Annotated in this window: 94 protein-coding genes and 2 pseudogenes (1 of these 96 running past the window's edge); 53 read left to right on the top strand and 43 right to left on the bottom strand. The window is 72.0% G+C overall.

Annotated features, from left to right (window positions below; genetic code table 11):
• A pseudogene (locus tag ACZ6R9_RS00480) lies at positions 1-1,275 on the top strand (stealth conserved region 3 domain-containing protein); its annotated part reaches 501 nt to the left of the window's first position; the annotation flags it as partial.
• A 9-nt stretch (positions 1,276-1,284) separates the two neighbouring features.
• Here ACZ6R9_RS00480 and ACZ6R9_RS00475 read toward each other — a convergent pair.
• A complete protein-coding gene (locus tag ACZ6R9_RS00475) occupies positions 1,285-3,711 on the bottom strand; it encodes a CDP-glycerol glycerophosphotransferase family protein (RefSeq protein WP_465535570.1) in 2,427 nt (808 codons plus the stop codon).
• Between the two features lie 114 nt (positions 3,712-3,825).
• On the bottom strand, positions 3,826-7,404 hold the full coding sequence (locus ACZ6R9_RS00470; protein WP_465535568.1) for a bifunctional glycosyltransferase/CDP-glycerol:glycerophosphate glycerophosphotransferase: 3,579 nt from the start codon (positions 7,402-7,404) through the stop codon (positions 3,826-3,828).
• Between the two features lie 142 nt (positions 7,405-7,546).
• Between ACZ6R9_RS00470 and ACZ6R9_RS00465 the strand changes: the two genes are divergently transcribed.
• The 3 genes from ACZ6R9_RS00465 (at position 7,547) to ACZ6R9_RS00455 (ending at position 10,750) form a co-directional block, all read left to right on the top strand.
• A complete protein-coding gene (locus ACZ6R9_RS00465; RefSeq protein ID WP_465535566.1) occupies positions 7,547-8,545 on the top strand; it encodes a glycosyltransferase family 2 protein in 999 nt (332 codons plus the stop codon).
• A 252-nt stretch (positions 8,546-8,797) separates the two neighbouring features.
• A complete protein-coding gene (locus ACZ6R9_RS00460; RefSeq protein ID WP_380488615.1) occupies positions 8,798-9,742 on the top strand; it encodes a YihY/virulence factor BrkB family protein in 945 nt (314 codons plus the stop codon).
• Between the two features lie 96 nt (positions 9,743-9,838).
• Positions 9,839-10,750 (top strand): class I SAM-dependent methyltransferase, encoded by a 912-nt coding sequence (locus ACZ6R9_RS00455; protein ID WP_465535563.1) that lies wholly within the window; start codon positions 9,839-9,841, stop codon positions 10,748-10,750.
• Here the strand turns inward: ACZ6R9_RS00455 and ACZ6R9_RS00450 are convergent.
• Positions 10,747-11,964, bottom strand: coding sequence for a D-alanyl-D-alanine carboxypeptidase family protein (locus ACZ6R9_RS00450; RefSeq protein WP_380487142.1), 1,218 nt, complete (start codon positions 11,962-11,964; stop codon positions 10,747-10,749). The genes ACZ6R9_RS00455 and ACZ6R9_RS00450 overlap by 4 nt on opposite strands.
• Positions 11,965-12,101: 137 nt before the next feature.
• On the opposite strand from ACZ6R9_RS00450, the gene ACZ6R9_RS00445 reads away from it, so the two are divergent.
• Positions 12,102-12,359: an SCO4848 family membrane protein gene (locus ACZ6R9_RS00445; RefSeq protein WP_380487140.1), complete on the top strand. Its 258-nt coding sequence runs from the start codon at positions 12,102-12,104 to the stop codon at positions 12,357-12,359.
• Between the two features lie 259 nt (positions 12,360-12,618).
• On the top strand, positions 12,619-13,971 hold the full coding sequence (locus tag ACZ6R9_RS00440; protein ID WP_465535561.1) for a hypothetical protein: 1,353 nt from the start codon (positions 12,619-12,621) through the stop codon (positions 13,969-13,971).
• Between the two features lie 57 nt (positions 13,972-14,028).
• Here ACZ6R9_RS00440 and ACZ6R9_RS00435 read toward each other — a convergent pair whose 3' ends face one another.
• From ACZ6R9_RS00435 to ACZ6R9_RS00410, 6 genes are all read right to left on the bottom strand, one after another.
• Complete coding sequence (locus tag ACZ6R9_RS00435; RefSeq protein WP_380487136.1) at positions 14,029-14,802, bottom strand: succinate dehydrogenase iron-sulfur subunit; 774 nt, start codon at positions 14,800-14,802, stop codon at positions 14,029-14,031.
• Entirely contained in the window at positions 14,802-16,544 is a 1,743-nt protein-coding gene (gene sdhA / locus ACZ6R9_RS00430; protein ID WP_380487134.1) for a succinate dehydrogenase flavoprotein subunit, read from the bottom strand. The genes ACZ6R9_RS00435 and sdhA overlap by 1 nt, the downstream gene beginning before the upstream one ends.
• A 25-nt stretch (positions 16,545-16,569) precedes the next feature.
• Entirely contained in the window at positions 16,570-17,058 is a 489-nt protein-coding gene (gene sdhD / locus ACZ6R9_RS00425; protein WP_035863367.1) for a succinate dehydrogenase, hydrophobic membrane anchor protein, read from the bottom strand.
• Positions 17,059-17,064: 6 nt separating this feature from the next.
• The gene (gene sdhC / locus ACZ6R9_RS00420; protein ID WP_380487132.1) at positions 17,065-17,445 is read right to left on the bottom strand and encodes a succinate dehydrogenase, cytochrome b556 subunit; all 381 of its coding nucleotides are present in this window, start codon (positions 17,443-17,445) and stop codon (positions 17,065-17,067) included.
• A 218-nt stretch (positions 17,446-17,663) separates the two neighbouring features.
• A complete protein-coding gene (locus ACZ6R9_RS00415) occupies positions 17,664-18,161 on the bottom strand; it encodes a 2-oxo-4-hydroxy-4-carboxy-5-ureidoimidazoline decarboxylase (protein ID WP_380487130.1) in 498 nt (165 codons plus the stop codon).
• 239 nt (positions 18,162-18,400) lie between these two features.
• On the bottom strand, positions 18,401-19,144 hold the full coding sequence (locus tag ACZ6R9_RS00410; RefSeq protein WP_380487128.1) for an SDR family oxidoreductase: 744 nt from the start codon (positions 19,142-19,144) through the stop codon (positions 18,401-18,403).
• 186 nt (positions 19,145-19,330) lie between these two features.
• Between ACZ6R9_RS00410 and ACZ6R9_RS00405 the strand changes: the two genes are divergently transcribed.
• The gene (locus tag ACZ6R9_RS00405) at positions 19,331-20,920 is read left to right on the top strand and encodes an acyl-CoA mutase large subunit family protein (RefSeq protein ID WP_465535556.1); all 1,590 of its coding nucleotides are present in this window, start codon (positions 19,331-19,333) and stop codon (positions 20,918-20,920) included.
• A 127-nt stretch (positions 20,921-21,047) separates the two neighbouring features.
• On the opposite strand, the gene ACZ6R9_RS00400 is transcribed toward ACZ6R9_RS00405, so the two are convergent.
• Positions 21,048-23,099 (bottom strand): S53 family peptidase, encoded by a 2,052-nt coding sequence (locus ACZ6R9_RS00400; protein ID WP_465535554.1) that lies wholly within the window; start codon positions 23,097-23,099, stop codon positions 21,048-21,050.
• A gap of 386 nt (positions 23,100-23,485) precedes the next feature.
• Here ACZ6R9_RS00400 and ACZ6R9_RS00395 point away from each other — a divergent pair, with 386 nt between their 5' ends.
• The 10 genes from ACZ6R9_RS00395 (at position 23,486) to ACZ6R9_RS00350 (ending at position 34,602) form a co-directional block, all read left to right on the top strand.
• The gene (locus ACZ6R9_RS00395; RefSeq protein ID WP_380487123.1) at positions 23,486-24,736 is read left to right on the top strand and encodes an amidohydrolase; all 1,251 of its coding nucleotides are present in this window, start codon (positions 23,486-23,488) and stop codon (positions 24,734-24,736) included.
• 85 nt (positions 24,737-24,821) lie between these two features.
• Positions 24,822-26,678 (top strand): glycosyl hydrolase family 28-related protein, encoded by a 1,857-nt coding sequence (locus ACZ6R9_RS00390; protein ID WP_465535551.1) that lies wholly within the window; start codon positions 24,822-24,824, stop codon positions 26,676-26,678.
• A gap of 271 nt (positions 26,679-26,949) precedes the next feature.
• A complete protein-coding gene (locus tag ACZ6R9_RS00385; RefSeq protein ID WP_380487119.1) occupies positions 26,950-28,017 on the top strand; it encodes a BMP family lipoprotein in 1,068 nt (355 codons plus the stop codon).
• Positions 28,018-28,092: 75 nt separating this feature from the next.
• Positions 28,093-29,853, top strand: coding sequence for an ABC transporter ATP-binding protein (locus ACZ6R9_RS00380; protein ID WP_465535549.1), 1,761 nt, complete (start codon positions 28,093-28,095; stop codon positions 29,851-29,853).
• 4 nt (positions 29,854-29,857) lie between these two features.
• A complete protein-coding gene (locus tag ACZ6R9_RS00375) occupies positions 29,858-31,027 on the top strand; it encodes an ABC transporter permease (RefSeq protein WP_380487117.1) in 1,170 nt (389 codons plus the stop codon).
• Positions 31,024-32,289 (top strand): ABC transporter permease, encoded by a 1,266-nt coding sequence (locus tag ACZ6R9_RS00370; RefSeq protein WP_380487115.1) that lies wholly within the window; start codon positions 31,024-31,026, stop codon positions 32,287-32,289. Before ACZ6R9_RS00375 ends, ACZ6R9_RS00370 begins: the two co-directional genes overlap by 4 nt.
• The gene (locus ACZ6R9_RS00365; RefSeq protein ID WP_380487113.1) at positions 32,286-32,672 is read left to right on the top strand and encodes a cytidine deaminase; all 387 of its coding nucleotides are present in this window, start codon (positions 32,286-32,288) and stop codon (positions 32,670-32,672) included. Before ACZ6R9_RS00370 ends, ACZ6R9_RS00365 begins: the two co-directional genes overlap by 4 nt.
• 96 nt (positions 32,673-32,768) lie before the next feature.
• Positions 32,769-34,046 (top strand): thymidine phosphorylase, encoded by a 1,278-nt coding sequence (locus tag ACZ6R9_RS00360; RefSeq protein ID WP_380487111.1) that lies wholly within the window; start codon positions 32,769-32,771, stop codon positions 34,044-34,046.
• A 68-nt stretch (positions 34,047-34,114) separates the two neighbouring features.
• Positions 34,115-34,267, top strand: a complete 153-nt coding sequence (locus ACZ6R9_RS00355; RefSeq protein WP_380487109.1) for a hypothetical protein — start codon at positions 34,115-34,117, stop codon at positions 34,265-34,267.
• Positions 34,264-34,602 (top strand): helix-turn-helix domain-containing protein, encoded by a 339-nt coding sequence (locus tag ACZ6R9_RS00350; protein WP_465535545.1) that lies wholly within the window; start codon positions 34,264-34,266, stop codon positions 34,600-34,602. The genes ACZ6R9_RS00355 and ACZ6R9_RS00350 overlap by 4 nt, the downstream gene beginning before the upstream one ends.
• A 148-nt stretch (positions 34,603-34,750) precedes the next feature.
• Here the strand turns inward: ACZ6R9_RS00350 and ACZ6R9_RS00345 are convergent, their stop codons facing one another.
• Positions 34,751-36,025 (bottom strand): MFS transporter, encoded by a 1,275-nt coding sequence (locus tag ACZ6R9_RS00345; protein ID WP_465535543.1) that lies wholly within the window; start codon positions 36,023-36,025, stop codon positions 34,751-34,753.
• A gap of 64 nt (positions 36,026-36,089) precedes the next feature.
• Here ACZ6R9_RS00345 and ACZ6R9_RS00340 point away from each other — a divergent pair, with 64 nt between their 5' ends.
• From ACZ6R9_RS00340 to ACZ6R9_RS00330, 3 genes are all read left to right on the top strand, one after another.
• A complete protein-coding gene (locus tag ACZ6R9_RS00340) occupies positions 36,090-37,046 on the top strand; it encodes a LysR family transcriptional regulator (RefSeq protein WP_380487104.1) in 957 nt (318 codons plus the stop codon).
• Positions 37,047-37,578: 532 nt separating this feature from the next.
• Entirely contained in the window at positions 37,579-38,724 is a 1,146-nt protein-coding gene (locus tag ACZ6R9_RS00335; RefSeq protein ID WP_380487102.1) for an adenosine deaminase, read from the top strand.
• Between the two features lie 198 nt (positions 38,725-38,922).
• On the top strand, positions 38,923-39,405 hold the full coding sequence (locus ACZ6R9_RS00330; RefSeq protein ID WP_380487100.1) for a hypothetical protein: 483 nt from the start codon (positions 38,923-38,925) through the stop codon (positions 39,403-39,405).
• A gap of 100 nt (positions 39,406-39,505) precedes the next feature.
• On the opposite strand, the gene ACZ6R9_RS00325 is transcribed toward ACZ6R9_RS00330, so the two are convergent.
• Positions 39,506-39,688, bottom strand: coding sequence for a PspC domain-containing protein (locus tag ACZ6R9_RS00325; protein ID WP_380487098.1), 183 nt, complete (start codon positions 39,686-39,688; stop codon positions 39,506-39,508).
• Between the two features lie 317 nt (positions 39,689-40,005).
• Here ACZ6R9_RS00325 and ACZ6R9_RS00320 point away from each other — a divergent pair, with 317 nt between their 5' ends.
• The 3 genes from ACZ6R9_RS00320 (at position 40,006) to ACZ6R9_RS00310 (ending at position 42,539) form a co-directional block, all read left to right on the top strand.
• Positions 40,006-40,794 carry a hypothetical protein gene (locus tag ACZ6R9_RS00320; RefSeq protein ID WP_380487096.1) on the top strand — a complete coding sequence of 263 codons (789 nt, stop codon included), beginning with the start codon at positions 40,006-40,008 and terminating at the stop codon, positions 40,792-40,794.
• 143 nt (positions 40,795-40,937) lie between these two features.
• Positions 40,938-41,720: a hypothetical protein gene (locus tag ACZ6R9_RS00315; RefSeq protein ID WP_465535539.1), complete on the top strand. Its 783-nt coding sequence runs from the start codon at positions 40,938-40,940 to the stop codon at positions 41,718-41,720.
• A 75-nt stretch (positions 41,721-41,795) separates the two neighbouring features.
• A complete protein-coding gene (locus ACZ6R9_RS00310; RefSeq protein ID WP_465535537.1) occupies positions 41,796-42,539 on the top strand; it encodes a hypothetical protein in 744 nt (247 codons plus the stop codon).
• Positions 42,540-42,542: 3 nt separating this feature from the next.
• On the opposite strand, the gene ACZ6R9_RS00305 is transcribed toward ACZ6R9_RS00310, so the two are convergent.
• The 4 genes from ACZ6R9_RS00305 to ACZ6R9_RS00290 are packed head-to-tail and all read right to left on the bottom strand — an operon-like array spanning position 42,543 to position 45,708.
• Complete coding sequence (locus ACZ6R9_RS00305) at positions 42,543-43,112, bottom strand: VanZ family protein (protein WP_380487090.1); 570 nt, start codon at positions 43,110-43,112, stop codon at positions 42,543-42,545.
• Positions 43,113-43,161: 49 nt separating this feature from the next.
• On the bottom strand, positions 43,162-43,482 hold the full coding sequence (locus tag ACZ6R9_RS00300; protein ID WP_380487088.1) for a hypothetical protein: 321 nt from the start codon (positions 43,480-43,482) through the stop codon (positions 43,162-43,164).
• Entirely contained in the window at positions 43,479-45,002 is a 1,524-nt protein-coding gene (locus ACZ6R9_RS00295) for an ATP-binding protein (protein ID WP_380487086.1), read from the bottom strand. The genes ACZ6R9_RS00300 and ACZ6R9_RS00295 overlap by 4 nt, the downstream gene beginning before the upstream one ends.
• Before the next feature lie 28 nt (positions 45,003-45,030).
• Positions 45,031-45,708, bottom strand: a complete 678-nt coding sequence (locus ACZ6R9_RS00290; RefSeq protein WP_380487084.1) for a response regulator — start codon at positions 45,706-45,708, stop codon at positions 45,031-45,033.
• 271 nt (positions 45,709-45,979) lie between these two features.
• Between ACZ6R9_RS00290 and ACZ6R9_RS00285 the strand changes: the two genes are divergently transcribed.
• Together ACZ6R9_RS00285 and ACZ6R9_RS00280 are read left to right on the top strand one after the other, a co-directional pair.
• The gene (locus ACZ6R9_RS00285) at positions 45,980-46,804 is read left to right on the top strand and encodes a SigE family RNA polymerase sigma factor (protein ID WP_380487082.1); all 825 of its coding nucleotides are present in this window, start codon (positions 45,980-45,982) and stop codon (positions 46,802-46,804) included.
• A 346-nt stretch (positions 46,805-47,150) separates the two neighbouring features.
• Complete coding sequence (locus tag ACZ6R9_RS00280; protein ID WP_465535532.1) at positions 47,151-47,624, top strand: DUF6328 family protein; 474 nt, start codon at positions 47,151-47,153, stop codon at positions 47,622-47,624.
• A gap of 6 nt (positions 47,625-47,630) precedes the next feature.
• Here the strand turns inward: ACZ6R9_RS00280 and pth are convergent, their stop codons facing one another.
• From pth to deoC, 5 genes are all read right to left on the bottom strand, one after another.
• The gene (gene pth, locus ACZ6R9_RS00275; RefSeq protein WP_465535530.1) at positions 47,631-48,206 is read right to left on the bottom strand and encodes an aminoacyl-tRNA hydrolase; all 576 of its coding nucleotides are present in this window, start codon (positions 48,204-48,206) and stop codon (positions 47,631-47,633) included.
• 11 nt (positions 48,207-48,217) lie between these two features.
• Positions 48,218-48,853 (bottom strand): ATP-binding protein, encoded by a 636-nt coding sequence (locus tag ACZ6R9_RS00270; protein ID WP_380487076.1) that lies wholly within the window; start codon positions 48,851-48,853, stop codon positions 48,218-48,220.
• A 191-nt stretch (positions 48,854-49,044) separates the two neighbouring features.
• Positions 49,045-49,947, bottom strand: coding sequence for an aldehyde dehydrogenase family protein (locus tag ACZ6R9_RS00265; RefSeq protein WP_465535528.1), 903 nt, complete (start codon positions 49,945-49,947; stop codon positions 49,045-49,047).
• Complete coding sequence (locus tag ACZ6R9_RS00260; protein ID WP_380487072.1) at positions 49,940-51,439, bottom strand: aldehyde dehydrogenase family protein; 1,500 nt, start codon at positions 51,437-51,439, stop codon at positions 49,940-49,942. Before ACZ6R9_RS00260 ends, ACZ6R9_RS00265 begins: the two co-directional genes overlap by 8 nt.
• Before the next feature lie 5 nt (positions 51,440-51,444).
• Positions 51,445-52,431 (bottom strand): deoxyribose-phosphate aldolase, encoded by a 987-nt coding sequence (gene deoC, locus ACZ6R9_RS00255; protein WP_380487070.1) that lies wholly within the window; start codon positions 52,429-52,431, stop codon positions 51,445-51,447.
• Positions 52,432-52,659: 228 nt separating this feature from the next.
• On the opposite strand from deoC, the gene ACZ6R9_RS00250 reads away from it, so the two are divergent.
• Positions 52,660-53,247, top strand: a complete 588-nt coding sequence (locus ACZ6R9_RS00250; protein ID WP_465535525.1) for a TetR/AcrR family transcriptional regulator — start codon at positions 52,660-52,662, stop codon at positions 53,245-53,247.
• 7 nt (positions 53,248-53,254) lie between these two features.
• On the opposite strand, the gene metG is transcribed toward ACZ6R9_RS00250, so the two are convergent.
• The 4 genes from metG to ACZ6R9_RS00230 all read right to left on the bottom strand — a co-directional run bounded on the left by metG (position 53,255) and on the right by ACZ6R9_RS00230 (position 57,241).
• Positions 53,255-54,964, bottom strand: coding sequence for a methionine--tRNA ligase (metG, locus tag ACZ6R9_RS00245; RefSeq protein WP_465535523.1), 1,710 nt, complete (start codon positions 54,962-54,964; stop codon positions 53,255-53,257).
• A 185-nt stretch (positions 54,965-55,149) separates the two neighbouring features.
• Positions 55,150-56,355, bottom strand: a complete 1,206-nt coding sequence (locus ACZ6R9_RS00240; protein WP_465535521.1) for a hypothetical protein — start codon at positions 56,353-56,355, stop codon at positions 55,150-55,152.
• 23 nt (positions 56,356-56,378) lie between these two features.
• On the bottom strand, positions 56,379-56,747 hold the full coding sequence (locus ACZ6R9_RS00235) for a hypothetical protein (RefSeq protein WP_465535519.1): 369 nt from the start codon (positions 56,745-56,747) through the stop codon (positions 56,379-56,381).
• Positions 56,744-57,241: a SigE family RNA polymerase sigma factor gene (locus ACZ6R9_RS00230; RefSeq protein WP_380487061.1), complete on the bottom strand. Its 498-nt coding sequence runs from the start codon at positions 57,239-57,241 to the stop codon at positions 56,744-56,746. The genes ACZ6R9_RS00235 and ACZ6R9_RS00230 overlap by 4 nt, the downstream gene beginning before the upstream one ends.
• A 141-nt stretch (positions 57,242-57,382) precedes the next feature.
• Between ACZ6R9_RS00230 and ACZ6R9_RS00225 the strand changes: the two genes are divergently transcribed.
• From ACZ6R9_RS00225 to ACZ6R9_RS00205, 5 genes are all read left to right on the top strand, one after another.
• On the top strand, positions 57,383-58,132 hold the full coding sequence (locus ACZ6R9_RS00225; protein ID WP_465535517.1) for an ABC transporter ATP-binding protein: 750 nt from the start codon (positions 57,383-57,385) through the stop codon (positions 58,130-58,132).
• A complete protein-coding gene (locus tag ACZ6R9_RS00220; protein ID WP_465535515.1) occupies positions 58,129-58,872 on the top strand; it encodes an ABC transporter permease in 744 nt (247 codons plus the stop codon). Before ACZ6R9_RS00225 ends, ACZ6R9_RS00220 begins: the two co-directional genes overlap by 4 nt.
• A 106-nt stretch (positions 58,873-58,978) precedes the next feature.
• A complete protein-coding gene (locus ACZ6R9_RS00215; protein WP_465535513.1) occupies positions 58,979-59,641 on the top strand; it encodes a PH domain-containing protein in 663 nt (220 codons plus the stop codon).
• Between the two features lie 357 nt (positions 59,642-59,998).
• Positions 59,999-64,321, top strand: coding sequence for a ricin-type beta-trefoil lectin domain protein (locus ACZ6R9_RS00210; protein WP_465535511.1), 4,323 nt, complete (start codon positions 59,999-60,001; stop codon positions 64,319-64,321).
• Positions 64,322-64,705: 384 nt separating this feature from the next.
• The gene (locus ACZ6R9_RS00205; protein ID WP_465535509.1) at positions 64,706-71,959 is read left to right on the top strand and encodes a polymorphic toxin-type HINT domain-containing protein; all 7,254 of its coding nucleotides are present in this window, start codon (positions 64,706-64,708) and stop codon (positions 71,957-71,959) included.
• Positions 71,960-72,000: 41 nt separating this feature from the next.
• On the opposite strand, the gene ACZ6R9_RS00200 is transcribed toward ACZ6R9_RS00205, so the two are convergent.
• The 4 genes from ACZ6R9_RS00200 to ACZ6R9_RS00185 all read right to left on the bottom strand — a co-directional run bounded on the left by ACZ6R9_RS00200 (position 72,001) and on the right by ACZ6R9_RS00185 (position 77,504).
• Positions 72,001-74,046, bottom strand: a complete 2,046-nt coding sequence (locus tag ACZ6R9_RS00200) for a WD40 repeat domain-containing protein (protein WP_465535507.1) — start codon at positions 74,044-74,046, stop codon at positions 72,001-72,003.
• A 173-nt stretch (positions 74,047-74,219) separates the two neighbouring features.
• Positions 74,220-75,917, bottom strand: a complete 1,698-nt coding sequence (locus tag ACZ6R9_RS00195; protein ID WP_465535505.1) for a phospho-sugar mutase — start codon at positions 75,915-75,917, stop codon at positions 74,220-74,222.
• Positions 75,918-76,067: 150 nt separating this feature from the next.
• On the bottom strand, positions 76,068-76,898 hold the full coding sequence (locus ACZ6R9_RS00190) for a purine-nucleoside phosphorylase (RefSeq protein WP_380487047.1): 831 nt from the start codon (positions 76,896-76,898) through the stop codon (positions 76,068-76,070).
• 168 nt (positions 76,899-77,066) lie between these two features.
• Positions 77,067-77,504 (bottom strand): gamma-glutamylcyclotransferase family protein, encoded by a 438-nt coding sequence (locus ACZ6R9_RS00185; protein ID WP_100587284.1) that lies wholly within the window; start codon positions 77,502-77,504, stop codon positions 77,067-77,069.
• Between the two features lie 119 nt (positions 77,505-77,623).
• Here ACZ6R9_RS00185 and ACZ6R9_RS00180 point away from each other — a divergent pair, with 119 nt between their 5' ends.
• A complete protein-coding gene (locus tag ACZ6R9_RS00180; RefSeq protein ID WP_465535503.1) occupies positions 77,624-79,141 on the top strand; it encodes an NAD(P)H-quinone dehydrogenase in 1,518 nt (505 codons plus the stop codon).
• A 198-nt stretch (positions 79,142-79,339) separates the two neighbouring features.
• Positions 79,340-80,254: a DeoR/GlpR family DNA-binding transcription regulator gene (locus ACZ6R9_RS00175; RefSeq protein WP_380487146.1), complete on the top strand. Its 915-nt coding sequence runs from the start codon at positions 79,340-79,342 to the stop codon at positions 80,252-80,254.
• A gap of 266 nt (positions 80,255-80,520) precedes the next feature.
• Here ACZ6R9_RS00175 and ACZ6R9_RS00170 read toward each other — a convergent pair whose 3' ends face one another.
• Both ACZ6R9_RS00170 and ACZ6R9_RS00165 read right to left on the bottom strand, forming a co-directional pair.
• On the bottom strand, positions 80,521-82,290 hold the full coding sequence (locus tag ACZ6R9_RS00170; RefSeq protein WP_380487043.1) for an acetyl/propionyl/methylcrotonyl-CoA carboxylase subunit alpha: 1,770 nt from the start codon (positions 82,288-82,290) through the stop codon (positions 80,521-80,523).
• A 231-nt stretch (positions 82,291-82,521) separates the two neighbouring features.
• The gene (locus ACZ6R9_RS00165; RefSeq protein WP_380487041.1) at positions 82,522-83,274 is read right to left on the bottom strand and encodes a hypothetical protein; all 753 of its coding nucleotides are present in this window, start codon (positions 83,272-83,274) and stop codon (positions 82,522-82,524) included.
• Between the two features lie 247 nt (positions 83,275-83,521).
• On the opposite strand from ACZ6R9_RS00165, the gene ACZ6R9_RS00160 reads away from it, so the two are divergent.
• Positions 83,522-84,274: an alpha/beta hydrolase family protein gene (locus ACZ6R9_RS00160; protein WP_465535502.1), complete on the top strand. Its 753-nt coding sequence runs from the start codon at positions 83,522-83,524 to the stop codon at positions 84,272-84,274.
• A gap of 9 nt (positions 84,275-84,283) precedes the next feature.
• Here ACZ6R9_RS00160 and ACZ6R9_RS00155 read toward each other — a convergent pair whose 3' ends face one another.
• Both ACZ6R9_RS00155 and mmpB read right to left on the bottom strand, forming a co-directional pair.
• A complete protein-coding gene (locus tag ACZ6R9_RS00155) occupies positions 84,284-84,895 on the bottom strand; it encodes a Maf family protein (protein ID WP_380487037.1) in 612 nt (203 codons plus the stop codon).
• Positions 84,896-84,905: 10 nt separating this feature from the next.
• The gene (gene mmpB / locus ACZ6R9_RS00150) at positions 84,906-85,040 is read right to left on the bottom strand and encodes a morphogenic membrane protein MmpB (protein ID WP_380487035.1); all 135 of its coding nucleotides are present in this window, start codon (positions 85,038-85,040) and stop codon (positions 84,906-84,908) included.
• 249 nt (positions 85,041-85,289) lie between these two features.
• On the opposite strand from mmpB, the gene ACZ6R9_RS00145 reads away from it, so the two are divergent.
• Positions 85,290-85,709, top strand: a complete 420-nt coding sequence (locus tag ACZ6R9_RS00145; protein WP_380487033.1) for a DoxX family protein — start codon at positions 85,290-85,292, stop codon at positions 85,707-85,709.
• A gap of 762 nt (positions 85,710-86,471) precedes the next feature.
• Here the strand turns inward: ACZ6R9_RS00145 and ACZ6R9_RS00140 are convergent.
• From ACZ6R9_RS00140 to ACZ6R9_RS00125, 4 genes and pseudogenes are all read right to left on the bottom strand, one after another.
• Positions 86,472-87,662: pseudogene (locus ACZ6R9_RS00140) on the bottom strand (GGDEF domain-containing protein); the annotation flags it as partial.
• Positions 87,663-87,936: 274 nt separating this feature from the next.
• The gene (locus tag ACZ6R9_RS00135; protein WP_465535498.1) at positions 87,937-89,028 is read right to left on the bottom strand and encodes an adenylate/guanylate cyclase domain-containing protein; all 1,092 of its coding nucleotides are present in this window, start codon (positions 89,026-89,028) and stop codon (positions 87,937-87,939) included.
• 185 nt (positions 89,029-89,213) lie between these two features.
• The gene (locus ACZ6R9_RS00130; RefSeq protein WP_465535496.1) at positions 89,214-90,110 is read right to left on the bottom strand and encodes a biotin--[acetyl-CoA-carboxylase] ligase; all 897 of its coding nucleotides are present in this window, start codon (positions 90,108-90,110) and stop codon (positions 89,214-89,216) included.
• An 87-nt stretch (positions 90,111-90,197) separates the two neighbouring features.
• Positions 90,198-90,575 (bottom strand): nuclear transport factor 2 family protein, encoded by a 378-nt coding sequence (locus tag ACZ6R9_RS00125; RefSeq protein ID WP_380487025.1) that lies wholly within the window; start codon positions 90,573-90,575, stop codon positions 90,198-90,200.
• 241 nt (positions 90,576-90,816) lie between these two features.
• On the opposite strand from ACZ6R9_RS00125, the gene ACZ6R9_RS00120 reads away from it, so the two are divergent.
• Positions 90,817-92,406, top strand: coding sequence for an acyl-CoA carboxylase subunit beta (locus ACZ6R9_RS00120; RefSeq protein WP_380487024.1), 1,590 nt, complete (start codon positions 90,817-90,819; stop codon positions 92,404-92,406).
• 21 nt (positions 92,407-92,427) lie between these two features.
• Entirely contained in the window at positions 92,428-92,628 is a 201-nt protein-coding gene (locus ACZ6R9_RS00115; protein ID WP_380487022.1) for an acyl-CoA carboxylase subunit epsilon, read from the top strand.
• A 4-nt stretch (positions 92,629-92,632) separates the two neighbouring features.
• On the opposite strand, the gene fdhD is transcribed toward ACZ6R9_RS00115, so the two are convergent.
• A complete protein-coding gene (gene fdhD / locus ACZ6R9_RS00110; RefSeq protein ID WP_465535493.1) occupies positions 92,633-93,463 on the bottom strand; it encodes a formate dehydrogenase accessory sulfurtransferase FdhD in 831 nt (276 codons plus the stop codon).
• Between the two features lie 91 nt (positions 93,464-93,554).
• On the opposite strand from fdhD, the gene hutH reads away from it, so the two are divergent.
• From hutH to hutI, 9 genes are all read left to right on the top strand, one after another.
• Positions 93,555-95,123, top strand: a complete 1,569-nt coding sequence (gene hutH, locus ACZ6R9_RS00105; protein WP_465535491.1) for a histidine ammonia-lyase — start codon at positions 93,555-93,557, stop codon at positions 95,121-95,123.
• Positions 95,124-95,275: 152 nt separating this feature from the next.
• Positions 95,276-96,148, top strand: coding sequence for a MurR/RpiR family transcriptional regulator (locus tag ACZ6R9_RS00100; RefSeq protein WP_465535489.1), 873 nt, complete (start codon positions 95,276-95,278; stop codon positions 96,146-96,148).
• Between the two features lie 137 nt (positions 96,149-96,285).
• Positions 96,286-96,651, top strand: coding sequence for a hypothetical protein (locus ACZ6R9_RS00095; RefSeq protein ID WP_380487016.1), 366 nt, complete (start codon positions 96,286-96,288; stop codon positions 96,649-96,651).
• 48 nt (positions 96,652-96,699) lie between these two features.
• Complete coding sequence (locus ACZ6R9_RS00090) at positions 96,700-97,278, top strand: hypothetical protein (RefSeq protein ID WP_465535486.1); 579 nt, start codon at positions 96,700-96,702, stop codon at positions 97,276-97,278.
• Positions 97,279-97,367: 89 nt separating this feature from the next.
• Positions 97,368-97,697 (top strand): SHOCT domain-containing protein, encoded by a 330-nt coding sequence (locus ACZ6R9_RS00085; protein ID WP_380487012.1) that lies wholly within the window; start codon positions 97,368-97,370, stop codon positions 97,695-97,697.
• 94 nt (positions 97,698-97,791) lie between these two features.
• On the top strand, positions 97,792-99,459 hold the full coding sequence (gene hutU / locus ACZ6R9_RS00080; protein WP_465535484.1) for a urocanate hydratase: 1,668 nt from the start codon (positions 97,792-97,794) through the stop codon (positions 99,457-99,459).
• 17 nt (positions 99,460-99,476) lie between these two features.
• Positions 99,477-100,664, top strand: a complete 1,188-nt coding sequence (locus ACZ6R9_RS00075) for an allantoate amidohydrolase (RefSeq protein ID WP_465536764.1) — start codon at positions 99,477-99,479, stop codon at positions 100,662-100,664.
• A complete protein-coding gene (locus ACZ6R9_RS00070) occupies positions 100,649-102,001 on the top strand; it encodes a formimidoylglutamate deiminase (RefSeq protein WP_465535482.1) in 1,353 nt (450 codons plus the stop codon). Before ACZ6R9_RS00075 ends, ACZ6R9_RS00070 begins: the two co-directional genes overlap by 16 nt.
• Before the next feature lie 120 nt (positions 102,002-102,121).
• A complete protein-coding gene (gene hutI / locus ACZ6R9_RS00065) occupies positions 102,122-103,288 on the top strand; it encodes an imidazolonepropionase (protein ID WP_465535480.1) in 1,167 nt (388 codons plus the stop codon).
• Positions 103,289-103,365: 77 nt separating this feature from the next.
• Here the strand turns inward: hutI and ACZ6R9_RS00060 are convergent, their stop codons facing one another.
• Positions 103,366-103,722 carry a hypothetical protein gene (locus ACZ6R9_RS00060; RefSeq protein ID WP_465535478.1) on the bottom strand — a complete coding sequence of 119 codons (357 nt, stop codon included), beginning with the start codon at positions 103,720-103,722 and terminating at the stop codon, positions 103,366-103,368.
• 167 nt (positions 103,723-103,889) lie between these two features.
• On the bottom strand, positions 103,890-105,398 hold the full coding sequence (locus tag ACZ6R9_RS00055) for a peptide MFS transporter (protein WP_380487004.1): 1,509 nt from the start codon (positions 105,396-105,398) through the stop codon (positions 103,890-103,892).
• Between the two features lie 317 nt (positions 105,399-105,715).
• Between ACZ6R9_RS00055 and ACZ6R9_RS00050 the strand changes: the two genes are divergently transcribed.
• The gene (locus ACZ6R9_RS00050) at positions 105,716-106,390 is read left to right on the top strand and encodes a response regulator transcription factor (protein WP_014136090.1); all 675 of its coding nucleotides are present in this window, start codon (positions 105,716-105,718) and stop codon (positions 106,388-106,390) included.
• A 13-nt stretch (positions 106,391-106,403) separates the two neighbouring features.
• The gene (locus tag ACZ6R9_RS00045) at positions 106,404-107,642 is read left to right on the top strand and encodes an ATP-binding protein (protein WP_380487003.1); all 1,239 of its coding nucleotides are present in this window, start codon (positions 106,404-106,406) and stop codon (positions 107,640-107,642) included.
• A gap of 7 nt (positions 107,643-107,649) precedes the next feature.
• On the opposite strand, the gene ACZ6R9_RS00040 is transcribed toward ACZ6R9_RS00045, so the two are convergent.
• Positions 107,650-108,171 (bottom strand): GtrA family protein, encoded by a 522-nt coding sequence (locus tag ACZ6R9_RS00040; RefSeq protein ID WP_380487001.1) that lies wholly within the window; start codon positions 108,169-108,171, stop codon positions 107,650-107,652.
• 162 nt (positions 108,172-108,333) lie between these two features.
• Between ACZ6R9_RS00040 and ACZ6R9_RS00035 the strand changes: the two genes are divergently transcribed.
• Genes ACZ6R9_RS00035 through ACZ6R9_RS00020 form a run of 4 tightly spaced genes read left to right on the top strand, consistent with a single transcriptional unit; the run spans position 108,334 to position 112,096 of the window.
• The gene (locus ACZ6R9_RS00035; protein WP_380486999.1) at positions 108,334-109,491 is read left to right on the top strand and encodes a 5-(carboxyamino)imidazole ribonucleotide synthase; all 1,158 of its coding nucleotides are present in this window, start codon (positions 108,334-108,336) and stop codon (positions 109,489-109,491) included.
• Positions 109,488-110,015 (top strand): 5-(carboxyamino)imidazole ribonucleotide mutase, encoded by a 528-nt coding sequence (gene purE, locus ACZ6R9_RS00030; protein ID WP_380486997.1) that lies wholly within the window; start codon positions 109,488-109,490, stop codon positions 110,013-110,015. Before ACZ6R9_RS00035 ends, purE begins: the two co-directional genes overlap by 4 nt.
• A gap of 12 nt (positions 110,016-110,027) precedes the next feature.
• Positions 110,028-111,221, top strand: coding sequence for a dipeptidase (locus ACZ6R9_RS00025; protein WP_465535473.1), 1,194 nt, complete (start codon positions 110,028-110,030; stop codon positions 111,219-111,221).
• Between the two features lie 47 nt (positions 111,222-111,268).
• Positions 111,269-112,096 carry a MerR family transcriptional regulator gene (locus ACZ6R9_RS00020; RefSeq protein WP_465535471.1) on the top strand — a complete coding sequence of 276 codons (828 nt, stop codon included), beginning with the start codon at positions 111,269-111,271 and terminating at the stop codon, positions 112,094-112,096.
• 7 nt (positions 112,097-112,103) lie between these two features.
• On the opposite strand, the gene ACZ6R9_RS00015 is transcribed toward ACZ6R9_RS00020, so the two are convergent.
• The gene (locus ACZ6R9_RS00015) at positions 112,104-112,511 is read right to left on the bottom strand and encodes a CoA-binding protein (RefSeq protein WP_380486991.1); all 408 of its coding nucleotides are present in this window, start codon (positions 112,509-112,511) and stop codon (positions 112,104-112,106) included.
• A gap of 28 nt (positions 112,512-112,539) precedes the next feature.
• On the bottom strand, positions 112,540-113,883 hold the full coding sequence (locus ACZ6R9_RS00010) for a UDP-glucose dehydrogenase family protein (protein WP_465535468.1): 1,344 nt from the start codon (positions 113,881-113,883) through the stop codon (positions 112,540-112,542).
• A 141-nt stretch (positions 113,884-114,024) separates the two neighbouring features.
• Here ACZ6R9_RS00010 and ACZ6R9_RS00005 point away from each other — a divergent pair, with 141 nt between their 5' ends.
• The gene (locus tag ACZ6R9_RS00005) at positions 114,025-115,167 is read left to right on the top strand and encodes an LCP family protein (RefSeq protein ID WP_465535466.1); all 1,143 of its coding nucleotides are present in this window, start codon (positions 114,025-114,027) and stop codon (positions 115,165-115,167) included.
• Positions 115,168-115,343: the final 176 nt, after the last annotated feature.

Genomic DNA, 115,343 nt, shown 5'->3' with positions numbered 1-115,343 from the left:
CAGGCGGAGGAGACCGCGCAGGACACGGGCGAAGCGGTGGACGAGGCGAGCGAACCGGTGGAGCCTGTCGAGCCGCCCGAGCGGGTCAAGGGCGTGCGCCTGTTCCGGCCGGTGGTGACCGGTACCCGCACCCTGTACTACGGCTCGGACCACGGCTGCGACCTGGAGTTCTGGGACACCGACGGCTCGGCGCGCGGCGCCGTCGCCTCGATCGACCAGACCCCCTTCGGCTGGTGGCTGCCCTCACTGGAGGTGGCCGGCACCGTCCGGGTCGGCGACCACGACTACCCCGTCGCGGAACCGTTCCTGCAGGCCCTGCCCGAGGACGTCCGCTTCCCGGTGGACGCCGTGATCACCTGGGTCGACGACCGCGACCCCGCCTGGTGCCAACGCCGCGACGCCGCCCGTACCCGGCTGTACGGAGACGCCGGGCCGTCCGCCGACGACACCGACCACGACGACGGCGACCACCGCTACCGCAACCGCGACGAACTGCGCCACTGCCTGCGCTCGATCGCCATGTACGCCCCCTGGATCCGGCGGATCTTCCTGGTCACCGACGACCAGACGCCGTCGTGGCTGGACGCCTCGGTGCCCGGGCTGACCCTGGTGTCGCACCGCGAACTGCTGGACGGCGGACCGGTGTTCAACTCGCACGCGATCGAGACCGGACTGCACCGGATCCCCGGCCTGGCCGAGCACTTCCTGTACTTCAACGACGACATGTTCCTCGGCGGGCCGGTCCGCCCCGAGCACTTCTTCCTCGGCAACGGACTGCCCAGGGTCTTCCGCGACACCCGGATCGTCCCGCCGTCCGCCGGGGCCGGCTCCGCCGACGTCTACACGGCCGCCCAGCAGAACACCCGGCGGGCGCTGCAACGCGACCACGGCCGGGCCTTCACCAGGGTGCTCGCGCACGTCCCGTACGCGCTGCGGCGCACCCTGCTGGAGGACTCCGCGCGGCGCTGGCGGACCGAGCTGGAGGCCACCGGCCGCTCGGCGTTCCGCTCCGCCACCGACGTCGCCCCCGTCACCCTGGCGCTGTACCACGCGCAACTGCGCGGCGCCGCGGTGGACGGCACCCTCGCCCACGGGTACCTGGCAGTGGACTGCGCCGAGGACCGGGACCGGATGGCCCGGCTGCTCGACGAGCGCGACCTGCTGGCGTTCTGCCTGGCCGACGGGAGCGGCGACGGCAGCCCCGCGCAGGAGCAGGACCGGGCGATGGCCGCGTTCCTGGCCGCGTACTTCCCGGTGCCCGGCCCGTACGAGCGGCCGGCCGGCTCAGCCGGCGGCGCCGAGGGCGAGCATCCGGTCGACCAGGCGGACTGCTGCCCCGCCGTCGTCCAGCGGGCAGAACCGCTCGCGGAACGCGCGATAGTTCTCCCGGTACCGCGCCGGGTCGAGGTCGCGTAGCGCGGCCACCACCTGCTCGGAGCCGGTCAGCAGCGGGCCCGGGGCCTGCGCCTCGAAGTCGAAGGTGAAGCCGCGCAGGCGGTCGCGGTAGTGCTCCAGGTCGTAGGTGAAGAACAGCATCGGACGGCCGGTCACCGCGAAGTCGAACATCACCGAGGAGTAGTCGGTGACCAGCACGTCGGCGATCAGCAGCAGGTCCTGGACGTCCGGGTAGTCGGCGACGTCGCGGACGAAGTCGTCGTCCGGCAGCGCGCCGCCGCAGTGCACGTGCGGGCGCAGCAGCAGCACGTGGTCGTGGCCGAGGGCGGCCCGGGCGGCGGCCAGGTCGAGGTGCAGATCGACCTCGAAGCGGTCGCCGGCGCCGCGCCGGTCGTCCCGCCAGGTCGGCGCGTACAGCACCACCCGGCGGTCGGGCGGCACCCGCAGCCGGCGGCGGACGGCGGCCACCTCGTCCGGGTCGGACCGGACCAGCCGGTCGTTGCGCGGGTAGCCGCCTTCCAGCACCTCGCCGCGGTGGCCGAAGGAGGCGACCAGCTCCGGGGTGGCGAACGGGCTGGGCGACAGCAGCAGGCTCCACTGCCGCACCTCGCGGTCCAGCCGCTCCAGGTAGCCGCCGGCGGTGGTGCAGTTCTCCGGCATGCGGTGGCCGATCCGTTTCAGCGGGGTGCCGTGCCACAGCTGCACCACCACCTGGCCGTCGCGGCGGCGCAGGAAGTCCGGGAAGTGCGTGTTGCCGACCAGGTAGCGGCAGGTGGCGAGCGCCTCGTACCACTCGGGGCTCCACTGCCGGACCGCGCGCACCGGTCCGGGCGGCTGCTCCTGGCCGTCCTCGATCACCCACAGGTGCTCCAGCGGGAGCTTCCGGCGGGCGAGTTCGGCGTGCACGGCGCGCGGGTTGCAGGCGTAGCCGCGGCCGCCGAAGACGTCGTACAGCACGGCGTCGCGCAGCGGGCGGCGGCGGGCGGCCGGGTAGCTCTCGGTGCGCAGCCGGTGCTGGCGCAGGGCGCTGCGTTCGAGGGCGGCGAGCACCGGGAGGCTGTCCACGATCAGGGTGTCGTGCCAGCGGCGCTGCAGCAGGAAGGACTTGTCGCCGGACCGTCTTGGAGCCGGGAGCAGCGGGAGCGCGGCCGGGTGCAGGCGCAGCGGGTGGCCGGGGTGCCGGTCGGGGCCGGCGGGGCACAGCAGGGCCTCCCAGATGCCCTTGCCGAGCGGGCGGGGCACACCGTCGGGCCCGTCGGGGGTGAGCGGCAGTCGGACGGTGAAGCGGCCGCCCCCGTCCGGGGTGGGCGGGCGGACCGGTGTACGCCGTTCGCGCCCGTCGCCGCAGTGCCGCAGCACCAGCTCCAGCGGGGTGTCGGGGGCGCCGGGGAACTCTCCGGCGAGGTCGAAGCCGCCGTCCACGGGGGTGATCCGGTCGATCAGCGGTTCGGCCGGCTGGACGCAGAACTGCAGGCGGTCGTCGGCGAGTTGCTTGGCGTACAGCACTTGGCCGGCGCCCACCGGCAGCTGGCAGCTGCCGGTGGGCGGGTGGCGCAGGACGAGTGGGGCGTCGCCGTCGGGGAGCGTCAGTGAGGGCTCCCAGTGGCCCTCGGCGAGACGCGGGACCTTGCCGGCGAAGGCGGTGAACTCGTGGCCCTGCCAGTGCACCAGGCTCTGCACGACGGCGCCGGTGGCGCGGTGCCGCAGGACCAGGGCGCCGCTGGTGCCGGCGGCGGTGCCGCGCAGTTCGAAGCCGTCGGGGCGGGAGCGGCAGGAGTCGACCCGGGCGCGGGCCGGGCGCACCGTCAGGTGCAGCACGCCGTCCTCGACGGTCGGCACGAGCTGGAGCGCCGGGCCGGTCCACCCGGCGGGCGGGTACTCGCCGCTGCCGCACCAGTACGCGGCCAGCGGGGCGCGGGCCCGGCGCGGGCCGCTGCCGACCACCGCTTCGACCCGCCAGCCCGGGACCGGCCGCAGCGCGGGGGCGTGCAGCAGCGCCGGTTCGAGGTGGGCGGTGAACCCGGTCCAGTCGAGGCTGTGCCGGGTCTGCGCGCTGTCGTCGGTGGCCTCGGGCAGGTAGTGCGGGACGGTGCGCAGCCGCAGCGGGCGGCGGCTCCCGTCGGTGGGGTGCAGTTCCAGGACGATGCGGGTCTGTCCGGGGCGTTCGCCGGGTGTGTCGAGGAGTCGGCCTTCGCCGGTCAGGACGAGCTCCCCGCTCTCCCAGACGGCGCGGCGCAGCGCGGCGGCGGCGGCGGCGGCCGGTTCGGTGGGGCGCGCGGGCCGGGCGGTGGTGGGGCGCCGTACGAGGTGGGACATTCCAGATATCCCAGTGCACAATGCGGGGAAAAGTCAATTCCCCCCCTTTGCAAAAAAGGGAGGGAATTGACTTATTTGCATATGATATTCGATTTTCCTGGAGCTATTTCCCGCTCACTCGCCTTCGGCGAGCAGCGCGTCCGCCACCCGTCCGGCGGCATCGCCGTCGTCCAGGTCGCAGTACGCCTCGCGGAACGCCTCGTACTTCTCCGCGTACTCGGCGGTGACCTGCGGCAGGTTGCCGAGCGCCGCGACCACCTCGGCGGAGGTGCTGAGCAGCGGGCCCGGGGCCTTGGTCTCCAGGTCGAGGCTGAAGCCGCGCAGGTTGTCGCGGTAGTGCTCCAGGTCGTAGGTGAAGAACAGCACCGGACGGCCGGTGTTCATGAAGTCGAACACCGAGGCGGAGTAGTCGGTGACCAGGACGTCGGCGACCAGCAGCAGCTCCGCCATGTCGGGGTAGGTGCTGACGTCCCAGACGTAGCCGTTGCCGGCCTCGGGGAGACGGCCGCGGACCACCTCGTGGGCGCGGACCAGCAGGACCTGGTCGTCGCCGAGGGCGGCGCGGGCCGCTTCCAGGTCGAGCTGCAAGTTGAGCTGGTAGCCGCCGTCGGGCAGGCGCCGGTCCTCGCGGAAGGTGGGCGCGTAGAGCACCACCTGCTTGCCCTCGGGCAGGCCGAGCTGCTCGCGGACCCGCTCGGCGGTCTTCTCCCGGTCGGGGGCGAACAGCAGGTCGTTGCGCGGGTAGCCGCTCTCCAGCACCTTGCCCTCGAAGCCGAAGGCGCGGCGCAGCACGGGCGCGGCCCAGCGGCTGCCCGCCACCAGCAGGCTCCACTGCGGCACCTCCTCCTTGAGGTGCTCCAGGTAGCCGGAGTCGGTGAACCAGACCTTCTCGAAGTCGGTGCCGATCCGCTTCAGCGGGGAGCCCTGCCAGGTCTGCAGGACGACCTGGCCGGGGCGGCGGCGGAAGTACGTCGGCAGGTGGGTGGAGGTGACGATGTACTTGGCGGTGGACAGCGCCTCGAACCACTCGGGGGAGCGGTGCCGGACGCACTCGGCGGTCTGCGGCAGCTCGGCCTGCAGATCGACGGAGGTCCACAGGTGGCGCAGCGGAAGGCCGCGGCGGACCAGCTCCTCGTGCACGGCGCGCGGCGAGTCCGCGTACAGGCCGCCGTCGGCGGCCCACCAGTCCTCGCGGACGGTGTGGTAGAGCACGGTGTTGGTGAGCGGACGGCGCTGCCCCTCGGTGTACGCGGTGCGCAGCTGCCGCTGCCGGTAGCCACTGCGCTCGGCGGGGGACAGCGGGTCGTGGGACTCCAGCGACAGGCTGTCGAAGGCGCGGCGCTCCAGGGCGACCCGCTTGCCGCGGGCCTCCAGCTCCAGCGGCAGGGCGTCGAAGGTGGACGCGGCGAGCACCGCGGCCGGCCACTCGCTGTCGACGGCGGCGCCGACCGGGCGGAACAGCACCGTCCAGGTGCCCTTGTGCAGCGGGACCTCTCCGGCGAAGGACGCGGTCGGCACCGCGGGCAGCGCGGCCCGGAAGCGGCCGTCGGCGATCTCCACCGGGTAGGCGTGCTCCTCGCGGCGCTTGCCGTGCAGGATCACCAGTTCGTAGCGGTGGGTGCCGGGCAGCGGGAAGGAGCCGCTGAGCATGAAGCCCTCGCCGCCCTTGGCCCGGGTGATCTCCTCGACGACCGGCTGCAGCACCTGGTCGCACAGCTGCAGGTAGCCGCTGGGGGAGGGCTTGGCGTACAGCGCGCGGGCGCCGTCGCCGAGCGGCAGGTGCAGGCCGACGGGGGCGCGGCGGTCGTCCAGGACGACCGGCAGGCCGGTGCCGTCGGAGAGCTTGAGTTCGAGGTCCCAGCGGTCGCGGGTGCGCTTCTCGGAGGTCGGGTCGAGGGCGTTCCAGGCCTCCCGGACGGCGGTCAGGTCGGCGACCCGGACCTGCGCGGTGAACGGCAGGTCGCGGCCGGACGGGACGCCCAGGTCCAGCGGGACGGCCACGTCGCGCTCGGACTCGACGTGCTTCAGCCGCAGTTCGGCGCCGGCCAGGTCGGCGCCGGAGCGGACCAGGCCGTGCAGTTCGAGGGTGCCGTTCTCGGCGGACACCGCGGTGGCGCGGGCACGCACCCGCTCCACCCGCAGCAGCAGGTGGCCGTCGCGCTGCCACGGCACCACCCGGACGTCGTCCTCGACCCAGTGCACGGGCGCGTACTCGGCGCGGTCGTGCCAGCCGACCGACACCCGGCCCTTGTAGACGCCGCCCTTGCCGACGCCGGCCACCAGCACCCGCCAGGAGCCGTCCTTCCACTCGCCGCGGTGCTTGAGCCGCTGCGGGTCGATGGTGGCGGAGAAGCCCGCCCAGTCGCAGCTGTACAGGTCGTGCGGGGAGCTGGCGGTGGCCTCCGGGCTGAACTCGGCCCGGGTCTGCACCGCCACCACCCGGCGGCTCTTGGCCTCGCGCAGGACCAGCGCCTTGACCATGTCGTGCTTGTTCTCGGCGCCCAGGTGCTCGGGGAAGGCGTGCCCGGTCAGCTGGAGCCGGCCGCCCGACCAGCGGGCGTCGTACACCCGGGAGCGCATCACCAGGGCGTTGCTCAGCCGCAGCACGTCCGCCGGGACGCTCTTGCGTCCGCCGCGCAGGAACGGATAGTCGGCGTACGGGCGGAGCAGGCCGCGGGCCGGGGCGGCGCCGTTGCTGTCCTTCTCGAAGCGCAGCTGCTCGATCAGCTCGGCGAGCCGGCCCTGCAGGGTCAGGTGGTACTTGAGCTTCAGCGGGGCGCGCAGCTTGCGGACCTGGTCCGGGCCGATGGCGCGCAGCAGGCGGCCGACCGACTCCAGGTAGGCGGCGTTGTACTCCGGGTCGCCCTCCAGCACCGAGCCGAAGAACATCGGGATCTCCTCGACGAGGTTGTTCTCGTCGTAGGAGTGCAGGTACTTGCGGAACTTCGGGTCGGTCTGCTTGCCCAGCCAGTCGCGGACCAGCTCCATCGACTTGACCCGGTCGATGACGCCCTTCGGGTTGGTTTTCATCTGGGTGATCGACATCTCGCCGACCTCCCGCTCGCGCCAGTGGTAGATCGGCTCGGCGAGCACGTCCACCCGGCGGGCCAGGTAGTGGTGCGGCACGCTGACCGGGGCGTCCTCGTACAGGATGCCCTCGGGGTAGAGCACACCGGCCTGGTCGAAGAACGAGCGGCGGTACACCTTGTTCCACGCGGTGCGGTCGGTGACCAGCGCCGGGATCTCGGTGATGTGGGTGCGCAGCCGGGTCGCCGCGAACGGCTTGCGGTGGCCGCCGGACTGGTAGTGGCCGACGGCGCGGAAACGCAGCACGTTGCCGGTGCAGAAGTCCGAGCCGGTCTCGTCCAGCGTGCCGATCATCAGCTCGTATGCGGACGGCGGCATGGTGTCGTCACTATCGACGAACGCGAGGAACTCGGTGCCCTCGGAGATGTGCCGGTAACCGGTGTTGCGCGCCGCGCCGAGGCCCTTGTTCACCTGCTGGACCAGCCGGAAGCGCGAGTCCTTCGCGGCGTAGGCCTTCGCGATGGACGCGCTGGAGTCCTTGGAGCCGTCGTCGACCATGACACATTCGAAGTCGTCGAAGGTCTGGGCGGCGATCGAGTCGAGGCACTCCTCGAGATAGCGCTCGACGTTGTAGATCGGGACGACGACGGACAGACGGGGGGCCATCGGGAGCGCAGAGCCTTTCCTCAGGGAGTGCGGCCGGGTGGGCCCGGCAGATGTGTCGAACCCGGACCGGCACCGGCCGCGATCCTACCTCTCCGGGCTTGCTAGTCTGCGCCTGGCCAGGCCAGGTCAGGAGAGTGAAGAGATGCCGCGGTTCAGCGTGATCGTGCCCGTCCACGCCGTCGAGGAGTACCTCCCCGCCTGCCTGGAGTCCGTCCTCGGGCAGACCTTCACCGACTTCGAACTGATCGCCGTGGACGACCGCTCGCCCGACGGCTGCGGCGCGATCCTCGACGAAGTCGCCTACCGGGACAAGCGGGTGACGGTCCGTCACCTGGAGCAGAACGTCGGCCTGGGCCTCGCCCGCAACGCCGGACTCGAACTCGCCACCGGCGACTATCTGCTGTTCCTGGACAGCGACGACACCCTCACCCCCGACCTGCTGGCCGCCACCGACGCCCGGCTGCGCGCCACCGGCGACCCCGACCTGCTGGTGTACGACTACGCCCGCAGCTACTGGGACGGCCGCGTGGTGCGCTCCGCCTCCGCCCCCGTGTTCGCCAAGCCCGGCGCCGACACCTTCACCCTGGACGAGCGCCGCGACCTGCTCGACCTGCTCCAGGTGGTGTGGAACAAGGCCTACCGCCGCGAATTCGTCCAGCAGCAGGGCCTGACCTTCCCGCCCGGGTACTACGAGGACACCCCCTGGACCTACCCGGCGCTGCTCGCCGCCGAGTCCATCACCCTGCTCGACCAGGTCGGCGTGCACTACCGGCAGCGCCGCGAGGGCGGCAACATCCTGGCCACCGCCTCCCGCAAGCACTTCGACGTCTTCGAGCAGTACGACCGGGTGTTCGCCTTCCTCGACGCCCGCCCCGACCTGGACCGCTGGCGGCCGGTCATCTACCGGATGATGCTCGGCCACCTCGCCACCGTCGTCACCAAGCCCGGACGCGTCCCGGCCGCCGACCGCCGCGAGTTCTTCCGCCGCGCCGCCGAGCACTGCGCCCGGCACCGCCCGGCCGGCTACCGGCCGCCCGCCGGGCCGGAGGGCGTGCGCGGCGAACTGCTCAGCCGCGGCAGCTACCTGGGCTTCCAGAGCCTGCGGGTGCTGGCCAAGGCCCGCCGCGCGGTGCGCCGCTGAGCCGCCTTCGAGCCGGCTTCGAGTCGGCTTCGAGTCGCCCTTGAGCTGCTTCGAGCCACCTTCGAGTTGCCGTTGAGCCGCTTTCGAGCCGCTTTCGAGCTGCCGTTGAGCCGCTTTCGAGCCGCTTTCGAGCTGCCGTTGAGCCGCTTTCGAGCTGCTTCGGAGCCGCTTTCGAAGCGCTGAGCCGCTGAGCCGTCCGGCCGACGGCGCGTCACCCGGACGCCGCATCGTCCGGCCGGTATACAGCGGAGGATGGACTTCCTCACCGGCCTGCCCCTGATCGGTCCGCTGGTGGCCCGGATCCTGCGCAGCCGCCCGTACCTGGTCTACCGGCTGTTCGCCGACGTGGAGGGCAACCGGCTGGCCGGGGCGGTCACCTTCTTCGGGTTCCTGGCCCTGTTCCCGCTGCTCACCGTGGCCCTGGCGATCGCGCTGGCCACGCTCTCCGACTCCCGGGTGCACCAGCTCCAGGAGAAGATCGCCGAACAGCTGCCCGGCCTCGCCGACGCGCTCGACCTGAACGCGATGGTCGCCAACGCCGGCACCGTCGGACTGCTCTCCGGCGCCCTGCTGCTGGCCTCCGGCCTCGGCTGGGTGGACACCATGCGCGGCGCGGTGCGCACCGTGTGGCGCCTGCCCGACGAGGGCGGGAACCTCGTTCAGGTGAAAGCCCGGGACAGCGTGGTGCTGCTCGGACTGGGCCTGGTCTGCCTCGCCTCGCTGGCGGCGTCCGCGGTCGCCACCACGCTCGCGCACCGGTTCTCCGACTGGCTCGGCCTGGACGGCGGGGGCGCCCGCCGGCTGCTGTCCGGGCTCGGTTTCCTGATCGCCGTCTGCGCCGACCTGCTGCTCTTCTGCTACCTGCTCGGCCCGTTCCCGCGGATCGTGGTCCAGCGCCGCCGGGCCCTGCTGCAAGGGGCGCTGATCGGCGCGGTCGGCTTCGAGCTGCTCAAAGTGGCGCTCTCCTCGTACCTGGGTTCGGTCGCCGGCCGCAGCCTGTACGGGGCGTTCGGGGTGCCCGTGGCACTGCTGCTGTGGATCAACTTCGTGTCCAGACTGCTGATGTACTGCGCGGCCTGGACGGCACTCGCCGACCCGGAGGCCGCCCGCCGACGGGCCGTCAGACAGGCCGAGGCGGCACTGGCGCAGGCTGGTGAAACGCCTCGTTCACCCCCTGTCCGACATGCGGACAACTGACTATGATCCCGGTCACAACATCAAGCTCGGCCGTCCCGCCGTCCGACCGTCCTGCCGGTGCGTCCTCGCGCCCCGGCCACCTTCCCAGGAGGCCGTGTGTCACTCGACACCACCGCCGCTCCGCCCGTGCCCGCCACCCCCGACGATGTTCCCGGGTGGTTCTTCCGCGTCGACCGTGAGGTCTTCTCCTGGCTGCTCAGCCGCCAGAGCGAGGCCGGCGTCACCGGCGACCTGCTGGAGATGGGCGCCTACCTGGGCCGCTCCGCGATCCTGCTCGGTGACCACCTTCACCCCGGGGAGACCTTCACCGTCTGCGACCTGTTCGACATGGACGCGCCGGACGACGAGAACTCCGCCGAGATGTCGATGTCCTACCGCTCGACCCTCACCCGGCGCGCCTTCGAGACCAACTACCAGGCCTTCCACGCCGAACTGCCGACGATCGTGCAGGCCCCCACCTCGGTGCTCGCCGACGGCCGGATCCCCACCGACAGCTGCCGCTTCGTCCACATCGACGCCTCGCACCTGTACGAGCACGTCGCGGGCGACATCCGGGTGGCCCGCGACGTCCTCGCCGGCAACGGCGTGGTCTCCCTCGACGACTACCGCGCCCCGCACACCCCCGGCGTGCACGCCGCCGTCTGGGAGGCCGTGTTCACCCTCGGCCTGAAGCCGGTGCTGCTCACCCCCGAGAAGTTCTACGGCACCTGGGGCGACCCGGACGCGGTCCGCGCCGACCTGTTCGCCCGGGACTGGCGGGGCGAGGGCTTCCGGATGGACGAGGAGTACCTGGCCGGGCAGACCTGCCACCGCCTCGCCTGGGACGAGCCGTCCGGCCGCTCGGACACCACCGCCGGGGCCCAGGCCGGCAGCCCGGCCGGACCCGCCGGCCGCCCGCGCCCGCGGCGCTCGCTCGCCCGCCGGGTCGCGCTCGACGTGATGCCCCCGGTCGCCACCCGCGCGGTACGCCGCGCCTTGGCCGCCGGGCGCGCCCGCAAGTCCGACTAGCGCCACTCGGGCGGCCTGCTGCGGGCCCGGGCCTCCCGCAGGGCGGCCCGGCGGCGCAGCACGCGCAGCCGCAGCATCCCGCCCGCCGCGACCGCCGCGCACACGCCGACCCCCGTCCAGGTCGCCGCGCCCGGGCTGTTCGCCCTGGCGTGCGCGGCCCGCACCGGGTCGGGTTGCTTCGCGGGCGGGTCGGCGGACGGCGCGGCCGGTGCGGACGGGGCTTCGGTGACCGGCCGGGCCCGGTCCTCGGCCAGCGCACCCACCGGGGTGACCTTGCCCGCCGCGGCGAAGCCCCAGTCGAGCAGCGCCGCCGCCTCGTCGTACACCTTCGGGCTGCTGTCCGGGTGCATCACCGTCACCAGCAGGGTGCGGCTGCCGCGCACGGCGGCGCCCGTGTAGGTCGCGCCCGCGTTGGTGGTGTAACCATTCTTCACGCCGATCAGCCCCGGGTACTTGCCGAGCAGCCGGTCGGTGTTGGCGATGCCGAAACTGCCGCGCTGCCCGTTCTTGTCGACCGCGCCGGGGAACTGCGCCCAGCGGGTGCCGCAGTACCCGCGGAACTCCTCGTTGCGCAGGCCCGCCCGGGCGAACAGCGTCAGGTCGTACGCGGAGGTGACCTGCCCGTCCATGTCGTAACCGTCCGGGCTGACCACATGGGTGTCGCGGGCCTGCAACTGGTCCGCGCGGGCCTGCATGTCGGTGACGGTCTTCGCCACCCCGCCGTTCATGTTCGCCAGCACGTGCACCGCGTCGTTGCCGGAGGACAGGAACACCCCGCGCCACAGGTCCTCGACCTTGTAGTCCAGGTCCTCCTTGATGCCGACCAGGCTGCTGCCCGCACCCATCCCCTGCAGCTCCGCCGAGGTCACCCGGTGCACCTCGTCCGCCGGGAAGCGCGGCAGCACGGTGTCCGCGAACAGCATCTTCAGGGTGGACGCCGGCGGCAGCTGCGCATGCGCGTTGAACGCCGCCAGCACCTCGCCGCTGCCCGCGTCCGCCACCACCCAGGCCTTCCCGGTCAGACCGGACGGCAACGGCGGCGCCCCCGCGCCCAGTGCGACCTGCACGCCCGCCGCGCCCAGCCGGTCGCCGCCCACCACGGGGGGCGGCGGGGCATCGCCGGAAGTCATGGCGCTCGCGGCCGGACGGCCGACCGGGAGCAGCACCAGCGCGGCCGCGGACGAACCGAGGACGATCCGGCGGATTGTCTGCATTCCCGGAAGCTAACCCGCGACCCGCCGCCCCACCGTCGAAGGTGCCTCCCGGCGCCACGAACGAGTACCGCCCACTGCTCCGTTCGGCGGGCCGCGCATACTGGACGGGCCACCCGTCTGCCGCGAAGGACCCCGTCATGAAGCTCAGCCGCCCGGTCTCCTGGTTCCTCACCGCCTTCGGCGTCTGGTCGGTCATGATCTGGACGACCTTCGCCAAGAACCTGTGGAAGGACTCCGGCGGCCAGGCCTTCGTCAACGGCGACCACTCGCAGCCCACCGCCTTCTTCTGGGTCCACCTGCTGCTCGCCATCACCTCCCTGCTGCTCGGCCTCGGCATCGGCTGGATCGGCGTCCGAGGCCTGCGAGCCCTGCGCAAGCCCGCCGTCGCGGAGTAGCGCCCCCGACCTGTACGCCGTCACCGCCGAGCGGCACCTGGTGACGTTCAGGGGCGTGGGCAGCCCGAAGGACCTGGGCGTTCTGGCCTGATGGTGCGTCAGGGGCCGTTCCGGCCAAGGCCGGTGCGGGTCTTTGGCGTGTCCGGACCTCTGGAGGTGGCTGAATCCGGCTGCTAGCCTGCCCGGCACGACTTCCGGGCGGATGGCGGCGAGGGGCCGGTGGCCGGGCCGGGGAGCAGGGGATGTGGGAGGCTCCGCGATGAGCACCAGCACCACCCTCGGCGACACCCGCCCCGAGTGGGCGCAGCGCCAGGAACGGGAGCGCCGGCACCGGCGCGCCAAGTCCCGGCTGCGGCTGCCGTTCGCCGTGGCGGCGGCCTGTCAGGCGGTGCTGCTGCTGTGGTGGGCGGCCGGATACCCGGCGTTCACCGGCACCGCCGCGAGTGGTGGCGCGCCGCTGTACGACGGCGCCGTGCGGGCCCTGCACCCGGCGGGGGTGACGCTGGCGCAGACCGTGGTGGTGGCGTTCGCGCTCGGGCACCTGGTGGCCGCGCTGGCCCGGTTCGGGGTGCGCGGCCGCTGGTCGGGGCCGGCCGCCCTCGCGCTGGCCGCGCTGCCGCCGACCGGCAGCCTGGTGGTCTCGCTCAGCCCCGAAGTGCCCGCCACCGCAGGGGCGTTGCTGCTCACCGCGGCGGGCCTGCGGCTGCTCGCCCGGCGGGTGGACGGGACGCTGCAGCGGGGCGGACCGGCGCAGCGGCTGGATCTGGCCGTACTGTTCTCGGCCATCGTGCTGCTCGCGCTGACCGGCCCCCGGGGTGCGGGCACCGCGCTGATCGCCGCCCTGGTGCTGCTGCCGGCGCTGCCCCGGGTGCGGGGCCGGCTCGCGCTGCTGACCGCCCTCGCGCTGGCGGTGCCGATCGCGCTCGCCCTGCTCGGCCACCCGGCGGCCCGGGCCGGCGACCTGCACCCGCTGCGCGCCGCCGACCTGGCGCTCGCCCAGCACCGCGACCCGGGCCGCCCGGAGCAGGCGCTGACGGCGCTCGCCCCGGCCGCCGACTGGGACGCGGCCGGCGCGGACTGCTCGGCGACCGCCGCCCTCACCGACCGCTGGGACACTGCCGCGGCCCGCCGTGAGCGGGACGAACTGGCCCGGGAATGGCGGCAGTTGCTGCGCGAGCACCCGGACCGGGTGCTGGACGCCCGGCTCTGCCGGGGCCGCCTCGCCTGGGCCGTGTGGGCGGGCACCGGCGGCCCGCACGCGGCCACCGAGGTGCCGGAGGCCTCCCCGTCCTCGCACGGCCTGCTGCGGCCGCTGCACTCCGCCGCCGCGTGGAGCCGCACCCTGCTGCGCGCCCCGCAGCTGGACTGGCTGCTGTGGCGCGGCGCCCTGTGGGCGTACCTGGGCCTGGCGGCGGCCCTGCTGTACGCCTGGCGGCACCGGCTGCCCGCGCTCGTCCCGGTGGCCGGTGCGGCCGTCCTGGGTACCCAGCTGGCGCTGACCGCGTCCGCCGCCGGCCAGGACTACCGGACCATGGCGGTGGCGCTGTTCCTCGGCCCGCTGCTGCTCACCCTGGCCACCGTCAGGACCGGCCGCGGGCCAACGGCCCCATGAGACGCCGAAGGGCCCGCCCGGAGCGCACTCCGGACGGGCCCTTCGAACAGCGTGGGACTAGAAGCGACGCGTGACGAGCGCGCGCTTCACCTCCTGGATCGCCTTGGTGACCTCGATGCCACGCGGGCAGGCCTCCGAGCAGTTGAAGGTGGTGCGGCAACGCCACACGCCCTCACGGTCGTTGAGGACCTCCAGGCGCTGCTCGGCGCCCTCGTCGCGGGAGTCGAAGATGAAGCGGTGCGCGTTGACGATCGCCGCCGGGCCGAAGTACTGGCCGTCGTTCCAGAACACCGGGCACGAGGAGGTGCACGCGGCGCACAGGATGCACTTGGTGGTGTCGTCGAAACGCTCGCGGTCGGCCTGCGACTGCAGGCGCTCGCGGGTCGGCTCGTTCCCCGAGGTGATCAGGAACGGCATGACGTCCTTGTACGCCTGGAAGAACGGGTCCATGTCCACGATCAGGTCCTTGAGGACCGCGAGGCCCTTGATGGCCTCGATCGTGATCGGCTTCTCCGGGTTGACGTCCTTGATCAGGGTCTTGCACGCCAGCCGATTGCGCCCGTTGATCCGCATGGCGTCCGAACCGCAGATGCCGTGCGCGCAGGAGCGACGGTACGTGAGCGTGCCGTCCTGCTCCCACTTGATCTTGTTGAGCGCGTCCAGGACGCGCTCCTTCGGGTCCATTTCGAGCTGGTAGTCCACCCACACCGGGTCCGGGTGCTCCTCCGGGTTGAACCGGCGGATCCGGAAGGTGACGTTGATCAGCTTGGTGCTGCCCGCCTCGACCGCGTCCAGCGCGGCCGAGTGCGTCTCGACGGTCGGAGTGGACATCAGTACTTACGCTCCATCGGCTGGTAGCGGGTCTGCACGACCGGCTTGTAGTCGAGGCGGATGGAGGTGGTGCCGTCCTCGGCCACCTCGCGGTACGCCATGGTGTGCTGCATGAACTTCACGTCGTCGCGGGTCGGGAAGTCCTCGCGGTAGTGACCGCCGCGGGACTCCTCGCGGGCCAGCGCGGAGACGACCAGCACCTCGGCCAGGTCGAGCAGGTTGCCCAGCTCGATGGCCTCCAGCAGGTCGGTGTTGTACCGCGAGCCCTTGTCCTGGATCGAGACGTTCTTGAAGCGCTCCTTGAGCGCCGCGACGTCCTTGACGGCCTGCTGCAGCGTCTTGCCGGTGCGGTAGACGGACACGTTGGTGTCCATCGACTCCTGCAGCTCCTTGCGGATCTGCGCGACCGACTCGGTGCCGGTGGACTCCCGCAGGCCCTCGACCATGGCCTCGACCAGCGCGCCCGGGTTCGGGGGCAGCTCGACGAAGTCGTGGTTGTCGGCGTACGCGGCGGCGGCGATGCCCGCGCGGCGGCCGAACACGTTGATGTCCAGCAGCGAGTTGGTGCCCAGGCGGTTGGCGCCGTGCACCGACACGCACGCGACCTCGCCCGCGGCGTACAGGCCCGGGACGATGTCGGTGTTGTTGCTCAGGACCTCACCCTCGACGTTGGTCGGGATGCCACCCATCGCGTAGTGCGCGGTGGGCTGGATCGGAATCGGGTCCGTGTAGGGCTCGATGCCGAGGTAGGTGCGCGCGAACTCGGTGATGTCCGGCAGCTTGGCGTCCAGCTGCTCCGGCGGCAGGTGCGTCAGGTCCAGGTAGACGTGGTCGCCGTCGGGGCCGCAGCCGCGGCCGGCCCGGATCTCCGAGTAGATCGCGCGGGAGCACACGTCACGGGACGCGAGGTCCTTCATGACGGGGGCGTAGCGCTCCATGAAGCGCTCGCCGTCCTTGTTGCGCAGGATGCCGCCCTCGCCGCGGGCGCCCTCGGTGAGCAGGATGCCCATCCGCCAGATGCCCGTCGGGTGGAACTGGAAGAACTCCATGTCCTCCAGCGGCAGGCCACGGCGCAGCGCCACGGCCTGGCCGTCACCGGTCAGGGTGTGCGCGTTCGAGGTGACCTTGAACATCTTGCCGGTGCCGCCGGAGGCGAACACCACGGCCTTGGCCTGGAAGACGTGGATCTCGCCGGTGGCGAGCTCGTAGGCCACCACACCGGCGGTCTTGCCCTCGTTGATCAGCAGGTCGAGGACGTAGAACTCGTTGAAGAACTCCACACCGTGCTTGACGCAGTTCTGGAACAGCGTCTGCAGGATCATGTGGCCGGTGCGGTCCGCGGCGTAGCAGGACCGGCGGACCGGGGCCTCGCCGTGGTTGCGGGAGTGGCCGCCGAAGCGGCGCTGGTCGATCCGGCCCTGGTCGGTGCGGGAGAAGGGCAGGCCCATCTTCTCCAGGTCGAGGACCGCGTCGATGGCCTCCTTGCACATGATCTCGGCGGCGTCCTGGTCGACCAGGTAGTCACCACCCTTGACAGTGTCGAAGGTGTGCCACTCCCAGTTGTCCTCCTCGACGTTGGCGAGTGCGGCACACATGCCGCCCTGCGCCGCGCCGGTGTGCGACCGGGTCGGGTAGAGCTTGGTCAGGACCGCGGTGCGGCTGCGCTGGGTCGACTCGATGGCCGCGCGCATGCCGGCGCCGCCGGCGCCGACGATGACGGTGTCGTACTGGTGAATCTGCATGGGGTCAGTCGCCTCTGGTGGCTCGTCAGATGTTCGGGTCGAAGGTGAAGATCACCAGGGTGCCGAGGACGACCGTGAAGACGGTCGCGACAGCCAGGAGGCCCTTCAGCCACAGACGAGTGGCGTCCTTCTCCGCGTAGTCGTTGATGACGGTGCGCATGCCGTTCGAGCCGTGCAGCATCGCCAGCCACAGCATCAGCAGGTCCCAGATCTGCCAGAACGGCGAGGCCCAGCGACCGGCCACGAAGGCGAAGCTGATCTTCGAGACGCCGCCGTCCAGCATCAGGTTGATCAGCAGGTGGCCGAGGACCAGCACCACCAGGACGACACCCGACAGGCGCATGAACAGCCAGGCGAGCATCTCGAAGTTGGTGCGGGTACGGCGCGGGGTCTTCTTGGTGCGGGCCCGGGCGGGCTCCACCACGAAGGCGTCGGCAGGGTTGCCGGTGCCCAGGCCCTGGCCCGTGTGGGCCTGCAGCGAGGGGACCACCAGGTCCTTGGTCTCAGCGGACATGCGGGATCAGCCCCCGAACCAGGAACGAAGGGTGTGCTGCAGAACGGGGTAGAAGGCGCCGCCCATCAGGACGATCCAGATGCCGACCACGGTCCACAGCATCTGCTTCTGGTACTTCGGGCCCTTGGCCCAGAAGTCGACCGCCACGACCCGCAGGCCGTTCAGGGCGTGGAACAGGATGGCGGCCACCAGGCCGTACTCCATCAGGTTCACCAGCCAGAACTTGTAGGTGGCGATCACCGAGTCGTACGCCTCGGGCGACACCCGCACCAGGGCGGTGTCAAGGACATGTGCGAACAGGAAGAAGAAGATCAGGACGCCGGTGACTCGGTGAGCCACCCAGCTCCACATGCCTTCCCGGCCGCGGTACAGCGTTCCAGCCGGCACGGAAAACCCTCCGGAAGCGGTTTGGGGGCTCGGCCGGCTTTCTGTCGGTCAGCCCGGCCGGATACGGTCCACCGGCCGCGAGCATCCTATCGACGCGCCGCGCCCTGCCGCCGTCGGGGGCCCCTGCTGTGATCTATCAGGCACGTACGGGCTAATCGGAACGGGAACTCTGACGCTGCGTGACCGAATGGTCGCGCAACGGTGCGAATTCGCGCCGGTCAGCTCCGGACCGCCACCAGGTGCTCCAGGCGGGTCAGCGCTATCCGGCGCAACTCCTCGGCGGAGATGAGCCGTTCCTCGTCCAGATCGTTGGCCAGCCGGGTGCGGATCGAGGTCAGCACCGCGTCCAGCATCTCCTCCTGGTCCACCCCGTCCAGGCAGACCACGAAGACGTGGCCGAACCGCGCCTCGTACGCGGCGTGCGCGGCGCGCAGCGCGGTGTGGGCCGCCTGGCTGCCCGGGGCGCGCATGCCGAGCAGTGGCTGCGGCATCCAGCTCTCGTCGGCCAGCGCCTCGGCGAGGTCCGCCGGGCGCAGGTCGTAGCTGGCCTCGCTGGCCGCCGCGAGCAGGGAACCGATGTCGGGGTACGGGCGGTGGGCGGTCAGGCGCAGGGCCCAGCGGTGGCTGCCGCAGCAGGCGAGCAGCGCCTCCTCGACCGCGCCGGAGTCGGCTTCGTTGAACCGGTGCAGTCCCAGCAGGGACGGATCCGTCCGCACGTCGAGACGCTGCGGCGGGATGTCGCTGGCCAGCGGATCCTCCTCGTGAGGGCGGGAAGGGGGGATGCTGCAGAGACAGAGAGGGTGTGACAGCACCCCCGCGCGGGGCCTGGGCGGCTCGGCGGGGCAGCGCCTCCACGGTAGTTGAGGGTTCATCAGTTGGGGAGGCGGCGGGCCGATTTCATTCGATCGAGCTATCAAGTTGTGACCCGCCGCCGCTGCCGTTCACACAGAACCGCTCAACCGGTCCGGTGCACCTTGTGGTTGGCGGCCTGCGCCCGGGGCCGGACCACCAGCAGATCGATGTTGACGTGCGCCGGACGGGTCACCGCCCAGGAGACGGTGTCGGCGACGTCCTCCGAGGTGAGCGGCTCGGCGACACCCGCGTACACCGCGTCCGCCTTCGCCTGGTCGCCGCGGAACCGGGTCAGCGCGAAGCCCTCGGACTTCACCATGCCGGGAGCGATCTCGATCACCCGGATCGGCTCGCCCACAAGTTCGAGGCGGAGGGTCTGCGCCACCGAGTGGACGGCGTGCTTGGCCGCCACGTAGCCGCCGCCGCCCTCGTACGCGGCCAGCGCCGCCGTCGAGGACATGATCAGCACGGTGCCGTCGCCGGTGGCGCGCAGCGCGGGCAGCAGCGCCTGGGTCAGGTGCAGCACACCCAGCACGTTGACCTCGTACATGGTGCGCCAGTCCGCCGGGTCGCCGGCCTCGACGCTGTCCGCGCCGAGCGCGCCGCCCGCGTTGTTCACCAGCACGTCCACCCGGCCGACCTCGGCGGCGAACGCGTCCACCGCGGCCCGGTCGGTGACGTCCAGCGTGTAGGAGCGGCCGCCGAGTTCCTTCGCCAGCAGCTCGATCCGGTCGGTGCGGCGGGCGGTCAGCACCACCTGGAAGCCGTCCGCGGCCAGCCGTCGGGCGGTCGCCGCCCCGATGCCGCTGCTGGCGCCGGTGACCACGGCCACCTTCTGCTCGCTCATGTCCACTCCTCGTGTGTCCGGCCAGGTGTTCGGTGCTGGGATCATCCCAAGGATCGCTCCGGACGTGTTGTGAGCAAGCTCCCAGCCGTGGCATCTGTCTGCCCGTGAGGGGCACGGCTACATTGCGTATCCAGCCGACGCGTTGATCGGCGCTGACCCTTCACCCATCTTCCGCGGAGGACACCCATGGCAGCCGAGCCCCGCCGCACCGAGTCGGGCCTGCCGATCGAGCCGGTGTACGGCCCCGAGACCCTGGCCGGCTTCGACGCCGCGAGCCGGCTCGGCACCCCCGGCCAGTACCCGTTCACCCGCGGCGTGTACCCGACCATGTACACCGGCAAGCCGTGGACGATGCGCCAGTACGCCGGCTTCGGCACCGCCGCCGAGTCCAACGCCCGCTACAAGCAGCTCATCGCCAACGGCACCATGGGCCTGTCCGTCGCCTTCGACCTGCCCACCCAGATGGGATACGACTCCGACGCCGCCATCTCGCACGGCGAGGTCGGCAAGGTCGGCGTCGCCGTCGACAGCGTCGAGGACATGAACGTCCTGTTCGGCGGCATCCCGCTGGGCGAGGTCTCCACCTCGATGACCATCAACGCGCCCGGCTCGCTGCTGCTGCTGCTCTACCAGCTGGTCGGCGAGGCCCAGGGCGTGCCGAGCAACAAGCTCACCGGCACCATCCAGAACGACGTGCTCAAGGAGTACATCGCCCGCGGCACCTACATCTTCCCGCCCAAGCCGAGCCTGCGGCTGATCGCCGACGTGTTCCAGTACTGCCGGGCCGAGATCCCCAAGTGGAACACCATCTCCATCTCCGGCTACCACATGGCCGAGGCCGGGGCGAACCCCGCGCAGGAGATCGCCTTCACCCTCGCCAACGGCATCGAGTACGTCCGCACCGCCGTCGCCGCCGGCATGGACGTCGACGACTTCGCGCCCCGGCTCTCCTTCTTCTTCGTCTCCCGCACCACGCTGCTGGAGGAGGTCGCCAAGTTCCGTGCCGCGCGCCGGATCTGGGCCCGCGTCATGAAGGAGGAGTTCGGCGCGAAGAACCCCAAGTCGCAGATGCTGCGCTTCCACACCCAGACCGCGGGCGTCCAACTGACCGCCCAGCAGCCCGAGGTCAACCTGGTCCGGGTCTCCGTGCAGGCGCTCGCCGCGGTGCTCGGCGGGACGCAGTCGCTGCACACCAACTCCTTCGACGAGGCGATCGCGCTCCCCACCGAGAAGTCCGCGAGGCTCGCGCTGCGCACCCAGCAGGTGCTCGCCTTCGAGACCGACATCACCGCGACGGTGGACCCGTTCGCGGGCTCGTACGTGGTCGAGGCCATGACGGACGAACTGGAGGCCGCGGCACTGGAGTTGATGGCCAAGGTCGAGGACATGGGCGGCGCGGTCGCGGCGATCGAGCAGGGGTACCAGAAGGGCGAGATCGAGCGCACCGCGTACCGCATTCAGCAGGAGCAGGACTCGGGCGCGCGGACCGTGGTCGGCGTCAACCGCTTCCAGCTGGCCGAGGAGGAGCCGTACGAGCCGCTCAGGGTCGACCCGGCGATCGAGGCGCAGCAGGCGGAGAGGCTTGAGCGCCTGCGTTCCGACCGGGACTCGTCGGCGGTGGATCGGGCGCTCACGTCGCTGCGCAAGGCGGCGGAGGGGACGGAGAACGTGCTGTACCCGATGAAGGAGGCCCTCGCGGCCCGGGCCACTGTCGGCGAGGTGTGTGACGCGCTGCGCGGGGTGTGGGGGACGTACACGCCGGTGGATCGCTTCTGAGTGCAAGTAGGGGCCCGTGCCGCGATCTTTCCGGCACGGGCCTTCCGCTTCGCGCAGTTCCGCCCCCTCGGCTTCGCCTGGGGGTACCCCCCGCGCCCCTGACGGGGCGCGGGGGATTTTTTACGGGTTACTTCTTGAGGGCGAAGGACTTGAAGAAGCCCTTGCCCGGGGAGCCCAGGCCGGTGGCCGTGTCGTAGCCGTTGGAGGCCGAGAGGCCGTAGTCGGCGCCGATCTTGTAGAGGCGGACGCGGAGGGTGTTGTTGATGACGCCGAGGTCGACGACGTTGCCGCGCTTGGTGTGGACGGCGTTGTCGTCCACGTCGTGGAAGGCGTTGGTGTCGGCGCGGTCGTAGAGGGCCGGGTTGGCGAAGCCGAGGGCGCGGCCGCCGCGGGTTTCGATGGCGTTGGCGAACATGGCCGCGGTCTCGGGGGCGGAGACCGAGGTGCCGCCGAAGCCGCCCTCGCTGTAGGCGCCGCCGGAGGTGAAGCCGACCAGGGTGGCGGCGACCAGGTCACCGCTCATGGCGATGTCGGGGGTGGCGCGCAGGGGGGTCTTGGAGGTGGTGCCGTCGGCCGCGGTCTTGCTGATGCTGTCCGGGACGACGCCATGCTGGTACCACGGCTGGGCGAAGTCCTTGGAGACACCGCCGCCGCCGCCGAAGTAGAACTTGCCGGGCATCGGGCTCCAGGACTTCTGGTCGGCGGAGAGCACCGAGCGCAGGTCGCCCATCGAGACCTCGTGGCCGTACTTGCCGGACTTGTCGCCCAGTTCGAGGGCGGTGCCGCCGACCGAGGTGACCCACGGGGAGGCGGACGGCCAGTCGGCCTGGGCCTGGTTGGTGTCGGCCTGGCAGTTGACGCCGGTGGCGGCCGCGCCGGGGGAGCTGTCGCCGCAGTCGCCGGAGGAGAAGGTGAAGCCGATGCCGGTGACGGCGCCGAGCTGGAAGATCTGGTTGTCGGCGGCCACCACGGCGGGGTCGATGTCGCCGGACTTGCCGTGCATGATCTCGCCCCACGAGTTGGAGACGATGTCGGCGAGGTGCCCGTCCACGACCTTGGCCATGGCGTCGTAGAGGTCCTCGTCGTAGCAGGAGTTGCCGCCGACGTAGACGACGTTCGCGTCCGGCGCGAGGCCGTGCACCATCTCGACGTCGAGGGCTTCCTCGCCGGCCCAGCCGTCGGGGCCGCCGCACTCGTCCTGGTGGGTCCACTGGGCGGGCGTGACGTACTCGGTGTACTGGCCCGGCTTGAACGGCTGGTCGCCGTGCAGGGTGGAGAAGTGGTTGGCGTCCTGCTCCATGGTGGGCAGGCCGTAGGCGTCGATGACGGCGACGCGGGCGCCCTTGCCGGAGACCTTGGCGTCGCTGACGCCGTAGGCCTTGCGGAGCTGGGTCGGTATGTACGAGCAGGGGGCGAACGGCTCGTTCTTCTCGTAGCCCTCGGGGGCGCCCTTGGCGGTCTTGGAGCCGTAGCCGTCCTCGGAGCAGGTCGGGACGGTCGGCAGGGTCGCCGGGTCCTTCTTGTCCGGGCCGGCCTTGGCGGCGGCGTTCATCCGCTGCTCGGCCTCGCGGACCGAGGTGGCGGAGGAGCTGTTCTTGTGGATCGCGTCGGCCAGGCCGGAGACCGCGAGGACGGCGTCGGAGACGGACGCCGGGACCTTGGCGTCGGTGGTCGGGGCCCGGTGGGTGCCGTCCGCGGTGCGGTAGTTGTGGAAGCCGGTGCCGAACGCCTTGGACAGCGCGGCGGTGGAGCCGGACACCTGCACGTAGTGGGCGGTGCTGGCGGAGACGGTGAGGCCCGCGGCGGACACCCAGTCGGTGACGGCCTTGACCTGCTCCGGGGTGGCGCCGAACTTCGCCTGGACCTGGGCGGACGTCAGGTACGTGCCGTAGTCGGGCGAGTGGGGGTCGGAGACGGCCCGGGCGAGGGCGGCGAGGCCGCTGGCGTCGCGGCCGGCCAGGTAGATCCGGGCGGTGGCCGGGGCGGCGGCGTCGGCCGCGCCCGCGTCGGCCTGCGGGGTGGCCCACTCCGGGTGGGTGCCCGGCAGGGTGCGGGCGGTGTCGCCCACGGGGGTGGCGGCGCCGGCCGGTACGGCCGCGCCGAGGGTGGTGATGATCAGTGCGGCCGCGACGGTGGCCGGAGCGATGCTCTTGGCGAGCCGATTGCGCGTGATGGGCACGTCGGTCCCCCCTTCTCGGTTCGATGGAGCGTCAACCGCCCTTCGTGAGGGCGTGACGAGGCGCGCCGCAGGCGGACTGTCCCACCCCACTACGGCGCCGGAGTTGACTGTGCGACAGCTGTCTATTCGGACTGATGTGCCCTGCTCAAGGGCGGGTCCGAAAGCTTTACTCCGCCATGACCCGATCGGGGGGAAGGGTTGGCGCCCCTGGTGCGGGAGTGGCCGCTGGTGCAGGTCGTGGCACATGGCAGGCGGCGGGGGAGCCGAACACAGGATCGGGCCGAATCGAAGAGTCATACCCATCATGGGGGGCGGTATGCATCCAAACGGTGAGAACTTTGGTGGAAGTCGGGCCAAAAGCCCGTCACCGGCCTACTCTTGTCAAGGTGAACGATCCTCAGCCCGCAGCCGCTGCCACCGTCACCGCCGTCCGCCCGCTCGCCGCCCTCCGGGCCCGAGTAGCGGCCCACCAGGCCGAGTTGATCGACCTCCGCCGTGACCTGCACCGGCACCCGGAGCTCGGCCGCCAGGAGTTCCGCACCACCAGGCTGCTGCGCGAGCGTCTGATCGCCGCCGGGCTGGAGCCGCGGGTGCTCCCGGGCGGTACCGGCCTGCTGGTGGACCTGGTTCCGCCGGGCACCGCGCCCGGCACCCCGTTGCTGGCCTTCCGCGCCGACATCGACGCGCTGCCGATCGACGACGTCAAGAAGGACGTCCCGTACCGCTCCACGGTGGCCGGCCGGGCGCACGCCTGCGGGCACGACGTGCACACCGCGGTGGTGCTCGGCACCGGGCTGGTGCTGGCCGAGGCGCTGGCCGCGGGGGAGCTGACCCGTCCGGTGCGGCTGATCTTCCAGCCGGCCGAGGAGATGATGCCGGGCGGCGCGCTGGACGTGATCGCGGCCGGCGGGATGGAAGGGGTCGGGCGGATCTTCGCGGTGCACTGCGACCCCAAGGTGCAGGTCGGCCGGATCGCCCTGAAGACCGGGGCGATCACCTCGGCCTGCGACAAGGTGATGATCGGCGTGGACGGCCCCGGCGGGCACACCGCCCGTCCGCACCTGACCACCGACCTGGTCACCGCGGTCGCCAAGCTGGCCGCCGAGACGCCGTCGGCGCTGGCCCGCCGGATGGACCCGCGCTGGGGCGTCTCGCTGGTGTGGGGGCGGATCGCGGCCGGTTCGGCGCCGAACGTGATCCCGCAGCACGCCGAGCTGGAGGGCACCGTCCGCTGCCTGGAACTGGCGGGCTGGCGCCAGGCCCCCGAGGTGCTGGAGGAACTGGTCGCGCACCTCGCCGAGACGCACCGCGCCAAGTGGACGCTGAACTACCACCGGGGCGTCCCGCCGGTGGTCAACGAGGCCGATTCGATCGACCAGTTGGAACGCGCGATGAACGACCGCTTCGCCGAGGGCCGCGGCCCGGTGGTGGAGCCGACCGAACAGAGCCTGGGCGGCGAGGACTTCTCCTGGTACCTGGAGCACGCGCCGGGCGCCCTGGCCCGCCTCGGGGTGCGCGGCCCCGACGAGAAGGGCGTCCGCGACCTGCACCAGGGCGACTTCGACGCGGACGAGCGGGCGATCGCCGTCGGCGTCGAACTGTTCGCCGCGCTGGCGCTGGAGCACGCCCGGATCTGACCGGCGCCGGGGCCCCCTTCCCGGGGCGGTTGTTCCGTGGTCGAATCGGCCGCGAAACGATCACCCAGGGGAGGGGACCCGATCCATGGACAGCACTCGCCGCAGACTCCTGTTCGCCGCCGGAGCCGCCGGAGCCACCGTCACCGCCGGACTGGCCGCCGCACCGGCGGCCAGCGCCGCCGGACCGACCGTCCCGAAGCCGGACGAGCCGCTGGTCGACTGGTACAACGTCAGGCGGTACGGGGCCCTCGGCGACAACAGCAACGACGACTGGCAGCCCATCACCGACGCCATCGCGGCCTGCCCGCCCGGCGCAGTGGTGTACTTCCCGGCCGGGCAGTACCTGGTCGGGAAGCCCCTGGTGGTGCCCGCCCACGTCACGCTGGCCGGTACGGTCGGCAGCCGCTGGTTCAGCTACTTTCCGAAGAACTCCTCCGGCGGCCCGGTGCCGCCGGTGTACATCAAGCCCAAGTGGGGCGCCTTCAACGGCTCCACGCTGATCCAACTGGCCGGTACCGGCGCCCGCTTGCACGACCTGGTGCTCGCCTCCGGCCGCGCCACCGACAACTCGACCGGCGGCGGCCCCGTCCAGGGCGTGACCGCGACGGGCCAGATCAAGGCCGTCCGGCTGAACAACGTCGGGATCTTCAACTTCAGCGGCTACGGGGTGCGCACCGACACCGGCACGGACGGATTCCCCGGGGGCTGGGAGGTCTCCCACCTGAACCTGGAGGCCAACAAGCTCGGCGGCTGGCGCTCCGACAACTCCGCCGACGCGGCGTTCGCCTTCGGCGACGGGGTGATCGACTCCTGCGAGGCCGGCGCCAACGGCGGCGACGGCTGGTACTTCGCGGGCACCGGCGCGCTCGGCTTCGTCGGCGTCCGCGCGACCTGGAACACCGGCAACGGCTTCCACCTGACCGGCAAGTGCGGAACCACCGGCTTCACCGAGTGCCAGACCGACCGCAACGCCTTCAACGGCTGGCTGCTGGAGAGCCCGCAGATCACCCCCGCCTCCGCCCCCTCGCCGCACTCCATCACCCTGACGGGCTGCCAGGCCAGCCGCGACGGACGGAACGACAACGTCACGCCGGGCGGCTACGCCGGCTTCCGGATCACCGCCCCCGCCGGTGATCCGGCCGTCCCGGTCACCCTGACCGGCTGCGCCACCCATGTCTCCGCGGACGACAAGCCCGGCGGGATGCTCGCCCCCGACTACGGCGTGTACGTCGACCACGCGCTGCGGGTGCTGCTCACCGGCTGCATGCTCACCGGCACCAAGGCGAGCGTGCGCGACGACGCGGGCGCGGTGCTGGACAACGGCACCACCATGCACAACCTGACCACCACCGCGGGTGTGTCGTACAACGTTCCGTCGCCCGCGATCACCCCGGCCGGCAACGCGCCGCAGCCCGCCGACTCGGGCTTCGGGACCTGGTCCTTCGACCCCGCCGCGGTGTCCGACAAGAGCACCCAGCTGAACTCGGGCAACGTCTACCTGGTGCGGGTGGAGACGCACCAGCCGGTCACCGTCTCGGCGGTCTCCGTACTGGTGGCGGGGAGCGGCAGCGGGTTCACCACCGGCAACGTGGCCGGCGTGTACGACCGCACCGGCAAGCTGCTGGCCGGCACCGCGGAGCAGGCGACGGCCTGGTCGGGCGGCGGGAACCTGCTGTGCCGGATGCCGCTGTCCAAGGCGGTCACCCTGGGGCCCGGCTTCCACTGGGTGGCGCTGCTGGCCAACGCGACCACCCCGCCGGCCTTCGCCCGGGGGTCGACGTTCCCGAACCCGGGCGCCTTCCTGAACGCCGGGCTCACCCCGGCCACCTACCGGGTCGCCGCGCTGAAGGACAGCGCCACCTCGCTGCCGTCCTCCTTCGATCCGGCGCAGAACCGGAACGCCGACGGCACGGTGCAGATGTTCTGGGTGGGCCTGAGCTGAGGCCGTCGGCCGGGGTGGGAGAGCCGCGTCCAAAGGTGCGACGCGGCGGCTTCCCGGGTAGGGACCGGAGGCGTACCGTGGTGGCGCGCTACCAGCCAGTAGCGGAACGGGAGTTGAACAAGTGTGCTGCTATGTCCGGATTTGCCCGGGCGTACGACCACATTTTGATAACAACCCCGGGGGCCGTGCATGCCGTAACACAACCGTGTTCTACGCGCGTTACGGTGGCGCTCGACCACGCCATTCGGGTGTGTGAGAAGGAGAAACTCCCTTGCGCCGTTCACTCAAGCTCGCCGCGGCCGTGCTCTCGGGTTCCCTGGGCATCGCCTCGCTCGCCGCCTGCGGCGCAAAGAGCACCGACAACTCCAACACCACCGCCAATGCCGGTGGCTCGGGTCTCAAGGTCGGCATGGCCTACGACATCGGCGGCCGCGGTGACCAGTCCTTCAACGACTCCGCCGCGCGTGGCCTGGACCAGGCCAAGACCGAGCTGGGCGCCACCATCAACGAGGCCGAGGCCAAGTCCGGCGAGTCCGAGGGTGACAAGGAGCAGCGCCTCAAGTCCCTGGTGACCGGTGGCTTCAACCCGGTCATCGCGGTCGGCTTCGTCTACCAGGACGCGGTCAACAAGGTCGCCAAGGAGAACCCGAACGTCAAGTTCGCGATCGTCGACTCCTTCTCGCCCGAGCAGCCGAGCAACGTGACCTCGCTGACCTTCTCGGAGGAGCAGGGCTCGTACCTGGCGGGCGTGGCCGCGGCCAGCAAGTCGAAGACCAAGCACGTCGGCTTCATCGGCGGTGTGCAGTCCGAGCTGATCAAGAAGTTCGAGGCCGGCTACGTCGCGGGCGCCAAGTCGGTCGACCCGAACATCGCGATCGAGGTCACCTACCTGACCACCCCGCCGGACAACACCGGCTTCGCCGACCCGGGCAAGGGCAAGCAGGCCGCGCAGGGCCAGATGGACAAGGGCGCGGACGTCATCTACTCCGCCGCCGGCTCCTCCGGCAGCGGCGCCATCGAGGCCGTCTCCAGCGCCCCGGGCAACAAGTGGGCCATCGGCGTCGACTCCGACCAGGCCAGCCAGCCGGCCCTGTCGAAGTACAAGGACCACATCCTCACCTCGATGGTGAAGAACGTGAACACCGGTGTGTTCACCTTCATCAAGTCGGCCAAGGACGGCAGCGCCCAGTCCGGCGTGAAGAACTTCGACCTGAAGGACGGCGGCGTGTCGCTGGCCGTCACCGGTGGCTTCATCGACGACATCAAGGCCAAGATCGACGCCGCCACCAACCAGATCACCAGCGGCGCCACCAAGGTTCCGACCGCTCCGCAGGGCTGATCCCCTGCCACCGTGCCGCCCGCCGACCGGGCGGCGCAGTGGTCTGACGCATCGCAGGGAAGGGGCTCGGACGGGATGCGCCCAGCGCATCCCCCGGGCCCCTGCCTGTGCCCCCACCGCCGCCCCGGTGTCCGTCCAGCGGCTGTACCACCCCCGGCCCCCCTGAGCTTCCAGCGCAACGAAGCGCCCGACGACCAGCAGGAGATCGCCATCACTCCCTCCGACTCCGCCCCTCCCGGCGGCACCCCCAGCGCGGGGACGGCGACACCGGCCGTCGAACTGCGTGGCATCACCAAGCGCTTCCCCGGTGTGGTGGCCAACCACGACATCGACATCACCGTGCAGCGCGGCACCGTGCACGCCCTGATGGGCGAGAACGGCGCAGGCAAGTCCACCCTGATGAAGATCCTCTACGGGATGCAGAAGCCGGACGAGGGCACCATCGCCATCAACGGCGAGCAGGTGGCCTTCGCCACCCCGGGCGACGCGATCGCCCGCGGCATCGGCATGGTCCACCAGCACTTCATGCTGGCCGACAACCTCACCGTCTGGGAGAACATCGTCCTGGGCAGCGAGAAGCTGTACGGCATCGGCGCCAAGGCGAAGGCGAAGATCCGCGAGATCTCCGACCAGTACGGCCTGGGCGTGAAGCCGGACCTGCTGGTCGAGGACCTCGGCGTGGCCGACCGGCAGCGGGTGGAGATCCTCAAGGTGCTGTACCGCGGCGCCCGGATCCTGATCCTGGACGAGCCGACCGCGGTGCTGGTCCCGCAGGAGGTCGACGCGCTGTTCGACAACCTGCGCGACCTCAAGTCCGAGGGCGTCACTGTCATCTTCATCTCGCACAAGCTGCACGAGGTGCTGTCGGTGGCCGACGCGATCAGCGTGATCCGCCGCGGCACCACGGTCGGCGACGCCGACCCGAAGGTCGTCACGGCCCGGCAGCTGGCCGAGCTGATGGTCGGCGCCGAACTGCCTTCCCCGGAGAGCCGCGAGTCCACCGTCACCGACGTGGAGATGCTCCGCGTCGAGGGCCTGCGGATCGCCAAGCCGGACGCCGAGGGCGTCGAGCGGGTGGTGCTGGACGACATCTCGCTGCGCATCCGCAAGGGCGAGATCCTCGGCATCGCCGGTGTCGAGGGCAACGGCCAGGCCGAACTGGTCGAGGCGGTCATGGGCATGCTGCCGCTGGACGCCGGCACCGTCACGCTGGACGGCACCGACCTGAGCGGCGCCCGGACCCGGGCCCGCCGGGAGGCCGGCATCGGCTACATCCCGGAGGACCGGCACCGGCACGGCCTGCTGCTGGAGGCCCCGCTCTGGGAGAACCGGATCCTCGGCCACGTCACCGAGCGGCCCAACTCCAAGGGCGTGCTGCTCGACCCGGCCGGCGCCCGCGCCGACACCCAGCGGATCGTCGAGCAGTACGACGTCCGCACCCCCGGCATCGAGGTCACCGCGGCGTCGCTGTCCGGCGGCAACCAGCAGAAGCTGATCATCGGCCGCGAGATGAGCCACGACCCGAAGCTGCTGATCGCCGCCCACCCGACCCGCGGCGTGGACGTCGGCGCGCAGGCGCAGATCTGGGAGCAGATCCGCTCCGCGCAGCGCGAGGGCCTGGCGGTGCTGCTGATCTCCGCCGACCTGGACGAGCTGATCGGCCTGTCCGACACCATCCGGGTGATCTACCGCGGTGCGCTGGTCGCCTCCGCCGACCCGGCCACCGTCACCGCCGAGGACCTGGGCACCGCGATGACCGGTGCCGCCACCGGACACATCGTCTCCGACCGGAGTCCGTCCACCGTCACCGCCGGCCACGAGCAGGCGGGGGAGTAGCCACATGACCAGTCCCAACCCCCCGGCCGCACAGGCGCCCGACCGGCCGCGTTCGCAGCGGTTCGACCTGGAGAGGATCGGCCTCGGCCTGGCCGCGCCGGTGCTGGCCGTGCTGCTGTCGGTGGCCATCGCCGGCTCGCTGCTGGCGGTCTCCGGCCGCGACCCGTTCAACGCCTTCCAGATCATGTGGGACTACGGCACCGCGTCGGACGGCCAGGTCGCCGTCCTGAACAAGGCGACCGTGTACTACCTGGCCGCGGCCGCCGCCGCGTTCGGGTTCCGGATGAACCTGTTCAACATCGGCATCGAGGGCCAGTACAAGCTGGCCATGATGATGGCCGCGTACGTCGGCTCCCAGCTGGACCTGCCGGCCTTCCTGCAGATCCCGCTGCTGCTGATCGTCGCGATGTTCGTCGGCGGCCTGTGGGCGTCGATCGCCGGTGTGCTGAAGGTCTACCGGGGCGTCAGCGAGGTCATCTCGACCATCATGCTGAACGCCATCGCCACCGCCGTGATCGGCGTGCTGCTGGTGCCGGGCATCCTGGCGCCGAAGACCAGCGGCGTCACCAACTCGATCCAGACCGCGAAGATCTCCGACTCCAGCCACTTCTTCTCGATCGAGACCCAGGGCGGCACCCTGTGGGGCTTCATCGTGATCGCGGTGCTGGTCGGCGTGGTCTTCCACTTCACCCTGAACCGCACCCGGTTCGGCTTCGACCTGCGCGCCACCGGCCGCTCGGAGAGCGCCGCCAAGGCGTCCGGCGTCAACGTCAAGCGCATGGTGATCACCTCGATCGTGGTCTCCGGCGCGATGGCCGGTCTGGTCGGCCTGCCCGAACTGATGCAGAACACCTATTACTTCGGCCAGAACGTGCAGGTCGGCCTGGGCTTCATCGGCATCTCGGTGGCCCTGCTCGGCCGCAACACCCCGATCGGCATCGCGTTCTCCGCGCTGCTGTTCGCCTTCCTGGACGCCTCCGGCGCCCAGCTGCCCACCCGGGGCAACTACCCGGCCGAGATCATCCCGGTGATCCAGGGCACCATCGTCATCTGCGTCGTCGTGGCCTACGAACTGGTGCGCCGCTTCGGCCTGAAGCGCCAGCAGCAGAAGGTCGGCGCCGAGCTCGCCGCACAGGCCGTCGCCGCGGCCGCCCAGAAGGAGGTGGCGGCATGAGCACCGCTGTCGCCAAGCCGAAGGCGCCCGTCGCGCCCGTGAAGAAGAAGTTCAAGCTGACCTGGCCGGTGGTGCTGCTGCTGATCGCGCTCGCCCTGCTGCTGTTCGCGGCGGTCGGTGCGATCACCGGCAACCACGGACTGACCTCCTCGGGCCAGATCGGCGCCGCGGTGTCCTCCGCCGTGCCGATCGCCATGGCCGGTCTCGGCGGCCTGTGGGCGGAGCGCGCGGGCGTGGTCAACATCGGCCTCGAAGGCATGATGGTGGCCGGCACCTTCTGCGGCGCCTGGGCCGGCTTCCTGGTCAACCCGTGGGTCGGCCTGCTGGCCGGCATGGCGGGCGGCGCGGTCGGCGGTCTGCTGCACGCGCTGGTCACCGTCACCTTCGGCGTCGACCACATCGTCTCCGGCGTCGGCGTCAACCTGCTGATCCCCGGCATCTGCGCGTACGTCAACCGGATCTACTACCAGGACTACAAGACCCAGGGCGCCGGTGCGAGCCAGTCGCCGCCCTCGGAGTCGCTGCCCACCTTCACCGTCCCCGGCCTGTCGGACTGGCTGAACGGCATCGAGCAGCACCACTGGTTCCTGGTCTCCGACGTGGCCGGCATCCTCCGCGGCCTGACCACCCACCTGTCGGTGGTCACCCTGATCGCCGCCGCGTTCCTGATCGCCAGCTACTTCGTGCTCTGGCGCACGGTGTTCGGCCTGCGGCTGCGCTCCTGCGGCGAGAACCCGACCGCCGCCGAGTCGCTGGGCGTCAACGTCTACAAGTACAAGTACCTCGCGGTGATCGCCTCCGGCGCCTTCGCGGGCCTCGGCGGCGCGTACCTCTCGCTGGTCGCCGCGCACTTCTACCGGGACGGCCAGACCCAGGGCCGCGGCTTCATCGGCCTGGCCGCGATGATCTTCGGCAACTGGATGCCGGGCGGCCTGGCCGCCGGCGCGGGCCTGTTCGGCTTCACCGACAGCCTCCAGCTGCGCGACGCCGACTCGGTGCACGTGCTGCTGCTGGTGGTCGCCATCGCGATGGCGATGCTCGCGCTGTGGCAGCTCTGGCGCCGCAAGTTCGTGGCCGGTGCGATCAGCATCGTGGTGGCCGGCGGCGTCGCCCTCTGGTACGTCACCACCGACGCCGTTCAGCGTCCGCTGATCGTCGCCACCCCGTACGTGATTACCCTGGTGGTGCTCGCGTTGGCCTCCCAGCGGCTGCGGATGCCCAAGGCCGACGGCCAGATCTACCGCAAGGGACAGGCCAAGTGACCGAGGTCGACTGGGAGTCGCTGCGCGCCGCCGCGCGCGCCGCGATGCGCCACGCCTACGCCCCGTACAGCAAGTACCCGGTGGGGGCGGCGGCCCTGGTCGACGACGGCCGCACGGTGACCGGCTGCAACGTGGAGAACGCCTCCTACGGCCTCGGCCTGTGCGCCGAGTGCGGCCTGATCTCCGCGCTGCACGCCACCGGCGGCGGCCGGCTGACGGCCTTCACCTGCGTGGACGGCGCCGGCGAACTGCTGATGCCGTGCGGGCGCTGCCGCCAGCTGCTGTGGGAGCACGGCGGACCGGACCTGCTGGTCGAACTGCCCTCCGGGGTACGGCCGATGAGCGAGGTCCTGCCGGACGCGTTCGGGCCGGACAAGCTGTAGCTTCTGCTGGCTGATCACATTGTTACGCGCGTAGAGTGTCGCGGGAGGAATCCCCCGCGGCACTCTTCGCATTTCACACCTCACTGGAGCACCTGCATGGACGCCATCTCCGTCATCCGGGCCAAGCGCGACCGGGGCGAACTGACCGACCCCCAGATCGACTGGGTGATCGACGCCTACACCCGCGGCGAGGTCGCCGACGAGCAGATGTCCGCCCTCGCCATGGCCATCCTGCTCAACGGCATGACGGCCCGTGAGATCAGCCGCTGGACCGACGCCATGATCCGCTCCGGCGAACGCATGGACTTCTCCTCGCTCGCCGTCCCCACCGCCGACAAGCACTCCACCGGCGGCGTCGGCGACAAGATCACCCTCCCGCTCGCCCCGCTGGTCGCCGCCTGCGGCGCCGCCGTCCCGCAGCTCTCCGGCCGCGGCCTCGGCCACACCGGCGGCACCCTCGACAAGCTCGAATCCATCCCCGGCTGGCGCGCCCTGCTCTCCAACGAGGAGATGCTCACCGTCCTGCGCGACTGCGGCGCCGTGATCTGCGCCGCCGGCGACGGCCTGGCCCCCGCCGACAAGAAGCTCTACGCCCTGCGCGACGTCACCGGCACCGTCGAGGCGATCCCGCTGATCGCCTCCTCGATCATGTCCAAGAAGATCGCCGAAGGCACCGGCGCACTCGTCCTGGACGTCAAGGTCGGCTCCGGCGCGTTCATGAAGAACCTCGACGACGCCCGCGAACTCGCCCGCACCATGGTCGGGTTGGGCCGCTCCGCCGGCGTCGCCACGGTCGCCCTGCTCACCGACATGTCCACCCCGCTCGGCCTCACCGCCGGCAACGCGCTCGAAGTCCGCGAGTCGCTGGAGGTGCTGGCCGGCGGCGGCCCCGCCGACGTCGTCGAACTCACCCTGGCCCTCGCCCGCGAGATGCTCGCCGCCGCGGGTGTCCACGGCAAGGACCCCGCCGACGCCCTCCGCGACGGCTCCGCCATGGACCACTGGCGCCGCATGATCACCGCCCAGGGCGGCGACGTCGACGCCCCCCTGCCCGTCGCCCGCGAGACCCACGTCCTCCCCGCCCCCGCGACCGGCGTCCTCACCACCCTCGACGCCTACGCCGTCGGCGTCGCCGCCTGGCGCCTCGGCGCCGGCCGCGCCCGCAAGGAGGACCCCGTCCAGGCCGGCGCCGGCATCGAACTCCACGCCAAGCCCGGCGACACCGTCACCGCCGGCCAGCCCCTCCTCACCCTCCACACCGACACCCCCGAGCGCTTCCCCTACGCCCTGGAAGCCCTCACCGACGCCATCACCGTCGCCCCCACGGGCACGGTCTTCACCCCGGCCCCGATCGTCCTCGACCGGATCGCCTAAGTCATACGACTCCGTGCGCGCGGCGCGGCGGCAGTACGCCGCGCCGCGTGGGCGGAGTGCGCCACCTCATGGAGATCGAGCCGGAGATCCGTGACCGGCTCTCCGCGCTGCCGTCCCGGTCCCGGTCCCGGGCGCTGTGGGCGCGGAAGAGCTGTCAGCCGGAGCGCCTGCCCGCGTACGAGGCGTTCGGCCGCGCGGTCACGAAAGGCGACATTCGATGAACCACTCGCAGTGGAAGACCGCCCGCACCCGCGCCCTGCTCGGCGAGCCGCAGGCGGAGGACCCGGAGGTCGCCGCGCTGCGGCGGGAGATCCGCTGTGCGATGGCTCTCGGGCAGGCGGTGTACGACCGCCGGACCGCGCTCGGGCTGTCGCCGGCCGAGCCGGCCCGGCGGGCCGGGCTGATGGAGGCCCAGGTCGAGGTGATCGAGGGCGGGGACACCGTGCCCACCCTGCCGCTGCTGCACCGGCTGGCCACCGCCCTGGAGTCCGAACTCGACATCCACGCGGCCTCCGGTCCGGCCGCCACCGTCCGCTTCGAGCCCCCAGCGGTGTAATCAGCCTGCGTAGGTGCGCAGGACACCGGTGTCGAGAGTCCACGGGCCGACGGTGATGACGTCCCCGAAGACGAAATTTCCGGTTGCCGCAGGTCCGGCACTGCGGGCAGCAGATCGAGCACCGCCCGCAGTGCGGCGTAGTCGTCGGTCATGCCTGGACGGTAGCGGCTGCTGCCCTCCGGGAAGTGACGGCGCGGTGGGAGGCGTACAGGGTGACGCCGGCCGCGCAGGTCATGGCGGTGAGGGCGACGGTGGCGGTGCCCGGCCAGCCGGTGGAGTGGTAGGCGTCGGCGCCGATCGTGCCGCCGAGGCTGTTGCCGAGGTAGTAGGCGATCAGGTAGAGCGCGGAGGCCTGGGCGCGGCCGGTGGTGGCGGTGCGGCCGACGGAGGAGGAGGCCGTGGCGTGGCCGGCGAAGAAGCCGGCGGTGATCAGGACCAGGCCGAGGATCGCGCAGAACAGGGAGTTCGCGAGGGAGAGCAGCAGGCCGGCCGTGGTGGTGGAGATCGCCAGGTAGAGGGTGCCGCGGCGGCCCCAGCGGGCGGTGAGGCGGCCGGCCGAGGCGGAGGACGCCGTGCCGACCAGGTACACCACGAAGATCGACGCGGCGATCGACTCCGGCAGGTGGAACGGCGCCGAGACCAGCCGGTAGCCGACGGTGTTGTAGACCGCGCCGAAGACCGCCATGAACAGCATCCCGAGCGCGTACAGCCGCAGCAGCAGCGGGTTGCGCAGGTGCCCGGCGACGGTCGCCGCCAGCGCCCGGGCGTCCACCGGCGTCCGCCGGAAGTGCCGGGCCCGGGGGATCAGCAGCCGGAAGGCGAGTACCGCGAGCAGTGCGAGGACGGCCGAGACCGCCAGCCCCCAGCGCCAGCCCCAGGCGGCCGCGACCCAGCCGGAGACCAGGCGTCCGCCCATCCCGCCGATCGAGTTGCCGGCCACGTACAGGCCCATCGCGGAGGCGAGCGCCGCCGGGTGCACCTCCTCGGCGAGATAGGCCATCGCGGTGGCGGGGAGCCCGGCCAGCGCCGCGCCCTGGACGGCCCGCAGGACCACCAGCGTGGTGAGGTCCGGGGCGAGCGGCAGCGCGATGGCGAGCAGCGCGGCGGCGAGAGTGGAGGCCGTCATCACGGCGGTGCGCCCGTACCGGTCGGACAGGGCGCTGGCGGGCAGCAGGGCGAGAGCGAGTCCGAGGGTGGATGCGGAGGCCGTCCAGCTGGCCTGACCGGGCGTCAGGTCGAGGTCGGCGGAGAGCACCGGCAGCAGGCCCTGGGTGGAGTACAGCAGGACGAAGGTGGCGACACCCGCCGCGAACAGGGCGAGGTTGGCGCGGCGGAAGTCCCGGCTGCCGGGGCGAAGGCGCAGATCGGACGAGGACACGGATGCGGGGGCGGGCGCGGACGCCTCGGTACTGGCAGGCTGCATGGCTTCGACGCTATGGCCGCGCGGCCTGATGCGTCCAATGCATGAATGCGGGAAACTTCATGCTGTGACGTATGAGAGCAGCTCCGCGCCCGTCCGCCTCGCCGAACTCGGTCCGGACACCGATGTGACGCGCCTCGCACCGCAGTTGGCGGAGTTCGCGGCGGTCGCCCGGCTGGAACACGTCACCCAGGCCGCGCACCTCCTTGGCATGCCGCAGCCCACCCTCTCCCGGGCCGTCGCCCGCCTGGAAGCCGAACTCGGCGTCGACCTGCTCGCCCGACAGGGCCGCACCGTCCGCCTCACCCGGGCCGGACGGCTGCTGCTGGACGCCGTCGAACGGGCACTGGCCGAGGTCGAACGCGGCGCGGAGGCGGCACGGGCGGAGGCCGACCCGGCGGCCGGGCGGGTCGCGTTCGGCTTCCTGCACACCATGGGGACGGACGCGGTGCCCGCCCTGCTGCGAGGATTCCGGGCCGGGCACCCGCAGGTGCGGTTCCAGCTGGTGCAGGACTACGTCGCCGCGATGCTGGAACGCCTGCGCGCAGGGGAGTTGGACCTCTGCCTGGTCTCGCCGCTCCCCGACGCGCCCGACCTGACGGCCCGTCCGCTGGACGAGCAGCGGCTCTACCTGACCGTCCCCGCGGACCACCGGCTGGCCGCCCGCCGCCGGATCCGGCTCGCCGAGGTCGCCGACGAGTCGTGGGTGACGGTCGAGGAGGGCTACGGGCTGCGCCACATCATGGAGGGTTTCTGCGCGGAGGCCGGCTTCACCCCGCGGATCGCCTTCGAGGGCGAGGAGGTCGAAACCCTCCGCGGCCTGGTCGCCGCCGGCCTCGGCGTCGCCCTCCTCCCACCCGCGCTCGTCCCCCGCCCGGGCGTCGTCGAACTCGAGGTCACCGCCCCCCGCACCCGCCGGGCGATCGGCCTCGCCTGGCACGCGACCCGCCCGCTCACGCCGCCGGCGGCGGCCTTCCGGGACTTCGTGCTGTCGCGGCGGGGGAGCATTCTGGCGCACGACTGAGCGCGGGTTCCGCTTCTGCTTCGCGGGGTGGGGGTGGTGGGAGATGGGGCCGGGCGTCGTCGGGCTCGGAATCGCCGCCCCCGCTCCCGGCGGGCGATCGGCCTTGCCTGGCACGCGACCCGCCCGCTCACGCCGCCGGCGGCGGCCTTCCGGGACTTTGTGCTGTCGCGGCGGGGGAGCATTCTGGCGCACGACTGAGCGAGGGTTCCGCTTCCGCTTCGCGGTGTGGGTTCCGCTTCGCGGTGTGGGTTCCGCTTCGCGGTGTGGGTTCCGCTTCGCGGTGTGGGTTCCGCTTCGCGGCGAGGGGTGGGGTGGGGGGAGAGGGGCCGGGCGTCGTTGGGGCTCGGAGTCGCCGGTCCTCGTACCCGGCGTGCGGTCGGGCTGGCCTGGCACGCGACCCGCCCGCTCACGTCGGCGGTGGCGGGGTTCCGGGAGTTCGTGGTGTCGCGGCGGGGGTGGCGCGTGGCTGAGCGAGGGTTCCGTTTCGCGGGGCGCGTGGCTGATCTACGCGCGTAGGGGCTATGCTCCGGCAATGGAGAAGCAGATCACTCTCGCGGGCACCACGGTCCCGCGTGTTCCCACGGCGGAGCAGATCGTCCGGGCGCCGAAGGTGCTGTTGCACGACCACCTGGACGGTGGGTTGCGGCCGGGGACGATCGTCGAGCTGGCGGCCGATTGCGGCTATGAGGGGCTGCCGACCACGGACCCGGAGGCGCTCGGGGTGTGGTTCCGGGAGGCGGCGGACTCGGGGTCGCTGGAGCGGTACCTGGAGACGTTCGCGCACACGTGTGCGGTGATGCAGACCCGGGAGGCGCTGATCCGGGTGGCCGCCGACTGTGCGGAGGACCTGGCGGCGGACGGCGTGGTGTACGCCGAGGTGCGGTACGCGCCGGAGCAGCACCTGGAGGCGGGGCTGAGCCTGGACGAGGTGGTGGAGGCCGTCAACGAGGGCTTCCGGCTGGGTGAGGCGAACGCGCGGGCGCGCGGGCACCGGATCCGGGTCGGGACGCTGCTGACCGCGATGCGGCACGCGGCGCGTTCGCTGGAGATTGCCGAGCTGGCGAACCGTCACCGGGACCGAGGTGTCGTCGGGTTCGACATCGCGGGCGCGGAGGCCGGTCACCCGCCGACCCGGCACCAGGCCGCGTTCGACTACCTCAAGGGCGAGAACAACCACTTCACCATCCACGCCGGCGAGGCGTTCGGGCTGCCGTCGATCTGGGAGGCGGTGCAGTGCTGCGGCGCGGACCGGCTCGGTCACGGCGTGCGGATCGTGGACGACATCACGGTCGGCGAGGACGGCCGGGTGGAGCTCGGGCGGCTGGCCGCGTACGTGCGCGACCGGCGGGTGCCGCTGGAGATGTGCCCGACCTCGAACCTGCAGACCGCCGCGGCGGCCTCGTACGCCGAGCACCCGATCGGGCTGCTCGCGCGGCTGAAGTTCCGGGTCACCGTCAACACCGACAACCGGTTGATGAGCGGCACCAGCATGAGCCGCGAGTTCGAGCACCTGGTGGACGCGTTCGGCTACACGCTGGGCGACATGGAGTGGTTCACCGTCAACGCGATGAAGTCGGCGTTCCTGCCGTTCGACGAGCGGCTGGCGATGATCAACGACGTGATCAAGCCGGGGTACGCGGAGCTCAAGGCCGAGTGGCTGTTCGGTCCGCGCGACTGAGGGCCCGGGTGGCCCCCGAGCTGTCAACGTCCATGGAGATGGTCGGACTTATCACTCGGGGGAGTGGTCGGATTTTGAACCGTGCGCACCACTCTCACTACGGTGAGCCGGTCACTGCTGACTCGGTGTGACGGTCGCGCCCTGAAATCCCCGGGCGTGCGACCCCGCACCGGCCCGACCAGGACTGAGGACGCACACATGAAGCAGGCCACTCTGAAGGCCGCCGGCACCGCCGTGCTCGGCGTTGTCGCCGCCGCCGTTGCCGCGGGCACCGCCTCGGCCGCGCCGGTCGCCCCCGGCGGCCTCGGACTGCCGACCGGCGCGCTCACCAACCCGGGCGTGACCAGTGCCGCCACCGGGGCCGTGAGCAAGCTGCCCGGCGCCGACCAGCTCGGCACCGTGACCGGCGCGCTCAACCCGGCTGCCGGCGCCCCCGCCCAGGCCGCCGCCCCCGCCACCGAGCAGGCCGGGCCGGTGGCCGAGCAGGTCGGCCCGGCCGGCGTCGACCCGCAGGCCGCGGCGCCCGAGGGTGCGCACCGGATCGGCGGTCTGGACTCCGTCCCCGGCGGCCAGGGCCTGGCCAAGACCCCGGTCGGCAGCGTCATCGGCACGCTGACCAGCCTCTCGCCGACCGGTGGCGGCGCCCCCGGCCTGCCGGCCCTGCCCGGCGTGGGCGGCTGACGCACCGTCCGAGCCAGGGCCGAGGGGCCGCCCCGTGGGGCGGCCCCTTCGTCATGGGCGTTTCGTCGTGGGCGTTTCGTCAGGCGGTGGAAGTGGCGGGTCACGGCTCCTGGGGGAGCAGCAGCCACAGCGCCAGGTAGATCAGGAACTGCGGGCCCGGCAGCAGGCAGGATGCCAGGAAGATGGCCCGGACCGTCCACGGGGTGTACCCGAAGCGCCGGGCGATGCCGGCGCAGACGCCGCCGAGGACGCGCTGGTGACGGGGACGGGCGAGGGTGCTCATCTTCTCCTCCGAGGGAGTGCTCCCGGGTCGGGCGGTCCGACCTGGCTGACTCCATCGTCCCGCCGCGACCTGCGGTTTTCCGTCGGTCGCGATGCGGATTCGGACCCGGAGGAGCTCCCCGTCCGGAGGGATCCCGGCCTCGGGGTCGGTTCCGGGGCGGACCCCGAGATTGGCCGCCGGGTAGGCGGGTACCGGCCCGCCGGAAGCGGTGGCCTCCGGCCCGTCCGAACCGCCGGAAGCGGTGGTGTCCGGCCCCGGGCGGCTGGAAGACTCGCGGCACCGGGATCACCCGGGGAACAACGCGAGGGGCGAGAGCGATGCGGGCGAAACGGTGGCCGACCACGGCCGTACTGGTCGGGCTGGTCGTGCTGGGGCTGGCCGGGGTGGTCTCGGTGGCGGCCTGCGAACCGGATCGCGCCGGCGGGGACGGCGCGGCGTCCGTGGTGGGGGCGGGCGGCGGCCTGGAGGACCTCACGCCCGAGCAGATCCTGGCGAAGGCCCAGGAGTCGGGCGCGGGGCTGGCCTCGCTGCGCGGGACGGTCCGGCTGCAGCAGAAGTCCGGGACGCTGGAGTACGCGCTCTCCGTCACCCGGGACGGCGACTGCACCGGGACGGTGTCCGAGAACGGCGTCGAGGCGGAGGTGCGGCGGCACGGCGGCACGGTCTGGGTGAAACCTTCCGCCGCGATGCTCCGGTCCGCGCTGCCGGACGCCGGGCCCGGACTGGCGGACAAGTGGCTGGCGGGCGCCGGCGACCTCGGCAGGACCTACGCCGGGTACTGCGACCTGGTCTTCCGGCTGGCGACCGGCGACGGACCGTTGAAGGCCGCCGGGGAGTGGACCAAGACCGGCGTCCGGCAGGTGAGCGGCACCCGGGCGGTGTTCCTCGGATTCCGCTCCGACGAGGGCGGCCCGCACGGGTCGGCCGGCACGGTGGCGATCGCCGCCGAGGGACAGCCGTACCTGCTGTCGGCGAACACGACCGGCGACAGCGCCACCGCGATGCGGTTCGACGCCTTCGGCGAGCCGGTGGAGGCCACCCCGCCGTCCGCCGACGAGACCGTCGACGCGAGCGGCTACCGGATCGTCCTCGGCGAACACCACTGAGCGGGCCTGCGGCGCACGCGTTCTTCTTCCGCCCGAACAACGGCAAGGGGCCGGCAAAGGACTGGAACTGATTGGCCATCAGGTACGCGGGGGTGTCACACTCGCGCGATTTGATGTTCTTCGGTTCACCAGGGGGAATTTCCATGCGCGCGAATCGCCTGCCGGCCACCGTCGCCCTGACCGTCCTCGCCATGGCGGGAGTCAGCTCCTGCGATTCGGGCGACGCGCCTGACCCCGCCGCGGGGAACGGGCTGGCCGGGCTCTCGGCGGCGGAGATCGTGGCCAAGGCGCAGGCCGCCGGGGACCGGGCGAGCTCCGTGCGGATGACTCTGCGAACGGCCCTGAAGGACGACCACAGCGCCATGACGATCACCGCCGCCCGCGACGGTGACTGTTCGCAGGAGATGACCGAGGGTGACCCGATCCTGGACGGCGCGCGCCGTTCGCGGGAGTGGGTCCACGTGCTGCGCAAGAACGGGCAGGTCTTCCTGAAGACGGACCGGTCCCAGGGCAACGGCCCGTCGGCGAACGGCTGGTGGACCACCAGCCGCACCCCGCAGTTGGACCTGCTCGACTCCTGCGGCATGGCCTTCAGTCTGATTCGACAGCTCGACACCATGACGGTCGGCGACACGCACGGCCAGTGGCTCCGCGAGGGCACCACCCGGATCGGCGGCGTCCCGGCGGTGGTCCTGCGGTACCGGGCGGGCGACGCCGTGGCCGAGCTCGCCGCGAAGCCCCGAAAGAGCACGGGGATGCGGATCGCGGTCGCCGCCGAGGGCGAGCCGTACCTGCTGCGGTTCGAGTCCGGCCCGGCAGCGGAGCGGACCATCGTGCGGCTCGGCGACTACAACGCGCCGGTGACGGTCACCGCGCCGCCCGCCGAGGAGGTCCGCGACTTCGACGGGGCGACACTGCCGAACTGAGCCGTGGCCGGCGCCGGATATGCTCGGCCGCGCATTCGAGCAGTCGATCGTGAACGAAATCGTGGGGAACGGGAATTGGCCATACACGGAAAGCGGACGGCGGTCGCGGCCGCGCTGACCGCCGTCCTGGGCGCGGGAATGTCGGCGTGCGGACCGGAGCGGGACAGCGAGGCGGCAGCACCGGCCGGTCCGGTGTCGGCGCCGGCGTCGGCCTCCGCGTCGGCCTCCGCGTCGGACGTGACGGTACTGCTGCCGGAGTCCCGGACGGTGGGGGCCAAGGTCCGCTCGGTCCGGATCGCCTTCCGGCTGGACCTGAACGGCAAACTCCTCTCGGGCGAGGCGTTCGGGGACAAGGACGGCACCTGCGTCGGCTGGGCACAGACCGACGGTGACGGCCGGACGGACTTCGTCCGCAAGGCCGGCACGGTGTGGGTGACGCCGAAGGACGGCGCCACCCAACAGACCCTGAAGCTCCCGGCCGACAACCCGACGGCCAAGAAGATGACCGGCTACTGCGACACCGGCCTGGAGATCCTGGCCACCGGCGGCCTGAACACGATGGGCGCGGACGCCATCAACAGGCCGGCCGGTCAGAAGGACGTCGGCGGAGTGAAGGCCCAGGTCTTCAAGGACCTCACCGGCTCCGAACTCGTCATCGCCGCCGAGGGCCCGGCGTACCTGCTGTCGATGTCGGCCAGCACGCCGGCCCGGATCGAGATGCAGTTCAGCGACTTCGACCGCCCGGTCCAGGCCGTCGTCCCCCCGGCCGCTCAGGTCGTCGACGGCACCCAGTACCTCGGCGGCGGCGCCGGACACTGACGGTCAGCGGCGCGGTGCGGTCGCGCTGAGCCATGGGGCCGGGAGGGGGTGCTGACGTGCCTTCTCCTGGCCCCGCGTCGCGGCGGGGCGCGGCCCGGGCCGGGGCCCGGTGGGGCGGCGGAGGGCGCGGGCGCGGATCGGGGGTATCAGGAGCAGGTGGGCGGTGGCCGCGCCGAGGGTGCCGAGCAGGATGTTGTCGACGTTGAGGACGTGGCCGGGGGCCCAGCTCGCCAGGATCTCCAGGGCGGTGGCGAGCAGGGCGACGGCGCCGGTGCTGCGGAGGAAGGAGAGCAGCCAGCCGCGCTGCGGGGTGCCGACCGCGAGCGGGAGGAGGACGCCGACGGGGGCCAGCGGGAGGAGACCGGTGGCGAGGGCGGCGAGGACGGTGTGGGTGGCGAGCGCCTGGTGCACGGTGGCGAACGGGGTGAGGTTGGACGGGCCGGTCCAGGCGGCGGTGATCGGGCGGAGCGCCAGCCAGCCGAGTGCCAGCAGATGGAGGGTCAGTAGCAGCCGGGCTGCCGTCCGCTGCCGGTACGGCGCCGTCCTGTGGTCGGTTCGCGCAGTGGTGTGCACATCCCGGGGGACGCGCGCCGTACCGGAGGCGGTTCCGCCGGACGGGTGATCAGGGGCAGTGGCTCGCTGACGGCGCGCCGAACACCCCGGGCGCCGACACCGCCGCCGAGGGCGTGGCCGACGGCGACTGCCCGGCCTTCGCGGAGGGCTTCCCGGACGCGGCGGGAGCGGTCGGAGCGCCCAACGGGGGCGTCGCGCTCGGGCTGGCCGCCGGGGCGACCGGCATCAGTACGGGCGTGGGGCAGGCGGTGCGGCTGGCGGGTGCGCCGGCGTCGACGGGCACCGCGGTGGGGCGGATGCCGCAGCCGGTGAGCAGGGCCGTCGAGCCGGCCAGCAGGGCGACGGCGCGGATGCGGCGGCGGGTGGTCATCGGGCCTCTTCCGGGCCGGGGGCGGGCGGTTGGGTGAGCGGCAGGGTGAGGGTGAACACGGCACCGCCCTCCGGGTGGTTGGCGGCGGTGATGGTGCCGCCGTGGATGCGGGCGTTGGCCTCGGCGATGGACAGGCCCAGGCCGCTGCCCTCGGACCGGGCCCGGCCCTTGTCGGCCTTGTAGAAGCGGTCGAAGACGTGCGGCAGCACGTCCTCCGGAATGCCGGGGCCGCCGTCGGAGACCGACACCACCACGGTGTGGGCCTCGTCGTCCTGGCGGACCCGCACCTTCACCGGGGAGCCGCCGTGCTTGAGCGCGTTGCCGATCAGGTTGGCGAACACCACGTCCAGCCGGCGCGGATCCACGACGGCCAGGATGCCGCGCGGGGCGTCCAGCTCGACCGCGTCGTACCAGGCCCGGCCGTCGATGCAGGACATGATCAGGTCGGCCATGTCGACCTCGTCGGCCACCAGCTTGGCGGTGCCCGCGTCGAACCGGGTCACCTCCATCAGGTTCTCCACCAGGTCGGACAGCCGGCGGGTCTCCGAGACCACGATCCGCACCGCGGGCTCGATCATCGGGTCGAGCGAGTCGGCCTCGTCCTCCAGGATGTCGGTGACGGCGGTCATCGCGGTCAGCGGGGTGCGCAGCTCGTGCGACATGTCGGCGACGAACCGCCGGGACTGCGCCTCGCGCGCGCTCAGCTCCGCGACCTGCTCCGACAGCGACTCCGCGGTGCGGTTGAACGTCCGTGCCAGATCGGCGAGTTCGTCATTGCCCTCGACGTCGAGCCGGGTGTCGAGCTTGCCCTCGCCGAGCTGCCGGGCGGCGTCGCCGAGGCGGCGCACCGGCCGCAGCACCGTCGCCGAGGCGCCCTGCGCGAGCAGCGCGGAGCCGACCAGCGCCAGCAGGGTGGCGAACGCCAGCGACCAGCCGAGGGTGTTCAGGTCGGCGCGCTCGTTCTGCAGCGACTTGAACATGTAGGCGGTCGGCCCGTTCGGCGCCACCTTCGTCCCGCCGACCACGTACGGCCCGGCCAGGTTCACCCGCTGCCAGTACAGGTGGTACTCGTACGGGTTGCCCGGGCCGGTCTCGCGCGGCTTGTTGACCGCCGTGACCAGCGCCGACGGCACCTGCTTGACGGTGAAGGCGATCGGGTCGGAGGACGCGGTGCAGTCCGGCTGCGAGTTGTCGACCACCACCACGTCGTACGCCAGGCCGGAACTCGCCACCTGCACGGCCAGCGACGCCAGGTCCTGGCAGGTCGGATGCAGCGGCAGCTGCGAGACATTGCGGGTCAGCGAGCCGCGGAAGTCGTTCAGCGAGGCGTTCTGGGCACGCCTGAGCACCGCGTCGCGGTTCAACCAATAGGCGATCCCGGACGCGGACACCGCGGTGACCAGCGCGACCGCGGCGAACACCGCGATCAGCCGGACCCGCAGCGAGCTGAGCCGCAGCGAACCGAACCACCGCCAGGACAGCGGACGGGCACGGCGCGGCGCGGACTGGTCGTCGGTCAAGAAGAGCTCACCAGGCAGAAGGGAGAGGTCACGCGGGCGGGTCCAGACGGTAGCCGACCCCGCGGACGGTACGGATCAGCGTCGGCGCGGACGGCACGTCCTCGACCTTCGCCCGCAGCCGCTGCACGCACGCGTCCACCAGCCGGGAGTCGCCCAGGTAGTCGTGCTCCCACACCAGCCGCAGCAGCTGCTGCCGGGACAGCGCCTGCCCCGGGCGGCGGCTCAGCTCCAGCAGCAGCCGCAGCTCGGTCGGGGTCAGCTGGAGGTCCTGGCCGTCCTTGGTGACGGTCATCGCCGAGCGGTCGATCACCAGGCCGCCGTACGCCGCGGAGTCGGAGCTCTCCCGCTCGCCGCGCCGCAGCACCGCGCGGATCCGGGCGTCCAGCACCCGCGGCTGCACCGGCTTCACCACGTAGTCGTCGGCACCGGACTCCAGCCCGACCACCACGTCGATGTCGTCGGAGCGCGCCGTCAACAGGATGATCGGCAGCTGGTCGGTGCGCCGGATCCGCCGGCACACCTCGAAACCGTCGATGCCCGGCAGCATCACGTCGAGCACGATCAGATCCGGACGCTGCTCCTTGAACAGGCGCAGACCGTCCTCGCCGGACGCGGCGGTCGCGACGCGGTGACCCTGGCGGGTGAGGGCGAGTTCGAGGCCGGTGCGAATGGCGTCGTCGTCCTCGATCAGAAGCAGGAAAGACACGGAGGTCATTGTGTCCCACCCTGACCCAGGAAGCACCCACCCGGGTGATCCTCGCGCACCCGGGAACCGGACCGGCCCGCTCCGGCGTCAGCCATCTCGGAGCCGCCGACTGCCCCGAACCGGGCGCCCTTGTGACAGCCCTGTGACAGTCGACAGACACCGCCATGACGAGCGACCGGCAGGATTTTCCTTGTCGCCGCAACAACGCACCAGGCCAAGCCCGGTGCGGCGACGAGCAAGGAACCGCTCGTACCGACCATGGGGGTGCCCGATGACCGCAACGCTGACGACCCGAAACGCCGGGCCGCGTGCAGCCGTGCTGGGCACCAACCGGCCGCGTCGCGAGGAGGAGAACACCGGCACCCTCTTCGTACGGGGATGCGCACACAGCACCGGAACCCGCCGCCCGGTCGTGGGGACCAGGAACGGGGACACCACCCACGCCCGGACCGGCGGCAACACCTTCGCCGGGCCGGCCGCGGGACGGATGCTGCGGCTCGCGCCGCAGACCTTCCAGGCCGACCAGGGAGACGCACAGGGGGAGCACCCGGCCGCCGCGAAGGACGAGGCACGCAACATCGCCGAGTTCACCGCGTACGTGCGCGAGCGCCGCGCCTCCCTGTACGCCACCGCCTACCACCTCACCGGCGACCGCTACGAGGCCGAGGACCTGCTGCAGTCCGCGCTGTTCTCGACCTACCGCGCCTGGGGCCGGATCACCGACAAGGCCGCGGTCGGCGGCTACCTCCGCCGCACCATGACCAACCTGCACATCTCCGCCTGGCGCCGCCGCAAGGTCAACGAGTACCCGACCGAGGAACTCCCCGAGCACGCCGGCGACACCGACGCCATGGGCGGCACCGAACTGCGCACCGTGCTCTGGCAGGCGCTCGCCAAGCTGCCCGAGAACCAGCGCACCATGCTCGTGCTGCGCTACTACGAGGGCCGCACCGACCCGGAGATCGCCGACATTCTCGGCATCAGCGTCGGCACCGTGAAGAGCTCCATCTGGCGCGCGCTGCGCCGGATGCGCGAGGACGAGCAGCTCAACCGCTCCGGCGACACCGTGCACGCCTTCGGCGAGCTGGTCGCCTGACCGCAGAACTCCCGTGGGGGACGGGTGGTGGGGGAAGGTACCGGACGACGGTGAACCGCTCGGGCCTGTCCGGCCGATCTTGCCGGGCGCACGCCGCCGGATCATCCCGCCTGGACGCACCGGCAAACCATCCAAGTACACCCAGTACGAGGACGGTTCGCCGGCACGCCCAGCCGGGCGCCCGACGACGCGCGCTGATCCGACAAGATCGGCCGGACAGGCCCGGGGGGAGCGGGCCGCCGGGGGCCGTCCGGTACCGCGGACGAAGGCGGGCCCCGGTGCGGGGGAGAACGCACCGGGGCCCGCCTGAGTCGTTTCCCCGCACGGCTGCCGCGACAATGAGCGGATGGACGATCCTGTCGCGGAGACCCCGCAGGCCCGCGCCGACCGGCGGCTGGTCGAGATGCTCCAGGAACTGCGGGTGCTGCAGACCGGCGTGCAGATCGTCTTCGCCTTCCTGCTCGGCGTCGCCTTCACCCCGCGGTTCGCCGAACTCGACGACGTCCGGCAGGACTTGTACGTCGTGGTGCTGCTGCTCTCGGTGGTCGCCGCCGCCGTGCTCGCCACGCCCGTCGCCCTGCACCGCGGCCTGGCCCACCATCCCGACCGGCGGCGGATCGTCAAGGTCTCCGCCCGGATCGCCCAACTCGGCCTGGTCCTGCTGGCGATGGCGCTCAGCGGCGCCGTCCTGCTGGTCCTCGCCGTGGTGCTCGGCTTCGCCGCCGCCGTCCCGATCACCGCGGTGATCGCGCTGATCTTCGCCGGCCTGTGGTTCCTGCTGCCCTGGCTGGTGCGCCGCGGCGTGCCCGCCGAGGACTGACGCCCGTCAGCGCGCGTCGGTGGTGTGCAGCACGTCCTGGGCGCGGTTCAGGCCGCGCAGGACGAACGCCGCGACGGCGTCCGCGCAGCGGTCCAGCAGCTCCGGCATGCGTTCCCGCTCGGCGTCGGAGAACCGCTGCACCACCCACGCGTCGACCCGGGTGCCCTTCGGCGGCCGGCCCACGCCCACCCGCAGCCGCGCGTAGTCGGCGGTGCCCAGCGCCCGGTGCACGGAGCGGGCGCCGTTGTGGCCGCCCGGGCCGCCGCCGCGCTTCAACCGGGCCGTGCCGAACGGGAAGTCCAGGTCGTCCTGGACCACCAGCAGCCGCTCCACCGGCACCTGGTGGCGGCGCAGCAGCGCCGCGACCGGACGCCCCGACAGGTTGATCGACCACTGCGGTTCGGCCACCAGCACGGTGCGGCCGTCGAGTTCGAACGAGGCGGTGCGGGTGGCCACCCCGCGCCAGCGGGCGCCGTGGCGCTCGGCCAGCCGGTCCGCCACCAGGAAACCCGCGTTGTGCCGCGTCCCCGCGTACCGGCGGGTCGGATTGCCCAGCCCCGCCACCAACCAGCGCTCGCCCATGGTGCGGTGCCTCAGACCAGTTCGGCGGGCAGCTGCCGCGCCACCGAGGCGATCCGGCGGCTCGCCTCGACGCCCGAGCAGGCGTAGGAGCCAAGTTCGACCTGGCGGGCGACGATGCCCCGCTCGGAGCGCATCAGCCGCCAGCCGCGGCGCAGCAGGTACGGGATCGACTTGCGGCCCTCCCGGACGTCCCGGCGGAAGCGCCGCCAGGCCGTGGTGGACGGCTTGTTGCGCAGGCACAGGGCGTCGCCGAGCAGGCCCTCGGCCTGGCAGCGGCGCACCAGTTCGGCCGCGAAGATGCCCTCGGCGACGAACGCGGCGGCGCCGTTCAGTTCGAGCGTGCGGTGGCCGGAGCGGCCGTTCGCCGGGATCGAGTACGTCGGCACCTCGGCCACCCCCTCGAACGCCAGCGTCCGGATCGCGGCCAGCGCCTGCTCGCCGTGCCAGGCGTCCGGCGAGTCCCAGTCCGGCCCACCGCCGTCCGGCAGTTGCGGCAGCGTCGGGTCGTCGCCGTCCTTGTAGAAGTCGTCGAGCTGCAGCACCGGCAGCCCGCTGCGCTCGGCCAGCGAGGACTTCCCCGACCCCGAAGGGCCCGACAGCAGGATGACGCGGGATATCTGGCGGCGGTTCAGCGGGGAGTCACTCACGAGATACCAGTCTGGGGCATCCGACGGGCTGGTCGTAACCCGCCGTTCGGCCCCGATTCGAGTGCGAGGGCATGAGGACGGGCCCGCACCAGGGGGGGAGAAGTGCGGGCCCGTCGCGGCCGCCCGGGCCCCCGGGGGGGTAGGGGCGCTGAGGGCGGCCGGTCTGTGTGGAGTTGGCCGGTCGGGCCGGGCTAGATGCCCATCGGGTGCCAGACCGTCTTGGTCTCCAGGAAGGAGAGCAGTCGCCCGGTGCCGGGATTGACCGTCCAGTCCACGGCGGACGGGTCGGCGGCCGGTCGGACCACTCGCTTCAATGTATCGGCCGCCGACGCCTCCAGAGCGGCCGCCGCGCCGGGGCCGTCCTGGTCGATCGCGCCGGCCAGGTCGAGGGCGTTGACGTCCTGGTGGGAGGCGAGAGTCGGGGCGATGTCCGCGGTACGGCCGGAGATCAGGTTGACCACGCCGCCCGGCACGTCGGAGGTGGCGAGCACCTCACCCAGCGACAGTGCGGGCAGCGGGGCCTGCTCGGCGGCCGCCACCACCACGGTGTTGCCGGTGGCGATCGCCGGGGCGATCACCGACACCAGGCCGAGCAGCGAGAAGCCGTGGCCGGCACGCGGCGCGAGCACGCCGACCACACCGGTCGGCTCCGGGGTGGACAGGTTGAAGAACGGCCCCGCCACCGGGTTGGCGCCGCCCGCGATCTGCGCGACCTTGTCGGTCCAGCCCGCGTACCAGACCCAGCGGTCGATCGCCGCGTCCACCAGCGCCGCCGCCTTCTTGGCGCCCAGCCCCTCGGCGGCGGCCACCTCGGCGGTGAACTGCTCGCGGCGGCCCTGCAGCATCTCGGCCACCCGGTACAGCACCTGGCCGCGGTTGTACGCGGTGGTGCCCGACCAGCCCTTGACGGCCGCGCGGGCGGCCAGCACGGCGTCCCGGGTGTCCTTGCGGGTGCCCAGCGGGGCGTTGGCCAGCCACTGGTCCTTGGCATCTGTCACTTCGTACACCCGGCCGCTCTCCGAGCGCGGGAACTTCCCGCCGACGTACAGCTTGTAGGTCTTGAAGATGTCAATGCGCGTTGCGGTCTCAGACATCGAGGGCCTCGACATTCAGGTAGGGCTCCAGACCGTGGCGGCCGCCCTCGCGGCCGTAACCGGACTCCTTGTACCCGCCGAACGGCGAGGTCGGGTCGAACTTGTTGAAGGTGTTCGCCCACACCACGCCCGCCCGGAGCCGGTTCGCCATCCACAGGATGCGCGAGCCCTTCTCCGTCCAGATGCCTGCGGACAGCCCGTACGGGGTGTTGTTGGCCTTCTCCACCGCCTCGGCGGGGGTGCGGAAGGTCAGCACCGACAGCACCGGCCCGAAGATCTCCTCGCGGGCGATCCGGTGGGCCTGCGAGACGCCGGTGAACAGGGTGGGGCGGAACCAGTAGCCCGCGCCCGGGAGTTCGCACTCCGGTGCCCAGCGCTCGGCGCCCTCCTGCTCGCCCGCGACGGCCAGCTCGGTGATCCGGGCCAGCTGCGCGGCCGAGTTGATCGCGCCGATGTCGGTGTTCTTGTCCAGCGGGTCGCCGACCCGCAGGGTGCCCATCCGGCGCTTCAGCGCGTCCAGCAGCTCGTCCTGGACCGACTCCTGCACCAGCAGGCGGCTGCCCGCGCAGCACACGTGGCCCTGGTTGAAGAAGATGCCGTTGACGATGCCCTCGACGGCCTGGTCCAGCGGCGCGTCGTCGAACACGATGTTCGCGGCCTTGCCGCCGAGCTCCAGCGAGAGCTTCTTGCGGGTGCCGGCGATCTGCTTGGCGATCGCCCGGCCGACCGGGGTCGAGCCGGTGAAGGCGACCTTGTCCACGCCGGGGTGTGCGGTCAGCGCGGCGCCGGTGCGGCCGTCACCGGTGACGATGTTCACCACACCGTCCGGCAGGCCCGCCTGGCGGCAGATCTCGGCGAAGCGCAGAGCGGTCAGCGGGGTGGTCTCGGCGGGCTTCAGGACGACCGTGTTGCCGGTGGCCAGCGCCGGGGCGACCTTCCACGCCAGCATCAGCAGCGGGAAGTTCCACGGGATCACCTGCGCGGCGACACCCAGCGGACGCGGGTTCGGGCCGAAGCCGGCGAAGTCGAGCTTGTCGGCCCAGCCCGCGTAGTAGAAGAAGTGCGCGGCGACCAGCGGGAGGTCGACGTCGCGGGTCTCGCGGATCGGCTTGCCGTTGTCGATCGACTCCAGGACGGCCAGCTCACGGCTGCGCTCCTGGATGATCCGGGCGATCCGGAACAAGTACTTGGCGCGCTCGCTGCCCGGCAGCGAGGACCAGTCGGCGAACGCCTTCCGGGCCGCCGCCACCGCGCGGTCCACGTCCTCCTCGGTGCCCTGCGCGAACTCCGCCAGCACCTGCTCGGTCGCCGGGTTGACGGTCTTCAGCGCCTCCGAGCCGGAGGAGTCGACGAACCGGCCGCCGATGAAGTGGCCGTAGGACGTCGCGATCTCGCCCGCGGCGGCGGGGGATTCGGGCGCCGGGGCGTACTCGAACAGGCCGGCCTTGCGGGCGGGCTGCTGCTCGGTGTCGGTCTTCTTGTTCTTCGCCATCGTCCTCAGTCCACCGTCACGTAGTCGGGACCGGAGTACCGGCCGGTGCGCAGCTTCTGGCGCTGCATCAGCAGGTCGTTCAGCAGGCTGGACGCGCCGAACCGGAACCAGTGCGGGCTCAGCCAGTCGTCGCCCAGCGTCTCGTTCACCATCACCAGGTACTTCATCGCGTCCTTGGTGGTGCGGATGCCGCCGGCCGGCTTCACCCCGACCTGGGTGCCGGTGGCCGCGCGGAAGTCCCGCACCGCCTCCAGCATCAGCAGCGTCACCGGGGGAGTGGCGTTGACCGCGACCTTGCCGGTGGACGTCTTGATGAAGTCCGCACCCGCGATCATCGCCAGCCAGGACGCCCGGCGGACGTTGTCGTAGGTCTGCAGCTCGCCGGTCTCGAAGATCACCTTCAGGTGGGCGGAGCTGCCGTCCGGGCGCCTGCACGCCTCCTTGACGGCGCGGATCTCCTCGAAGACCTCCAGGTAGCGGCCGGAGAGGAACGCGCCCCGGTCGATCACCATGTCGATCTCGTCGGCGCCCGCGGCGACCGCCTCCGCGGTGTCCGCCAGCTTCACCGGCATGCCGGCCCGGCCGGACGGGAAGGCGGTGGCCACCGACGCCACCTGGACACCGCTGCCGCGCAGCGCGGACTTCGCGGTGGCGACCATGTCCGGATACACGCAGATCGCCGCGACCTGCGGGGTGCCGCGGTCGGTGGGGTCCGGGTTCAGGCCCTTCGCGCACAGCGAGCGGACCTTGCCGACCGTGTCCGCGCCCTCCAGCGTGGTCAGGTCGATCATCGAGATGGCGAGATCGATGGCGAAGGCCTTCGCGGTGGTCTTGATCGACCGGGTGCCGAGAGTCGCTGCGCGCGACTCCAGGCCCACCTGGTCGACCCCGGGCAGGCCGTGCAGGAAACGGCGCAAGGTGGCCTCGGACGCCGCGACGTCCGCGAGGCCGCCGCCCGTGGCGCCGGGGGCGTTGGCTGCAAGAGTGGACATAGTCACCAGAGCAGCATATCTACGCGCGTAGGGGGATGGTAGGCAGGGGAGCGGATTCAGGGGCTCGGGGAACTGCGAGGCCAGGCTGCGATTGGTCATGCCTGCGGAGGGTCAAAGACGGGGACCAGAAACGGCGGAACGCTCAGCGCCCTGTTGATCGCCAGCAGACATGGCCTCGCAGTTCCCCGAGCCCCTGAGTGTTCCCTCCCCGCCCTGCACAATGTTTGCGTGAGTGAGGCGAAGGCAAGGGGACGGCGGCCCGGGGGTGAGGACACTCGGGGGGCGGTGCTGGTCGCGGCGCGGGCCGAATTCGCGGCGCGGGGGTACCAGAAGGCGAGTATGCGGGCGATCGCGAGGGCGGCGGGGGTGGATGCGGCGTTGCTGCACCACTATTTCGGGAGCAAGGACCGGCTGTTCATGGCCGCGCTGGAGTTCCCGTTCGAGCCGCGCGCCGTGGTCGAGGGCGTGTTCGGGGGCGACCCGGCGTCAGCCGGTGAGCGGGTGGCGGGGTTCGTGCTGGGGCTGTGGGAGCAGCCCGCGGTGCGGGACCGGTTGCTCGCGCTGGTGCGGACGGCGGCGGCCAGTGAGGAGGTGGCGGCGCTGATGCGGTCCTTCATGGTGACCGAGCTGGTCGACCGGGTGGCGGCCCAACTGGACGTCGAGCAGCCGGAGTTGCGGGTGGAGCTGGTGATGTCGCAGATCGTCGGGCTGGCGATGGCCCGGTACGTGATCGGGGTGGAGCCGCTGGCCTCGGCACCCCCGGAGGTGCTGGTCCCGTTGCTGGGCCGCACCGTCCAGGGGTACCTGACGGGCTGAGGGGAGGTCAGGCCGCGCCGCCGCCGAAGCGCTCGGTCCAGGTGGCCAGGTCCTCGTCGGTGATCTTGGCGAACAGCACCGGCGGCACGGTGAAGCCGGTGCCGGCCGGGACCAGGGAGAGCGACCGGGCCTCGTCGGCGGTGATCCAGGTGCGGGTGTCGCCGTCCAGCGCGAAGGACTCGCGGATGGTGCGGGCCGCGGCCGGGATGAACGGCTCGGAGACCACCGAGTACAGGTGGATCAGGTTGATCGCGGTGCGCAGGGTGCGGGCCGCGGCCTCCGGGTCGGTCTTGATCTGCGTCCAGGGCGCCGTCACGTCGAGGTAGGCGTTGCCGGCCGACCAGAGCGCGCGCAGTGCCTGCGCGGCCTTGCGGAAGTTGAGCGCGTCGAGCTGGGCCTCGTACTCGGCGAGCAGCTCGGCGATCTGCGCGCCGAGCGCCGTCTCGGTCTCGCTGTTCTCCGCGCCGGCCGGGACCTCGTCGCCGAAGCGCTTGCGGCTGAAGGACAGCACGCGGTTGACGAAGTTGCCGAGGGTGTCGGCGAGGTCCTTGTTGACGGTGGCGGCGAAGAGGTCCCAGGTGAAGCTGGAGTCGTCGGACTCGGGGGCGTTCGCCATCAGGTAGTAGCGCCAGTAGTCGGCGGGGAGCAGTTCGAGCGCCACGTCGGTGAAGATGCCGAGCTTCTGGCTGGTGGAGAACTTGCCGCCGTAGTAGGTGAGCCAGTTGAAGGCCTTGACGTAGTCGACCTTCTTCCACGGCTGGCGCGAGCCGAGGATGGTGGCGGGGAACATCACCGTGTGGAACGGGACGTTGTCCTTGGCCATGAACTCGGTGTAGCGGACGGTGTCGTCGGCCTCGTACCACCAGGAGCGCCAGTCGCCGCCGGTCGCGTCGGCCCACTCCTTGGTGGCGCCGATGTACTCGATCGGGGCGTCGAACCAGACGTAGAAGACCTTGCCCTCGGCGGCCAGCTCCGGCCACACGTCGGCGGGGACGGGGACGCCCCACTCCAGGTCACGGGTGATGGCGCGGTCCTGCAGGCCCTCGGTGAGCCACTTGCGGGCGATCGAGGAGGCGAGCACCGGCCAGTTGTCGCCGTGCTCGGCGATCCAGGCCTCGACCTCGTCGGTCAGCTTGGACTGGAGCAGGAACAGGTGCTTGGTCTCCCGGACCTCCAGCTCGGCGCTGCCGCTGATCGCCGAGCGCGGCTCCAGCAGGTCGGTCGGGTCGAGGACGCGGGTGCAGTTCTCGCACTGGTCGCCGCGGGCCTTGTCGTAGCCGCAGTGCGGGCAGGTGCCGACGATGTAGCGGTCGGGCAGGAAGCGGCCGTCGGCGATCGAGTAGACCTGGCGGATCGCCCGCTCCTCGATGAAGCCGTTGGCGTGCAGCTCGCGGGCGATCTCCTGGGTGATCTCCCGGTTCTGCGGCGAGGAGGAGCGGCCGAACCAGTCGAAGGACAGCTGGAAGCCGTCGTAGATGGCCTTCTGCTGGTCGTGCGCCCGGGCGCAGAACTCGGCGACCGGCAGCCCGGCCTCCTGGGCGGCCAGTTCGGCCGGGGTGCCGTGCTCGTCGGTGGCGCAGATGTACAGCACCTCGTGGCCGCGCTGGCGCAGGTAGCGGGAGTACACGTCCGCCGGGAGCATCGACCCGACCATGTTGCCCAGGTGCTTGATCCCGTTGATGTAGGGAAGCGCGCTGGTGATCAACTGCCGAGTCATCCTGAGGAACTCCGATGCTCTCCGGCGGGCACCCGGGGGTGCCCGCGAGCGGGTGTCGAGGGCCGGTTCCGCGGCGCGTTCTCAGCAGCCGCCCGGCCGCCGCAATCGTACCGAACCGGCCCGCCGCCGCCGTACCGCTTATCGCCGGGCTGTCAAGCCCCGGGACGGTTCTGCCTGACGGTGGATCAGATCGCGTAGGGCCAGGCGGTGATCATGTAGGCGCCGTACCAGCAGCCGAACAGCGAGGCGCCGCCCAGCACGGCGACCTGGGTGGAGAGGCGGGCCCGGGCCAGGGCGCCGGCGGCGGGCAGCAGGAAGATCAGCGCGGGGATCAGCAGGCGCGGCTTGCAGTGGTAGTAGTTGCTCTGCGCCAGCGTCAGGACGACCACCGTCATGCCGTAGACCAGCAGCGGCGGCCAGGTGGCGCGGCGGACGGTCAGGGCGGTGGCCAGCAGGTGGGCGATCACCAGGACGGCGATGGAGACCGGGACCCAGCCCTCGCCGGTCTGCAGGGTGTGGACCAGGAACTCCCAGAGCGAGGCGCCCCAGTCCCACTGGGTGTTCCAGCCGGCCCGCTGCACGGTGAACCAGGCGTCGGCGTCGCCCAGCCGGTCGGCGACCCACCACAGGTACAGCGGGGTGCTGGTGCAGGCCAGCGCGGTGGCGGCCAGCGGGCGGGCGAGCACGCGGCGCTCGCGGTACATCTCCAGCAGGGCGGCGACGCCGAGCGCGGCGATCACGGCGAGGCCGGCCGGGCGGGTCAGCCCGGCGAGGAAGGCGCACAGTCCGGCGGTGAGCCAGGCCCGCCGGTGCGCGGCGAGCAGGGTGGCGGCGGCGGTGGCCAGCAGCAGCGACTCGCTGTACGACATGAAGAACACCAGGGACATCGGCTGCGCCGCCGCCAGCAGCACCAGGACGACGGTGGCGGTGCGCCAGGTGTACAGCCGGCTCACCAGCTGGTGGATCAGCACCAGGGCGGCGAGCAGCGCCAGCTGGGCGGCGACGATGCCGGAGACGGCCCAGCTCAGGCCGGTCACCGCGTGCACGACGCGGACCAGCATCGGGAACAGCGGGAAGAACGCCAGGTTGTTCCCGGTCAGTTGGCCCTTGGGGGTGTAGGTGTAGGAGTCCGGGTAGCCGCCGGCGGCTATCTCCAGGAAGTGCCGCCCGTCCCAGGAGGTCAGCCGGTCGGTCAGCGTGGTGCCGGGCCGGGTGATCATCAGCGCCAGCAGCGTCAGGTGCAGGGCCAGCGCGCCGGCGTACACCGCGAGGGCCGGGCCCGCGGTGTGCCACAGCCGGGCCAGCGGGTCCGGGCGGGACGGGTCGGCCGCCGCGCGCGGGGCCGGTACGGCGGGTATCGGCGGGTGGTCGGTCAGCGGGGTGCTGGGCATCGGGGGTCCTGGTCGGTCGGGGTTCACGGCTGCGCGGGGGTGTTGCTGGGCACGGGCGGCGGGGGCGGGGTGGTGACGGAGGCGGTCGGCGACTGCGCGGGGCCCAGTGTGGCGGAGGCGCTCGGGCCGGGAGCGACGGACTGGGCCGGCGTACCGGTGAGCGACGGGGCGTCGGCCGGGCCGATCGTGCGGGGCGGGCGGCCCGGGGTGAGGGTGACGCCCACGGCGATCGCCAGGCAGGCGGTGACGGTGACGGTCGCGCCGACCCGGACCCGGCGGCGCCGGCGGCCGAGGGCGGCGATCCGCGGTGCGGGCGGTGCGGCGGTGCGGGCGGAGGCGGCGTCGGCGGCCGTCCGCAGCGCGCCGGCCAGGCGCGCGTCGATGGAGGTCATCGGTGGTTCTCCTCGGCCTCGGAGGGGGTGTCGAGGTGCTGGGCGAGGGCGGCCCGGGCCCGGGACAGGTGGGCCTTGACGGTGCCCGGGGCCATGCCGGTCTCGGCGGCGATCCGGTCGAGCGGCAGGTCGCAGACGTAGTACAGGGCGGCGCACAGCCGCTGGCGCTCGGACAGCCGGCGCAGCGCGGCGGTCAGGTCGACGGAGGCCGGGTCCGGGCCGTCCACGTCGGCGGGCCGGCCGTGCCGCCGCCAGGCCCGGGCGGCGGTGCGGGTCCGGCGCCAGCGGCTGATCGCCAGGCGGCCCGCGACGGTGCGCACCCAGGCTTCGGGGGCGTGGTCGCGGTCAAGCGTACGGCGGTGGCCCCAGGCGCGGACGAAGGCCTCCTGGACCACGTCCTGCGCCTCGTGCAGGTCGCCGGTGACGACGTACAGCTGGCCGGTGAGCCGGCGGACCGAGTGGGTGTAGAACTCGGTGAACTCCTCCTCGGTCATCGGTCGGCTCCTCGCAGATTTCGGTTGCTTACCTGTCGCTACGAACGGCGGGGCGTTCCGGTTGACGGGGGTGACGCAGCTCACTGCGGCGGGTGTCCGCGGCCTTGACGGGGTTCGGCGGGGCGACGCAGAATTCACCACATGATGAATTCTGCGGCGGGGCCGGGCGAGGACCCCGCGATCCGGATCACCGGACTCCTCGTCCGACGCGGCGGCACCACCGTGCTGCCCGGCCTCGACCTGGACGTCCCCCGCGGCACCGTCACCGGACTGCTCGGACCCAGCGGCTGCGGCAAGACCACCCTGCTGCGCGCCGTCGTCGGCGTACAGCGCACCGACGCCGGCACCGTCACCGTGCTCGGCCACCCCGCCGGCAGCGCCGCCCTGCGCGACCGGGTCGGCTACGTCACCCAGGCCCCCTCCGTCTACGGGGACCTGACCGTCGGCGAGAACCTCGACTACTTCGCCGCCGTCCTCGGCGCCCCGCGCACCGACCCCGACCGGGTCATCGAACAGGTCGGCCTGGACGCCCACCGCCACACCCCCGTCGCCCGGCTCTCCGGCGGCCAGCGCGCCCGCGTCTCCCTCGCCGCCGCACTGCTCGGCCGCCCCGAACTGCTCGTCCTGGACGAACCCACCGTCGGCCTCGACCCCGTCCTGCGCCGCGACCTCTGGCAACTGTTCGCCGACCTCGCCCGGGCCGGCGCCACCCTGCTGGTCTCCAGCCACGTGATGGACGAGGCCACCCGCTGCGACCGCCTGCTGCTGATGCGCGACGGCCGGCTGCTCGCCCACGACACCCCCGCCGCGCTGCTCGCCACCACCGGCGCGAGCGACGTGGAAAGCGCCTTCCTCACCCTCGTGCAGCACCCGCAGGAGACCCTCCGATGAGCGCCGCCGCCCGCCGCACCCTGGCCACCGCCCGCCGCGTCCTCGCCCAGCTGCGCCACGACCCGCGCACCATCGCCATGCTGCTGGCCGTCCCCTGCGTGCTGCTGGTGCTGCTCAAATACATGTACGACCGGCAGCCCGGCACCTTCGACCGGATCGGACCCGAACTGCTCGGCGTCTTCCCGCTGATGGTGATGTTCCTGGTCACCTCGGTGGCGATGCTCCGCGAACGCACCACCGGCACCCTGGAACGCCTGCTCACCATGCCGCTCGGCAAGATCGACCTGCTGCTCGGCTACGCCCTCGCGTTCGGCCTCGTCGCCCTGGTGCAGGCCGCCCTCGCCTCCGGCCTCACCATCGGCCTGCTCGGCCTCGAGGTGGCCGGCCCGACCTGGCTGCTGTTCGCCGTCGCCCTCGCCGACGGGCTGCTCGGCATGGCCCTCGGCCTGCTGGTCTCCGCGTTCGCCGCCACCGAATTCCAGGCCGTCCAGTTCCTGCCCGCCGTGCTGCTGCCCCAGCTGCTGCTCTGCGGACTGTTCGTACCCCGCGACGACATGGCCCCCGTACTGCGGGCCGTCTCCGACGTGCTCCCGCTGTCCTACGCGGTCGACGCGATGGGCCGGATCACCACCCGCGGCGGCCTCGACGGCCCGGTGCTCGCCGACCTCGCCGTGGTCGCCGGCAGCGCGCTGCTCGCCCTCGCCCTCGGCGCCGCCACCCTGCGCCGCCGCACCGCCTGAACGCCCCGGCTCTGAACGCCCCAGGTCACGGGACGGATCATTCGTAACCGTCCCGTGCCCCCGCCACCATTGGGGACGGCCGTGCCCCTGGGGCAGAATCGACGCCATGACCGAATCCGACCGGACACCCGACCAGGGGTCCGCCGCCAACGGGCCCAAGTACGCCGACCGCGTCTACCGCTCCGTTCCCGGCGTCATCGCGGGCGTCATGCTGCTCGGAGTCGCCGCCTGGCTGATCATCGACGCGATGGTCACCGGCACCGGCGCCACCCCCTGGGTCGCCCTCGCCGCCGCGCCCGTCTTCGGCTTCCCGGTGGCCGCCTACACCCTGCGGCCCATCGTGAAGGCCAACGACCAGCGGATCCTCGTCCGCAACCCGCTGCGCACCGTCGTCGCGCCCTGGGCCACCGTGGAAGGCCTGAAGGCCGGCTACTCGGTCGAACTCCTCGCCGGCGGACGCAAGTTCCAGGTCTGGGCGGTCCCCGTCTCGCTGCGCCAGCGCAAGAAGGCCAGCCGCCGCGCGGCCAAGGCCACCGCCGCGGGCGACCCGCACCTGCCCGCCACCGGCAAGAAGCCGCAGCGCCACGACCAGCTCGACCCCACCCGCGCCTGGTCCGACGCCGTCGTCGCCTCCCTCCAGGAACAGGCCGACCGCAACGCCACCAACCCCGCCGCCACCGGCGAAGTCCAGGCCACCTGGTGCTGGTGGGTCATCGCCCCCACCCTCGCGGGGCTGGTCGCGCTGATCTCGGTCGTCGCGGCGACCTGAGCCTTTCGGCAGCCGTCATGAACAGGGCCCCGGGGATTTCCCGGGGCCCTGTTCGCGTTTCCTGCGGTTTCGCGATTTCGTCCTGCTTTGTCGGCGAACTCCCCGGCGTTGCGGTCTGCCGGATCTCCTGGGCCTGGATGTCCTATTCCCTTGCATGAGCGAACCTTGACGATCTATCAGGACAATAGTGGGCATCCTGCGGAAAGGCCTTGACCTTTTCTCCACAGGGGATGCATTGTTCCCGACCGAGTGCCTGTCCGTGGGGGGTGGGCTGCTGGGAGGGAGACCGCGCACGCCATGTCCGATACGACCCCATTGAGAAACCGCAGACGGGGTACTCGATCCGACGGGAGAGGCGTGCTCGGCCGGGCGACGGTGGCCGCGGCCACGGCGCTCGTGCTCACCGCCCTCTCCTCCCCGGCCGCCTGGGCCGCGGACCCGGCGCCCGTGCCGACGCCCACCGGCGGCACGGAGACCGCCCCGCCACCGGCCGAGAGCGAGCACACCAAGGCGATCCGGGCCGCCCTCCAGCAGGCCAGTCAGACCGGGAAGCCGGTCCGGATCGACTCGATGACGAACGAGACCACCGAGGTCTTCGCCGACACCGACGGCCGGTCGCTGCATTCGGAGGCCCACGCGCAGGACGTCCGGACCAAGCGCAACGGCTCCTGGCAGACCCTCGACGCGACCCTGCACCGCAACGCCAACGGCACCGTGTCCCCGGCCCTGACCGGTGCGGACCTGGTGCTCTCCGGCGGCGGCAGCGGCCCGCTGGCGATGGCCACGGGCGCCGACGGCGTCTCGATGTCGATCAGCTCGCCGTTCCCGCTGCCCACGCCGACGCTGGACGGAGCCACGGCCGTCTACGCCTCCGTGCTGCCCGACGTGGACCTGCGGGTGACCGCTCATCCGGACGGCGGCTGGCGGGACGTGATCGTCGTCAAGACCGCACAGGCCGCCGCCGACCCGCGGCTGAAGAGCCTGCACTTCCCGCTGCAGACCACCGGCATGAAGGCCAGCGCCGACGCCGCGGGCAACATCTCGTTCACGGACGCCCAGGGCAATGTGCGCGTCCACGCGCCGACCCCGTTCCAGTGGGACTCCAGCACCGCCCCCGCCCCGTCCCCGCTGGCGAACCCGGGCGCGACGCAGCCGAAATCGATGTTCGCCGCACCCGCCGCCGGGGCGACGGCCACGGCCGACGTCTCGACCCCGGACGCACCCGGCACGGGCGCCGTGGTCTCCACCATCGGGGTCTCCGTCAGCGACACGGAACTGGTGCTCACCCCGGACCCGGCCACCTTCGGCAAGGGCACCGGGCCCTGGTACCTCGACCCGGACAAGAGCATCACCAACCACCCCCAGATCAACGCGCAGGTCCAGGAGAACCACCCGGACACCGCGAACGTCAACACGCTCAGCAACCTCGGCGTCGGCTACTGCGGCTACTCCGACTGCACCGGCTACGGGCGTTACCGCGCCTACTACCAGATGTCCACCCCCGACGGGCTGTTCGAGGGCGGCAGTCACGGCACCGCGACCGTCAACGAGGCCACCCTGTTCGTCGACGTGACCAGCGCTGCCGCGCCCGACACCAAGTCGACGATCAACCTCTACAGCACGCCCGCCTTCCAGGGCACCACCACCTGGAACAACCAGCCCTGCGGCACCAACGGCAAGATGGCCGGCTGCACCTGGGTCGGCAACTCCGACGTCACCAACACCGGCCGGCTGAGCTATGACGTCAAGAGCTGGATGCAGTTGATCGTCAACGGCAAGTATCCGAACTGGACGATCGGGTTCTCCGCCGACGACGAGTACGACAAGGCACTGCGGCACCACCTCAGCTCCGACCCGTACATCGTCACGAAGTACGACATCGCGCCCACCATCTGGTGGCCGCGCACCACGCCGCAGCCCGGCTTCGTCAACGACCCGGCCCTCGGCACCCAGGGCAACGACTGCCAGACCCCGGGCGGCGGCTACGCGTGGTACCAGCCCGGCTGGGTCGGCGCCAACCAGAACATCTACCTGACCGCCAACATCTGGTCGCCGATCGGCGCCACCGTGACGGCGAAGTACCACCTCTGGGACGACACCGACAGCACGGCTCCCCACCTGTACCCCAGCACCACCGGGGGTGGCAGCTACGGTCCTGCCCCGGTGGCGGTCGGCGGGCTGGCGGACGGTCACCAGTACGGCTGGAACGCCTACGGTGACGACACCCAGCTGCGGTCCGGCGAGACGCCGTGGTGCTACTTCCGCGTCGACAAGACCCCGCCGCAGGTGAGCATCGCCTCCACCGACTTCCCGGCCAGCGGCACGATCGGCGCGCTCCCGAAGAAGAAGGTCCGGGAGGCCGGCAGCTTCACGGTCGCCGCCCAGGACCCGGCGCCCGGCCCGGGCCTCGGTGCCTCGGGCGTGGCCTGCATCCGCTGGAGCACCGACCCGACCGCCGTCACCGGCTGGTCCTGCGACGCCGCGGGTGTCCCGAACAACAACGGTGTGGTCAAGGGCTCCTCCGGCACCTTCCCGTTCACCCCGACCACCTGGGGCACCAACACCCTGTTCGTGCAGGCGATGGACGTGGCCGGCAACTACAGCCAGCCCATGCCGTACACCTTCTACGCCCCCTGGGACCCGAGCATCGGCACCGGCACCCCCGGTGACCTCAACGCCGACGGCCGCGGCGACATCCTGCTCCCCGACGACCTCGGCAACCTGCGGGTCGTCGGCCTGGACAGTGACGCGACCACCTCCCAGGCGGCTCCGCTCGGCCTCGCGCCCGGCGGCACCAGCTGGAAGAGCGACCCGGCCGCCGGGGTGACCGTCAGGACCACCCACCTGGGCGCCCTGCGTGAGATGCCCGCCGCCGTGGATGACGCCGTCGTCTGGACCAGCGCCACCCCCTCGGGCGGGACGTCCCTGGCCAAGAACCTGTACCTGTACCAGAACAACGGAGACGGCACCTTCAAGGCACCCGTGCTCCTGCCCAAGCCGACGTCCTGGGTCGGCCTCGACGGCGCCCCGCTCACCGCGGCGCCCGCGGGGTGGAACAGCACCTGGACCGGGCTGACCCAGGTGGTCTCGCTCGGCTCGCTGAACGCCGGCCTCAACGACAACGACTCCCTGACCACCATCAACCAGACCTCGATCCTCACGGTCGAGGGCGGCAACCTGTGGCTCTACCGCACCGAGCCCACCAACAAGGTCAACGCGCCCGCGCTCAAGGTCTCCGGCGCCGACTGGAGCAACTACGAGCTGATCAACCCCGGTGCCGCCTCCGGCACTGCCCAGCCCACCCTGTGGACCCGGGACAAGACGGACGGCACCATCCGCGCCCACGACATCAAGCTCAACGCCGGAGGTTTCCTGGACTTCGGCAACCTGGCCGACCCCACCAGCAAGGCCCGGGTGGTCGGCACGCAGAAGTTCACCGTCTCCGCCTACCCGCAGCTCGGCTCCAGCGGCGACGCCACCAAGGACGGCCTGCCGGACCTGTGGGCCCTCGACGCGGCCAACCACCTCAAGGTCTGGCCCGGTGCCGCAGCCACCGGCTCCACCATGGTCACCGGCTTCGGCAGCACCCCGGCCGACCAGGGCGACACCCGCCGCGCGCTCGGCCGGGTCAAGCTCGACAATGCCGCCGTCACAGACGTGTACGGCCGGTACCCGATGACGGCCAGCTCGGCGGTCACCTTCCCGACCGACACGGTCAACGGCAAGAGCACCACCGTCGCGCACTTCGCCGGCAAGAACAGCAGCGGAGTCGACTCCGGTTCGGTGATCGACTACTCGGCGACCCAGACCGGCCGCCTCACCATTGACACCTCGAAGTCCTTCACCGTCAGCGTCTGGGCCAAGCCCGGCACCGCGGACGGCAGCAAGCAGGGCCCGGTCCTGTCCACCAAGGGCACCGCCTCCAGCGGCTTCACCCTCGGCCCCGACCAGGACAACAACTGGCACTTCTCGATGGCCACCAGCGACAACACGAGCAAGAGCTACGACACCACCTCGTCCAGCGGCACCAGCGCCGCCCGCTTCCAGCAGGACCGCTGGGACCGGCTGACCGCCAGCTACAACGCCGGCACCGGCGTGATGACGCTGTACGTCAACGGCATGCTCGCCGGAAGCGCCGTCCACAGCGGCAAGTTCGGCTACAACGCGCCGCTGGTGATCGGCAACTACCAGAACGCCGGCGGGTACGCCGCCTCGTTCGACGGGAACATCAGCGACGCCGTCGTGTACGACGTCCCGACCAACCCCGGCAGCATCACCGGCCGGCTGGTGGCCGACCTGCCGACCGCCGTCGGTGCCGACAAGTGCCTCGACGCCAACGGCTCCGTGGACGCCAACGGCACCGCGATCCAGGTCTGGGACTGCAGCGACAGCACCGCCCAGAAGGCCACCGCGCAGCCGAACGGCACCATCAAGATCCTCAGCCGCTGTCTCGATGTCACCGGTGCCGCCACCGGCAACGGCGTCAAGATCCAGTTGTGGAACTGCGACGGCAACCCCGCCCAGCAGTGGGTTTTCCGCGCCGACGGATCGCTCTTCAACCCGATGTCCGGCCGCTGCCTGGACATGCCGAACGGAAACATCGCCAACGGAACGCAGCTGCAGATCTGGGACTGCAACCAGTCCTACGCGCAGCGCTGGCGCTCGGGGGCGGTCGCCTGACGGACAGCCGAACAGGCCCGGCCGAGGGCTCTCCAGCGCCCTCGGCCGGCTCCCACCGCCTCGGAAATATGCCCGGGAATTGTTCGGGTGAATTCCACCGGGGCGGTTTCAGGCGCACTTTCCTCCGATATGGCGGCGGTGTCTCAAAGCCTTGTAACGGGATGGTCAATTTGACTGTCCGGGGCTGGTGTTGGTGACCCGTCAATCCTTAGTTTCAGTGCAGACCACTGCACATGCTCCATGACGCCCTGTTTGCCTGACGGGGCGTCTTTTGTGCGTGGTCCCACCTGAATTGGGGAGACAGAGATGGGGGCACAGCGAGCACGCACCCCGCTCCGGCGCCGGCTGAAAGGCCGGTACCGGGCGATAGGGGTGCTGACGCTCATGGCCGTGACAGGGTCATTGCTCGGCGCGCCACCGGCGTTCGCCGAGAAGGCTCCGAAGGTGTGGGTTCCGCCCAGCACGCCGCTGCAGCAGACGGAATCGGTGCACGGACGGAACGAGGGAAAGATCAATGCCACCCCCGGCGGTGGCGTGCCGAAGGAGTGGAAGAAGTCCGCCGCGGCTCCGGCGAAGCCCGGTTCGGCGACCGTCCAGGTCGCCGACGTGTCGGAGGAGCAGCTGGCGGCCCGCCGGCTGGGCGGCGGGGCCGCCCCGGCGGCGGGTGGCAAGGCCCAGGTCCGGGCCGGCGACCTGCCGGTGTTCCTGGCCGACCTCGGCACCGCGAAGGACGCGGCCGCCGGCACGCCGTCCGTCAAGGTCGACCTGCTGGACGAAGGCAAGGCCAAGGCCGCCGGCTCGACCGGTCCGGTGGTCAGGGTCGAAGGGGCCGGCGGCTCGGCCAGGGCCGGGCACAAGTTCCAGGTCTCACTGGACGTCAGGGCGCTGACCGGCAACGCGATGTGGTCCGACCGGGCCCGGCTGGTGCGGCTGCCCGAGTGCGCGCTCACCACGCCGGACAAGCCGGAGTGCCGCACCAGCTCCCCGGTGCCGTCCACCCTGGAGCAGCTGTCGGGCCAACTGACCGCCGACGTGCAACTGCCCGAGGCCCCCGCCGCCGGCACGACGCACGCGGCGCTGGAGGGCGGCTCCACCGGGGCTGTCGTGCAGGCCGGGTTCGTCGAGCAGAACTCCACCGCGTCCTCGGGCGCGCTGGTGCTGTCCCTGCAGACCGATTCCTCCGGCCCGTCGGGCTCCTACGCGGCGACGCCGATCAGCCCGTCCGCGGCCTGGAGCGCCGGCTCCGGCTCCGGCAACTTCACCTACTCCTACACCTTCGACATGCCGACCGCGGTCGGCGGGGCCGCGCCCAGCGTGATGCTGGGCTACGACTCCTCGTCGGTGGACGGCCGGACCGCGGCCAACAACTCGCAGTCCGGCTGGGTCGGTGACGGCTGGGACTACTCGGCCGGCTCGATCTCCCGCTCGTACAAGCCGTGTGCCAAGTCCGGCATCGACATGTCCGGCGACGAGTGCTGGGCCGGGCAGTCGCTCCAGCTCAACCTGGCCGGCCACGCCGGCCTGGTGGTCAAGGACGACACCACCGGCGAACTGCGTCTGCAGGGCGACGACGGCACCCGGATCACCCCGCTGACCGGCCTGAACAACGGGGCCTGGAACGGCGAGGGCTTCAAGGTCACCACCACCGACGGCACCCAGTACTACTTCGGCGCCAACCACCTGCCCGGTGGCGACGGTACCGACCCGGCCACCGACTCGGTCAACACCGTGCCGGTGTACCATCCGCACGCCGGAGACCCTTGCTACAGCGCCTCCACCGGTCTGGCGTCCTGGTGCCAGATGGGCTGGCAGTGGAACCTCGACCACATCGTCGATCTCCACGGCAACCTGATCAAGTACAAGTACGCGAAGGAGTCCAACAACTACGCGCGCGGCGGCGGCCAGAACAACGGCACCGGCACCCGCACCGCGTACGACCGGTACTCCACCGTCGCGGAGATCCAGTACGGCCTGCGGCTGTCGGACCAGATCGCGTCCAAGGGCGCCGGCAACCCCGCGGCGAAGATCACCTTCAGCACCGCGGAGCGCTGCTTCGCCTCGGGCTCGATCACCTGCAGCGACGCCCAGCGCGTGGTGGCCAACCAGTCCTCCTGGCCGGACACCCCGCTCGACCAGGCCTGCGCCTCGTCCGGCGCCTGCACCAACTACGGCCCCTCGTTCTGGACCTCCAAGCGACTCACCAAGGTCGAGACCACCGTGTACGTGGGCGGCGCCGCCCGCGTGGTGGACTCCTGGGCACTCAACCAGGTGTTCTCCGACCCGGGTGACAACACCGCTCCCACCCTGTGGCTGAACTCCATTCAGCGCACCGGCAAGAACGGCCAGGCCGACATCACGCTGCCCGCCGTGTCCTTCACGGCCGCGCAGATGCCCAACCGGGTCGATGGCCTCGTCCCGGCGGTCTCGCAGTTCAACCGCCCCCGGATGAAGGAGATCACCACCGAGACCGGTGGCCGGATCACCGTCACCTACAAGCCCGTCGAGTGCTCCCGGCTCAACAACACCCTGCCGACCTCCGAGGCCGGGAACACCAAGGCCTGCATGCCGGTGAAGTGGGTGCCGCCGGGCTCGCCGTACGACACCAAGCCCATCGACGACTGGTTCCACAAGTACCTGGTCTCCTCGATCTCCGAGGCGTCGCTGGTCACCAGCGCCACCGTGGCCAAGGAGACCCAGTACAGCTACGGCGGCGGCGCGGCCTGGCACCGCAACGACTCCGAGTTCGCGGACGACGACACCCGCACCTACGACAACTTCCGCGGCTACCAGACCGTCACCACCACCACGGGCTCCGGCTCGGACGGTCCCAGGACCAAGTCCACGACCACCTTCCTGCGCGGCATGGGCGGGCAGGTGGCCGACAGCTGGGGCGGCACCATCACCGACGCCGAGGAACTGGCCGGATTCGTCCGGGAGACCCAGAACTTCGAATCGGACGCGGCGGACGCCAAGGTCGTCGGCGGCGAGCTGACCACCCCGTGGATGTCGAAGATCACCGCGACCCACACCCAGCCCAACAACCTCCCGAAGGTCACAGCCCGGTACCTCAACACCGCCAAGGTGCAGACCCGTTCGCTGCTCTCCGACGGCAGTTGGCGGACCACCGAGCGCAACGCCACCTACGACGAGGACCACGTCGGACGCCTCCTGACCACGGACGTCCTCGGCGACACCTCGCTCAGCGGGCTGCCGCAGCGTCAGTGCACCGCGATCACCTACGCCTCCGGCACCAACCCGGCGCTGGCCGAACTGCCCTCCCGGGTCCTGACGTTGGCCGGTGCCTGCGGGCAGACGCCGACCAAGGACAACACCATCGCCGACGCCCTGACCCTCTACGACGGCCAGGCGCTCGGCACCATCGGGGACAAGGCCGACCAGACCGAGACCCGCGTCCTGGAGTCCTACGGCGCGGGCAACACGCCCACCTACCGGGTGACCGCCAAGGCCCAGTACGACGGCTACGGCCGCCAGGTCTCGACCACCGACCCCAACCGCACCGACGCCACCCACCCGGGCGGCGCCACCACCACCACCGTGTACACCCCCGCCACCGGTGAGCTGCCCTCGAAGGTCGAGGTCACCAACCCGCTCGGCTGGAAGTCCACCCACGACATCGACCCCGCTCGCGGCCTGCCCACCAAGGCGACCGACGAGAACGGCCGCGTCACGCTGGAGACTTACGACGCCCTCGGCCGCCTCACCGCGGTCTGGCTCCCCGGCCGCGACCCGGCCGACGTCAACGGCAACGAAGCCCCGAACCGCAAGTTCACGTACGCGCTGAACGGCGTGGCGTCCCCGTCGATCGTCACCAGCGAGAGCATCCGCGAGGACACCACCTACAGCAAGAGCCTGCAGATCTTCGACGGTCTCGGCCGCATCCGCCAGTCGCAGTCGATGCCCGCCTCCGGGCAGGTCGGCCGCCTCATCTCCGAGTCGACCTTCGACTCCCACGGCTGGCAGATCAAGTCCACCCCGTCGTACTACAACGCGGACTCCGGCCCGGTCCCGGTCGTCTACCTCCCGCAGGACTCCGAGGTCGCGACCCAGACCTGGAACGACTACGACGGCCTCGGTCGCGTCACCGCCAGCAAGTTCGTCTCCTACGGTCACGAGCAGTGGCGCAGCACGACGTCCTACCTGGGCGCCGACCGCGTCGAGACCACCCCGCCGCCCGGCGGCTTCGCCACCGCGTCGATCAGTGACGCGACCGGCGCCGTCGTCGAGGCCCGGCAGTACAAGTCCAACACCCCGACCGGCGCCTACGACACGACAACCTTCGGGTACGACATCTTCGGCCGGCCGAGCTGGCGGCAGGACAGCAGCAACCCGCCGCACCGGTGGACCTACAGCTACGACCAGCTCGGTCAGCCGACCAGCTCGACCGACCCGGACTCCGGCACGTCGACAACGGTCTACGACAAGGCCGGGCACGTCGCCAGCACCACCGACGCGCGCGGCAAGTCGACCAGCGTGACCTACGACCTGCTGGGCCGTCAGGTCGCGCAGTTCGACGGCACCGACACCACGGACGCGAGCAAGAAGATCGCGTCGTGGACGTACGACGGGCTGGTCCTGGGCAAGCCCGACTCGTCGACCGCCTACGCCGACGCGCCGAACGGCGGCGGGAGGGTCGGGTACGTCAGCAAGGTCACCGGATACGACCTCAACTACCGGCCGACCGGGACGTCGATGACGATCCCGTCGATCCCGGGCGAGACCGAGCTGGCCGGCACCTACACCCTGTCCATGGGCTACTCCAGCGTCCTCGGTCTGCTGGAGAGCACCAAGCTGCCGGCCATCGCCGGTCTGAAGGCCGAGACGGTCGGAAACTCCTTCGACATCGACGGCAACTTCCAGACCTCCAGCGGTCTGGACTACTACGTCCAGGACATGCAGTACGACCGGTTCGGCCATGCCACCCGCACCACCATCGGCAAGGCCGGCAAGCAGGTCGTCTCCACCCAGCAGTACGACCCGGCCACCGGCCACGTCGTGCGGTCCACCCTGGACAAGCAGACCACGGCCACCACCCACGTGGACGTCACGGACTACACCTACAACCAGATGGGGTCCATCACGTCGGTGAAGACCGTCCAGGACGGTGTCAACACCGACCTGCAGTGCTTCACCTACGACTACCTCGGCCGGCTCAGCGCGGCATGGACCGACACCGGCACCACCACCAGCGCCCAGGCACCCTCGGTGCAGGGCATCGGCGGGTGCACCAACGCCACCGAACCGACGGCGCTCACCGCCGGCTCCCGGATCGGCGGCCCGGCCCCGTACTGGCAGTCCTACTCCTACGATCTGACCGGCAACCGCAAGAAGCTGGTCCAGCACGACACCACCGGCGCGGTCGTCAAGGACAAGCAGATCGACCAGACCTTCGCGACCGGCCCCAACACCCCCAGCACCGACCCGGCCACGGGCGGCGGCACCGGCGGACCGCACGCGCTGCTCACCTCCACCACGAGCGTGAACGGCACCAGCAAGGTCGTCACGTCCACCTACGACGCGAGCGGCAACACCACTTCCCTCACCGACACCTCGGGCACCAAGACCCTGACCTGGAACAACCAGGGCAAGCTCGCCAAGGTGCACGACACCGGAGCCTCCGGTGACACCAGTTACGTCTACGGCGTGGAGGGCAGCCAGCTCGTCCGCCGCACTGGTGGCAAGACCACCCTCCGCCTCGGCACCGACGAGGTCACCCTCGACACCGCCACCCACAAGCTGTCCGCCGTCCGCTACTACGCCGCTCCGGGCGGCCTGACCATCGCCCGCAGCACCGTCGACACCGGCGGCACGACGCTCAACTACCAGGCCGCCGACCCGCACGGCACCAACGGCGTACAGATGGACGCCGCCGGCCTGACCGCGGTCCGACGCCCCACCGACCCCTTCGGCAACGCCCGCGGCACCCAGCCCGGCAGCGGAGTCTGGGCCGGCGACCGGGGCTTCGTCGGCGGAACCATCGAAGGCACCGGATTCACCAACCTCGGAGCCCGCCAGTACGACCCGTCCACCGGACGCTTCCTCTCCATCGACCCGCTGTTCGACGCCTCCGATCCACAGTCCTGGAACGGCTACGCGTACGCCAACAACAACCCGATCGATGGCTCCGACCCGAGCGGTACCTGCCAGGTCCTGGACGACGGCTACTGCCACGGCGTCAACCCCGTTCCCACCTCCAGCGGTGGCGGCGGTGGTGGCGGCGGCGGTGGCGGCGGCTCCGGGAACGGCAGCACCACCACCAGCCCGGCCAGCAAGGCCGCGCAGGACTCCGCCAACGAGGCAGCCCGGCAGAAGCAGGCCGCTGACGAGGCACTCGCCAAGGCGAAGCAGGCGCGCGAGGAATTGGTCAGCAAGATCGTCGATGTCGTCGGCGACCTGATCGGCTTCAACGACGCCCGCGACTGCTTCACCAAGGGCGACGTGATGGGCTGCATCAACACCGCCCTCAACTTCGTGCCCTGGGCCAAGGTCTTCAAGGCCGTCAAGGTCGGCATCAAGGCGTTCAAGCTGTGGCGCGAGGGCGAAAAGGCCTACGACGCGATCCGCAGCGCCGAACGCGTGGCCAAGGGCGCCGAGGAAGCACTGTCCGTGGCCCGCAAGGCCGAGCACGAGGCGGCCGAGGCCGAACGGGCAGGAGCCAAAGCCGCCGAGGACGCGAAACCGAAACCCGACGAAGCGTCATCCAGTTCGCAGGGCTGTCACAGCTTCCTGGCGGGTACTCCGGTCGAACTGGCCGACGGCACCGCAAAGGCCATCGACCAGCTCCAGGAAGGCGACCAGGTCAAGGCCACCGACCCCCAGACCGGGGAAACCAAGGCCCAGCCGGTGGTCGCCACCATCACCACCCTGGGCGACCGGGACTTCACCGACCTGAAGTTCCGCACCGAGGGAACGAACGACGGGGCCGCGCACAGCGACACCACCCTCACCACCACCTGGCACCACCCCCTGTGGGACATCACCACCAAGCGCTGGACCGAGGCGCAGAACCTCACCCCCGGCGACCAGGTCAAGTCCCTGGACGGCAGCACCGTCACGGTCACGGAGGTCCGCAACTACCACCAGGACGCCGTCACCCACGACCTCACGGTCGCGGACGTGCACACCTACTACGTGAAGTCGGGTGGTACGTCGCTTCTCGTTCACAACTGCGAGAAGAAGGAATGGGAGGCGGATCGCAAAGATGGGCACCCCGACGGGGAAACCGACAACAGCCCGCAGCCCAAGCCCTCGAAGGCCCTGAATTCCAGGAAGGTGGCCGAGAATGAAAAGCTGGAAGAGGGGACGTACATCTTCGCGGTCCGCACGGACGGCTCGCTTCATGCCGTGTCCGACGCGAACGGGGTCATGAGTAAGGGGCAAGCGGGTCATACCACGCTGACGGGGGGAAAGAGTGTCCACCTGGCCGGCGAGTTCAGGGTCAACAGCGAGGGGATTATTGTTGAAATGAACGCCCTGTCCGGGCATTACAGAACCCGCAGCCTGGGTGGCAACTTCTGCTCTTTGAAATCAATTGCAGAAGAGGCGTTCGGAAAACATGGACTGCCGCTCGGAAAGAATTTCTATGACGAGTTGGCGCCACTGTATACGAGGAACCTCTAGCTAAAGCCGGGGCGCCCCTTCGGGGGTGCCCCGGTCCGTTTTCAGCAGCCTTTCCGGTCCGGTGGTCGCACGAGTGCGACGTCGTGGCCGAACCCGACCACCACACCCTCGTCGGCGATGGCCGCGAGGCAGGTGGCGGGGGCGGGCAGCAGAAGTGGCGGGGCCGATGGCTTGCCAGTGCTCAGGTCGACGAGCGTGAGGGTGCTGTCGGCGCGGGCAACGTACAGCTCAGGCCAGGTGAGGCCCGCGGCGGCGGTGACGGGGGTGGGGCCGTCGATCTCCGGCCCTGCGGGCCGCCCGGTGTGGTCCCAGGCGCGGAGTGCGGTGGCGCGGTGGTGGGTCAGAAGCTCGGAGCGGACTGTGACGAGCCGGCCGTCGAGGAGTGCCAGCACGTGGTGGCCCTCGGTTCCTCGCAGGATCTTCGGCCTGGACGACGGGTTGTCCAGGTTGATCAGCCGGGCCGGCTTCGCGTAGGACGACAGGGCGGCGGTCGCGCGTCCGCCGACCTTGCCGACGGCGAATCCGGTCGTGAGCTGCCCGACGCGGTGGGGGACGCTGGCGAGAAGCGATCCGTCGGAGGGGCTCAGGATCGCGATGTCCTGGAACCCGTGGGCGATGAGTGCGTCGCCGGTGCGCAGGCGCTGGTGGACGATCCATTGGATGAAGGAGTTGTTGGTCCGGACCGGTGCGCCGGAGGGGCCGGCGGCGGCCAAGTCCCAGCGGTACAGGAGCGGCTCGTGCTCGTTGAGGCGCCCGTAGCCGGTGGCGGCGTGCGGGCGGTCGCCGTCGGTCCAGGCGGCCAGGGCCTTGGGCATCTTGATGTCCGTGGCGACGGGCGACACGAGCAGGCTGCCGTCAGCAGCGCGACGGGCCACCAGCGTTCCGCCCTCGTCGGCGCTGACCACTACCCCGTCCGGCTCGGTGACGGTGACGGCCGCCAGCCCCTGGCGGTGGCCGGGCTCGCGCTCCACCGGGACGGTCAAGTCCCAGAGCGCGACCACCCCGTCCCGCTCGGAGGAGGTCAGTAGGAGGTCGCGGCCCTTCCAGCAAACGGCATCGGTGGAGGCCTGCGCGACGGGTCCCGTGAGGGGAGGTCCGAGTGGACGCATGGTGTGTGCATCCCAGAGATGAACCTGCCACTTGACCGGGATCGCGAGGGCGGACCCTGACACGGTCGGGTTGCCGTCCCGGGTCACTGTCAACCCGCCCGGCGAGGTGTCCTCGTGTGCCGTGAGCCGCACATGCTGACCGGTCGCCAGGTCGATGGTGATGACGACGTTGCGCACATCGAGAAGAGTCAGCACCTCCCGTCCGGCCGACCGCCACACGGTGGCGCCTTTGATCGGAAGCATTCCGGCGGGGACTTGGAGCTGCCGTACTCGGTTGTCACTCGGGTTCCACAGCAGGACGTCTCTTTCGACGGGCAGCACGACCGTCCCGTCCGCGAGGGTGCCGGCGCCGATCGTGTCAACGGGCGGCAGTGGTGGGAGAGGCAGCAGTGCGCCGGTCGCCACGTCCCACCGCTCGAGGTGGCCCCAACCGGTGCTGACCAGCAGGTGGGTGTCGGGCCCGGAGCCGAGTACCGCCAGGTCAGACGGTGTTTCGCCGATCTTGAGCGTCTGTCGGTGTGCGAGGTCCGCGAGGGCCCACGTCCGCACCGTGTCGTCCTCGTGGCCGGAGATCAGCAGCGGTTCCGCGGCGTCGGGTGCGAAGGCCAGGACGCGGACGGGAACCTCGCACTTCACCGTGCGCACCTGGCCCGACAGCAGGTCCCGGATCTCCAGGCGGTGTCGCCGCAGCTTCGGGTCGGCCGGTGGCTGCTCGTCGATTCTGACGGCGGTGGCCAGTACGGGACGGCCGTCTACCTCGCCCCAGGCGGTGGCCACCACCGGTCCGACCCGCAGGTGCCAGACCATGCGGGGGTCCAGGTCGGTGCCGGTCGCCCAGTCCACCCGCCACAGGTCGGCGTCGGGCTCGCCGACGGCCTCGCCGCGGCGGACGGCGTCGAAGTAGGCGGACTGCCGTCGGTCGAAATCGTCCGCCCCCGGGTTTTCGGCTTCCGATCCGTCGGCGAAGAGCGCTTCCATCGACGTTCCCCTTCCGTGCCTCGTGCCTGGACGACCTGTCGTGCGCGTGCGACCCGGGTGGGACCGGGCTTGGAGCGTCAGGTGATCGTAGTGCGGCCCGGCGCTTCGTCGAAGGGCGTTACGAAGGGGCCCGGGCGTTACTGCCCGGGCCCCTTCGCGGAGGTGACGAATGGTCAGGCGAGGCCGGCGGCTGCCGCCAGGTCCTGCTTGAGGGTGGCGAGCAGGGCGTGGGCCTGTTCGCGGGTGGTGGGGAGGTCGTCGCGGGTGGCGACCGGGAGGACGGCCTCCAGGTAGCACTTGAGCTTGGGTTCGGTGCCGGAGGGGCGGACCACGATGCGGGCGGAGGTGACGGTGGGGCCGGTGAGGTAGTAGCGGAGGCCGTCGGTCGGGGGGAGGTCGGGGGTGCCCGCGGTGAGGTCGTCGGCCTGGGTGACGGTGAGGCCGGCGAGGGTGACGGGGGGCTTGTCGCGGAGGGTGCGCATGGCGTCGGTGATGACGGTGAGGTCCTCGACGCGGACCGAGAGCTGGTCGGTGGCGTGCAGGCCATGGGCGAGGGCGAGGTCGTCGAGCAGGTCGGTGAGGGTGCGGCCGTCGCGCTTCAGGCCGGCGGCGAGTTCGGCGATCTGGAGGGCGGCGGTGATGCCGTCCTTGTCGCGGACGCCGTCGGGGTCGACGCAGTAGCCGAGGGCTTCCTCGTAGCCGTAGCGGATGCCCTCGGCGCGGGAGATCCACTTGAAGCCGGTGAGGGTCTCCGCGTAGCCGAGGCCGGCCGACGCGGCGATCTTGCCGAGCAGGGTGGAGGAGACGATGGTGGTGGCGAAGACGCCGCTCGCGCCCTTGGCGGCGAGGGCCGCGCCGAGCAGGGCGCCGACCTCGTCGCCGCGCAGCATCCGCCAGTCGCCGTCGGGGGTGGGGACGGCGACGGCGCAGCGGTCGGCGTCGGGGTCGTTGGCGATGACCAGGTCGGGGCGGGCGGCGCGGGCGGTGGCGAAGGCCAGGTCCATCGCGCCGGGCTCTTCCGGGTTGGGGAAGGCGACGGTGGGGAAGTCCGGGTCGGGATCGGCCTGTTCGGCGACCACGGTGGGCGCCGGGAAGCCGGCGCGTTCGAACGCGGCGAGCAGCACGTCGCGGCCGACGCCGTGCAGCGGGGTGTAGACGGTGGTGAGCGAGCGGGGGCCGTCGGTCTCCAGGACGGAGACGGCGCGGTCGAGGTAGGCGTCCAGGACGTCCTCGCCGAGGACCTCCCAGCCTTCGGTGGCACGCGGCACGGAGGCGAGCGCGCCGAGCGCGTCGATCTCGGCGGCGATGTCGGCGTCGGCGGGCGGGACGATCTGCGAGCCGTCGCCCAGGTAGACCTTGTAGCCGTTGTCCTGCGGCGGGTTGTGGCTGGCGGTGACGACCACGCCGGCCGCCGCGCCCAGGTGCCGGATGGCGTACGCGAGGACGGGGGTGGGCAGCGGCCGGGGCAGGATCGCGGCGCGCAGGCCGGCGCCGACCACGACGGCGGCGGTGTCGAGGGCGAAGTCGTACGACTTGTGCCGGGCGTCGTAGCCGATCACGACGAGGTCGCCGAGCGCGGGGTTGTTGCGGACGTACGCGGCGAGGCCGGCGGCGGCGCGGATCACCACGGCGCGGTTCATCCGCATCGGGCCGGCGCCGAGTTCGCCGCGCAGGCCGGCGGTGCCGAACTGGAGCCGCCCGTCGAAGCGTTCGGCCAGCCGCGACCAGGCGATCCGCTCCTCGGCCTCGGCCTCCGGGCCCTCGGCGGCGGCCAGCAGCGCGGCCAGCTCCTCGCGGGTCTGCGGGTCGGGGTCCTCGGCCAGCCAGGCACGGGCCCGGTCGAGGAGGTCGGTGGTGGGTGCCTTCGGCATGCGGCCCGCTCCATGTACGTGGGTGGAAGGAGTGTCAGTGCTGCGGCGAACTGAGCGAGGCGGCCACCGAACCTGCCGATGGCCGCCGTCCTGCGCCGATTCTCTGTCAGAGGTGCTGCGCTGTCCGGGAGTTGTCTCCCGGGCGGGGTGTCAGATGCGCTCCAGGACCTTCGCCAGCAGGGCGCCCATCCGTTCGGCGGAGGCCTTGCCGGCCTCCAGCACCTCGGCGTGGTTGAGCGGCTCGCCGGTGATGCCCGCGGCCAGGTTGGTGACCAGCGAGATGCCGAGCACCTCGGCGCCGGCCTCGCGGGCGGCGATGGCCTCCAGGGTGGTGGACATGCCGACCAGTTCGCCGCCGAGCACCCGGGCCATGTTGACCTCGGCCGGGGTCTCGTAGTGCGGGCCGCGGAACTGCACGTACACGGCCTCGTCCAGCGACGGGTCGACCTCGCGGCACAGCGCGCGCAGGCGCTTGGAGTACAGGTCGGTGAGGTCGACGAAGTTGGCGCCGACGATCGGGGAGTCCGCGGTCAGGTTGATGTGGTCGCTGATCAGCACCGGCTGGCCGGGCGTCCAGCCCTGGCGCAGGCCGCCGCAGCCGTTGGTGAGCACGATGGTCTTGCAGCCCGCCGCGGCGGCGGTGCGCACGCCGTGCACCACGGTGGCCACGCCGTGGCCCTCGTAGTAGTGGTTGCGGCCGAGGAAGACCAGCGCCCGGCGCTCGCCGTCGCCGGGCATCCGCACCGAGCGGATGGTGCCGGCGTGGCCGGCCACCGCGGGGGCGGGGAAGCCGGGCAGCTCGGTGACCGGGAACTCGGCGAGCGTCTCACCGAGGGCGTCGGCGGCCGGCACCCAGCCGGAGCCCATCACCAGGGCGACGTCGTGGCGTTCGGCGCCGGTGAGTTCGCGCAGCCGGTCGGCGGCTTCCCGGGCGGCGGCGTAGGGGTCGGCGGAGACGACCGTCTGAGGAGATGCGTTCACGGGGTCGAGGATAGGTCACATCTGCCTACGCGCGTAGACAACTGGCCCGAGCCATGCCGGATCGTTACCCGGAATGCACGGAACGCCAGTATTCGTCCCGGCCCGGCGCAGCGGGCAGTGGAGGTTGCGTCGGCCGAACTCCCGGCCGGGGCAGCCGCGGAGGCGCGGTCAGCAGGGGCGGTGGCGCAGGTCCAGCACGTAGTCGTCGGGGGCGCCGGCGCTCTCCGCGGCGTCCGCGATCAGGCCGAGGTAGCGGGCGGCGGGCAGGCCGCCCTCGTAGTCGTTCAGCACGTACGTCCACACCGCGACTTCACCGTCCAGGGTCTGCGCGCGCAGCTTCACCTTGCGGTAGATGCCGAGCTGCACGCCCTCCCAGCGGTCCAGGCCGTCCTCGTCCATCGGGGCGACGTCGTACAGCGAGACGAAGACCTGCTCCTTCTCGTCCTCCACCACGGTGGCCAGCGAGCCCTCCCAGCCCAGCTGCTCGCCGCCGAAGGTCAGCCGCCAGCCGGGCAGCCAGCCGGAGCCGCGCAGCGGGGAGTGCGGGGCGCGGCGGCTCATCTGCCGGGCGTCGAGGTTGGTGGCGTAGGCGGCATAGAGCGACATGACCGCCAGCCTACGGGAGCGGCCCGCCGGCGGCCCGCGTCCCTACCCGGGGGATCGGCCCGGGCGCAAGGGTCGTCAACAACGGCCCCGGCGTGGAATCCGTTCCGGGGTGCGGGACAATGGAGCACGTGACTCGGATCGTGATCATCGGTGGCGGACCAGGCGGATACGAGGCGGCCCTCGTGGCCGCCCAGCTCGGCGCGGAGGTGACCGTCGTCGATCGCGACGGTCTGGGCGGATCGGCGGTGCTGACGGACTGCGTGCCGTCCAAGACGCTGATCGCCACCGCCGAGGTGATGACTACCTTCGACAGCTCGTACGAGGAACTCGGCATCCTGGTCGCGGACGGCACGCCGGACGCCGCCGACCCGGCCCGGGTGGTCGGGGTGGACCTCGGCAAGGTGAACCGACGGGTGAAGCGGCTGGCGATCGCCCAGTCGCACGACATCACCCAGGCCGTGACCCGGGCCGGCGTCACCGTGCTGCGCGGCCGCGGCCGGCTGGGCGGCGGCGGGCAGGCCATCGACGGCTCCCGCGAGGTGCTGGTCGACCACGCCGACGGCAGCGTGGAGGTGCTGCGGGCCGACGCGGTGCTGATCGCCACCGGCGTGCGCCCGCGCGAACTCCCCGACGCCCAGCCGGACGGCGAGCGGATCCTGGCCTGGACGCAGGTGTACGACCTGGAGGAGCTGCCGCGCGAGCTGATCGTGGTCGGCTCCGGCGTCACCGGCGCCGAGTTCGCCGGTGCCTACCAGGCGCTGGGCTCGAACGTCACGCTGGTCTCCTCGCGCGACCGGGTGCTGCCGGGCGAGGACCCGGACGCCGCCGAGGTGTTGGAGGACGTGTTCCGTCGCCGCGGCATGAACGTGATGAGCCGTTCGCGCGCGGAGACGGTGAAGAGGGTTTCGGCACGGGCAGAAGACACACAGGGACCCTCCTCGCCGGAGGCGGGCAAGGAGGGATGGATCGGCGACCGGGTCGAGGTGACGCTGTCCGACGGCAAGGTGATCACCGGTACGCACTGTCTGATGGCGGTCGGCTCCATCCCCAACACCGCGGACCTGGGCCTGGAGGAGGCCGGCGTCGCGGTCAACGACTGGGGCCAGATCAAGGTGGACCGGGTCTCCCGCACCTCCGCCCCCGGCGTGTACGCGGCCGGTGACTGCACCGGCGTGTTCATGCTGGCCTCGGTGGCCGCCATGCAGGGCCGGATCGCCATGTACCACGCGCTCGGCGACGCGGTGCAGCCGCTGAACCTGAAGACCGTGGCGTCCAACGTGTTCACCGACCCGGAGATCGCCACTGTCGGCTACACCCACGCCGACGTGTCCTGCGGAAAGATGGACGCGGTCGAGATCAAGCTCCCGTTGCGCGGCAACCCGCGGGCCAAGATGCAGGGCATCCGGGACGGCTTCGTGAAGCTGTTCGCCCGCCCCGGCACCGGCATCGTGGTGGGCGGTGTGGTGGTCGCGCCGCGTGCCTCCGAGCTGATCCACTCCATCTCGCTGGCGGTGGACAACAACCTGACGGTCGAGCAGGTGGCCAACACCTTCACCGTCTACCCGTCGCTGTCCGGCTCCACCGCCGAGGCGGCCCGTCAGCTGCACATTCGCAAGCGCGAGGGCGCCGGTTCCTGAGGCTCCACCGGCTCGTTCGGGCCGAGCCGGGCGCACGCCGCCCGGCTCACCCGCCCGGCGGAGCGCGCATTGTACGGTCGTGCGCCGCTCCCAGGTGAGCAAATCCAGTTACCAGGTGCAAACGCCTGAAAGCAGACGGTCACTCGGGTTACCGTCGGTTCTGTGTTTGCTGCAGAACGTCGCCAGTTGATCCTTGAGATGGTGCGCGCCAACGGAGCCGTGTCGCTCCGAGAGCTGGCCCGCGTCGTCCAGACCTCCGAAGTCACCGTCCGCCGGGACGTCCGGGCGCTGGAGGCCGAAGGGCTGCTCGACCGCCGGCACGGCGGCGCGGTGCTCCCCGGCGGCTTCAGCCGGGAGCCCGGCTATCCGCAGAAAACCCACCTCGCCGCGGCCGAGAAGAGCGTCATCGCCGATCTCGCCGCGGGCCTGGTCGAGGAGGGCGACGCCATCGTGGTCGGCGCCGGCACCACCACCCAGGAACTGGCCCGCCGGCTCGCCCGGGTGCCCGGGCTGACGGTGGTCACCAACTCGCTGCTGGTCGCCCAGGCGCTGGCGCACGCCAACCGCGTCGAGGTGGTGATGACGGGCGGCACCCTGCGCGGCTCCAACTACGCGCTGGTGGGCAGCGGCGCCGAACAGTCGCTGGCCGGGCTGCGGGTCACCAAGGCCTTCATCTCCGGCAGCGGGCTGACCGCCGAGCGCGGCCTGTCCACCGCCAACATGCTCTCTGCCAGCGTCGACCGGGCCCTGGTGCAGTCCGCCAACGAGGTGATCGTCCTCGCCGACCACACCAAGCTCGGCGCGGACAGCATGTTCCAGACCGTCGCCACCGACGGGATCACCCGGCTGGTCACCGACGAGCACACCGCCGCCGAGGAGCTGACGGCCCGCGAACTCGACGCGCTCGCCGACCGGGGGGTGCAGGTCTCGGTGGCCGCGCTCGGGCTGCTCGCCGAGGCCTCGGCGGCGCATCCGCAGCCGTCCCCGGCGGTGCCGCGCCGTCCCGTCCCGCCGCCCGGCCTGGCCCCCGGCACCCCGCTGCCCGGCCAGCGCCGTCCTGCCCCGCACGGGCCGCTGCCGGTCGCCACCCGGCTCGCCGAGCGCATCCGCTGACCGCTTCCGGCCGGGCGGCCACCGCGCTCCGGCCGCCCGGACCGCCCCGCTCGTGGCGTCCGACCCCATCGACGCAGCGGGTGAACGGCTCGACGGCGCAAGGGAATTGACGATGCGCGCGGCGGGTGCGGCCCCGCGACCCGGGGGCAGCGGGCCGTCCGCACCGCGCCGGTCGAGCCGGGGAGTCGGCGCCGGACCCGGCCGAGCGGCCGAACATGCCGAAGGGCGGCGGGAGTTCGTGAACTCCCGCCGCCCTCCTGGACGGATCAGACGTCCTTGATCTCGCAGAGCGCGGCGCCACTGGAGACCGACTGGCCGACCTCGGCCTTCAGGCCGACCACGGTGCCCGCCTTGTGGGCGTTCAGCGGCTGCTCCATCTTCATCGCCTCCAGGACCACGATCAGCTCGCCCTCGGCGACCACCTGGCCCTCCTCGACGGCGACCTTGACGATGGTGCCCTGCATCGGCGAGGCCAGGGTGTCGCCGGAGACCGCGGAGGCGGCCTTCTTGGCACCCACCCGGCGCTTCGCCTTGCCCGCGCCGGCGGCCGGGGCCGAGGCGACGCCCAGCGAGGACGGCAGCGACACCTCGATGCGCTTGCCGCCGACCTCGACCACCACGGTCTCGCGGCCCTCGGGCTCCTCGCCGTCGCCGCCGGCGCCGGTGAACGCCGGGATGGTGTTGTCGAACTCGGTCTCGATCCAGCGGGTGTAGACCTGGAACGGGCCCTCGGAGCCGTGCACCTCGGGGGCGAACGCCGGGTCGGTGACCACGGCCTGGTGGAACGGGATGGCGGTGGCCATGCCCTCCACCTTGAACTCCTCCAGGGCGCGCTTGGCGCGCTGCAGGGCCTGCTTGCGGTCGGTGCCGGTGACGATCAGCTTGGCCAGCAGCGAGTCCCAGGCCGGGCCGATGACCGAGCCGGACTCCACGCCGGCGTCCAGGCGCACGCCCGGGCCGGACGGCGGGGCGAACAGCGTCACGGTGCCGGGCGCGGGCAGGAAGTTGCGGCCCGGGTCCTCGCCGTTGATCCGGAACTCGAAGGAGTGGCCGCGGACCTCCGGGTCGTCGTAGCCGAGCTCCTCGCCGTCGGCGATCCGGAACATCTCGCGGACCAGGTCGATGCCGGTGACCTCCTCGGACACCGGGTGCTCGACCTGGAGGCGGGTGTTGACCTCCAGGAAGGAGATCAGGCCGTCCTGGGAGACCAGGAACTCGCAGGTGCCGGCGCCGACGTAGCCCGCCTCGCGCAAGATCGCCTTGGACGCCCGGTACAGCTCCGCGTTCTGCTCGGCCGTCAGGAACGGCGCGGGGGCCTCCTCGACCAGCTTCTGGTGGCGGCGCTGCAGCGAACAGTCACGGGTCGAGACGACCACCACGTTGCCGTGCTGGTCGGCCAGGCACTGGGTCTCCACGTGCCGCGGCTTGTCCAGGTACTGCTCGACGAAGCACTCGCCGCGGCCGAACGCGGCCACCGCCTCGCGCACCGCCGACTCGTACAGCTCCGGGATCTCCTCCAGCGTGCGGGCGACCTTCAGGCCGCGGCCGCCGCCGCCGAACGCCGCCTTGATGGCGACCGGCAGGCCGTGCTCCGACGCGAACGCGACCACCTCCTCGGCACCCGACACCGGGTCGGCGGTACCCGCCACCAGCGGGGCGCCCGCGCGCTGCGCCACGTGCCGGGCGGTGACCTTGTCGCCCAGGTCGCGGATCGCCTGCGGCGGCGGGCCGATCCAGGTCAGGCCGGCGTCGATCACGGCCTGCGCGAACTCGGCGTTCTCGGACAGGAAGCCGTAGCCGGGGTGGATCGCGTCCGCGCCCGAATCGGCGGCCGCCTTCAGGACCTTCGCGATGTCCAGGTAGCTGCTCGCGGGGGTGTCGCCGCCCAGCGCGTACGCCTCGTCGGCCGCCCGCACGTGCAGCGCGTCCCGGTCCGGCTCGGCATACACGGCGACACTCGCGATACCGGCATCCCGGCACGCCCGGGCGACGCGGACAGCGATTTCGCCGCGATTGGCGATGAGCACCTTGCGCACTGTGGCTCCCTTCTCGAACCTCGTCGAGTCTATGGATTGGAGGGCGCTACCGGCGAGTAGTCCCTGGTGGTGAGCGTGCTCACACGCTCGGGTTTCCCGACTTCCGTACGGACGGCGGCGGTTGGCGACGCGCCGCAGGTCGCGGGGCGCGCGGGGGCCGCTCGGGTGTCGCTCGGTGCCGCGCGGAAAAATATGGTGGACCGGGTGGCCTCAGCCACACCGGAGCATGGTTCAAGCGGCCGCCGACTGCGGCGGGGCGGTCGCCTCGGCGGTCACGTCCGCCTCGAACTCGACCACGTCCGGGCCGTACGCCCGGGCGTTGACCACCCGCAGCACCACCGCGAACGCCCCGTCCGGGCCGTGCCGGCGGGCCAGCGAGCGGTGGTGGGCGGCCAGGTAGCGCACCGCCGCGTGGTTGGAGACCGCGGTCTGACCGGCGATCAGGAACACCGGCCGGCTGCCCGGCCGCAGGTGTATTCGGGCCAGCAGCACGTACGCCGTCCCGCCCGGCTGCTCGGCGGGCGTCCGGAACGCGAACTCACGCTCCCCGACCAGCAGCGTGCGCACCGGATGCCCGGCGCCGTCCGGCGGGGCGACGAACACCGCGCCGGGCAGCCAGGACGCCAGATGCGCACCCGTCCGCCCGTTGCTCTCCGGGCCGCCCACGCAGAACTCGGGCTTGTCGCCCAGCCCCTGACGCACCTCGTCGTGCGAGGTCAGTACCGGCCGGGCCCCGCACTCGCGGACCAGTGCGGCCAGTTCCATCAGCGCGTACACGTCGTCACGGGCCACGCTGTGCGGATCGGCCGAGGAGACCTGCCGGTTGGCGACCAGCAGCGCCTCGCCGCCGGACTGCAGCCCGAAGAACGCGCGCTCCCGCTCCAGCCGGCGCCGGCGGCGCACCGTCTGCGCCAGCCAGCCCAGGCCGGCGCTGATCGCCGAAGCGACCAGTCCCAGCACGACGTTGAGCACACCATCGGTCATTTTCCGCTTCCCAACGCCCCTTTCCGGTCCGGCTCGCCAGCCTAACGGCGGCCCACCCGCCCAAGGGGTGGAACTGTGCAACAGATGTACGGCCCCGGTTCTGTCCGATTCCGCACCTTGCGAACCGGAATCCGGTCACTCTCTTCGTCGGCCGACATAACGGAATGGTTCAGACCATTGACCGGTTCCGGGGCTGTCCCTAGCGTCGCAGCCACCACCACAAATCCGAAGATTTCACGGGGGAATCGTGAAGCGTCCCATGCTGCCCGTCGCACTCACCACGGCCGCCCTGATGCTCACCGCCTGTTCCGGCAGCGGCAGTTCGACCAGGGCCGCGGCCACGCCGGAGCCCAGTGCCGCGACCTACGGGTGCCTGACGAAGGCGCAGGCGGCAAAGGGTTCCTTCACCCTCGACGCGGGCACCGCGGGCGGCACCGAGCTGGACGCCTACTACCAGGACTCCGACGCCGGCGGGGCGAAGACCGGGCTGATCCTCTCCCACCAGCTGAACGGCTCGCTGTGCGAATGGGCGTCCGTGTTCGCCGACTTCACCAAGGCCGGGTATGCCGTGCTGGCCTTCACCACCGAGGGCGACGTCACCGAGGGCATCAAGGCCGCCGCCGGAAAGCTCAAGGAGAAGGGCGTCACCAACATCGCCCTGATCGGCGCCTCCAAGGGCGCCGCCGCCTCACTGGTCGCCGCCAAGCTGGACAGCCCGCTGCCGGTCAAGGCCGTGGTCTCGCTCAGCTCGCCCGAGGTGTTCAGCCAGTTCAACGCGGCGCTCGCGGTCACGTCGGTGAAGATCCCGACCTACTTCGCCGCCGAGGAACTGGACGCCCCGTTCAACGCCAACGCCAAGGCGCTGTACGAGGCCTCGGTGGCCGAGGACAAGCAGCTGAAGATCTACCCCGGCGGCAACCACGGCGCCCCGCTGCTCAAGGACGGCGCCCTGCCCGACGTCCAGGCCTACCTGGCCAAGCACGCGCCCGCGGCGGGCTGAGCAGTCCGCTCAGGCCCAGAGGTCGGTGATCCGCACGTCCAGCTCGGCGAGCAGGTGGCGCAGCAGCGGCAGCGACAGGCCGATCACATTGCCGGGGTCGCCGTCGATCCCCTCCACGAACGGTGCGGAGCGGCCGTCCAGGGTGAACGCCCCGGCCACGTGCAGCGGTTCGCCGGAGGCGACGTAGGCGGCGACCTCGGCGTCGTCCGGGGTGCCGAACCGGACGGTGGTGGAGGCCGTCGCCTGCGCCTGCCGACCGGTGGCGGTGTCGATCACGCAGTGGCCGGTGCGCAGCACGCCCGCGCGGCCGCGCATCGACCGCCAGCGCGCGATCGCCTCGTCGGCGTCGGCGGGCTTGCCGAGCGCCTGGCCGTCCAGTTCCAGCACCGAGTCGCAGCCGATCACGATCGGCGGCTCACCGGGCTCGGCGGCCAGCTCGCCGGCGATCTTTCCGGCCTTCGCCACCGCGAGCACCAGCGCGAGCTCGCCGGGCGTCGGCGCGGACAGCGCGTCCTCGTCCACCCCGCTCACCCGCACCTGCGGATCCAGGCCCGCCTGCCGCAACAGGCCCAGCCGGGCGGGGGAGGCGGACGCGAGAACGAGCGGGCGGCGAGCGGTCATGCGCCCCAGCCTAGCCGTGCCGGGCCAGCACCAGCACCGTGGCGATCATGGCCAGCGCCGCCAGCACCACCGCCGTGCGGCGCAGTCTGCGCTGCACTTCGCGGGCCTCGGGTGACGGCTCGTCGCGGGGGTCTGACCAGAGCATTCGTTCAGCCTGCAACGGGCGGGCGGCGCGGCGCCTGAGTATCCGTACTCAGTCCGGGGACGGGCGATGGTTCGGACGCCCGCTTGACGCCGGGCCTCCGGCCCCCTGCAATGGAGCCACTGACTTGTCCGGTTCATGATCGGCGCCGTGCGGGGCGCCGAATTCCCCCCCCCACGAACCCATGGCAGGTCAACTCCCGGTCAGGGCACGCACGGCAGACCACCCCACTGGTTCCGGCTGAGGAGTCCCATGTCCGATCTCGTCACCACCGCAAGAGCCGCCACCGACGCGGCCCGCCCGCACTTCGTCGCGCTCTACCGGGCCGTCACCGGCCTGCTGTTCGCCTGCCACGGCGCTGCCTCCCTGTTCGGCGTCCTCGGCGGAGCGCACGGCGGCGGCACCGTCCCCACCGGCAGCTGGCCCGGCTGGTACGCCGCCGTCATCCAACTCGCCTGCGGCGCACTCGTCCTGCTCGGCATCGGCACTCGGGCCGCCGCGTTGGTCGCCTCCGGCTCGATGGCCTACGCGTACTTCACCGTCCACCAGCAGAACGCGCTCTTCCCGCTCCAGAACGGCGGCGAGCCCGCGGTGCTCTTCTGCTGGGCCTTCCTGCTCATCGCTGCGCTCGGGCCGGGCAGCTTCGCGCTCGGACGCAAGTTCGCTCGCTGAGCAGGTGAGAACGAGGACAGGGGCGCGTGGAACTGCGCGACAAGCGCCGACGCAACGGTCAGGTCGCGATCAATGGCAAGTCATTGCCGGCGCCGCGATCTTGCGGGGGATGCCTTCCGCTTCGCGCAGGGCCCCGCGCCCCTGAAGTCGCCCCCCCGCAGGTCCCCGCGCCCCTCGCCGCATCCACTCGCGTCAGGGCGGTGGCGGGGAGCACGGACCCGAGAGGGCCACCGCGACCAGGGCGCGGAGGGCGGGGGCGATTTGGCCGAGGGGGAGGGTGGACTCGTCGGCGAAGAGTTCCAGGAGCCAGCCGCCCGCAGGGTTCGCGCCGCCGGCTGCGACCATCGCGCGGTAGCCGGAGACCACCATGACGGCCTCTTCCGAGGGGTCGTTGCCCGGGGCGCCGACCCGCAGGGCGAACGAGCCGCCGGTCACTGCCTTGCCGGTCAGTGGGTAGTGCCGCAGGTCGAACACCGCGTCCGGGGCCTCGATCTGGGCCCGCTGGGTCCGGGCCCGCGACGAGGCCGGGCCGCCCGTCATCCGGTACACGGCGTGCCGGGCGGTGCGCATCAGGGGGGAGCCCGGCGGTACGTACGACACCCACCAGCCGACGGCGTTGAGCAGCCGCGAGGCGGTCTCCGCGACCACCGACAGCCGCCCCAGGGTGTCGGCCGGGTGCGTCACCGCGCCCTGGACTCCGCCCTGGTCCAGCGCCGCCAGCACCGCGGCCAGCAGCTGCCCCGGGTCCGCGCTGTGCGCCGAGCCCCGGAACCGTCGCCGGTCGCCGTTCGGCCGCCCGGTCGGTGCGCGCCGGCTGTCCGCGAGCTGCACCACCGGGTCCGGCGCGAATCCCGGCCCGTGGGCCCGCCCCGCCACCACCGGGTGCGCCGCCCGGGCGGCCTTCGCCCGGTACTGGGCGGCGTCGGCCAGCCGGAACAGCCGGTCCGCCGTGGTCACCGGGCCGATCGAGTCCCCGGTCGAGGCGATTCCGCAGGCCACGCCCTCGCCGTCCGTCAACTCCAGCGCGCGGGCGCACAGTTCCTCCGCGACCGCGACCACCTCGTCCGCGGACCGGCCCTCCGTGAGCAGGCAGAACTCGTCCCCGCCGAGCCGCGCCGCGAGGCTGCCCGGCAGCTTCGCCGCCGACAGCGACAGCTGGTGCGCGAACCGCTCCAGCAGCCGGTCGCCCATCTCGTGGCCCAACTGGTCGTTGACCCGTTTCAGCCCGTTCACGTCGCACACCACCAGCGACACCACCACGCCGTCCCGGGTGTGCGCCTTCAACGCCTCCTCCAGCCGGGCGTCCACCGCGCGACGGTTCGCCAGGCCGGTCAGCGCGTCCGTGAACGCCAGCCGGCGCAGATCGGCGACCCGCTCGGTCTGCGCGAGGCCCGCCGCGATCTGCGCGGCCAGCAGGGTCGCGTACTCGGCGTCGGCGTCGGTGAACACCGGCATCCCGATCCCGCGCGCCAGGTACAGCTCGCCCCACGCCTGGCCGTGCAGCACGATCGGCGCGACCAGGCAGCAGCCCCGGCCCCGCCGCCGCAAGCCTGCGGCGCGCGAGCGGCAGAACGCGCCGGAGGCCGGGAGCGGGTGCCCGGCGTGCGGGCCCAGATCGTCCGCCGTCTGCACCCACGCCCTCGGGAGCCGGCCGGTGGTCCAGTGCTCCTCCAGGTACGTCACGATCTCCGGGAAGTCCGCGACCGGGTACGACTCGTCCTCGGGCAGCTCCTCCTCGCCCGGCGCGAGTTCCCCGTGATTCACCAGCACCCGCAACCGGCCCGACTCGCGGTCCCACACCGAGACCGCCGCCATCGTCGCCCCCAACGCGGCCGTCGCCCGCGCGGCCGCCGCGCGCACCGCCTCCAGCGGCGTCATCGCCCCGGCCATCGCCTGCGCGAGCTCCACCACCGCCTGCAACCGCGAGTCCGGCGCCGCAACCTGCTCACTCATCGTCGCCACATACCCTCCCGCAAGGACCGTTCGTTCCAGCCTATGGCGGTATGGGGGTATTTCGGCGGAATGGGGGATGGAGGTGCGAGATGCAGGCGGGCGCGAAACCGGGGGCGCGGGGAACTGCGCGACAAGCGCAAAGCCCATCCGCAAGGTCGCGATCAAGTGCAGGTCATTGTCCTGCGTCGCGATCTTGCGGTTTGGTGCGTTCCCCTTCGCGCAGTTCCCCGCGCCCCTGGTTGTGCGCTCCCTGGTTTCGCGTCCGCTCGCGCTTTCAGCCGGCGGCGGTAGGCGTGCGCGTCAGGAGCCAGGGTTCGACCAGGCCGAGGCCGCGGACCGGGCGGCGCCACATGGGCTGGAGGTGGAAGCGGTGGCCGGGTGCAGGGGGCCCCTCGGGGAGAGTCGCGGAGCCGTTGTGTTCCAGCGCCGTCGCGAGTTCCCCGTCGACCAGGACGGCGTCCTTGGGGGCGATGGAGGTGAGGCGGGAGGCCAGGTTGACGGTGGTGCCGAAGACGTCGCCCATGCGGGAGGTGACGGTGCCGAAGGCCATGCCGACGCGCAGGGCGGGCATGTTGTCCTCCTTGGCGAGGGTTTCGACCAGGGACAGGGCGATCTCGGCGACGGTGGCCGGGTCCTCGGAGACGAAGAGGATCTCGTCGCCCAGGGTCTTGACGACGCGTCCGCCTTGGCCGGCGATCAGGTCGGAGCAGGTGTTCTCGAAGCCTTCGACGAGTTCGCCGAGTTCCTCTTCCTCCAGGCGGCGGGAGAGCCGGGTGAAGCCGACCAGGTCGGCGAAGGCGACGGCGAGGCGGCCGGAGGTGGTCTCGTGGTCCTCGGCGGCCTGGACGACCCGGCCGGTGACGGCGGCGAGCTGGCGGCGCCAGACGTACACCAGGAACTGTTCCAGCTCGGGGAGGAGCAGTTCGACCAGGGGGTAGGCGACGTCGGAGCGGGTGAGGCCGGGTTCGACGGGCTGGGTGAGGTTGTCCAGGAAGGTGTCCATCTGCCAGCCGGCCAGCCTCGCGGTGGTCTGGCCGGTGGAGCGGGCGACCTGGATCGCCATGGGTTCGCTGAGCAGCCCGGACTCGATCAGGCCGGCCAGGCGGCGCAGCGCGATCACGTCGTTGTCGTTGAGGGCGCGGGACTGGCCGATGTCGGGGAAGCCCATGGCGCGCCAGAAACGGGTGGCGAGGTCCATCGGGACTTCGGCGGCGCGCGCGGCCTGGTACGGGGTGTACTTGCGTGGCGCGTCGAGGATGAGCCGCTCCAGGTCGGTTGCGACGGTGGTCTCGTCCGTCCCGTCAGGCGCGTCGGCGGGAGTGCCGCCGTTGCCGGAGCCCGTGGTGGCGCCGCCGTTGTCTGTCACCGGTCCGTCCCCGTGCGTTCGCGCACTTGTGTCTTGCCGTCCTCGGGGTTCGGGTACGCGACCACCGCAGGGGGTAGTGGCGAGCCTCACACCGCTGCCAGGTGGAATGTTCGCACGGAATCGCGTAATCCGGGGCATCCGCCCGGCAGCCGGTCCGAGGGTTCCGCAGGGTGAGACCGGGCCGGTCAGCTCTGCGGGCGGACGTGCACCACGTCGCCGGCGGCGACGGCGTGCCGGGTGCCGTCGGGGGTGCGGACCACCAGCCGGCCGTCGCCGTCGATGGCCACCGCGTCGCCCAGCAGCTCGCGTTCGCCGGGGAGTTGGACCTTCACGGGGCGGTTCAGGGTGGTGCAGCGGGCGGTGTACGCGGGCAGCAGTCCGCTGGCGTGCGGGTCGCCCGCGGCGGCCGTCCACTCGCCGTACAGTTCGGCGAACTCGCGGAGCAGGGCGCGCAGCAGGGTCGCCCGGTCGGTGGTCTCGGCGCCCGCGAGGGCGAGTGAGGTGGCGGTGGGGACGGGCAGTTCGGGCTGGCGCAGTGAGACGTTCAGGCCGAGGCCGGCGATCACGGCGCCGCCGGAGAGCTCGGTGAGGATGCCGCCGAGCTTGCGTTCCTGCCCGTCGGTCTCGGCCTGCAGGTCGTTGGGCCACTTCAGGCCGGTGGGGACGCCGGCGATCCGGTCGAGGGTGGCGGAGGCGGCGGTGCCGATCAGGATCGGCAGCCAGCCGTAGCGTTCCATCGGCACGCCTTGCGGGCGCAGCAGGACCGACAGGAACAGTCCGGAGCGGGGCGGCGCCGTCCAGCGGCGGTCGAGCCGGCCGCGGGCGGCGCTCTGCGACTCGGCGATCAGCACCGCGCCCTCGGGTGCGCCGTTCTTGGCGCGGGCGGCCAGGTCGGAGTTGGTGGAGCCGGTCTCGCTCACCACATCGAGTGAGGTCCACAGTGCGCCGGGGCGCAGCAGGTCGAGCCGCAGCGCCGCCTCGTCGAGCGGGGGGCGGTCCAGGTCGGTCCACGGGGACGGGCCGCCGTGGCCGAAGCCGCGCAGTCCGGAGCGGCGGGGGCGGGGGCTCTCGGGTGTGCTCACCCGGCCCACCCTAGTGCGGCGACCGCGCCGGTCCGCGGTCGTGACGGTCGGATGCGCGGTGGCGTCCGTTCGACCGCCGGGGGCGGCTCAGGGGGCGGACGGCTCGATCTCCCCCGCGAAGACGATGACCTGGTCGATGAGGCTCCGCCGCAGGTGGACGACGTCCGTTCCGGCCAGGCGGGGGCCTCCGTCCGGGGTGGTGAAGACCCACTGGTACCGGGCCCACTCGCCGGGCATGTCCACCGCCGAGCAGCGTGCCATGGTGCCGGTCCCCGCCGGGTGGTGCCGGATGTCCAGCACGAACCGTTCGACCGCCGCGATTCCTTCGCTGCGACCCAGCGGCCCCCAGAAGACCACGTCCGAGGTCAGGGCCTGGGAGAGCAGGGCAGTCACATAGCTGTCGTCCGAGGCGTTGAACGCGGAGATGAACGTGTCGATCGCGGAGCGTGCCGTCTCTTCCTCCATGCCCCAGTAATACCAGCCGTTGCGCGTGCGCTTGTCCCGGTCGCGGCACCGGCCGGGGATGCCAACGGCCGCACGCCGCATTATCGTCCCGCAAACCGGGCAGTGGCACGATGTGTCGATGGCCATAGGCGCACAGGCCCCCGGGCTGGCTACGCTACGCAACGGTAGACCGCAGCGCCGCCCTGCCCGTAACCCTCCACGCCCCGGGCCGGCGGCCGAGGACGCAGGGAGAGCCACCGCAATGGCCGAGGCACCGCACGACCCGCACACCACCGCCGGAAAGCTCGCCGACCTGCGCCGGCGGATCGACGAGGCGGTGCACTCCGGTTCCGCCGCGGCGGTCGAGAAGCAGCACGCCAAGGGCAAGCTGACGGCCCGCGAGCGGATCCTGGAACTGCTGGACGAGGACTCGTTCGTGGAGTTCGACGAGTTCGCCCGGCACCGTTCGACCAACTTCGGCCAGGAGAAGAACCGGCCGTACGGCGACGGCGTGGTCACCGGCTACGGCACCGTGGACGGGCGCCAGATCGCGGTGTTCGCCCAGGACTTCACGGTGTTCGGCGGTTCGCTGGGCGAGGTGTTCGGCGAGAAGATCGTCAAGGTGATGGACTTCGCGCTGAAGACCGGCTGCCCGATGATCGGCATCAACGACTCCGGCGGCGCCCGGATCCAGGAGGGCGTGGTCTCGCTCGGCCTGTACGGCGAGATCTTCCGCCGCAATGTGCACGCCTCGGGTGTGATCCCGCAGATCTCGCTGATCATGGGCCCGTGCGCGGGCGGCGCGGTGTACTCGCCGGCGGTCACCGACTTCGTGGTGATGGCCGACAAGACCTCGCACATGTTCATCACCGGCCCGGACGTGATCAAGACCGTCACCGGCGAGACCGTGGACATGGAGGAGCTGGGCGGCGCCCGCACCCACAACACCAAGTCCGGCAACGCGCACTACCTGGCCGCCGACGAGAAGGAGGCCATCGAGTACGTCAAGAGCCTGCTGTCGTACCTGCCGTCCAACAACCTGAGCGACCCGCCGGCCTACCCCGAGCAGGCCGACCTGACGATCACCGACGAGGACCTCGAACTCGACAGCATCGTCCCGGACTCGGCGAACCAGCCGTACGACATCCGCCACGTGATCGAGCGCGTGCTGGACGACGGGGACTTCCTGGAGGTCCAGCCGCTGTACGCGGGCAACATCGTGGTCGGCTTCGGTCGGGTCGAGGGCCACCCGGTGGGCGTGGTCGGCAACCAGCCGATGGACCTGGCCGGCTGCCTGGACATCGCCGCCAGCGAGAAGGCCGCCCGCTTCGTGCGCACCTGCGACGCGTTCAACATCCCGGTGCTGACCTTCGTCGACGTGCCCGGCTTCCTGCCCGGCACCGGCCAGGAGTGGGACGGCATCATCCGCCGCGGCGCGAAGCTGATCTTCGCCTACGCGGAGGCCACCGTCCCGCTGATCACCGTGATCACCCGCAAGGCGTTCGGCGGCGCGTACGACGTGATGGGCTCCAAGCACCTGGGCGCGGACATCAACCTGGCCTGGCCGACCGCGCAGATCGCGGTGATGGGCGCGCAGGGCGCCGTCAACATCCTGCACCGCCGGGAGATCGCCGCCGCCGAGGCCGAGGGACGCGGCGAGGAGCGCCGGGCCGAACTGCTCGCCTCGTACGAGGACACCCTGCTCAACCCGTACCTGGCCGCCGAGCGCGGCTACGTCGACGCGGTCATCGCGCCCAGCGAGACCCGCAGGCACATCGTCCGCGGGCTGCGGGCGCTGCGCGGCAAGCGGGAGGCGCTGCCGCCGAAGAAGCACGGCAACATCCCGCTGTAGCAGAAGGGTTCACCTCGCGACATGACTCCCATCCAGGTGCTGCACGGGCAGCCGACCCCCGAGGAGCTGGCCACCGTCCTGGCGGTGGTCCAAGCCCGGGCCGCCGCCGGGGCCAGGGCGGCCTCCGCGAGCGGCCCGGCCACCGCGTGGACCAGCCGCACTCCCCGTCCCGTCCCCGCGCCCGGGCCGCACTCCTGGCGCACCAGCCTCTGGCCGCGCTGAGGCCTCACCCGTGCGGGTCGGCGACGATCCGGTCCGCACGGGTGTAGACGTTCGCGGTGCGCCCGCGCAGGAAGCCGACCAGGGTGAGACCGAGCTCCTCGGCCAGGTCCACGGCCAGCGAGGACGGCGCGGAGACCGCCGCCAGCAGCGGCACCCCGGCCAGCGCCGCCTTCTGGGTCAGCTCGAAGGAGGCCCGGCCGGAGACCAGCAGGACGTGCCCGCGCAGCGGCAGCAGGCCCTCGCGCAGCGCCCAGCCGACCACCTTGTCCACCGCGTTGTGCCGCCCGACGTCCTCGCGGGCGCACAGCAGGGTGCCGTCCGCGGTGAACAGGGCGGCGGCGTGCAGGCCGCCGGTGGACTCGAAGGTGCGCTGGGCGGCGCGCAGCCGCTCCGGCAGGGCGTACAGCACCTCCGGGTCGAGCCGCAGCGGATCGGCGGAGACGTCCCAGCGGCTGCGGGTGCGCACCGCGTCCACGGTGTCGCGCCCGCACAGGCCGCAGGCGCTGGTGGTCAGCAGGTTGCGGTGCGCGGACAGCGCCGGGCGGGCGCCGCGGACGGTGGCGTCGACCACGTTGTAGCTGTTGGCGCCGTCCGCGTCCGTCCCGGCGCAGTAGCGCAGCGCGGCGAGCTCCTCGGTGGCGCCGACCAGACCCTCGCCGACCAGGAAGCCCGCCACCAGGTCGAAGTCCTGCCCGGGCGTGCGCATCGTGACGGTCAGCGCCTCGCCGCCGACCCGGATCTCCAGCGGCTCCTCCGCCGCCAGGCTGTCGGGCCGCGCCCCTCGTTCGTCGCCGCGCAGCCGCACCACTCGCCGCCGTACCGTTGCCCGTGCCATCCCTGTCGCACCTCCGCGGGCCAGTCAACCATCCGGGGGCCGTGGCGCCGATTGCTTGTCATATCCGCATTCACCTGATGAGAATGTGCATATGGATATGCACAGTGTCGTCGTCCAGGTCGGCAAGGCCGACGTCAGCGCCGAGGATGTCCTCGCCGTCGCCCGGGGCGGGGCGCAGGTGGAGCTCGGGCCGGACGCGCTCGCCGAGATGGCCGCCGCCCGGGCCCGGATCGACGCCCTCGCCGCCGAACCCCGCCCGGTGTACGGGGTCTCCACCGGCTTCGGCGCGCTGGCCGTGCGTCACATCAGCCCCGAACTGCGGGCCCAGCTCCAGCGTTCGCTGGTGCGCTCGCACGCCGCCGGCATGGGCCCGGTGGTGGAGACCGAGGTGGTCCGGGCGCTGATGTTCCTGCGGATGAAGACGCTGGCCTCCGGCCGCACCGGCGTGCGCCCGCTGGTCGCCGAGACCATGGCCGCCCTGCTGAACGCCCACATCACCCCCGTCGTCCGGGAGTTCGGCTCGCTCGGCTGCTCCGGCGACCTCGCCCCGCTCTCGCACTGCGCGCTCGTCCTGATGGGCGAGGGCACCGCGTTCGGCCCCGACGGGCAGGAGAAGCCCGCCGCCGAACTGCTCGCCACCGCCGGCATCGCCCCCGTCGAACTGCTGGAGAAGGAGGGCCTGGCCCTCATCAACGGCACCGACGGCATGCTCGGCATGCTGGTGATGGCCCTCGCCGACCTCCAGCGCCTGTACACCACCGCCGACATCACCGCCGCGATGTCGCTGGAGGCGCTGCTCGGCACCGACAAGGTGCTCGCCCCCGAGCTGCACGCCCCGATCCGCCCGCATCCCGGCCAGGCCGCCGCCGCCGCCAACATGCTGGCCGTGCTGCGCGGCTCCGGCCTCACCGGCCACCACCGCGACGACGCGCCGCGGGTCCAGGACGCCTACTCGATCCGCTGCGCCCCGCAGGTGGCCGGCGCCGGCCGCGACACCCTGGCGCACGCCGCGCTGGTCGCCGACCGGGAACTCGCCGCGTCCGTCGACAACCCGGTGGTGCTGCCCGACGGCCGGGTCGAGTCCAACGGCAACTTCCACGGCGCGCCGGTCGCCTACGTGCTGGACTTCCTGGCGATCGCCGCCGCCGACCTGGCCTCGATCTCCGAGCGCCGCACCGACCGGTTGCTCGACCACGCCCGCTCGCACGGCCTGCCCGCGTTCCTCGCCGACGACCCGGGCGTGGACTCCGGCCTGATGATCGCCCAGTACACCCAGGCCGCGCTGGTCAGCGAGAACAAGCGGCTCGCGGTGCCCGCCTCGGTGGACTCCATCCCGTCCTCGGCGATGCAGGAGGACCACGTCTCGATGGGCTGGTCCGCGGCCCGCAAGCTGCGCCAGGCAGTGGCCAACCTCGGCCGCGTGCTGGCCGTCGAACTCGTCGCCTCCGCACGGGCGCTGGAGATACGGGATCAGGCCGCCGAGCAGCCCGGGGTGCTCGCCCCGGCGACCGCCGCCGCGGTCGCCGCCGCCCGCGGGGCCGGCGTCGGCGGGCCCGGCCGCGACCGCTTCCTCTCCCCGGACCTGGAGGCCGCCGCCGCGCTGGTCGCCTCCGGCGCGCTGATCGAGGCCGTCGAGCGGGTCACCGGCCCGCTCGCCTGACGAAGCGCCACGGGACGGGCGCGCCGGATCACCCTCCGAACCCGCCCGTCCCGCCTGGCGGGACGGCATTGCCCACCTGCCGGGACTGCGCCACAGTCGTTCCACCGCCGAAGCCACCGGCGAACGCCCAACCCAGCGTGGAGGTACCCGACATGCCCGCCCTTGACGAGACCGGAACCACCACCGGGCCCTCCGCCCGGCTGCTCCAGCTCTTCGAGGGCCACCGGCTGACACCCACCCAGCGGCGGATCGCCCACTCGCTGGTCCGGCACGCCACCGAGGCGCCGTTCCTGTCCAGCGTCGAGGTCGCCGAACTCGCCGGCGTCAGCCAGCCGTCCGTCACCCGGTTCGCCGTCGCGCTCGGCTACGACGGCTACCCGGCGCTGCGCAAGCAGCTGCGCGAACTCGGCGTCGGCGAGGCCACCGTCCCCGAGAGCCACCACGAGGTGGTCCGCAACGAGCACCAGCAGGCCGTGCTCGCCGAGATCGCCCACCTGCGCCACCTCGCCGAACTGCTCGCCGACCCCGCGCCGATCGTCCGCGCCGCCCGGATCCTGGCCGCCTCCCGGCCACTGCCGGTGCTCGGCCTGCGCGCCGCCTCCGCCCAGGCCCGCGGCTTCTCCTACTTCGCCGCCAAGGTCCACCCCGACATCCGGCTGCTCGACGAGGGCGGCTCGATGCTCGCCGACCGCCTCGAACAGGCCGTCGCCGCCGGAGCGAGCGCCCTGCTCTGCTTCGCGCTGCCCCGCTACCCGCGCGAACTGATGGACGCCCTCACCGTCGCCCGCGACTGCGGACTGACCGTCCTGACCGTCGCCGACTCCGCGTTCGCCCCGGTCGCCAAGCTCTCCGACGTGATGCTGCCCGCCGCCGTCGGCACCGGCCTGGTCTTCGACACCGCCTGCGCCCCGATGATGCTCGGCCGGGTCCTGCTCCAGGCGATGTGCGACGAGATCCCCGGCGCGGAGGCCCGGCTGGAGGCCATCGAACAGTCCGCGACGGCACGTCAACTGTTCCTGGACTGACACCTGTTGTTCCCCCAATGACCCCCCTGTGCCGGGTTGACGACCCGCCGTGAGCGGGCATCTTCCTCGGTAGGGACTCGACAGGGACGAAGACAGCTTTGGACGGGGGAAGTCCAATGCCACCACCGATCCACCAGATGAGACTCACCGGACGGCTCGGCTCCGGCGCCGACGAATGGTCCTGCCCGCAGTGCGGCCGCCGCATCGCGCTGCGCCGCCCGCCGCACCCCGAACTCACCGTGCTCGACCCGGGCGACGAGGAAGCCGTCCACATCGGCGTCCTCGAACCCGGCGACCCGGCCGCCGAGGAGACCGCCGCCCGCTACGGCGTCGGCCCCGTCCAGCACGTCCCACGCCCACCGGCCCGCCCCGGCGACCCCCGCCCCGGCGAGCCGAACCCCGGTGAGCCGAACCCTGGTGAGCCGACCCCGCAGCCCGACGCGGAGGACCGCCGCTGGCTCGCCGAGATCGGCATCGACTGGGATGGCGACGCGGCGGCCTGACGGCGGGTCATGCGGCCCGCCCTAGGATGACCGGGGGGAGGGGGACCGATGCGCGGTTGGCTGGGCGGGCTGTTCGCGGCCGGTGGTGTGCTGGCGGTGGCCGCCGCGTGGTGGGGTATGTGGGAGGGCCGGTCCGGCGGCCGGATGGCGGTGGCCGACCTGCTCGACCGGCCGGTCGTGCTGGGCCTGGCGGCCTTGGCGCTGTTCCTGGCCGCGTCGGCGGTGCTGCGGCGCAGCGGCCGGTGGGCGGTGGCGCTCGTGGGGATCGGGATGCTTGCCGTGCCGGCCTGCGCCCCGGCGCTGTTCCACGGCGGCCGCGACCGCACCGTGGCGCACCGCGAGGCGGCGCCCGGCGGCGCGGACCGGGTGCTGCGGGTGCTGCACCAGGGCGGGTTCGGCATGGAGGCGGAGAGTCAGGGCTGGTACGTCGAGCTGGAGGACGGCTCCGGCTGGTCGGCCCGGCGGTGGCTGGTGTACGGCCAGGACGGGAAGTGGGCCGGCGAGGGCCTGTTCGCGGCCGCGGGCTGGGACGGTCCGGACCGGATCGTCGTCACCACCGACACCGGCACCCGGGTCTACGACGTCTTCGGCGGCGCGCCCGTGCTGCTCTCCGCCACCCCGGCCTGAGCTCCGAGCCGTCCCGGGCGCAGCCCCGGCGGGTGGGGCGCAGACTGGAGGCGGCGCACCCGTTCGGGTGCGGTGGCGGGTGATCGATCATGTATTGGCATCGCGGGTACTACCACCACGGCGGCTGGTCGTGGGTGCTGCCCGGGATCACGTTCATGCTGTTCGTGCTGCTGGTGATCGTTGTGCTGGTCGCGCTGTGGCGGGCGTCTTCGACGAACCGGACGGGCGGGACGACCGGCGGGCCGCGGTGGGGGAGTGCGCCGCAGGGGCGGGCGCCGGAGGCGGAGCGGGTGCTGGCCGAGCGGCTGGCCCGGGGCGAGATCGACGTCGAGGAGTACCGGCACCGGTTGGCGGCGCTGCGTGGTGAGCCCGGCGGGGACAGTCCACCGAGTGGACCGGACGAGCCGGGGAAGAGCTGAGCGCGGGCGCTCGAAACTCTGGTCAGCCCGATGTTGTTTGGATATATTCACTCTGCTTGATCGTGAATGAATCCATCCGCAAGGAGGCTGGTCCATGGCAGAGCAGGCGAGCGGCCCGCGCGAGGTGCGCGCGGCGCGGGGCACCGGGCTGAGCACGCAGGGCTGGCAGCAGGAGGCCGCCCTGCGGATGCTGATGAACAACCTCGACCCGGAGGTTGCCGAGCACCCGTCCAAGCTGGTGGTCTACGGCGGCACCGGCAAGGCCGCCCGTGACTGGCGTTCCTTCGACGCCATGGTGAAGACCCTGCAGGGCCTCAAGCAGGACGAGACCATGCTGGTCCAGTCCGGCCGGCCGGTCGGCGTGATGCAGACCCATGAGTGGGCGCCCCGGGTGCTGATCGCCAACTCCAACCTGGTCGGCGACTGGGCGAACTGGGAGGAGTTCCGCCGCCTGGAGTCGCTCGGCCTCACCATGTACGGCCAGATGACCGCCGGTTCGTGGATCTACATCGGCACCCAGGGCATCCTGCAGGGCACCTACGAGACCTTCGCGGCCGTCGCCAACAAGCGCTTCGGCGGCACGCTGGAAGGCACCATCACCCTCACCGCCGGCCTCGGCGGCATGGGCGGCGCCCAGCCGCTCGCCGTCACCATGAACGGCGGCGTGGCGATCTGCATCGACTGCGACCCGTCCCGGATCGCCCGCCGGATCGAGCACCGCTACCTCGACGTCGAGGCATCGAGCCTCGACCACGCGCTGCAGCTCGCCACCGAGGCCCGCGACAAGCGGCAGCCGCTCTCCATCGGCCTGCTCGGCAACGCCGCCGACCTGCTCCCGCAGCTGCTCGCGATGGACGCCCCGATCGACATCGTCACCGACCAGACCAGCGCCCACGACCCGCTGGCCTACCTGCCGACCGGCGTCGCCTTCGAGGACATGGCGACCTACGCGGCCGAGAAGCCCGCCGAGTTCACCCAGCGCGCCCGCGAGTCGATGGCCCGGCACGTGGAGGCCATGGTCGGCTTCCAGGACCGCGGCGCGGAGGTCTTCGACTACGGCAACTCGATCCGCGGCGAAGCCCAACTGGCCGGTTACGACCGGGCGTTCGCGTTCCCCGGCTTCGTCCCCGCGTACATCCGGCCGCTGTTCTGCGAGGGCAAGGGCCCGTTCCGCTGGGCCGCGCTGTCCGGCGACCCGAAGGACATCCACAAGACCGACAAGGCCGTCCTCGACCTGTTCCCGGAGAACGAGTCGCTGGCCCGTTGGATCAGGATGGCCCAGGAGAAGGTGCACTTCCAGGGCCTGCCCGCGCGGATCTGCTGGCTCGGCTACGGCGAGCGCGACAAGGCCGGCGAGCGGTTCAACGACATGGTCGCCAGCGGCGAGCTGTCCGCCCCGATCGTGATCGGCCGCGACCACCTGGACTGCGGCTCCGTCGCCTCCCCCTACCGGGAGACCGAGGCGATGCTCGACGGCTCCGACGCGATCGCCGACTGGCCGCTGCTCAACGCCATGGTCAACGTCGCCTCCGGCGCGTCCTGGGTGTCCATCCACCACGGCGGCGGCGTCGGCATCGGCCGCTCCATCCACGCCGGGCAGGTCACCGTCGCCGACGGCACCGCGCTGGCCGGCGAGAAGATCCGCCGCGTCCTCACCAACGACCCCGGCATGGGCGTCATCCGGCACGTGGACGCCGGCTACGACCGGGCTTCGGAGGTCGCCGCCGAGCGGGGCGTCCGCGTGCCCATGGCGGAGCTGTGACCGAGGGCTTCGACGCGATGTGGGCGGAGCTGCTCCCCGTGGGCCGCTCCGCCTCCTCCGGCGGCTACCGCCGGCACGCCTGGAACTCCGCCGACGCCGAGTGCCGGGCCTGGTTCGAGGAACAGGCCCGGGCCCGCGGCCTGCACCACGAGACGGACCGCAACGGCAACCAGTGGGCCTGGCTCGGCGACCCGTCCGCCGGGAACGCCGTCGTCACCGGCTCGCACCTGGACTCCGTCCCCGACGGCGGCGCCTACGACGGCCCGCTCGGGGTGATCTCCTCCTTCGCCGCGCTCGACGAACTCCGCTCGCGCGGCGCCGAGTTGACGCGTCCGCTGGCGATCGCCAACTTCGGCGACGAGGAGGGCGCCCGGTTCGGCGTCGCCTGCGTGGGCAGCCGGCTCGCCACCGGCGTCCTCGACCGGGAGGCCGCGTACCGACTGCGCGACGCCGACGGGGTGTGGCTGCCCGACGCGATGCTCAAGGCCGGACACGACCCGGCCCGGATCGGCCCCGACCCCGAACTGCTGGGCCGGATCGGCGCGTTCGTGGAGCTCCACATCGAACAGGGCCGGTGGCTGACGGACGAACAGCCGGTCGGCGTGGCCAGTGCGATCTGGCCGCACGGCCGCTGGCGGTTCGACTTCCACGGCGAGGCCAACCACGCCGGCACCACCCGGCTCGCCGACCGCCGCGACCCGATGCTCACCTACGCCACCACCGTGCTCGGCGCCCGCAAGAAGGCCCGCCTCGCCGGGGCGCTCGCCACCTTCGGCAAGGTCGCCGTCGAACCCAACGGCACCAACGCCATCGCCTCGCTGGTCCGCGGCTGGCTCGACTCGCGGGCCGCGGACGAGCAGACGCTGAGCCAACTGGTCGACGCCATCGAGCAGTTGGCGGTCGAACGCGGCGAACGCGACGGCGTCCGGGTGACCCTCACCCGCGAGTCCTTCACCCCCGTCGTCGACTTCGACGGCCCGCTGCGCGACCGCCTGGCCCACCTGCTGGGAGCCCCCGTGCTGCCCACCGGGGCCGGACACGACGCCGGAATCCTGGCGTCCGCCGTCCCGACCGCCATGCTGTTCGTGCGCAACCCCAGCGGGGTCTCGCACTCCCCGGCCGAACACGCCGAGCAGGCCGACTGCCACGCGGGCGTCGCCGCCCTCGCGGACGTACTGGAGGATCTCGCATGTCAGCCGTCGTGACGTACTGGGCCGAACACGCCTGGCTGCCGCACGCCGACGGCCCCGTGGTCGAACGCGACGTCCTGATCGCCGTCGGCCCCGGCGGCCGGATCACCAAGGTCACCCCCGGGAGCGGGCCCTGCCCCGCCGGGGCCGTCCGGCTGGCCGGGCTCGCGCTGCCCGGGCAGGCGAACGCGCACTCGCACGCCTTCCACCGGGCGCTGCGCTCCCGCGTGCAGGTCGGGTCGGGGACGTTCTGGACCTGGCGCGACACCATGTACCAGGCCGCCTCCGCGCTCGACCCCGACACGTACCTGGCGCTCGCCACCGCGACGTACGCCGAGATGGCGCTGGCCGGCATCACCGCCGTCGGCGAGTTCCACTACCTGCACCACGCGCCCGGCGGCGTCCGGTACGACAACCCGAACGCGATGGGCGAGGCGCTGATCGAGGCCGCCCGGCGGGCCGGCATCCGGATCACCCTGCTCGACACCTGCTACCTGTCCTCCGGTTTCGGCGCCGAACCCACCGAGACCCAACTGCGGTTCTCCGACGGCGACGCCGACGCCTGGGCCGAGCGGGCCTCCGCCCTGGCCGGCGCGGAACACGCCCGGATCGGCGCCGCGGTGCACTCCGTGCGGGCCGTACCCGCCGAACAGCTGGGCACCGTCGCGCACTTCTCCGCGATGCGGAAGGCCCCGCTGCACGTCCACCTCTCCGAACAGACCGCCGAGAACGACGCCTGCCTCACCGCGCACGGCGTCACCCCCACCCGCCTGCTCGCCGACCACGGCGTCCTCGGGCCCCGCACCTCGGCCGTCCACGCGACGCACCTGACGGACGAGGACATCCGGCTGCTCTCCGACACCACCACCACCATCTGCATGTGCCCCACCACCGAGCGGGACCTGGCGGACGGCATCGGCCCCGCGAAGCGGCTGGCCGCCGCGGGCTGCCCGATCAGCCTCGGCTCCGACAGCCACGCCGTCATCGACCCGTTCGAGGAGACCAGGGCGCTGGAACTCGACGAACGGCTGCGCACCCGCACCCGGGGCCACTGGACGGCGAACGCCCTGCTCCGGGCGGGCAGCGAGGCTGGGCACGCCTCGCTGGGCTGGGACGGGGCGGGGCGGCTGGAGGCCGGATCTCTGGCGGACTTCTGCGTGATCGCGCTGGACAGCGTGCGGACGGCCGGGCCGCCGCCCGAACTGGGCGCGGAGATCGCGGTGTTCGCGGCGAGCGCGGCGGACGTGCGGCACGTCGTCGTGGGCGGGCGACACGTCGTCAAGGACGGGGTGCACCAGCTCGTTCCGGACGTGGCCGGGCAGTTGTCGGCTGCTGTCGCCGCACTGCGGTAACGAAGAGCCCCCAGGGGCGCGAACTTACGGACGTTCACCTTCCGCCTCGCGCAGTTCCCCGCGCCCCTGACGGGGCGCGGGGGTTGAGTGGGACGGGGACACCACTTGAGGACGACCTTCATGAGCCTGTTGATCAGCAACATCGGATCTCTCGTCACCAATGACCCCCTGCTCGGGGAAGGACCGCTCGGGCTGCTGTCCGACGCTGCCGTGGTCGTGGAGGGTGACCGGGTGGTGTGGGTGGGCCGCAGTGCCGAGGCCCCCGCTGCGGACCAGTATGTCGACGCTGCCGGGCGGGCGCTGCTGCCCGGGTTCGTGGACAGTCACTCGCACCTGGTGTTCGCCGGTGACCGCACCGCCGAGTTCAACGCGCGGATGTCGGGCCGTCCGTACTCGGCCGGGGGTATCCGGACCACGGTCGCGGCGACCCGGGCCGCGTCCGATGCCGAGCTGAACGCGAACCTGACCCGGTACCTGGCGGAGATGCTGCGGCAGGGCACCACGACGGTGGAGGTGAAGTCGGGGTACGGGCTGAGCACCGCCGACGAGGCGCGGTCGCTCAGGATCGCGGCCGGTCACACGCAGGAGACCACGTATCTCGGGGCGCACGTGGTGGGCCCCGAGTTCGCGGAGGACCCGGCGGGGTACGTCGAGCTGGTGACGGGGGAGATGCTGGAGGCGTGCGCCCCGTTCGCGCGGTGGGTGGACGTGTTCTGCGAGCGCGGGGCGTTCGACGGCGACCAGGCGCGGGCGGTGCTGACGGCGGGGATGGCGAAGGGGCTGCGGCCGCGGATCCACGCCAACCAGCTGAGCTTCGGCCCGGGCGTGCAGCTCGCGGTGGAGCTGGGCGCGGCGTCCGCCGACCACTGCACCCACCTGACCGATCAGGACGTGGCGGCGCTGGCCGACGGCGACACGGTGGCCACCCTGCTGCCGGGCGCGGAGTTCTCCACCCGGGCGCCCTACCCGGACGCCCGGCGGCTGCTGGACGCCGGGGCGCGGGTCGCGCTGTCCACGGACTGCAACCCGGGCTCCAGCTTCACCAGCTCGATGCCGTTCTGCCTGGCCGTCGCGGTGCGCGAGATGGGCATGACCCCGGACGAGGCGGTGCACGCCGCCACCGCGGGCGGCGCGCTGGCCCTGCGCCGCACCGACGTGGGCCGGATCTCCCCGGGCGCCCGGGCGGATCTGCAGCTGCTGGACGCGCCTTCGCACGTCCACCTGGCCTACCGCCCCGGCGTCCCGCTGACCGCCGCCGTCTGGCAGGGCGGGGTCCGGAAGATCTAGACGGCCGGCTCCAAGGGCGGTGGCCGCCGTGCGGCGACCCGCCGGGTGTCAGCGCAAGGGTGTCAGTGCCGGGGACGCTACTTCGCCGCCAGCTGGTCCAGGTCCAGGGTGGTGAGGGCCGTGGACACGGGGATCCCGGTGCCGGCCGAGGCCGCCAGCCGCGTCCTGACCTCGCCGGGCGTACGGGGCCGCCAGCCGGGGCCGTCGCAGCAGGACGAGTGAAAGGTGACTCCGGCGTTCAGCAGCGCGGCGAGCGCGCGCCAGCCCGCGGTGTCGCGGCGGGGCGGCACGGCGAGGTCGTGTCCGGCGTCGATCAGCTCGCCCCGGCACCGCGGGCAGTGGTGCACTCCCCGCGGCTCCGACCTCTTCTTGCAGGAGGCCCGGCAGGCCAGGCAGACGAAATGCCGGCTCGAACTGATGCGGCGGTAGCACATCCGTGCATCGTAGGGGTTCCGCCGCCGGCCGAGCCGGAGTGGACATCGTGCCTGCTGGGCAGGGAGGCGGAAGCCCCCGCGCTGTGGACCTGCCGGGCGCGCGACGCGCGATCACCCCCCGGCTCCCAAGGGCCGGGGGGTGATCCGACAAGGCGGGCCGGGCAGGACTAGCGCACGTCGCCCATCAGGCGGCCGATCCGGCCGCGGGCGGCGAACAGGCCGAGGCCGGCGGCGATGGCCAGCAGGCCCTGGACGGCGAAGTACCAGGTCGAGCCGACCACGTTGTCACCGAGCAGCAGCTGGGCCAGGGCGGCCACGCAGTCGCCGGCGGTGACCGCGAGGAACCAGATGCCCATCATCTGGCTGGCGTACTTGGCGGGCGCCAGCTTGGTGGTGACGGACAGGCCGACCGGGGAGAGCGTCAGCTCGCCGGTGGTCTGGATCAGGTAGACCACGGCCAGCCACAGCGGGGTGACCTTGACGCCGCCGGACGCGGCCGCCATGGCCAGCATCATCACCAGGAACGACAGGCCGATCATCAGCAGGCCGAAGGCGAACTTGGCGGTGGTGGACGGGTTGCGGCGGCGCGCCGCGGCGTAGTTCCACAGCCAGGCGAACACCGGGGCGAGCGCCATGATGTACAGCGGGTTCAGCGACTGGAACCAGCTGGACGGGAACGAGAAACCGAACAGCGTGCCGGCGGTGTTGCGCTCGGCGAACACGCTGAGGGTCGAACCGGACTGGTCGTAGATCATCCAGAACACCGCAGCGGCGGCGAAGAACCACAGGTAGCCGCTCATCCGGGAGCGCTCCTCGCCGGTCAGCTCCTTGTCGCGGCGGATCCGGGCGAAGACCAGGACGGGAACGGCGATGCCGGCCAGCGAGAGCGGCCAGATCGCCCACGAGACGGTGAAGTGGCCGGTGCCGGCGACCACGCCGTAGAACACGGCGGCGACGGCCAGCCACAGGCCGGCCTTGCGCAGCACCGCGCGGCGTTCGGCGGCGCCGATCGGCGAGGTGACCACGCTGGAGGTCGGGCTGAGGTGCCGGCTGCCCACCAGGTACTGGATCAGGCCGAGGGCCATGCCGACGCCGGCCAGCGCGAAGCCCAGGTGCCAGTTCACTTCCTGGCCCACGGTGCCGATCACCAGCGGCGCGAGGAAGGCGCCGAGGTTGATGCCCATGTAGAAGATCGTGAAGCCGCCGTCCCGGCGCGGGTCGTTGGGCCCGTCGTAGAGGTGGCCGACCATGGTGGAGATGTTGGCCTTCAGCAGGCCGGAGCCGACCGCGATGAAGACCAGGCCGCCGAAGAAGGCCGCCTTGGAGGGCACGGCCAGCAGGAAGTGGCCGACCATGATGATCCCGCCGCCGAGGGCGACGGTGCGCCGGGCGCCGAGCAGCCGGTCGGCGATCCAGCCGCCGGGCAGCGCGAGCAGGTAGACCATGGCGTTGTAGACCGAGTACACGGCGGTGGCGGTGGCCACCTGCATCCCGAGGCCGCCTTCGGCCGCCTTGGTGGACATGTAGACCACCAGCAGGGCGCGCATGCCGTAGAAGCTGAAGCGCTCCCACGTCTCGGTCATGAAGAGGGTGGCGAGGCCGCGGGGGTGGCCGAGGAAGGTCCGTCCTCCGGTGGGGGAGGACCGTACCTCGGACTCCAGGGTGCTCGAAGCCATGCTGATTCCTTGCCTGTCTTGCTCGGGTTCTCCACCACTGTAAGTCGCGAGTTCGGCTGACTGCGGAGCGTGAATGGTATTCAGAAGGTAAAGCGGCGTGTCGTTGCACTGCGCCTTTCGATGCTTGGACGGGAGAATTGCCTGCGATGACAAGGCCCGTGCGAAGAATGTCCATGTAAGCGCAGTTGTTGCCGAAGATGCCCGCAAATGCAAATCGATCACGCCCTGTGACAGTGTTCACAGCGGTCCGGTCGGGCGCGTCACAACCCCCGAAGACCCCCTGATCAGGCGTCCCCGGGCGGTCTACCATCGCCCCTATGACCTGTGTGCTGCTGGCCGAGGACGACCCGGCAATCTCCGAACCGCTGGCCCGCGCCCTGCGCCGCGAGGGCTACGAGGTGCTCGTCCGCGAGGACGGACCGGCCGCCCTGGGCGCCGGCCTCAGCGAGGACGTCGACCTGATCGTGCTGGACCTCGGGCTCCCCGAGATGGACGGCCTGGAGGTGTGCCGGCGGCTGCGCGCCGACGGCAAGAGCTTTCCGGTCCTGGTGCTCACCGCCCGCGCCGACGAGGTGGACACCGTGGTCGGCCTGGACGCCGGCGCCGACGACTACGTCACCAAGCCGTTCCGGCTGGCCGAGCTGCTCGCCCGGGTCCGCGCCCTGCTCCGGCGCGGCAACGTCGACCAGCTCACCACCGGCGCGCACGGCGTGAAGATCGACATCGAGTCGCACCGCGCCTGGCTCGGCGAGGAGGAACTCACCCTCTCCGCCAAGGAGTTCGAGCTGCTGCGGGTGCTGGTGCGGGACGCCGGCCGGGTCGTCACCCGCGAGGAGATCATGCGCCAGGTCTGGGACACCACCTGGTGGACCTCCACCAAGACCCTGGACATGCACATCTCCTGGCTGCGCAAGAAGCTCGGCGACGACGCCGCCAACCCGCGCTACATCGCCACCGTGCGCGGCGTCGGCTTCCGCTTCGAGAAGAACTGAAGGTCCACCCGGCGTGAAGCGCAGGATGATCAACTCACTGCTGGGCGTGGTCCTGGTGGTGGTCGCGGTGTTCTGCGTGCCGTTGGCCCTGATCGAGAAGCAGTCCATCACCAACGCCGCCAACGACCGGGTGGACGCGGTGGCGGTCCGGGTGCTCGGACTGGTGGAGAGCCGGCTCGCCGCGGGTGAGCCGGTCACCGGCGAGAAGTTCGCCGCCGTGGTGACCGAGAACTTCCACGTGACCGTGGACATCCCCGGGCAGCCGCAGATCGTCCTCGGCCGCCCGGTCAACGGGCCCGCGCTGACCGCCACCGAGTCCGGGGCCAGCGGCGAGACCGTCACCGTCGCCCAGTCGCGGGCCGCGCTCGACCACGAGATCGGCAACATGCTGCTGCTGCTCGGTGTGGTCGCCCTGCTGGCCGTGCAGGCCGCCGTGGCGCTCGCGGTCTGGCAGGCCAAACGCCTGGCCCGTCCGCTCACCGACCTCGCCGAGACCGCCGAACGGCTCGGCTCAGGCGACCCCCGCCCGCAGGGCCGCCGCTACGGCGTGCCCGAACTCGACCGGATCGCCGAGGTGTTGGACACCAGCGCGGAACGGATCGCCCGGATGCTCACCGCCGAACGCCGGCTCGCCGCCGACGCCTCCCACCAGCTGCGCACCCCGCTCACCGCGCTCTCCATGCGGCTGGAGGAGATCACCACGCTCGCCGAGGACCCGGACACCGTCCGCGAGGAGGCCACCATCGGCCTCCAGCAGGTCGAACGGCTCACCGACGTGGTGCAGCGGCTGCTCACCAACCAGCGCGACCCCAATAGCCCCACCGCGGTGAGCTTCTGCCTGGACGACGTGCTCAAGCAGCAGGTCGAGGAGTGGGCCCCGACCCTGCGCGACAGCGGACGCCAACTGGTCGTCGAGGGCCTGCGGGACGTCCGGGTGATCGGCACCCCCGGCACCGTCTCCCAGGTGCTGGCCACGCTGATCGAGAACTCGCTGATGCACGGCGCCGGCACCATCACCCTGCGGGCCCGCCGCTCCGGCAGCTCGGTGGTCGCCGAGGTGCAGGACGAAGGGCCGGGCGTCCCCCGGGAACTCGGCAACCGGGTCTTCGAACGGGCCGTCAGCGGCCGCAACTCCACCGGGATCGGGCTGGCCGTCGCCCGCGACCTCGCGGAAGCCGACGGCGGCCGCCTCGAACTGCTGTCGCTGCGGCCGCCGGTGTTCGCGCTGTTCCTCGCCCACGCGGGCGAGTGACACGAGGTCAGTTGGCCAGCGAGCGGCTTTCCTCGGCGGCCAGCAGCAGCTCGGCCTCCTGCACCACCTCGGGGTCCTCCAGCTCCGGCATCGCCTTGAACACCCAGGTGCGGTAGGAGACGAAGCGGAAGACGGTGGCGATCACCAGGCCCAGGAACTTGCCGCCCAGCTTCTCGAACGGGGTGTCCAGGCCCAGCACGTACTGGGTGAAGCCCAGGGTGCCGGTCTCGATCAGCATGCCGATGCCGCTGAACAGCAGGAACAGCGTGATCTCGCGCTTGCGGGAGGCCGCGTCGCGGTCCTTGTACAGCCAGTACCGGTAGCCCAGGTAGTTGGTGCAGATGGCCACCAGGGTGGCCGCGACGTTGGAGCGCAGCGAGGCCAGGCCGATGACGTTGTTGAGGATCCAGAACAGGGCGAAGTTGACCACCACGCCCGAGGCGCCGATCACGGCGAAGCCGACCGCTTCCAGGGACAGGCCGCGCAGCCGCTGGGTCAACGAGGGGCGCGCTACTGTGGTGCTCGTCATCCGGGCGGCTCCGTATGCTTCACATGATCGGAATAAGTGGGTCGTGCAATCCGGCCCACCAGGCTACCCGCCCCTCTTGAGTGCTCCGTACCACGCCCGGTGCGTACGCCCCACCCGCACGCCGGTGTTGGGCCTTTGACCGGCCCAGATATCCTGGAGCGCGTGACTGTAGCGGGCAATGCGAACTTTCCAGTGGTCGGAGTCATCGGCGGCGGGCAGCTCGCCCGCATGATGCACCAGGCGGGTATCCCGCTGGGCATCCGCTTCAAGCTCCTCGCCGACACTCCCCAGGAGTCGGCCGCGCAGGTGGTCGGCACCACCGAGTACGGCGACTACCGCGACCTCGACGTGCTGCGGGCCTTCGCCGCCGACTGCGACGTCATCACCTTCGACCACGAGCACGTGCCCACCGAGCACCTGCGCGCCCTGCAGGCGGAGGGCGTCGCCGTCCGCCCCGGGCCGGACGCGCTGGTCAACGCCCAGGACAAGGGCGTCATGCGGGCCAAGCTGGACTCCATCGGCGTCCCCTGCCCCCGGCACCGGATCGTCGCCGACCCGGCCGACGTCACCGCCTTCGCCGCCGAGGGCGAGGGTTACCCCGTCATACTGAAGACCGTGCGCGGCGGCTACGACGGCAAGGGCGTCTGGGTCGTCAAGGACGAGGCCGAGGCCGCCGCCCCGTTCCTCGCGGGCGTCCCCGTCCTCGCCGAGGAGAAGGTCGACTTCGTCCGCGAGCTGGCCGCCAACGTGGTGCGCTCGCCCAGCGGCCAGGCCGTCGCCTACCCGGTGGTCGAATCGGTGCAGGAGAACGGCATCTGCGCCGAAGTCACCGCCCCCGCACCGGAACTGGACCCGGCGCTGTCCGACGAGGCCCAGCAGCTCGCCCTCCGCATCGCCGGCGAGCTCGACATCACCGGCCACCTCGCGGTCGAGCTGTTCCAGACCCGCGACGGCCGGATCCTGGTCAACGAACTCGCCATGCGCCCGCACAACTCCGGCCACTGGACCCAGGACGGCGCCGTCACCTCCCAGTTCGAGAACCACCTCCGCGCGGTCCTCGACCTCCCCCTCGGCGACCCCCGCCCCCGCGCCAAGTGGACCGTCATGGTCAACGTCCTCGGCGGCGACTACCCCGACATGTACCACGCCTTCCTGCACTGCATGGCCCGCGACCCCGGCCTCAAGATCCACATGTACGGAAAGGACGTGAAGCCCGGCCGCAAGGTCGGCCACGTCAACGTCTTCGGGGACAACCTCGAAGACACCCGCGAGCGCGCCCGCCACGCGGCCGCCTACCTGCGAGGAACGATCAGCGAATGACCCAGGCACCCCTTGTCGGCATCGTGATGGGCTCCGACTCCGACTGGCCCGTGATGGAGGCCGCCGCGCAGGCGCTCGACGAGTTCGAGGTGCCGTACGAGGTGGATGTGGTGTCCGCGCACCGGATGCCGCGTGAGATGGTCGCGTACGGGGAGCAGGCGCACGGGCGCGGCCTGAAGGCGATCATCGCCGGAGCGGGCGGCGCGGCGCACCTGCCGGGGATGCTGGCGTCGGTGACGCCGCTGCCGGTGATCGGGGTGCCGGTGCCGCTGCGGTACCTGGACGGGATGGACAGCCTGCTGTCGATCGTGCAGATGCCGGCCGGGGTGCCGGTGGCGACGGTCTCGGTGGCGGGGGCGCGCAACGCGGGTCTGCTCGCGGTGCGGATGCTGGCCGCGTTCGACACCGAACTGGCCGAGAAGATGGTCGAGTTCCAGGCCGAGCTGAACAGCCAGGCGACCGAGAAGGGCCGCAAGCTCCGGGCCAAGGTGGCCGGGAACGACTCCTTCGGCTTCGGCAAGTAGTAGAACGGGAGGATGACTCCCGAACTGATCGACCGTGCAAGGGCCGTCCTCCGCACCACCCCCGTGGTGGACGGCCACAACGACCTGCCGTGGGCGATGCGCGCCCAGGTCGGCTACGACCTCGACGCCCTCGACCTGACGGCCGATCAGAGCCACCGGCTGCACACCGACTTCGGCCGCCTGCGGGCGGGCGGGGTCGGTGCCCAGTTCTGGTCGGTGTTCGTGCCCGCCGAGCTGTCCGGCGACGGCGCGGTCAGCGCGACGCTGGAGCAGATCGACTTCGTCCGGACGATGACCGAGCGCCACCCCGAGCACCTGCGGCTCGCGCTGACCGCCGACGACGTGGAGAGCGCCCGCGAGGAGGGCCGGATCGCCTCGCTGATGGGCGCCGAGGGCGGGCACTCCCTCAACTCCTCGCTGGCCACCCTGCGGGCCCTGTACGCGCTCGGCGTGCGGTACTTGACGCTCACCCACAACTCCAACGTGCCGTGGGCGGACTCCGCCACCGACGAGCCGGTGCACGGCGGCCTCACCAGGTTCGGCGAGGAGGTGGTCCGGGAGATGAACCGGCTCGGCATGCTGGTCGACCTCTCGCACGTCTCCGCCGACACCATGCGCGACGCGCTGCGGGTCTCCGAGGCCCCGGTGATCTTCTCGCACTCCTCCTCGCGCGCCGTCTGCGACCACCCGCGCAACGTCCCCGACGACGTGCTCACCACGCTGGCCGGCAACGGCGGCGTCGCGATGGCCACGTTCGTGCCGATGTTCGTCCGGGCCGACGCCATCGAGTGGACGTACGCCGCCGACGCCAACATGACCGCGCACGGCTTCAGCCCGTTCGACACCTCCCCGGAGGCGATGGCCGTGCAGCAGGCCTTCGCGGCCGACCGCCCGCGCCCGATCGCCACCGTCGCGGACGTCGCCGACCACCTCGACCACATGCGCGAGGTGGCCGGCATCGACCACATCGGCATCGGCGGCGACTTCGACGGCACCCCGTTCCTGCCGTCCGGCCTGGACGACGTGGCCGGCTACCCGGTGCTGATCGCCGAACTCCTGCGCCGCAGCTGGTCCGAGGCCGACCTCGCCAAGCTCACCTGGCACAACGCCGTCCGCACGCTCCGCGAGGCCGAGACGGTGTCCCGCCGCCTGCGGGCCGAACGCGGGCCGTCGATCGCCACCCTGGAGCAGTTGGACGGCGCGTGAACGACCGGCTTGACCCTGCCCCTGGGGCAGGCCCGACGCTGACCGGCGTGGAGGAAGAACGGCTGCTCACCACCGGTGAGTTCGCCCGCCGGGGCCTGCTGTCGCCGAAGGCGCTGCGGCTGTACGACCGGCAGGGCCTGCTCCCGCCGGACGTGATCGACCCGGCCACCGGCTACCGGTACTACCGGACGGGCCGGCTGGCCACCGCGCGGCTGATCGTCCGGCTGCGCGGCCTGGACATGCCGCTCGCCACGGTCGCCGAGGTGCTCGCCCTGCCGGGCCCCGAGGCGGCCGAGCGGATCGGCGCGTACTGGGCGGCCGTCGAACGGCGCACCGTCTCGCAGCGGGCGCTGGCCGAACACCTCCGCGTCCAACTCAGCGGACTGGAAGGAATCGACGAGATGTACCGCATCGAACAGCGCGAGGTGCCGGACCAGCTGGTGCTCACCGAGCAGCGGCGGGCCCGCCCGCAGGACCTGGACGAGTGGATCCCGGCCGCCACCGCGCGGCTGGAGGCGATCGCCGCCGAGCACGGCGGGGTGGCCGCCGCCCCGTTCGTGATCTACCACGGGCAGGTGGACGAGGACAACGACGGCCCGGTCGAGGTCTGCCTGCCGATCGACCCGGCGCGCGCCGCGGGGCTGACCGCCCCGCACCGCGTCGAGCCCGCGCACCGCGAGGCGTTCACCACCATCACCAAGGCGCAGGTGGAGTACCCGCAGATCCTGTCGGCCTACGACGCGGTGTGCGAGTGGGTGGAGTCGGCGGGCACCGAGCGCACCGGCCCGGGCCGCGAGGTGTACTTCGCCGACTGGGCGGCCGCCGCCCCGGACGACCGGATCTGCGACATCGCCTTCCCCGTCCGGGCGGTCTGACCCGGCGTCACAGCCGGGGCAGCTCGATCGCCGGGCAGCGGTTCATCACCATGTCCAGCCCGGCGGCCCGGGTGCGGTCACAGGCGGCCTCGTCGACCACTCCGAGCTGGAACCAGACGGCCTTGGCACCCTTGGCCACCGCCTGGTCGGCGACCTCGCCGGCCAGCTCGGAGTTGACGAACACGTCCACCACATCGACCGGGAACGGGATCTCGGCGAGCGAGGCGTAGCCCTGCTCGCCGAGCACCGTCTCGGCCTTCGGGTGCACCGGCACGATCCGCTTGCCGGCCCGCTGCAGCACCTGGGCCACCCCGTACGCGGCGCGCGCGGTGTTGGTGGACAGGCCGACCACGGCCCAGGTGTCTCCGCCGGAGGTGAGGATCTTCCGGACGTCCGTGTCGTCTCCGTAGCTCATGCCGGAGAGAACCAGCCGCCCGGTGCGGTCATTCCGCGAACGGCCGGCCCATCGCCCGGTACGTCCAGCCGGCGGCCCGCCAGGCGTCGCCGTCCAGCACGTTGCGGCCGTCCAGCATGCGGCGCTCGGCGACCAGGGCGCCGACCTCGGCCGGGTCCAGCTCGCGGAACTCCTGCCACTCGGTGAGGTGCAGCACCACATGCGCACCCTGGACGGCCTCCAGGGCGGACGCCGCGTAGGACAGGCTGGGGAACATCTTGCGGGCGTTGTCCATCGCCTTCGGGTCGTAGACCGTCACCTGGGCGCCCTGCAGCTGGATCTGCCCGGCCACGTTCAGCGCCGGCGAGTCCCGGATGTCGTCCGAGTTCGGCTTGAAGGCCGCGCCCAGCACCGCGACCCGGCGGCCCAGGAAGCCGCCGCCGCACTGCTCGCGGGCCAGCTCCACCATCCGGGAGCGGCGCCGCATGTTGATCGAGTCGACCTCGCGCAGGAAGGTCAGCGCCTGGTCGGCGCCCAGCTCCCCGGCCCGGGCCATGAACGCCCGGATGTCCTTGGGCAGGCAGCCGCCGCCGAAGCCCAGCCCGGCGTTCAGGAACTTGCCGCCGATCCGGGCGTCGAAGGACAGCGCCCTGGAGAGCTGCACCACGTCGGCGCCGGCGCTCTCGCAGACCTCGGCCATCGCGTTTATGAACGAGATCTTGGTGGCCAGGAAGGAGTTCGCGGCGGCCTTCACCAGCTCCGCGGTCGCGAAGTCGGTCACCACGAACGGCACGCCGTCCGCGATCGGGCCCGCGTACACCTCGCGCAGCACCCGCTCGGCGTGCTCGCTGCGCACGCCCACCACCAGGCGGTCCGGGTGCAGGGTGTCGCCGACCGCGTAGCCCTCGCGCAGGAACTCCGGGTTCCAGGCCAGCTCGACCTGCTCGCCGGCCGGGGCCAGCGCGGCCAGCCGGGCCGCCAGCCGGTTCGCCGAGCCCACCGGCACGGTGGACTTGCCGACCACCAGGACCGGCCGGTCCAGGTGCGGGGCGAGCGAGTCCACCGCAGTGTCCACGTAGCTCATGTCGGCCGCGAACTCGCCCTTGCGCTGCGGGGTGTTGACGCAGATGAAGTGCACGTCGCCGAAGGCCGCGACCTCCTCCCAGGAGTCGGTGAACCGCAACCGCCCGGTCGAGCCCTCGTGGCCCTCCACGTGCTTGAGCAGCAGCTCCGACAGCCCGGGCTCGAACATCGGCACCCGGCCCGCGGCCAGCGCCGCCAGTTTCTCCCGGTCGATGTCCAGCCCGAGGACCTCGAAGCCGAGCTCGGCCATGCACGCGGCATGCGTGGCGCCCAGGTAGCCGGTACCGATCACCGTGATGCGCGGAGCCACGGGCGTTCCCTTCCGTTCGGGCCGTTCCAGGCAGTGCGACGGCCGCACGCACAGATGGTATCGGTACCGCTACCACCTGCGGGATCCGCCGATTTCACGGTTTCCCCCCGAAAGTCTGTACGGAAGCATCACAATGCGCGCATGACTGCCGAGGAGCGGCCCGACGAGGCCGACGAGGACCAGGGGCCACTCAGCATCTTCGACCGCGACGACGAGCACGACCCTTCGAGCGAGGAGACCGAGGCAGAGCAGGCACCGCGCCGCCGCCGGGGCCGCCGGCTGCTGCTGTGGACCCTCGCCGTCCTGCTGGTGCTGTTCGGCGCCGGCTTCGGGGCCCTGGTGTGGACCGCCGACCACTACGCGTCCTCGGTGGCCCGGATCCCGAACGCCTTCCCGACCGGCACCGCCGCCCAGCCCGCCGCCGTCCCGCACACCGGCCAGACCTTCCTGCTGGTCGGCCTGGACGCCCGCGCCGACCGGCCCACCACCGGCAAGGACGCCAAGGCCCCGGCCTGGCAGCTGGGCGCGCAGCGCAGCGACACCATGATGCTGATGCACATCTCCGCCGACCGGAAGTCCGTCTCCGTGGTGTCCATCCCGCGCGACACCTGGGTGCCCGTCCCCGGCCACGGCAACGCGAAGATCAACGCCGCCTACTCCTGGGGCGGCCCCGCACTGATGGTGCAGACCGTCCAGGACCTCACCCACATCCGGATCGACCACGTCGCGGTGATCGACTGGAACGGCTTCCGCGCCCTCACCGACGCCGTCGGCGGCGTCGACATCACCATCCCGCGCACCATCGAGGCCAAGGGCGACGCCCGCGAATGGCTGGCCGGCACCCACCACATGGACGGCGCCGAGGCCCTGCTCTACGTCCGCGAACGCCACGGCCTGCCGAACGGCGACCTCGACCGCACCAAGCGCCAGCAGAACTTCCTGCGCGCGCTGATGCTCCGCACCATGAACTCCGGCACCCTCTCCAGCCCCGGCAAACTCACCGGCCTGCTCGGCACCGTCGGCGACGTGGTCTCCGTCGACGACCGGCTCAGCAACAGCGACCTCTACGACCTCGCCTGGAGCCTGCGCGCGGTCCGCCCCGACGGCGTCCACTTCATGAACGCCCCCTTCGGCGGCTTCGACTCCATCGACGGCCAGTCCGTCGTCCTGATGGACACCGGTGCGGCCGGCCTGCTCTGGGACGCGATGCGCGCCGACCGCATGGACGACTACCTCGCCCAGCACCGCACCAGTACGGACACCCTCGGCGACAACGTCGACTGACCCGGCCGAGGTGCCTAGGATGAGAATTACTCGACGGTAACCAGCGCAAGGGGCAGAGCAGATGGCGGGAAACTCCGGAGCGGACTTCGACCTCTACCGGCTGAGCGAGGAGCACGAGATGCTCCGTGAGTCGGTGCGTTCGCTGGCCGAGGCGAAGATCGCCCCGTTCGCGGCGG

The organism is Kitasatospora sp. NPDC048662, assembly GCF_055587065.1.
This window is presented reverse-complemented; position numbering and strand designations above follow the sequence as displayed.

Bases quoted from the DNA above. Each gene is read 5' to 3' on its own strand.
- ACZ6R9_RS00475 (WP_465535570.1), bottom strand. From the start codon at position 3,711: ATGTCCCACCTCGTACGGCGCCCCACCACCGCCCGGCCCGCGCGCCCC.
- ACZ6R9_RS00470 (WP_465535568.1), bottom strand. From the start codon at position 7,404: ATGGCCCCCCGTCTGTCCGTCGTCGTCCCGATCTACAACGTCGAGCGC.
- ACZ6R9_RS00465 (WP_465535566.1), top strand. From the start codon at position 7,547: ATGCCGCGGTTCAGCGTGATCGTGCCCGTCCACGCCGTCGAGGAGTAC.
- ACZ6R9_RS00460 (WP_380488615.1), top strand. From the start codon at position 8,798: ATGGACTTCCTCACCGGCCTGCCCCTGATCGGTCCGCTGGTGGCCCGG.
- ACZ6R9_RS00450 (WP_380487142.1), bottom strand. From the start codon at position 11,964: ATGCAGACAATCCGCCGGATCGTCCTCGGTTCGTCCGCGGCCGCGCTG.
- ACZ6R9_RS00445 (WP_380487140.1), top strand. From the start codon at position 12,102: ATGAAGCTCAGCCGCCCGGTCTCCTGGTTCCTCACCGCCTTCGGCGTC.
- ACZ6R9_RS00440 (WP_465535561.1), top strand. From the start codon at position 12,619: ATGAGCACCAGCACCACCCTCGGCGACACCCGCCCCGAGTGGGCGCAG.
- ACZ6R9_RS00435 (WP_380487136.1), bottom strand. From the start codon at position 14,802: ATGTCCACTCCGACCGTCGAGACGCACTCGGCCGCGCTGGACGCGGTC.
- sdhA (WP_380487134.1), bottom strand. From the start codon at position 16,544: ATGCAGATTCACCAGTACGACACCGTCATCGTCGGCGCCGGCGGCGCC.
- sdhD (WP_035863367.1), bottom strand. From the start codon at position 17,058: ATGTCCGCTGAGACCAAGGACCTGGTGGTCCCCTCGCTGCAGGCCCAC.
- ACZ6R9_RS00410 (WP_380487128.1), bottom strand. From the start codon at position 19,144: ATGAGCGAGCAGAAGGTGGCCGTGGTCACCGGCGCCAGCAGCGGCATC.
- ACZ6R9_RS00405 (WP_465535556.1), top strand. From the start codon at position 19,331: ATGGCAGCCGAGCCCCGCCGCACCGAGTCGGGCCTGCCGATCGAGCCG.
- ACZ6R9_RS00390 (WP_465535551.1), top strand. From the start codon at position 24,822: ATGGACAGCACTCGCCGCAGACTCCTGTTCGCCGCCGGAGCCGCCGGA.
- ACZ6R9_RS00380 (WP_465535549.1), top strand. From the start codon at position 28,093: ATGCGCCCAGCGCATCCCCCGGGCCCCTGCCTGTGCCCCCACCGCCGC.
- ACZ6R9_RS00375 (WP_380487117.1), top strand. From the start codon at position 29,858: ATGACCAGTCCCAACCCCCCGGCCGCACAGGCGCCCGACCGGCCGCGT.
- ACZ6R9_RS00370 (WP_380487115.1), top strand. From the start codon at position 31,024: ATGAGCACCGCTGTCGCCAAGCCGAAGGCGCCCGTCGCGCCCGTGAAG.
- ACZ6R9_RS00360 (WP_380487111.1), top strand. From the start codon at position 32,769: ATGGACGCCATCTCCGTCATCCGGGCCAAGCGCGACCGGGGCGAACTG.
- ACZ6R9_RS00355 (WP_380487109.1), top strand. From the start codon at position 34,115: ATGGAGATCGAGCCGGAGATCCGTGACCGGCTCTCCGCGCTGCCGTCC.
- ACZ6R9_RS00350 (WP_465535545.1), top strand. From the start codon at position 34,264: ATGAACCACTCGCAGTGGAAGACCGCCCGCACCCGCGCCCTGCTCGGC.
- ACZ6R9_RS00345 (WP_465535543.1), bottom strand. From the start codon at position 36,025: ATGCAGCCTGCCAGTACCGAGGCGTCCGCGCCCGCCCCCGCATCCGTG.
- ACZ6R9_RS00335 (WP_380487102.1), top strand. From the start codon at position 37,579: ATGGAGAAGCAGATCACTCTCGCGGGCACCACGGTCCCGCGTGTTCCC.
- ACZ6R9_RS00330 (WP_380487100.1), top strand. From the start codon at position 38,923: ATGAAGCAGGCCACTCTGAAGGCCGCCGGCACCGCCGTGCTCGGCGTT.
- ACZ6R9_RS00325 (WP_380487098.1), bottom strand. From the start codon at position 39,688: ATGAGCACCCTCGCCCGTCCCCGTCACCAGCGCGTCCTCGGCGGCGTC.
- ACZ6R9_RS00320 (WP_380487096.1), top strand. From the start codon at position 40,006: ATGCGGGCGAAACGGTGGCCGACCACGGCCGTACTGGTCGGGCTGGTC.
- ACZ6R9_RS00315 (WP_465535539.1), top strand. From the start codon at position 40,938: ATGCGCGCGAATCGCCTGCCGGCCACCGTCGCCCTGACCGTCCTCGCC.
- ACZ6R9_RS00300 (WP_380487088.1), bottom strand. From the start codon at position 43,482: ATGACCACCCGCCGCCGCATCCGCGCCGTCGCCCTGCTGGCCGGCTCG.
- ACZ6R9_RS00285 (WP_380487082.1), top strand. From the start codon at position 45,980: ATGACCGCAACGCTGACGACCCGAAACGCCGGGCCGCGTGCAGCCGTG.
- ACZ6R9_RS00280 (WP_465535532.1), top strand. From the start codon at position 47,151: ATGGACGATCCTGTCGCGGAGACCCCGCAGGCCCGCGCCGACCGGCGG.
- pth (WP_465535530.1), bottom strand. From the start codon at position 48,206: ATGGGCGAGCGCTGGTTGGTGGCGGGGCTGGGCAATCCGACCCGCCGG.
- ACZ6R9_RS00265 (WP_465535528.1), bottom strand. From the start codon at position 49,947: ATGTCTGAGACCGCAACGCGCATTGACATCTTCAAGACCTACAAGCTG.
- ACZ6R9_RS00260 (WP_380487072.1), bottom strand. From the start codon at position 51,439: ATGGCGAAGAACAAGAAGACCGACACCGAGCAGCAGCCCGCCCGCAAG.
- deoC (WP_380487070.1), bottom strand. From the start codon at position 52,431: ATGTCCACTCTTGCAGCCAACGCCCCCGGCGCCACGGGCGGCGGCCTC.
- metG (WP_465535523.1), bottom strand. From the start codon at position 54,964: ATGACTCGGCAGTTGATCACCAGCGCGCTTCCCTACATCAACGGGATC.
- ACZ6R9_RS00240 (WP_465535521.1), bottom strand. From the start codon at position 56,355: ATGCCCAGCACCCCGCTGACCGACCACCCGCCGATACCCGCCGTACCG.
- ACZ6R9_RS00235 (WP_465535519.1), bottom strand. From the start codon at position 56,747: ATGACCTCCATCGACGCGCGCCTGGCCGGCGCGCTGCGGACGGCCGCC.
- ACZ6R9_RS00230 (WP_380487061.1), bottom strand. From the start codon at position 57,241: ATGACCGAGGAGGAGTTCACCGAGTTCTACACCCACTCGGTCCGCCGG.
- ACZ6R9_RS00225 (WP_465535517.1), top strand. From the start codon at position 57,383: ATGATGAATTCTGCGGCGGGGCCGGGCGAGGACCCCGCGATCCGGATC.
- ACZ6R9_RS00220 (WP_465535515.1), top strand. From the start codon at position 58,129: ATGAGCGCCGCCGCCCGCCGCACCCTGGCCACCGCCCGCCGCGTCCTC.
- ACZ6R9_RS00215 (WP_465535513.1), top strand. From the start codon at position 58,979: ATGACCGAATCCGACCGGACACCCGACCAGGGGTCCGCCGCCAACGGG.
- ACZ6R9_RS00205 (WP_465535509.1), top strand. From the start codon at position 64,706: ATGGCCGTGACAGGGTCATTGCTCGGCGCGCCACCGGCGTTCGCCGAG.
- ACZ6R9_RS00200 (WP_465535507.1), bottom strand. From the start codon at position 74,046: ATGGAAGCGCTCTTCGCCGACGGATCGGAAGCCGAAAACCCGGGGGCG.
- ACZ6R9_RS00195 (WP_465535505.1), bottom strand. From the start codon at position 75,917: ATGCCGAAGGCACCCACCACCGACCTCCTCGACCGGGCCCGTGCCTGG.
- ACZ6R9_RS00185 (WP_100587284.1), bottom strand. From the start codon at position 77,504: ATGTCGCTCTATGCCGCCTACGCCACCAACCTCGACGCCCGGCAGATG.
- ACZ6R9_RS00180 (WP_465535503.1), top strand. From the start codon at position 77,624: ATGGAGCACGTGACTCGGATCGTGATCATCGGTGGCGGACCAGGCGGA.
- ACZ6R9_RS00175 (WP_380487146.1), top strand. From the start codon at position 79,340: ATGGTGCGCGCCAACGGAGCCGTGTCGCTCCGAGAGCTGGCCCGCGTC.
- ACZ6R9_RS00165 (WP_380487041.1), bottom strand. From the start codon at position 83,274: ATGACCGATGGTGTGCTCAACGTCGTGCTGGGACTGGTCGCTTCGGCG.
- ACZ6R9_RS00155 (WP_380487037.1), bottom strand. From the start codon at position 84,895: ATGACCGCTCGCCGCCCGCTCGTTCTCGCGTCCGCCTCCCCCGCCCGG.
- mmpB (WP_380487035.1), bottom strand. From the start codon at position 85,040: ATGCTCTGGTCAGACCCCCGCGACGAGCCGTCACCCGAGGCCCGCGAA.
- ACZ6R9_RS00145 (WP_380487033.1), top strand. From the start codon at position 85,290: ATGTCCGATCTCGTCACCACCGCAAGAGCCGCCACCGACGCGGCCCGC.
- ACZ6R9_RS00125 (WP_380487025.1), bottom strand. From the start codon at position 90,575: ATGGAGGAAGAGACGGCACGCTCCGCGATCGACACGTTCATCTCCGCG.
- ACZ6R9_RS00120 (WP_380487024.1), top strand. From the start codon at position 90,817: ATGGCCGAGGCACCGCACGACCCGCACACCACCGCCGGAAAGCTCGCC.
- ACZ6R9_RS00115 (WP_380487022.1), top strand. From the start codon at position 92,428: ATGACTCCCATCCAGGTGCTGCACGGGCAGCCGACCCCCGAGGAGCTG.
- fdhD (WP_465535493.1), bottom strand. From the start codon at position 93,463: ATGGCACGGGCAACGGTACGGCGGCGAGTGGTGCGGCTGCGCGGCGAC.
- hutH (WP_465535491.1), top strand. From the start codon at position 93,555: ATGGATATGCACAGTGTCGTCGTCCAGGTCGGCAAGGCCGACGTCAGC.
- ACZ6R9_RS00100 (WP_465535489.1), top strand. From the start codon at position 95,276: ATGCCCGCCCTTGACGAGACCGGAACCACCACCGGGCCCTCCGCCCGG.
- ACZ6R9_RS00095 (WP_380487016.1), top strand. From the start codon at position 96,286: ATGAGACTCACCGGACGGCTCGGCTCCGGCGCCGACGAATGGTCCTGC.
- ACZ6R9_RS00090 (WP_465535486.1), top strand. From the start codon at position 96,700: ATGCGCGGTTGGCTGGGCGGGCTGTTCGCGGCCGGTGGTGTGCTGGCG.
- ACZ6R9_RS00085 (WP_380487012.1), top strand. From the start codon at position 97,368: ATGTATTGGCATCGCGGGTACTACCACCACGGCGGCTGGTCGTGGGTG.
- hutU (WP_465535484.1), top strand. From the start codon at position 97,792: ATGGCAGAGCAGGCGAGCGGCCCGCGCGAGGTGCGCGCGGCGCGGGGC.
- ACZ6R9_RS00075 (WP_465536764.1), top strand. From the start codon at position 99,477: ATGTGGGCGGAGCTGCTCCCCGTGGGCCGCTCCGCCTCCTCCGGCGGC.
- ACZ6R9_RS00070 (WP_465535482.1), top strand. From the start codon at position 100,649: ATGTCAGCCGTCGTGACGTACTGGGCCGAACACGCCTGGCTGCCGCAC.
- hutI (WP_465535480.1), top strand. From the start codon at position 102,122: ATGAGCCTGTTGATCAGCAACATCGGATCTCTCGTCACCAATGACCCC.
- ACZ6R9_RS00060 (WP_465535478.1), bottom strand. From the start codon at position 103,722: ATGTGCTACCGCCGCATCAGTTCGAGCCGGCATTTCGTCTGCCTGGCC.
- ACZ6R9_RS00055 (WP_380487004.1), bottom strand. From the start codon at position 105,398: ATGGCTTCGAGCACCCTGGAGTCCGAGGTACGGTCCTCCCCCACCGGA.
- ACZ6R9_RS00050 (WP_014136090.1), top strand. From the start codon at position 105,716: ATGACCTGTGTGCTGCTGGCCGAGGACGACCCGGCAATCTCCGAACCG.
- ACZ6R9_RS00040 (WP_380487001.1), bottom strand. From the start codon at position 108,171: ATGACGAGCACCACAGTAGCGCGCCCCTCGTTGACCCAGCGGCTGCGC.
- purE (WP_380486997.1), top strand. From the start codon at position 109,488: ATGACCCAGGCACCCCTTGTCGGCATCGTGATGGGCTCCGACTCCGAC.
- ACZ6R9_RS00025 (WP_465535473.1), top strand. From the start codon at position 110,028: ATGACTCCCGAACTGATCGACCGTGCAAGGGCCGTCCTCCGCACCACC.
- ACZ6R9_RS00015 (WP_380486991.1), bottom strand. From the start codon at position 112,511: ATGAGCTACGGAGACGACACGGACGTCCGGAAGATCCTCACCTCCGGC.
- ACZ6R9_RS00005 (WP_465535466.1), top strand. From the start codon at position 114,025: ATGACTGCCGAGGAGCGGCCCGACGAGGCCGACGAGGACCAGGGGCCA.